The sequence below is a fragment of the Hydrogenophaga laconesensis genome, assembly GCF_031457235.1.
Taxonomy (GTDB): Bacteria; Pseudomonadota; Gammaproteobacteria; order Burkholderiales; family Burkholderiaceae_C; genus Hydrogenophaga; species Hydrogenophaga laconesensis.
Map to the genome: position 1 here is coordinate 166,648 of NZ_JAVDWE010000008.1, position 98,388 is coordinate 265,035.

Sequence of the window (98,388 nt, forward strand, 5' to 3'; positions counted from 1 at the left end):
TGCAGAGCGCCGCGATGGCGATCGTCAAGGCGAGCAGGGTGCGCATGCGAACGCTGTGGGCCGCCTCTGCCGCCGTGCCGTCACGAGGTGGCGGTGGCGCGCGAGGTGGGGAACAGGCGACGCATCAGGTCGGCGTTGCTTTCGTGGATGAGGTCCTTGTCCAGCGAATCGACGATGGCGCTGGACACTTCCTGGTGAAACTCTTCGCGCAGGTAGCCCAGCAGGCGAGGAGCGGCCACGATGTGGATCTCGTCGTAGCGCTTCTCGCGTCGAAGGTCGAGCAGGCGCTGGGCGATGCGCGCGGCGAATACGCGGGCATGCTGGTGGCGTTCCGAATCGCTCGCAGACACGGTGGCCTGGGGGTTGCCGTTGCCGCTGGCCCGACGTCCGTGCGGTCCGTTGCGCAGCTCGCGTTCGCGGGCGTGGGCATCGGGGTCGGTGAACTCTTCAACGGGTTTGAGTTCGCTGCCCTTGCGGGGTTTTTCCAGGATGCGGGCGATGGCCTCGTCGGCCACGAGAACCCAGGTGGTCTTCATGCGATGGCTCCTTTCAAAAGCCCATCCTGCCCCGGGGGGCGGGGCTGCGCTGTAGGACACGGCCGCATGCGCCCGCCGGTGCCCTGCTTGCCCTGAGCGGCTCCAGCCGACATACTGCACCGATCGCCTTTTCGTCCATCTTCTCAGGAGCACGCGCATGTCCCTCGACGAATACAACCACCACGCCCGACTGGGCCCGATGGCAGGGCCACCCACCAACGCGTCGCAGCTGGCTGGTCAGCAGGCATATGACAACGCGCATCGGCAGCTGCCACAGGGAGGCGTCTACTCAACGCCTTCGGGCCCGCCGGGCGAGATTCCGAAGTTCCTGCGCGAGGGTGCGCTGCGGCGCGGGCTGTGGACGATGGGAATCGCGACGGTGCTCTCCATCGTGTCCGGGCTGTTGCTGCGGCCAGGCACGAATCTGTCCGACGGCGTGATCGCGGTCACTGCCATTGCGTTCATCTTCGGCCTGTTCCTGACCCTCTGTGGCGTGATTTCGAAAATCGCAGGTCTGCGCAAGAAGCCCTCGATCACCCCCGCGAGCGAGGCCACGGCGGCCGCGGCCGAGCACGTCGACAAGCGTTGATTCCCGATCTGAAAGCGACCACCTGATGCGCCTTGTTGCTGCCCTTGTGTTGTTGTCTGCAGTTGCCGCCTCTGCCCAGGAAATCGGCTCAGTGGACACAGTTTTCAAGTTCTTCGGACCGGACCACAAGATCGTGGTGGAGGCTTATGACGATCCGGGCGTGAGCGGCGTCACCTGCTACATGTCGCGCGCGAAGACGGGTGGCATCAAGGGCGCGTTCGGTCTGGCGGAGGACAAGTCCGAAGCGTCCATCGCCTGCCGCCAGGTCGGGCCGATCTCGATCCCGAAGCCGATCCGGACGCAGGAAGAAATCTTCAGCGAGCGCACCAGCCTGATCTTCAAAAGGCTGCGCATCGTGCGGATGGTGGACCCCAAGCGGCACTCGCTGGTCTACCTCACCTACTCGGACCGTGTGATCGAGGGTTCGCCGCAGAACTCGGTGGCCGTGGTTCCGGTGGAGGCGGCTACGCCGATTCCGCTGCGTTGAACAGGCCGGCTGGAGGCCTCAGTCCGGCAGCGGGTGTGCTTCGATCCCCACCTGCAGGATGGCGGCGTATGGCCCGCGATAGGGCAGGCCGGTGATGACATCGATCTCCTCGGGTGCGCCGGCGCTCAGCTGCACGCGGTCGTACAGCCCATGGGGCGCAAAGGCGATGAGCAGCGCCCGGAAGTCGCTGCGGGCGCCCATGCGAATGATGCGGTAGAGCTCACCTTTGAGGTTGAGCACGGCGATGTCCTTGGGCGGATGCGGGTTGAGACTTTGCGGCCGCCGTTTCAGGAAGGCCACCAGCAGGTGGTCGAAGGGCAGCGGTTCGATATGGGGCATCTGTCGGGTTTCAATCATGTATCCAGGGGTTACGTGAAGGGAATGGCAGTTCCTCTACGTATGAAATCCGCATCTGGATGCACCTGCACCGTCTGGCTGTACCCTTGACCCCATGACATCCGATACCCAGGAACCCATTCAGGAAGCCCGCGTCTGGAGCGATGAGCACTGGACCGCCCGCGTCATCAAGAACGAGGACGACGACGGCTGGGCCGTGGCCATGTACCTCGACAACGGCGCGGAGCCCGCGCTCGTCGGCCCCTGGACCATGGGCCGCGACAAGAAGAACCCGAAGCCGCTGGACACCGCAGCGTTCCACACGCTGGTGAAGACCGCGAAAGAGGTCATCCGCCGCTCCGAACAGCAGCTGCATGCGCAGCTGAACAAGAGCGTTGCCGTCACGGTGGGTGGGCAGCGCATCCGCGTCGCGCTGGCCATCGTGCCGGACGAGGAGGGCGCGACCGCCACGCTGCGCGCGCTCGACGAGTTCGACGCGGAGATGGCCTGCGTGCCCGTGCGGCCAACTTTCAAATTGAACGTGGACAGCGCGCAGGCCTGGATCGCCAGCGGTTTCGAGAAGCCGTCCCGATGATCGATGGACTGGTCGCCGGGCGATTGATGGGCGAGGCCTCCCGGCGGGTGGACAAGGCGGGGCGCGGCTACATCGTGGCGCGCGTGCTGGCCCGCAACCGGGCCGACGAAGAGTTCATCGTCAACGTGATCGCCTTCGACGAGGCGGCCGGCCAGGCGCTGGTGGCGCTGCGCGACGGCGAGTCGCTCACGCTCTCGGGCGGGCTCACGCCCAAGGTGTGGACCGACAAGCAGGGCGTCGTGCGCGCCAGCCTGGACCTGGTGGCCACCCACGTGCTCACCGCGCACCAGGCCGGCGGCGCTTGACCCCGCGTTCGCCAAGGGCGTGAGCCTCTGCGAAAATCATGCCCCATGAACGCCACCAACACCACCGAACTCATGAACACCCTGGGCCAGCAGGCCCTGGTGGCCTCGCGCCTCATGGCCCGGGCCAGCGCGGCGGACAAGGGCCGCGCCCTGCGCGGCATGGCCCAGCTGCTGCGCGAGAGTGGCGAACCCCTGGCGGTGGAGAACGCGAAAGACCTGGAGCGTGCCCGTGCCAACGGCCTGGCCGAGCCCATGGTCGACCGCCTCAAGCTCACGCCCAAGGTGATCGAGACCTGCGCCCAAGGCTGCGAGCAGCTCGCGGCCATGCCGGACATCATCGGCGACATCACCGGCATGAAGCAGATGCCCAGCGGCATTCGCGTCGGCCAGATGCGCGTGCCCATCGGCGTGTTCGGCATGATCTACGAGAGCCGCCCGAACGTGACCATCGAGGCCGCATCGCTGGCCATCAAGAGCGGCAATGCCGCGATCCTGCGCGGCGGCTCGGAGGCCATCGACTCCAACCGCGCCCTGGCCGCGCTGGTGCAACGCGCCCTGCTCGACGCCGGTCTCCCTGCCGACGCGGTGCAGCTCGTGCCCACCACCGACCGCGCCGCCGTCGGCCAGCTCATCGCCATGCCGCAGTACGTGGACGTGATCATTCCGCGCGGCGGCAAGGGGCTGATCGAGCGCATCAGCGCCGAGGCCAAGGTACCGGTGATCAAGCACCTGGACGGCAACTGCCACACCTACGTGGACGACCCCTGCGACATCGCCCTGGCGGTGAAGGTGACGGACAACGCCAAGACCCAGAAATACAGCCCCTGCAACGCCACGGAAAGCCTGCTGGTGGCGCGCACCGTGGCCGCGGATTTCCTGCCGAAGATCGGCGCCATCTTCGCGGCCAAGGGCGTGGAAATGCGCGCGTGCGAAGGCAGTCGGGCCCTTCTCGCCGCCGTGCCGGGCGCGAACCTGAAGGCCGCGACCGAGGCCGACTGGTCCGAGGAATACCTGGCGCCCGTGATCAGCATCAAGCTCGTGGATGGCGTGGACGAGGCCATCGCCCACATCAACCGCTACAGCAGCCACCACACCGACGCCATCATCACCACGCACCATGTGCACGCCCAGCGCTTCCTGCGCGAAGTTGATTCGGCGAGTGTCATGGTGAATGCGAGCACCCGCTTCGCTGACGGTTTCGAGTACGGGCTGGGCGCGGAAATCGGCATTTCCACCGACAAGTTTCACGCTCGCGGCCCGGTGGGCGTGGAGGGCCTGACCTCGCTCAAGTACGTCGTGCTGGGTGAAGGCGAAGTGCGCGGCTGACGACCGCCGCCGGCAGGCAGGCGCTGCCAACCCAACGCAGGAGCCGAACCATGTGCCGGAACATCAAGACCCTGTTCAACTTCGAGCCCCCCGCCACGGAACTGGAAATCCGCGACGCCTCGCTGCAGTTCGTGCGCAAGCTCAGCGGGTTCAACGTGCCGTCGCAGGCCAACACCGAGGCCTTCGACCGGGCGGTGGAGCAGGTGGCCACCGCCGCGCGTGAACTGATGGCCTCGCTGCGCACCACCGCTGCGCCGCGCAACCGCGAGGTGGAGGCGGCCAAGGCGAAGGCGCGATCCCTGGCGCGGTTCGGGCCGGGCGAATGAGCCCGAGGTGCACCTCGCCGCCGCCCCATGCCCTTCACAGGGGCGGCTTGTCGGGCGCCGGTGGGGCCGGGCAGCACCTTGAAAACCTGTCAGGCGCCCCCATTACACTGGCTGCTTCCCAGCCGCCCATACCCCTCCCCCCCTCCCTATGGTCCCGCACCTCGTCACGGCCCTGACCGGCCCCATCAACGAACTCGAACAGCGCATCCTCGAATCCACGCCGGTGATCGAGCGCTGGTTCAGGCTGGAGTGGATGGAGCACACGCCGCCCTTCTACAGTTCGGTGGACGTGCGCAACGCCGGCTTCAAGCTGGCGCCGGTGGACACCAACTTGTACCCCGGCGGCTGGAACCACCTCACGCCTGAAATGCTGCCGCTGGCGGTGCAGGCCGCCATGGCCGCCATCGAGAAGATCTGCCCGGAGGCGAAGAACCTGCTGCTGGTGCCTGAGAGCACCACCGACACCTTCTACCTGAGCAACCTGGCACAGCTGCAGCGCATCTTCTACATGGCCGGGCTCAACGTGCGCCTGGGCTCGCTGTCGAACGACATCAAGTCGCCCAGGACCATCGAGCTGCCGGGCGGCGACAAGGTGACGCTGGAGCCGTTGCTGCGCAGCAAGCGCCGCCTGGGGCTGAAGAATTTCGACCCCTGCACCATCCTGCTCAACAACGACCTGAGCGCGGGCGTGCCCGGTATCCTGGAGGACCTGCACGAGCAGTACCTGCTGCCACCGCTGCACGGCGGCTGGGGCACGCGGCGCAAGAGCCACCACTTCAAGGCGTATGAGGAGGTGTCCAAGCGCTTCGGCAAGCTGCTGGGCATGGACCCCTGGCTCATCAATCCGATGTTCAGCCAGTGCGGTGAGGTGGACTTCAACGCCGATGAGGGACTGGAATGCCTGCGTTCCAGCACCGACGCGCTGCTGGGCAAGATCCGCCGCAAATACAAGGAATACGGCATCAACGAAAAGCCGTTCGTGGTGGTCAAGGCCGACAACGGCACGGGCGGCATGGGCATTCTCACCGTGCGCGACGCCAAGGACATCGACAACCTCTCGGCCAAGACCAAGGCGCGCATGGCCGTGGGCCAGGCCGGGCAGGAGGTGCACGAGGTCATCATCCAGGAAGGTGTGCTGACCAACGAGCGCATCAACAGCGCGGTGGCCGAGCCCGTGGTGTACATGATGGACCGCTACGTGGTGGGCGGCTTCTACCGCGTGCACGCCACGCGCGGCGTGGACGAGAACCTGAACGCACCTGGCTCGAGCTTCGTGCCGCTGGCCTTCGAGCAGAGCGCGCAGCTGCCGCAACCCGGCGTGAAACCCGGCGCCAGCGTGCCCAACCGGTTCTACATGTACGGCGTGATCGGCCGTCTGGCCATGCTCGCGGCCAGCTACGAACTGGAAGCCACCGACCCGGACGCCGAAGTCTACGAGTGAGTTGCTGCGGCGCAACATTTTTCGGCTGAGCCCGGTTTAGAGAACCGGGTCGGCAGACAAGCTCGGGGCGCTGGCGCAAAATCGCGTTCCCTCGACAACTGAACCCCGCGCCGAACAGGCCGGGGTTGTTTTGTGTCAGCTTCCAGATCGTCACTGGCTGCGCTCACCCTGGGCGCCATCGGCGTGGTGTACGGCGATATCGGCACGAGCGTGCTGTACGCCGTCAAGGAGATCTTCGGATCCGGCCACGTTCCTTTCACCCACGCGAACGTCTACGGCATCCTGTCCATCCTGTTCTGGACGTTGACTGTCATCGTCTCGCTCAAGTATGTCGTGCTGGTCCTGCGCGCGGACAACAACGGCGAGGGGGGGTTGATCGCGATGCTCGCGCTGGCGTCCACGGCGGTGAAAGACCGCCCGGCGCTGCGTCAGGCGCTGCTGGCGATCGGTATCTTCGGCACCGCGCTCTTCTATGGCGACGGCGTCATCACGCCGGCGATTTCCGTGCTCTCGGCGGTGGAGGGGCTGGAGGTGATCTCCCCCCACTTCAGGCACTACGTGGTGCCCATCACCCTGCTCGTGCTGTTCGTGCTGTTCGCGGTGCAGAAGCGTGGCACGGGCGGCATCGGCCGCTTCTTCGGGCCGATCACGCTCGCGTGGTTCCTCACCATCGCCGCGCTGGGCGTGTCGCAGATCGTGGGCCACCCGGAAATCCTGGGCGCGCTCAACCCGGTGCACGCGCTGCGCTTCATGTGGGCGCAGCCGGGCACCACCTTCATCATCCTGGGCGCGGTGGTGCTGTGCGTCACCGGTGCCGAGGCGCTCTATGCCGACCTGGGGCACTTCGGCAAGCGGCCGATCCGTCTGGCCTGGTTCTCGGTGGTCATGCCCTGCCTCACGCTGAACTACTTCGGCCAGGGCGCGCTGCTGCTGGAAGACCCGGCGGCCGTGAAGAACCCGTTCTTCAACATGGCGCCCGGGTGGCTGCTGCTGCCGCTGGTGGTGATGGCCACCATGGCCACGGTGATCGCCTCACAGGCGCTCATCACGGGGGCTTTTAGCGTCACCAAGCAGGCGATCCAGCTGGGCTACCTGCCGCGGCTCAAGATCCTGCACACCAGCGTCAAGCACACGGGACAGATCTACATGCCGTTCGTGAACTGGAGCCTGTTCGTCGCCATCCTGCTCGCGGTGGTGATGTTCAAGTCGTCGAGCAACCTCGCCGCCGCCTACGGCATCGCGGTCACGCTGGACATGCTGATCACCACGGTGCTCACCTTTTTCGTGGTGCGCTACAGCTGGAAGTACCCGCTGTGGGTGTGCGTGGCGGCCACCGGCTTCTTCTTCCTGGTCGACCTCGCCTTCTTCAGCTCCAACCTGCTCAAGCTCTTTGCCGGCGGCTGGTTCCCGTTGCTGATCGGCGGCGCGGTGTTCACGCTGATGATGACGTGGAAGCAGGGGCGAGCGCTGATGCACGAAAAGCAGCATGCCGAATCCATCGAGCTCAACAGCTTCCTCGACGCTCTGTTCATGGCACCTCCGGCACGCGTGGAGGGCACGGCGGTGTTCCTCACCGCCGACGCCGACACCGTGCCCAATGCCCTTCTGCACAACCTCAAGCACAACAAGGTGCTGCACGAGCAGAACCTGTTCGTGACGGTGCGCAGCCACGAGGTGCCGTGGATCGGTCTGGACAAGCGCCTGCAGATTGAACCCCTGGGGCACGACTGCTGGCAGGTGACCGTGAACTACGGCTTCAAGAACGACCTGGACCTGCCGGAGGCGTTGTCGGCCATGCGGGGGCGCGGCTGTGACCTCGGCCCGATGACCACCAGCTACTTCCTCTCGCGTGACGTGGTGGTGCCCACCATCGGCAGCGGCATGGCCCCCTGGCGCGAGAAGCTCTTCGCCCAGATGCACCACAACGCCAGTGCGGCGGCCGAGTTCCTCAACCTGCCCAGCAATGCGGTGATCGAGCTCGGCTCCAAGGTGGAGATCTAGGCCGGCGGCCGTAGGCGGCGCGGGGGGATTCTTCTTCCCGGCACAATCGCGCGATGTCTTTTTTCCGTGATGTGAACCTCTCGGCCGCCACGGCCGGTTTTGTGGCCGTGCTCGTGGGCTTCACCAGCTCGGTGGCCATTGTCTTCCAGGCCGCGCAGGCCTTTGGCGCCACACCGGCGCAGATCACCTCCTGGATGTGGGCGCTCGGCCTGGGCATGGGTCTGTGCTCGGCCGTTCCGTCGCTCGTGTTGCGACAGCCCGTCATGGTGGCGTGGAGCACGCCGGGTGCTGCCGTGCTGGCCACGGCCGGTCTGGCGGGGGGCTTCACCATGGCCGATGCGGTGGGCGCCTTTCTCATCAGCGCCGCGCTCATCGTGCTGGTGGGCGCCACGGGCTGGTTCGAGCGGGTGATGAACCGCATTCCCATGGCGATCGCATCCGCCTTGCTGGCCGGCGTGCTGGCGCGCTTCGGCCTGCAGGCCTTTGCCGCCGCGCAGACTGCGCTCCCTCTGGTGGTGCTGATGCTGCTGGCCTACCTGCTGGCGCGACGGCTGCTGCCGCGCTATGCGGTGCCGCTCACGCTCGCGGTGGCCGTCGTCTATGTGGTGGCGCGCGGCCAGTTCAACAGCGGGGCGGTCACGTTCGAACTTGCCATGCCGGTGTTCACCATGCCCGCCTTCAGCCTGGCCGCGTTCACCAGCCTGGCGTTGCCGCTGTTCGTGGTCACCATGGCTTCGCAGAACCTGCCCGGTGTGGCGGCGATCCGGGCGGCCGGCTACGGCATGCCGATCTCGAAGATCATCACCCTCACCGGTGCCGCCACGCTGGTGCTGGCGCCATTCGGTGCCTTCGCACTCAACCTCAGTGCCATCACCGCCGCCATCTGCATGGGCCCGGAAGCGCACGCCGAGCGCGACAAGCGCTACACCGCCGCTGTGGTGTGCGGTGCGCTCTATGTGCTCATCGGCCTGTTCGGTGCGGCCATCACGGGCCTGCTCATCGCCTTTCCGCGCGAGCTGGTCATGGCCATCGCCGGCATCGCGCTGCTGGGCAGCATCGGCGGTGGCCTGCACGCCGCGCTCAAGGACGACACCCACCGCGAGGCCGCGCTCATCACCTTCCTCGTCACGCTCAGCGGCGTGGTCATCGGCGGCATCGGCTCGGCCTTCTGGGGCGTGGTCGCCGGCGCGGTCGCGCTGCTTGTGCAACAGTACGGACTCTCTTCGAAAAAGCCCTGAACGAACCACGCCATGAAAATCCTCGTCGTCGCCGATCCGCTCGAAGCCTTCAAGATCACCAAGGACACCACCTTCGCGATGATGCGCGAGCTGCAGAAGCGCGGCCACGCGCTGGCCGCGTGCGAGCCCGAGCACCTTCAGTGGCAGAGTGGCCAGCCCGTCACCGCTCAGGTGCGGCACGTCGCGCTCACCGGCGACGCCGATGCCTGGTTCAAGGCCACCGGCGAAGGCCGCGAACCGCTGCACACCTTCGACGCCGTGCTCATGCGCAAGGACCCGCCCTTCGACAGCGAATTCTTCTACGCCACCCATCTGCTGGAACAGGCCGAGCGCGAAGGCGCGCGCGTGTTCAACAGCCCGCGCGCGCTGCGCGACCACCCGGAAAAGCTGGCGCTGATGGAGTTCGCCCGGTTCGCGCCACCCACGCTGGTCACGCGCCGGCCCGAGGCGATCCGCGCCTTCCATGCGGAACACAGGGACGTGATCCTCAAGCCGCTCGATGGCATGGGCGGCATGGGCATCTTCCGCGTCGGGGCCGACGGCATGAACCTCGGATCCATCATCGAGACGCTGAACCAGGGCGGCGCCACCAGCGTGATGGTGCAGCGCTACCTGCCCGAGATCGTGCAGGGCGACAAGCGCCTGCTGCTCATTGGCGGCAAGGTGGCGCCTTTTGTGCTGGCGCGCATTCCGCAGGGCAGCGAGGTGCGTGGCAATCTGGCCGCTGGCGGCAAGGGCGTGGCGCAGCCGCTGAGCGATGTGGACCGCCGGGTGGCCGAGGCCATCGCACCCACGCTGGCCGCGCGGGGCCTGCTGCTGGTGGGTCTGGACATGATCGGCGACAAGGTGACCGAGATCAACGTCACCAGCCCGACCTGCTTCCAGGAAATCCAGCAGCAGACCGGTTTCGACGTGCCCGCCATGTTCGTCGACGCGCTGGAGGCGGCGCTGGCGTGAGTGCCCCGGCCCAGCCCAACAACCCGCTGCATGGCCTCACGCTCGAGGCCATGCTCACCGCGCTGGTGAACCGCTACGGTTGGGATGGCCTGGGCGAGCGCATCCCGGTGCGCTGCTTCAACATCGATCCCAGCATCAGCTCCAGCCTGCGCTTCCTGCGCAAGACACCCTGGGCGCGCGAGAAGGTCGAGGGGCTCTACCTCTTCATGCTGCGGGAGGAGCGCCGCGCGGGCCGGGATTGATCACGTCGCGCGGTGCGCCGCGTCGAACGACTCCTGGTGAAGCCGTTCGGCGGGCCAACCCAGGCCCGCAGCGGTGGCGGCGCCGGCTTCCATGAACGCCGCCGGGCCGCACAGGTAGACGTGCGATAGCGCGGGCACCCGCGCAAGGATGCGCGAAAACGCCATGCGGCCCTGCGCGCCTGGCGCGCTGCACCAGTGGCTCACGTGGCGCGCATACGGCGCTTCGCGCACGTGCGCGAGAAAAGGCGCCTGTTCCGGCGATCGAAAACCGTGGTGCAACTCGAACGACGCGGCGGTGCGCCACAGGTGCGCGGCCATCGACAGCATCGGCGTGATGCCGATACCCCCGGCCAGCAGCACGTGGTGCAGCGCGCCACCGTGCAATGGAAAACTGTTGCGCGGCCGGCTCACGCGCAGCCGGTCGCCCACGCGCAGCGCGTGCATGGTGCGTGAGCCGCCCTGCCCCTGAGGTTCCAGGCGCACGCCCAGCAGGTAGTGGTCACGCGCATGCGGCGCGTTCGCCAGCGAGTACGCACGGACCGCTCCACCTGGAAACAGCACGTCGACGCACGCGCCCGCCTCGAACGTGGACAGAGGCTGGCCCTGCACGGAGGCCAGCTCCAGCGCCACGGTGTCGCCAGTCTCCATCCAGCGCCGGCGCACCTGCACATCGAGCCACACGGGGCTGTCCCAATCAGACATCGTTCTTCCGCCAGTAGATGCGGCAATGGGCGCAACCGCGTCCGCAGCAGTGAACGGCGGCGGAGGCCGGCACGCCGTTGATCAGCCTCACCGTGCCGTCACCGCCCGCAGTGGGTGGGGCGGTGGGCGTGGGTGGCGCCGGATGGCGCTGTGCGTTGCCCGCGTCCAGCTGCTGCCGCAGGGGTTCACCGCGCAGCACGGTGCGCACCGTGGCGTCGCGTTCGCCGGTCACCTTCAGTCCTGCGCACCGTCCCTGGGCCGAGCGGTCCGGGGTTGCGCGAGGTTGGCGGCCAGACGGTCCGCGCCGGACATGTCCACACCGATCTCGTTGAGCAGGTTGTCGATCAACGGTGCTTGTGCGCGGTAGCGCAGCGCCGAGTTGACGACCTGATCGCTCAGTGCACCACCGGCTTCCGCCCCTCCCGCTGCCGCCTGGCCACCGAGACCGTCAACGCTGAGAATCTTGATGCTCTCGATGTGCTCCAGGGGGCGCACCGACTCGCGCACGATGCCCTCCACCTTGTCCAGCAGCTTGTGCCGGAAGCCCGACACGCGCGCCTCGGGCGAGAGTACGTTGTGCGCCTCGTTCATCTGCCGCTGGGCATCGGCCTCCATGCTGGCGCGCACGCGGGCGGCTTCGACGCGGATGCGTTCGGCCTGTGCATCGGCTTCGGCCTGCATGCGCACCACCGTGCCCCGGCCCTCGGCCGCGTCCTTCTCGGCGTCCACCGCCAGCTTCAGGCGCAGCGCTTCTTTTTCTCCGGCCTGGGCGGCCGCGATCAGCTCGATGGCCTTGGCGCGCTCGGCAGCCTCGGTCTGGCGCGCCGTGGTCACGCGTTCCTCGGCCGCCACGGCCAGTGCCCGGGCTTCGTCGGCCGCCGCGTGCGCCTCGGACTGTGCTCGCGACTGCTCCGCCACGGCGATGGTGCGCTTCTGCTCGGCCAGGTCTGTGGCCATGCGCCGCTCGATCTCGGCCGCTTGCAGTGCCAGGTTCTTGTGAATGCGGTCTTGCTCCAGGGTGAGCTCGGATCGGATGCGCGCGGCTTCGATGGCCTGCCGGGCGGTGATCTGCACCTGCTCGGCCTCGCGTTCGTGCTCGGCGCGCTCGCGGTTCACCTCCGAACGCTGGCGCGCACGGGCCACCTCGACCTCGCGCTGCTGGGACAACCGCGCGTACTCGCTCTCGCGGTCGATCTCCAGCACCAGCTTCTCCGACTCGAGGTTCTTGTTGCGGATCGCGATCAGCGTGTTCTGCTCGACGTCGTTGCGCTCCTTCTTGCGCTGTTCTATCTGCTCGGTGAGCCGCGTCAGGCCTTCTGCATCGAAGGCGTTGCCGGGATTGAAGTAGGCGATGTCGGCCTGCTCCAGTTGCGTGAGCGAGATGGACTGCAGCTCCAGCCCGTTGGAAATCAGGTCCTGCGCCACCGACTCGCGGACCTGGCGTGCGTACGTGCCGCGCTTCTCGTGAAGGTCTTCCAGCGTGGTGTCGGCTGCGATGGTGCGCAGCGCATCGACGAACTTGCCTTCGATGAGTTCGCGCAGCTTCTCCGCTTCGAGCGTGCGGTAACCCAGCGTCTGCGCCGCGGCGGCCACCGCCACGGCGGAGGCCTGCACGCGCACGAGGAATTCTGCCGTCACGTCCACGCGCATGCGGTCGCGGGTGATGAGGGCCTGTTCCTGTCCGCGCCGCACTTCCAGCCGCAGGGTGTTCATGTTGACGGGCGTCACCTCGTGCACCATGGGCAGCACGAAGGCGCCGGCATCGAGCACCACTTTCTGGCCACCCAGGCCGGTGCGCACGAAGGCGCGGTCCTTGGAAGAGCGCACATAGAGCCGGCGCACGATCCACAGCAGGATCGCCACCACGATGACGAGCGCGATCAGGCCCAGCAGGAAAAAGCCGAATTGGGAGGTGTTCATGGTTGTGTCCTTCGCATGCGTTGAATGTCTGTGTCGTGCCGGGCGGCGGTGATGGCCTGCACCGCGCCCGCCACCAGGTGTTGGGCCATGCCGCCAGCGCCGTGCGGCGGCGCGCTCAGCACGGTGAGGTCGGCCGGGGTCTGTGGGAGCGGGCGATCGGTCACCAGGACGCGCGGCAGCTCGGTCGGCAGCGCCTGCGCCGTGGCCAGGCCACGGCTGGCGAGCGTGCCGTGCGCGATGACCAGCAGCGCCCCGATGTCGCCGCGCGATCGCAGGTAGGCGCGCAAGGCATCCTCCGGCTCGCGGGCGTAGCCCATGATCTCGGCGTGCCTCACCTGGGCCGTGCTCTGGGTGGTGTCGCCAATCTCCAATGTGACCACGCGCGAGCCGCTGCGCTCCAGCCCGCTCAGGGCTTCCGTCAGCAGGGGGTCGCCCGGCACGAAAGCACCCGCGAGATAGACCGCTGGTGCCTGCACCCTGGTGGGTGTGGCCACGCGAGCGGGTGCGGTGTCGGCATGGCCGAAAGAGCGCACCACGCGCAGCACCGGCACGCGGTGACGTGGTGGTGCGTGGTCCACGGCGGGGCCGTCGTTGTCGGGCGTGTCCGCCTCCTGGCTGGCACCCGCGCGCAGGCCGAGCATGCGTTGCTGCAAGGCCGGGTCCGCTGCGAGCTGGGCGGCGGGCAGTTCGTGGGCGATGCGGCCATTGACCATGATCGCCACGCGGTCCGCCACCTCCAGTGCCACACCCAGGTTCTGCTCGATCAGCAGAACCGACATGCTGCCGTCGTCGGCGAGCTGGCGCAGCAAGGTGGCCACCTGTTCCACGATCACCGGGGCCAGGCCTTCCGTGGGTTCGTCCATCACCAGCAGGCTGGGGTTGAACAGGAGGGCGCGGCCGATGGCCAGCATCTGCTGCTCACCGCCGGAGAGTTGCGCACCGCCATTGCCGCGCCGCTCGGCCAGGCGCGGGAAGGTCTGGTAGACCCGCTCCAGTGTCCACGCGCCCTGGCGCGCCGTGCCACTGGCCAGGCGCAGCGTCTCGTCCACCGTGAGCGAACGCCACACGCGCCGGCCCTGGGGCACGTAGCCGATGCCGGCGTGCGTGATCTGGTTTGCGGGCAGGCCCAGCACCTCCCGCCCATTGAAGCGCACCGAGCCGCGCGCCGGCACCATGCCGGTGATGGCTCGGCACAGCGTGGTCTTGCCCATGCCGTTGCGCCCCACCACCGCGAGCACGCCCTTGGGCAGGGCCAGCGACACCTGTTGCAGCACGTGTGCCTTGCCGAAGAACACGTCGAGGTTGTCGACGCGCAGGATCTCGTTGCCGTCAGTGGTGCGCATGGCGGCCCTCTCCCATGTAGATGGCGTGCACGTCGTCGTTGGCCTGGATCTCGTCGGGCGTGCCGTGCACCAGCACACGCCCGTTGTGCATCACCGTGACCTGTTCGGTCACGGTGAGGGCGATGTCCAGGTCGTGTTCGATGATCAGGAAGCCGATGTGGCGCGGCAACCCGCGCAGCAGCGCGACGAGCTCGCGGCGCTCGACCGGCGAGAGGCCGGCAGCCGGCTCGTCGAACAGGATCAGGCGCGGAGAGCCTGCCAGTGCCATCGCGATTTCGAGCTGCCGTTGCTGTCCATGTGACAGGTCGGCCACGAGCGTGTCGGCGATGGTGTCGAGCCGCCCCATGGACAGCAGCGTCTCGACCGCGTGCGGGGAGGGCCCGCCACGGGCGGCGCGCACCAGGCTCAACCGGCCGCCGGCCACGCCGCGCACGGCGAGGAACAGGTTGTCGCGCACGGAAAGCTGGCGGAACAGCAGCGAGGTCTGGTAGGTGCGGCGCAGGCCGCGCCGCACCCGCTCCTGCGGGGGCAGCGCGGTCACGTCCTCGCCGAACAGGACAACGCGGCCGGCCGTGGTCGGAAAGTCACCCGTGATCGCATTGAACAAGGTGGTCTTTCCGGCACCGTTGCTACCGAGCACGCCATAGCGCTGCCCCGCCGTCACGCAGAAGGAGACGTCGTCGATCGCGCGCAGCGAGCCGAAATGGCGGCTGACGCCGTGCAGCTCGAGTGCGTGGCCGGACAGAAAGCCGGGCGCGGGCGCTGGTGTGCTCACGGGGTCCATGGGTTTACTTGCACTCGGGGTTGGTGCGGCTGCCCAGACCCATCTTGTCGAACTCGGCCTGGCTCAGGCCGAGCGTCTGCGACACGTTGGGCACCACCCTCACCAGCTTGTTGTAGAGCGAACCGTCGGGCGCCTTGGCCACCTCGGTGAGGTAGTTGTTGGCGATGGCATTGCGGTTGCCGTCGAGTTTGATGTCGCCGGTGGGCGACTTCAGCGTCATGGTGGAGAGCGTCTTGCGCAGCGCCTCGTGATTGTTCGACAGGTCGCCCTTCACGGCATCCAGCGCGTCCAGCGCGGCCTTGGTGTTCACGTAGTAGCCCTGCGCGAACGACGAAGGCGTGGCGAAACCGTCCTTGAACGCGGCGCGGTAGTCGGCCACGAACTTCTTCCAGCTCTCGTCCGGTGCGGTGTCGGCGATCGGGCCGGCCGATGGCGTGCCCACCAGCGAGTCGCGTGCCTTGCCCTTGTAGCCCAGCACGGTCTGATCCACCGTGGTGGTGCCACCGATGAGCGGCTTGTTGCCACCAGTCTGCTCGTACTGCGTCAGGAAGTTCACCGCGTCGGCACCGCCAAGCGCCACGAAGATCGCGTCGATGTTGGTGGGCAGCTTGGCGATCACGGACGAATAGTCCTTCGTGCCCAGTGGCACCCACTGCTTGTCCAGCACCTTGCCGCCCGCCTTGCAGTACTCGACCATGAAGCCCTGCACCTGCGAGTAGGGGAAGGCGTAGTCCTCGGCCACGACGACGACCGACTTGTAGCCCTTGGCGAACGCGTGCGAACCCAGGCCGGCCATCCATTGCGCGCCGTCCATCGAGAAGCGGAAGAAGTTCGGTGCCTGGTTGCGCAGGGTCGTTTCCTGCGCGGCGGAGGTGCCGTTGACGAAGGTCACGCCGGGATGGTTCTTCGCATAGTCCTTCACGGCGATGCCCTCGGAGCCGGACAGCGGTCCGACCAGGATCTGCACCTTGTCCTGCTCGACCAGCTTGCGCGCGGCGCTCACGGCAGAGTCCGGCCGGCCGCTGGACGATCCCTTGACCAGTTCGATCTTCTTGCCGGCCACCATGTGGTTGCGTTCCTTGAGCGCGAGTTCGACGCCGCGCATGCCGTCCTGCCCCATCACGGTGAAGGCGCCTTCGAGCGTGGCGAGCGCGCCGATCTTGATGGTGTCCTGCGCTTGGGCCCCGCTGGCGAATGCGGTCAAGGCCGCCGCCATGGCGATGGGGGTGATGGTGGTGAGAGAGGTGAGGTTCATGATGTCTCCAGTGGTTGGTGGTTCAACGTGACGCGCCCGGACCCTGACCACGCTGCGCAACCGGGCGAAGGGCGTTGCGCAGGCGTTCCCATAGACCCAGCAGGCCGTCGGGCGAAAACAGGACGATCAGCAGGAACACCGCGCCGATGAGCAGGTTGAAGCGTTCGCGGTCGACGAAGTCGATCGCGAAGTTGCCCAGCAGCACGAACAGCGCGGCACCGATGTAGGGGCCGACGGGGTGGCGCATGCCACCGAGCACGGCGATCACCAGCACGTTGATGAGCGCGCCGGTGCTGATGCTGTCGGGCGAGACGCGCTGGTTGTAGTAGACGAACAGCACGCCACCGGCTCCCGCGATGAGGCCCGCGATGGCATGCGCCAGCAGCCGGTGGGCGGTGACGTTGAAGCCGAGCGACGCCATGCGGCGCGGGTTGTCGCGCACACCCTGCAGGCCCACGCCGAACGGCGAGCGAACGATGTAGATGACACCCAGCACCGCGAGCAGCGCCACCGCCAGGGCCAGGTGGTAGAACACGCGCGGCTGGCTGGCGTCCAGGCCGAGCACCATCGGCGGCGTCACCGTGGAGAAGCCCTGAAACCCGTTGAACAGCGCGTGGTTCTGCTGCGTGAGGTAGAAGAACGCCACGCCGATGGCCAGGCTGATCATGATCGTGCGGATGCCCTCGGTGCGGATCGACAGCGCACCGATCAGCAACGCCATGAGGGTGCTGGTCACCAGCGCCAGGGTGACCGTGAGCCACGGTGCCCAGCCCAGACTGATCTCCGTTACCGACGAACTGCCGACGATGGCCACGGTGTAAGCCGCGACCCCGGCCACCGTCATCTGCGACAGGCTGACCATGCCACCGTAGCCGGCGAGGAAGGTCAGCGACAGCGCGATGGTGCCGAGCACCAGCGTCTGTGCGCCGATCTGGAAGACGAAGAACGGCGTGGCCAGCCAGGGGTAGATCAGCAGCGCGGCCAGGCACAGCACGGCCTTGACCGCCCAGGCCTGCTGGCGTGATGTTTCCTTGGAGGACGATGGCAGGGCCAGGCGCTCGGCCGGGCTGCTCAGGCGGGGATCGCTCATCGCTGGCTCCCCACGATGCCCTCGGGCCGGAAGGCCAGGGCCAGCACCAACAGCGCGAAGGTGAACACCACGCCGTAGGTGGGTGCGTAGGCCAGTCCGAAGGTCTCCGCCAGACCGATCAGCAGGGCGCCGATGGCCGCGCCGTAGATGCTGCCGATGCCGCCGACGATCACCACCACCAGCGACGCCAGTAGGTAGCGCACGTCCTCTCCCGGCGAGATCGAGAGCACGGTGCCCCCGATCACGCCACCCAGGCCGGCCAGGCCGGCACCGATGGCGAAGGTGGCCGCGAACACCAGGTGCACGTTCACGCCGCTGGCCGACAGCATCTGCCGGTCGTCCACGCCAGCGCGGATCATGAGGCCCACGCGGGTGCGGTTGAGCAGCGCCCACAGCAGCAGGCCGATGCCCACGGCCGCCACCAGCACCAGCACGCGGAACGTCGGGTAAGCGCTGACGATGGGCATCGGCATGCGGCCGGTCATCCATTCCGGCGCATCGAACTGGTAGACATCGCCGCCCCAGAACCACAGCATGAGGTCGGCCAGCACGATCGACAGCCCGATGGACACGAGGGTCTGGCGCATGTCCTCGCCTTCCATGTGGCGGAACACCAGCAGCTGCATGGCCAGGCCGGTCAGCGCGGCGGCCAGCGTGCCGGCCAGCAGGGCCAGCAGCCACGAGCCCGAGGCCTGGCCGATGCTGTAGCCAACGTAGGCGCCGAGCAGGTAGAGCGAGCCATGCGCCAGGTTCACGATGCGCATCAGCCCGAACACCAGCGTGAAGCCGCTGGCGACCAGGAAGTAGAGCGCCGCGAGCGTGAGGCCGTTGAGCAGGGTGAGGGTGAACAGGCGCGCGTTGCTCGCCAGGCCTGCGGCGCAGGCCGCGAGCAGGAGCAGCCCGCAGGCGCTCCAGAGCACGCGCTGTGGTAGGCGACGGGTCATGGTGCCGTGCCTCTCAGCGGTTGCGCTGTCGCGGATCGCTGACCACGGGCGACTTGTGGAACTTGCCATCGATCATCACGGCCAGCAGGCGGTCCTGCTTCTGCAGCACGGTGATGTCGGTCAGCGGATCGCCGTCGACCAGCAGCAGGTCGGCCAGGAAGCCAGGGCGGATCTGGCCAAGTTCGTGGGGCCGCATCATCATGCGACCACCCTCGCGGGTGGCCGCGAGCAGCGTGTCCATGGTCGACATGCCGATGTACTTCACGAAGTACTCGAGGTCCATGGCATTCGTGCCGTGCGGCATCCAGGCAAAACCGTAGTCGCCGCCAGGCAGAATCTTCATGCCGCGCCGGTACATCTTCTTCAGCGTCTCGATCGCGGCCTCGAGCTCGCGCACGTAGCCCATCTGCTCGGCCACCTCGGTGGTGATGCCGTACTCGGCGGCGTTGTAGCTGGTACGGATCAGCCACGCGAGGCCGGGGGCGAAGAAATGCTTGTCCTGGTTGGCCTGCATCATGTCCAGGGCTTCCTCGTCAGCGAAGCTGCCGTGGTAGATCACTTCGATGCCGTGGCGCACGCACTGCTTGAGCGACTCGGCCGAGCGGGCGTGCGCGGCCACGCGCTTGCCCGCTCGCCTGGCTTCGCGCACGGCCATCGCGATCTCCTCATCAGAGAAAGGTGTGGCTTCCGCCGGAATGCCGGCGATGTACTCGCCCGACAGGTTGAGCTTGATCGAGTCCACGCCATGGCGCAGGAACTGGCGCACGCAGCGGCGCATTTCCTCCGGGCCGGAGACCACCGCGCCGAAGTTGAGCTCCTGGAACGGCAGGTGGGGTGGGGCTTCGTCGGCGAGGCCGCCCTGCACCGTGATCTCCTGCGAAGCCGCAAGGTACCGTGGACCGGGGAAGTGCCCGCTCTTGATGGCCTCCCTCACCACCACGTCCAGCCGGGGTTTGGCCGCAGCAGCCCCCACGCAGGAAGTCCATCCCATGTCCAGGTAGCGCTTGGCCAGGCGCACCGACCACAGGGTGTGTTCCTCGGGCGGCATCATGGCGATGGCCGCCAGGGTGGGCTGGTCGTTCCACGAGAAGTGTGTGTGCGCCTCGGTCATGCCGGGCATGAGGAAGGCGCCCGCGGCGTCGATGACCTGTTCGGCCGACGCGCCGGTGGCGCCGCTGCTGCCGCGCCGCACCTGCGAGATGCGGTTGCCTTCGATCAGCACCTCGCCGGTGAAGGGCTCGGCGCCGGTGGCGTCGAAGATGCGCGCGTTGGTGATGAGGATGTTGTTCATGCTTGTCTCCAGAAATCCGGTTCAGTGCCGGGCCAGAAAGCTGCCCAGCAACTGGGCGCATTCGGCGGGTCGCTCGAAGGTGGTCCAGTGGCCGCAGCGGTTGAGCACCTCCACCTGCGCATTGCGCAGCCGCGATGCCATCTCGCGCACGTTGCCGGGCGGGGCCACACCGTCCTCGTCGCCCGTGACGAGCAGCACCGGGGCCGTGATTTCTTCCAGGTTGGCCGACTGCGCGGCGGCCAGCGCGTCGCAGCTGCGGCTGTAGCCCATCGGGTCCTGCCGCATCACGCTTTCGCGCACCAGCGCCACCGCGGCGGGCTGTGTCTCGCGCGTCAGGCCCGAGGTGGCCGCATTGACGATGGCATCGGCGATGTCCTGCATGGCCACGCTGCCTTCGGCCGCCTTCGCGGCACGGGCGCGGATGTTGGGGCGTGCGGCCTCGGGTGGACAGGCGAGGGGGCCGAACAATGCCAGGCTGCGCACCATGTGCGGTCGCTGCGTGGCGAGGTGCTGGCACACGATGGTGCCCAGCGAATGCCCCACGAAGTGCGCGCTGCCGATGTCCAGCCGCTGGCACACCGACACCACGCTGTCCACGAAGCGCTGGATGCTCAGCGCGCCCGACACGCCACTGGAGCGCGCGCTTCCCGGCAGATCGATGCGGACCACGCGGTGGCCGTTCATGGCGCGCATCACCGGTGTCCAGTTGTTCGAGGAGCCGCCCAGGCCGTGAATACAGACGATCGGCGTGCCTTCGCCATCGATCTCCACAGCCAGACCGTCAAGGTACTGTGTGCTCATGCGGCGTCTCCGACGAAACGGTTCTCGATCGCGCCGATGCCATCGATCTCCACGCGCACGCGGTCGCCCTGGCGGAGGTAGGTCGGCGGTGTCATGCCCATGCCCACGCCGGCCGGCGTGCCGGTGGCGATGATGTCGCCCGGGTACAGGGTGATGCCGCGCGAACAGGTGGCGATCAGCGTCGGGATGTCGAAGATCAGGTCGGTGGTGAGACCGTCCTGGCGCAGTTCGTCGTTGACCCAGCAGCGCACACGCGTGCGTGTGCCGTCGAGCTCGTCGGCCGTCACCACCCAGGGCCCCATCGGGCAGAAGGTGTCGAACGACTTGCCCATGTCCCACTGCTGGTGGCGCATCTGCACATCGCGCGCCGTCACGTCGTTCACCACCGTGTAGCCGAACACGTGGTCCAGCGCCGCTGCCGGTGTGATGTTCTTGCCGCCCTTGCCGATCACCACCGCGAGCTCGGCCTCGTAGTCGATTTGCGACGAGACGCCGGCGGGGATCAGCACCTCGTCGTACGGACCGACCACGCACTCCGGCACCTTGGTGAAGACGATGGGCCAGCGGCTCGGATCGTTGTCGTTGTTCTTGAACACCGATCCGGAGAGTTCGGCGGCGTGCGCGCGGTAGTTGCGTCCCACGCACCACACGTTGCGGCGTGGCAGGGGCAGGGGCGCGTCCAGCTGCACGGCGTCGAGTGCCATGGCGGCACCGCTCGTTGCGGGCAGCGGATGGCCGGCGGCCAGCAGTTCGATGACCGACAGCACACCGCGCGACGTCTGCTGGGGCGACAGCGCGATGGGCGTGACCTGCTGGCGGTCGGTGTCCACCAGTCCGACATGGCGTTGGCCGTTGGCCAGATAAGTTGCGAGCTTCATGAAGCGTCCTCTGAGTTGTGTCCTTGCCTGTTGGCAGGGACGCACTGTAGGAACGCTGGCGCGATCGCGCTTATCGAAAAATCTGCCCGCGTATCGCAGAGCCTGGCTGCGAACTAGGGGGTTTCCCGAACCGGCTGCCGCGATGCATTGCAAAAAGGAGGCGCATGTCGATGATGGCGCCAGACGAGACAAACACAGAACCATGGAAGACGCGTACGCCATCCACGAGGGCGCTTTCGGGCGCGCCATCGTGCTTGAAACCCGGCAGAGCCTGGTCGCGCATTCGCACTCCGAATCCCAGCTGGCCTTGTGGCTCGGTGGCGCGCGAGCGGTCGCCCGTATCGGGTCGGAAGTGGTGGCCTACAGCGAGGACACGGCGCTCGGATCGAATGCCTTCGAGCTGCACGACATGAGCCTGCTCGACGACGGCCCCTGCGTGTTCCTGCTCTTCATGGTCTCCAGCGAATGGCTGGAAGAGCGGCGCAAGGCCACCGGCCGCCCGTTCATGTTTCTCTCGCCGCGCGTGTCGATCGATGCGAGCCTGCGCCAGGTTTGCTGGCGCCTGCTCGATCTCATCATCACCAAGTCGGGGCCGTCTCAGGCGGTGGACGACGAGGTCGAACGCCTGCTCACGGCCGCCGTGGGGGCATCCATGTCGTCGCCCGCCGTGCCCCGGCCGCGCGCGCTTGGCCCTGCGCTGGACCATCGGCTGCGCGCCGCGATCAAGTACATGCGGGAACACGTGTCCGAGAAAATCACGCTGGACGAGATCGCCGCGGGCGTGGGCCTTTCCCGCGCTCACTTCTTCACCTTGTTCCGAGACCAGCTCAACACCACGCCGCAGGTGTTCTGGAGCGCCGTGCGCGTGGAGGAAGCGATGCGGCGCATGGTGCAGGACGAGGTGCCCGTCACCTCGCTTGCGCTGGATCTCGGATTCTCCGCGCCGGGCAATTTTTCCCGCTTCTTCAAGGAGATCACGGGCGCGTCCCCCACGACGTTCCGGCGGGCTGCGCGCCTGCAGGCGCCCACCACGCTCACCGGGCAGTACCGCTGAGGTCGCGCCCGCCGCGTCAGCCCAGCGGGTACCGCGCGTTGGCCCTTTCCACAGAGGTGTTGGTGTAGAGCGCGCTCAGGTCGAGCCTGGCCGCGGCGAGCTTGTCGTCCACGCTGGCCAGGGCGCGGAAGGCCGTGTTCGCGCCTCTGGCGGGGAAGCTGCCGTCGGGCGAGAGGGAGCCCTTGGCCGCCATGAAGGCATCGATGTAGAGGGAGCGGTTGCCGAGCAGGTAGCTCTTGGGCACGGCCTTGATGATGTCGCCAGGGCCTGCTGCCTGGAGCCATCTGTTGGCACGCGCGATGCCGTTGGCCAGCGCCTGTGTCGTGTGGGGATACCCGTTGATGAAGGACTCGTGTGCGTACAGGCAGGCCGCTGGCATGGGGCCACCACACCGTTGTCCGCGCCCACGCCGGCGATGTGCACATCCAGCCCCTCTGCCTTGACATAGCCCAGTTCGTCGGCGATCGGCGCGATGGCAGCCCGGGACGCTGCCCCGCCCCACCCGGAACATCACGGCAGGGGCAGGCCGTCCACGAACACCTTGAGCTCGTCGGGCTCGAAGGCGGTCCACTGTTCGTTGCTGGTCAAAGGGGTGGTCACCACCACGGCGGCGCGATCGCCCGGGTGGTTGAGTTCGGCGAAGTTCACTGTCCAGTCCTGGTCCATCAGCGTGGCCTGGGCAAACGGGTGCTGGCGCACCAGCCAGTGCAGTTTGGTGCTGCAGTGTGCCCACAATGCCTCGCCATTGGAGAGCAGGAAGTTGAAGGTGCCGAAGCGCCTCACCTGCGGCACCAGTTCGCGCAGCGTGAGGGTGAGCTCGCGCACGTCGGGCAGGCCGGCGTGGGACTTGGCGAGTTCCTGCATCAGCCAGCAGAAGGCGCGCTCGCTGTCGGTGGTGCCCACCGGGCGGAAATGGCTGTGCAACGGGGGGGCGTAGTCTTTCAGGTCACCGTTGTGCGCGAAGACCCATTGCCGGCCCCAGAGCTCGCGCACGAAGGGGTGCGCGTTCTCCAGCGTGACCGCGCCCACCGTGGCCTTGCGCACGTGCGCGATGATGTTGCGGCTCTTGAGCGGGTACTGCTGCAGGAAGGCGGCCATCGGCGAGTCGGACGCGCTCTGGTGATCCACGAACAGCCGCAGGCCCTTGCCCTCGAAGAAGGCGATGCCCCAGCCGTCGGCGTGGTGGTCGGTCCTGCCGCCGCGCTGGCAGAAGCCGGTGAAGCTGAAGGCCGCATCGGTCGGCGTGGCGCAGTTGAGTCCGAGCAGTTGGCACATGGGGGTCTATTGTGAAGCGTGCGGCGTGGCCCCGGGTTTGAGCCTCAGCGCGGCGGTCAGTGCGAGTGCACAGATGGCGGCCAGCATGAGAAAGGTTTCCTCGAACGCCATGATGCGTTCGGCCGTGGCGGCACCGCCGGTGGTGATCTGCGCGCCATGCGCGGCCAGGCGCCATTCGAGCACGATGCCGCACAGGCTCACGCCCGCCGCACCGCCGAGCATGCGCAGGAAGTTGATCACGCTCGCGCCCTGCGCAATGTCGACGCTCTGCAACCCGCGCATGGCGCCGATGTTGAGCGACGGCAGGATGAAGCCGAGGCCGATGCGGCCGAGCACAGCCCACGCGACCAGCAGCGCGAAGATCTGCGTCGGCCGGCCGGGATCGAGCGTGACCATGAGCGCGAACGAGGCGCTCAGCAGCACCAGGCCGATGCTCACGAGCCGGTGCGTGGGTTGCCGGTCGGCCAGGCGGCCCACCATGGCGATGGTCACGGCCAGCACCAGACCGGCGGGCAGCAGGATGCTGCCGACGTAGGAGGCCGACAAGCCCAGGCCGCTCTGGATGTAGACCGGCAGCAGGTAGGTGGAGCCGAACAGGGCAATGCCGTAGATGAAGGCGACGATGCTGCCCATCGCGAAACGTCGGTCCTTGAACAGCGAGAGGTTCATGAGCGGATCCACGCCCTGGTCCGGCTGCTGCCGCCGGGCCCGCAGCGTGCGCCGCTGCAGTCCCACGAAGGCCACGAGTGCGCATGCCGCGCCGGCCAGGAGCGCGGCGGCCGTGGCGGCGGCGCCCCCGTGCAGTTCCACCAGGCCGTTGAGCAGGCACAGCGTGCCGACAGCGGCCAGCAGCAGGCCAAGCCAGTCCAGGCCCGAGCCCTGTGCATTGGCGGCCACGCCACCGGGCGAGGTTGTGGGCACGTAGCGGTGCGCCAGCCACAGCGAGGCGATGCAGAACGGCACCACCATGAAGAAGATCGAGCGCCAGCCAAAGGCATCGACCAGCAGCCCGCCGATGCTGGGGCCCAGCGCAGGCGCCAGCACCACGCCCATGCCGAAGATGCCGCTGGCGCGGCCTTGCTCGTGGGGCTGGAAGGCGCGCAGGATGATGATGGCCGGAATGGGTTGGACCACGCCTGCGGCCAGGCCTTCGGCCACGCGCGCCGCCAGCACGAGCGGGTAGTCGTTGGCGAAGCCGCCGGCCACGCCGCCCACCATCAGCAGCCACATGCAGCCGACGTAGGTGCGGCGGTAGCCGAAGCGCGAGAGCAGCCAGGGCGTGGTGAGCATGGAGACCGTCATGGCCGCCATGAAACCGGAGGTGACCCATTGCGCGCGCTCCTGGCCGAGCGTGAAGTGGTGGCTCATGTCGGGGATCGCCACGTTGATGACGGTCGACGACATGATGGCCGCCATCGTGCCCACCATCACCGACAGCAGCAGAAGCCATCGGTAACGCTCGCCGTGACGCGCGCGCAGCGCAGGCAGGGAGTGGTCACTGGACGGAGGGGTCATGGGTGCTGGGGCCGTGGTGGCGGTCTAGCTTAGCGCCTTTGCGTGTCGGTCCGAAGGCTGCAGGTGGAGGTGGGCACGGTGGGGGGTCGGGTATATTGCCCCAGGTCTGCCCTCTGCCTTTGTGGTTCCTTCCTCCATGCAACCTGTCCCGCACGCATCACTGATCATTCGCGGCGTGCTGCTGCTGATCGTGGCGGCCGGCGTCTACTTCTTCCGTGGCTTCCTGGTGCCGGTGCTGGCTGCGCTGATCATCGGCTTCGCCAGCTGGCCGCTGTACCGGCGCGGTGTGCAGGCCTGCCGGGGCAACACGATGCTCGCCGCCAGCCTGGCGTTGCTGATCGTCATCGGGGTGCTCGTGGTGCCACTCACCATGGCGCTGCATTACGCGCTCAAGGAAGCCGGTACGCTCGTGGCCTGGCTGCTGGAGGTCAATCGCAACGGCGCACCGCCGCCGCATTGGATCGAGGCACTGCCCTGGGTCGGCGAGACCCTCGCCGCCTACTGGCGCGAGCACCTGGGCGACCCACATGCGCTGGGCGACTGGGTCCAGATCCTCAGCGGCCAGCACATCGGCAACATCTACCGCATGGTGCTCAGCGCCACCGGCGACGTGGTGAACCTCGCGCTCACGCTGCTGTTCATGCTCATCACGCTGTTCTTCGTCTACAAGGACGGCGCGCGCATCGCCGACCAGCTCGACGCCATTGGCGAACGCATCCTGCCGCTGCAATGGCAACGCTTCTCCCGCGTGGTGCCGGCCACCGTCAGCGCCACGGTGACCGGCCTGGGCCTCATCGCCATCGGTGAAGGTGTGGTGCTGGGGCTGGCGTACTGGGTGGCCGGTGTGCCCTCGCCGGTGCTGCTGGGCGTGGTCACCGGTTTCATGGCGCTCATTCCCGGTGGCGCGCCGCTCTCGTTCACCCTGGTCTCGCTCTACCTGGTGGGTTCCGGTCAGCTGCTGGCCGGCGTGGGCCTGTTCGCCTGGGGCTCGATCGAGCTGTTCATCGTCGACAAGACGCTGCGTCCGCGCCTGGTGGGCGGCCCCGTGAAGCTGCCTTTCCTGCCCACCTTCTTCGGCCTCGTGGGCGGCGTGAAGACCATGGGCATCGTCGGCCTGTTTGTCGGACCGGTGTTGATGGCGTTGCTGGTGGCGATCTGGCGCGAATGGGTGCTGGGCATGACGCAGGCCCCCGTCCCGCCACTGGTGCTGCCACCGGATGCGGGGTCACCGCGAGATCCGCCCACCAGCCCCTGAGGCGGCCCGTGCCTGCGACGGGGCGGGTAAACCCGGGCGATCCGGGGTGGCCGCTGAAAGCGGCCTGAAAGCGCCTTCGTCCTACCATGGAGAGGGCCCACGGGTGTGGGCGTCCAGAACTGCGACGGTGCTCCATGCGAATCCTGCTTGCCGAAGATGAACCCGAACTGGCCACCTGGCTCGTCAAGGCCCTGGGGCAGAACGACTTCCAGGTGGACTGGGTCAACGACGGGCGCATGGTGCGTCGCAGCCTCAAGGCCACGCGTTACGACGCCCTCATCCTCGACCTCGGCCTGCCTTCCCTGGACGGGCACGATGTGCTGAGCGACCTGCGGGAGGCCGACCAGCGCCTGCCCGTTCTGATCCTGACCGCGCGCGACTCGTTGCGCGAGCGGGTGGATTGCCTTCATGCGGGCGCGGACGACTTTCTCGCCAAGCCATTCGACGTCGCCGAACTGGAAGCGCGCCTGACGGCGCTCATCCGGCGTGCCCGTGGCCAGGAGCACCCGCGTTTCGCGTGCGGCCCCCTGGGCTATGACAGCGCCACCAGGCAGTTCAAGGTCCATCACGAGCCGTTGGGCCTGACGCCGCGCGAGCACGCGGTGCTGCGCGCGCTCATCCAGCATCCGGGTGAACCGCTGTCCAAGCGCGAGTTGCTGGAACGGGTGTTCTCCGACGAACAGGACGTGCACCCCGAAGCCATCGAGGTGCTGATCCACCGCATCCGCAAGCGGCTGGAGAACACACCTGTGCGGGTGACGACGCTGCGTGGCCTGGGCTACCTGCTGGAACTCGCGCCATGAATCCGGCGAAGTGGCCGCTGGTGAGCATCCGCCGCCTGCTGCTGATCCTGCTGCTGCCCGGCATGCTCGTGGTGGGCGCGGCCGAGGTGTGGTTGTCCTGGCGCACGGTGAACGACGCGGCCGATGCCGCCTACGATCGCTCGCTGCTCGGCGCGGTCAAGTCGATCGACTCCAGCATCTCCACCGCCAGCGGCGGGCTCGGGGTGGAGCTGCCGTACCGCATGCTCGAGTTCTTCGAGCTCACCGCGCAAGGCCAGGTGTTCTACCGCGTGGCCACCGAAGACGGGCTGGTGGAGATCGGCAGCCCGGACCTGCCACCGCCGCCCTCGCCGCTGGAAACCGGCCGCCCCCAGTTCCATGAAGGCGAGTACTTCGGCCAGCCCGTGCGCGTGGGCAGCTACGCGCGCGAACTGAATGAACCGCTGGCGGGCAAGGCGAGGTCCCAGCGCATCGTGATCCAGGTGGCCGAAACGCTGGACGCGCGCAACGACTTCCGCCGCGGGCTGCTGCTTCGCACGCTGGCGCGCGATCTGCTGCTCATGCTGCTGGCCACGGGCCTGCTCATCCTGTCGATCACCTGGGCCATGCGTCCGCTCGTGCGGTTCCGCCAGGAGGTCGAGGGCCGCCCGCCCGAAGACCTGACACCGATGTCGCCCGATCGGGTGCCGGCCGAGGTGCTGCCGCTGGTGCACGCCATCAACCACCACATCGAACGCAACCGCGAACAGGGTGAGGCGCGGCGCCGCTTCGTGGATGACGCCTCCCATCAACTGCGAACACCGCTGGCCACCCTGGCCACCCAGGTGGCGTACGCGCAGCGCGAAAGCGATCCGCAAGGCCAGCGCGAGGTGCTGGCATCGATCCGCCTGCAGCTGGAGCAGACCATCCAGCAGACCAACCAGCTGCTGTCCATGGCGCGGGCCGACGGTGCGCCCCTGGTCTTCCAGTCGATGGACGTGGCGCGGCTGGCGGAGTCCGCCACGCGCCAGTGGTGGGCCAGCGCGCGCGAGCAGTCGGTCGACCTCGGCTTCGACGGGCCGGACCAGGCGATCCCGCTGCGCGGTGACCCCGACCTGATCGGCGAGGCGCTCTCGAACCTGCTGGTGAACGCGATCCGCCATGGTGGTGCCGGTTGCCGTGTGACCCTGTCCGTGCGCTCGATGCCGGCTTCGCCGGAAAAGCCGGCGCATGTCCGTTTGCGCGTGGTCGACGATGGCCCGGGCCTGCCGCCCGAAGACCTGGCCCGGGCCGGTGAACGTTTCTTCCGGGGGCAGGCTGCTTCGGTGCCCGGGTCGGGTCTGGGTCTGGCCTTCGTGCGCACCGTGGCGCATCGCCATGGCGGGCACATGGTGGTCTCGCACGGGCCAGGGGGGCGGGGCCTGCAGGTCGACGTGCACCTGCCCGCGTTGGGCGACCCCGCGTGATCCCGGGTTTACCCCGAGGTTTGCGCGCTGGCGCTGAAAGCGGCTTGAAAGTGCCGGCTTTCTACATTGGGCACCCGGCATCCCTGAATGCCGTTGTTGAACCCACCGTTCGAGGAGACACACCGTGAAGATGACCAGGCACCTGCTGATGACCGCCCTGTCGGTCTGCGCGATGGGCGCGTTCGCCAACCCGCTGGCCAAGACCGAGTGCATCGCACCGGCCAAGCCGGGGGGTGGTTTTGACCTGACCTGCAAGCTGGCCCAGAGCGCGCTGCAGGATGGCAAGGTGATCAGCGACCCGATGCGCGTCACCTACATGCCCGGTGGCATCGGCGCGGTGGCCTACAACACCATCGTGGCGCAGCGCCCCGACGCGGCCAGCACGATCGTGGCGTTCTCGGGGGGCTCGCTGCTGAACCTGGCGCAAGGCAAGTTCGGTCGTTACACCGAGAACGACGTTCGGTGGCTGGCCGCAGTGGGCACCGACTACGGCGCCGTCGTCGTGGCCGAGAGCTCACCCTTCAAGTCGCTCAAGGAAGTGATGGCTGCCATCAAGGCCGATCCCACCAAGGTCGTGCTCGGTGCCGGGGGCACAGTGGGCAGCCAGGACTGGATGAAGGCCGCACTCACCGCGCGCGCCGGCGGCGTCAATCCCAAGACCATGCGCTACGTGGCTTTCGAAGGAGGCGGTGAAGCGCTCACCGCCCTGCAGGGCGGCCACATTCATGTGTTCACCGGCGACGCGGCCGAATCGCTGCAGCAGCGCAAGGCCGGCGCCAAGATCCGCATCCTGGCGGTGATGCACGACAAGCGCCTGCCAGGCGACCTGGCCAGCGTGCCGACCGCCGCGGAAGAAGGCTTCCCGGTCGAGTGGCCCATCGTGCGTGGCTTCTATGTCGGCCCCAAGGTGAGCGATGCGGACTACAAGGTGTGGGCCGACGCGTTCGCGAAGGTGCTGGCCACCCCGGCCTATGACAAGCTGCGCGATGAACGCGGCCTCTTTCCCATGGCGCTCACCGGTGCACCGATCGATGCCTATGTGAAGAAGCAGGTGGAGGGCTACCGCAAGCTCGCCGAGGAATTCGGCCTCTCGACCAAACCGGCGAACTGACATGAGCGACCGGGTACTGGGCGCGGTCTGCGTCGGCGTGGCTGCGGCCATGGCATGGGCTTCGCAGGGTTATGAGGCCGCCTATTCCTACGAACCCCTGGGTCCCCGGGCGTTCCCGCTGCTGCTGGCGGTGGGCCTGGGCCTGAGCGGGCTCTGGCTGGTGCTGCGGCCGTCGATCGGTGTCGAGGCCTTCCGGGGCGTGCCGTGGAAAGCCACGGCACTCTGTGCGGGCGCGGTGCTGCTGTACGCGCTGCTGTTCCAGCTGCTCGGTTTCGCGCTCGCCACCACGCTCTTGGCCCTGCCCGTGGGCCTGGCCTTCGGCGGCAGCTGGAAGCAGTCGCTGGCCGGGGGGGCGGTGCTGGGCGTGGGCTTTCACTTCGTGTTCGACAGGCTGCTGGACGTGACCATGCCCACGGGCGTGCTGTCCTTTCTGCTGGGAGGTTATTGAAATGGACACCTTACGGCATCTGCTGGACGGCTTCGGCGTCGCTTTCAGCCCGGTCAACCTGCTCATCGCCGCGATCGGCTCCTTCATCGGCACCGTGGTCGGCCTGCTGCCGGGGCTCGGGCCCATCAATGGCGTGGCCATTCTCATGCCGCTGGCCTTCGCGATGAAGCTGCCGCCCGAAGCCTCGCTGATCCTGCTTGCGGCGGTCTACATCGGCTGCGAGTACGGGGGGCGCATCTCCTCCATCCTGCTCAATGTGCCAGGCGACGCCGGTGCGATCATGACCGCGCTGGACGGCTACCCGATGGCGCGCAAGGGCCTGGCGGGCGTCGCCCTGTCGATCTCCGCCTGGAGCTCCTTCGTCGGTTCGCTGGTGGCCACCCTGGGCATCGTGATGTTCGCGCCGCTGCTGGCCGGCTGGGCGCTGTCCTTCGGCCCGGCCGAGTACTTTGCACTCATGTGCTTTGCATTCGCCTGCATTGCGGGCCTGATGGGCGACGCGCCCGTGAAGGCCGGGGTGGCGGCGCTGATCGGCCTGGCCATGTCCAGCGTGGGGCTGGATTCCAACTCTGGCGTCTATCGCTTCACGGGCGGCGACGTGCACCTCTCGGACGGGATCCAGTTCGTGGTGGTCGTGATCGGCGTGTTCTCCATCAGCGAGATCCTCCTCATGCTGCAGGAGCACCACAGCAACGCCGGTCTGGTGACGCAGACCGGCCGCATGATGTTCAACCTGCGCGAGATGGCCCACACCTGGTGGAGCACGTTGCGCGCCAGCGTGGTGGGCTTTGCGGTGGGTGTGCTGCCCGGCGCCGGCGCCACTGTGGCGAGCGCCATGACCTATGCCATGGAGAAACGCCTGATCGACAAGGAAGGCACATTCGGCACCGGCGACATCCGCGGCGTGGCCGTGCCCGAGGCCGCGAACAACTCGGCCGCCACCGGCTCCTTCGTTCCCATGCTCACACTGGGTGTGCCGGGGTCGGGCACCACGGCGGTGATGATGGGCGCGCTCGCGCTCTACAACATCACGCCGGGACCCGCGCTGTTCAGCCAGCAGCCCGATCTGGTGTGGGGCCTGATCGCCTCGATGTTCCTGGCCAACATCATCCTGCTGGTGCTCAACATCCCCATGGTGGGCATCTTCACGAAGATCCTCAATGTGCCCAACTGGGTGCTGGTGCCAGGCATCCTCGCGGTCTCCAGTGTGGGTGTCTACGCGGTGCACGCGACCACCTTCGACCTGCTGCTGATGGCGGCGCTCGGCTTCGCGGCCTACCTGCTGCGCAAGCAGGGCGTGCCCATGGCGCCGCTGATTCTCGGCTTCGTGCTCGGCCCGCTGATGGAGCAGAACCTGCGCCGCGCGCTCTCGATCAGCAATGGAGACGTCCATATCCTGGTGGGCAGCCCGATCTCGATCGGCCTGTGGGCCACGGCCGCGCTCATGCTGGTGGTGCCGGTCGCGCTGCGGCTGAAGGCGGGCCGCGCCCGTGGGGTGGTGAGCCCGGCGCCTTGATCCAGGTGTCCAGAGCCGGGCCCTGGCGCTCAACCCGTTTCGCGGGCGGTGTGAAGGGCCTCGGCCACGCAGGCCGCGCAGATGCAGGCCTGGCCCCTCGCCTGCGCAGGAATGCGCTGGAACAGTTCGGGGCTGAAGGTCGCGTCCACGCACCAGCAGGGCGGTTGCTTCTCCCCGGTCTCGCGCTCGATCTCCATTGCGCAGCGGTTGTCGCCGCCGCACAGCGGACAGCAACCCGGGTCGGGCAAGGGAAGGTGCGGGGTGGCTGGCATTGGCGCAGTGTATGACGCCTCAGCGACAATCGCAGGGCCGCACGTCACTACCATGGGCCGCATGAACGCCACCATGCCATCCCCATCCGAAGGCCGCATCCTGAGCGAGGCGCAGGGCCCGGTGTTGCTGATCGGTATCGACCGTGCCGCCAAGCGCAATGGCTTCACGCCCGTCATGATGCAGGCGCTGGCCGAGGCCTACACGCGACTCGATGACGACCCGGCCCTGCGCGTGGGGGTGCTCCACGCGATCGGTGACCACTTCACCGCCGGGCTGGATCTGCCCAGCTTCGCTCCCTTGATGCAACGTGGGGAACGCCCCGTGGCCCAGGGGCTTGTCGATCCGCTGAACCTCGGGCGCCCCGGCTACCGCCGCCGCACCAAGCCGATGGTGGTGGCCGTGAAAGGCATCACCTACACGCTGGGCATCGAGCTCATGCTGGCCGCCGACATCGTGGTCGCGGCCGACGACTGCCGCTTCTCCCAGCTGGAGGTGCAGCGCGGCATCATGGCCACCGGTGGCGCCACGCTGCGCATGGCCGAGCGCGCAGGTCTGGGCAATGCGCTGCTGCATCTGCTGGCCGCCGATGTGTTCGACAGCGCCGAGGCGCTGCGGCTGCACTTCGTGCAGCGTGTGGTGCCGGCCGGCACCGAGCTCGACGAGGCCCTGCGCATCGCGCAGGCGATTGCGCAGCAGGCCCCACTGGCCGTGGTGGCCACGCGGCTCAATGCGCTGAAAGCGGTGGAGGAAGGGCCGATGGCAGCGGCCGATGAATTCGAGACGACCCAGCAACGACTGGCCCACAGCGACGACGCGCGCGAGGGCGTGCGCGCGTTCCTGGAAAAGCACGCCGCGCGGTTCAGCGGGCGCTGAGCGTCGCCCCCGCCAGCGCGGGGTCGCGCGGACGCCAGAGCCGGCCCAGCGGCTGCTCCACGGCGTGGTGGAACAGAGCGCCCGCCACGTTGCAGGCCAGCCACGCCAGCAGCACACCGCCGGTCTGCACACCCGCATCGGCACCGCCATAACGGGTGAACCAGGCGTTGACCACCAGTGCCACGGGGAAATTGAGCAGGAACACCGAGTACGAGATACGGCTGAGGTACGCCACGGCGCGGCTGCGCGGCCAGGTGAACATCCAGCCCTGCCGTTGCGCGCAGGCCAGCGCCACACACACGGTCAGGGCCAGCGCGATGCGCTCGCGGAAGTCGATCGTCAGGGCCGCAAGAGCCATGGCGACCAGCGCACCCAGCAGCCAGCGGCCATGGCGCCAGGCCGCGTCGTTCGATGTGGTCCACCAGGTGAGCGCACCCAGGCCATAGGCGCCGAAGAAGTACAACGCCCAGCTGTCCCAGTCGTCTTCGCGGTTGAAGTGGAACAGCGAGGCCGCCACCACGATCACCACCAGCGCCTGCGCCCAGGCCGTCGCCGTGTGCTGCCGGCGTGCCAGCCACAGCAGGGCGAGCAGGAGCGCGTAGAGCTGGAAGTCGATGGCGACATACCAGACACCGGCCGAGAGGGACTCCATGTCCAGCAGTGTGTGCAGCAGCAGTGCGTGCGAGATGAACTGCCACAGCCCGGGTGGTGCGGACAGGGAACTGTGCGTCATCCAGCGGCGCGCCAGCTCGGTGCACAGCACAGCCACCAGCAGCGAGGCGATGTAGGGCAGCGCGGTGCGCACATAACGCTGGCCGAGCTGGCCCAGGGGCGATGCCCCGCGCAGCAGTCCATCGGGCGCCAGGCTGCGCGCGGCGAGGAAACCCGCAACCACCAGGAACACCTGCACCGCCATGCGCGCGTCCTGGCTGAACCAGGCCACGAGATCGGGGGCGAGCCGGTGTGTCCAGTCCGACATCGGCCCGTAGAACGCGAGGTGGTGCAGCACGATCAGCTGCGAGCCGACGGCCTTGAGCAGGTCGATGAACATCAGGCGCCCATCCGCGCCCGGGGCCGCGAGCGCACTCACAGCGCGGCCACGCTGCCGTCGCTGCGCGGATCGGCCGCGCCCTCGATCACGCCGTCGGGGTGGCGCACGAGCGCGCCGGCGTGGCCCATGGTGTCGCTGAACGCTTCGGGCAAGGCCTCGATCACGTGGCCGGCTTCGCGCAGCGCGGTGACCAGGGCCGGGTCGAACCGGTTCTCCAGCTTGAGGGTGGTGCTGCTGTCGCCCCAGGTGCGACCGAGCAGCCAGCGCGGCGCGCTCACCGCCTGTTGCAGGGTCTGGCCGAAACGCGCGTAGCGGGTGAACACGGCGGCTTGCGTCTGTGGCTGCCCTTCGCCACCCATGGTGCCGAAGGGCATCACACGGCCATCGTCGAACACGGCGAGCGAGGGGTTGAGGGTGTGGAACGGCTTGCGGCCGGGTTCCAGGCTGTTGAGGGCGTTCGGGTCGAGCGAGAAGCTGGTGCCCCGGTTCTGCCAGCAGATGCCGGTGTCCTGCAGCACGGTGCCGGAGCCGAACTCCCAGTACACGCTCTGGATGAAGCTCACCGCGCGTCCCTGCGCGTCGATCGCACCCATCCAGATCGTGTCGCCTGGCGCGGCCGGGTCGGGCCAGGGCAGGGCGCGCTGCAGGTCGATCTGCGCGGCCAGCGCGTCCAGTGCGCCGGGCTCCAGCAGGCTCTGCGGGTCGACGGGCACGCGCCCCGGGTCGGTCACCACGCGTTCGCGCACGCGGAAGGCGCGCTTGGTGGCTTCCACCAGTCCGTGCAGGTGGGCAAAGCCCTCGCCCTCCTGCACGCCCAGACGGTCGAACAGGCCGATGATTATCAGCGCGGCCAGGCCTTGCGTGGGCGGCGGCAGGTTGTGGACCGCACAGTCTTTCAGGCGCACGGCGAGGGGCCGCACCACCCGGGCCGCATAGGCCGCGAGGTCGCTGGTGCGCACGGGACTGCCCAGGCGTTCCAGCTCGGCACCGATGCGCGCGGCCAGTTCGCCGCGGTAGAAGTCGTCCAGGCCGCGCTCGGCCAGGGTGGCCAGCGTCTGGCCCAGCGTGGGTTGCCGGAGCAGGTGGCCTGGCTCGGGGGGCTGGCCGTTGACAAGGAAGGTGGGGGCGAAGCCGGGCGCGTCCTTCAGGCCATCGAGCTTCTGCTTCGTCAGGGCGGACTGGCTGGTGGTCACCACCACGCCATCGCGCGCGTGGCGGATGCCGTCGGACAGCAGCCGCGAGAGCGGCAGCGCAGGGCCCCAGGGGGCCGCGGCCTCCAGCGCCTTCGCCCACCCGCCGATCGTGCCGGCCACGGTGAGTGCGGCGGTCGGGCCGCGCGAAGGGATCGCGCCCAGGCCGGCGTAGAAGTCGCGCGAGGCCAGCGCTGCGGCCGGGCCGCAGGCGTCGATGGCCACCACGGGTTGGCCTGGCTCGTGGATCAGCCAGAAACCGTCGCCACCGATGGCGTTCATGTGGGGGTAGACCACGGCAATGGCCGCTGCGGCCGCCACCATGGCTTCAACGGCGTTGCCGCCGTCGCGCAGCACGTCGCGGCCGGCCTGCGCGGCAAGGTGGTGCGGTGCGACCACCATGCCGCCGAGGGATTTGTGGGTGTGGATCATCGGGAACGCTTTCCTGCGCGGGGGATGTGAGGGGAGCAACTGCGTATTGTCGCGGTGCCGCGGAGGGCCTTGTGCAAGCAACTGGTGCGCCAGCGACACATGCGCATAGACTGGGTCCCATGAGTGCCCCTTCGTCCTGGCCCATCGTGCCCGCTCTCCTGGTTGCCCTGCTGGTGGCCGTGCTCGCCACCTCGGGCTGTGCGGCCTGGCGCATCGGCAAGGCCAGTGAGCTGGCCCAACGCAGCGAGCCGCTGCAGCAGGTGCCGGCCGATCCCGCCCTGCGCCTGCTGATCGTGGGCGACAGCACCGGGGTGGGCACGGGCGCGAGCGCACCGCAGGCCAGCCTGGCCGGCCAGCTGGCACAGGCCTACCCGCGCCTGCAGATCGACAACCGCGCCCGCGATGGCGCCACCTTTGCCGACGTCGTCGGCCAGCTCGACGCCGTGACCGCGCGCTACGACCTGGTGCTGGTGCAGGCGGGCGGCAACGACGTGATCCGCCTGCGCAGGCTGGAGGATGTGCGCGCCGACGTCGATCGCGTGGTGACGCTGGCCCGCGCACGGGGTGAGCGGGTGGTCGTGATGCCGGCGGGCAATGTGGGCAACGCGCCCTTCTTCTTTCCGCCGGTGTCCTGGCTGATGACGTCGCGGGCGCGATCGCTGCATGGTTTCGTGCGCGAAGCCGCCGCGCGACACCAGGCGGTGTACGTGAATCTGTTCAAGGACAAGGCGGACGATCCGTTCGCCCAGCGCCGGGAGCTGAACGCCGCCGATGGCCTGCACCCGAGCGACGCGGGTTACCGCGTGTGGTTCGACGAACTCCTGGCACAGGGCCGCCTCGCGCCTGTGCTGGCGCCCGCCAAGGCCCGCTGACAACACCGGCTCAATCCTCGGGAGCGAAGTGCGCCACGAGCGCCTCACCCCAGGCCCACGGCCCGGCGAGGGTGAGTGTCACCGTGGTCCATTCGCCGTCGGCCTGCACCTGTTCATCGGCGTCCCACGCGCCGCCGTCGTCGAGCGGGCCGCGCGGCCCCGGCGCATGGGCGTCGGCCCAGGCGAGCACCGCGCGCACTTCGGCCTGCACGGCCGGCCACTGCGTGGCGCGCACGCTGGCCATCGCGTCCCAGGTACCGGTACCGTCGCCGTTGTCGCTGGCGTCGAAAAGCAGGTACTGCAGCAGGATCAGCCCGCCTTCACCTTCAGGCGCCAGGCGTGCAGCAGCGGCTCGGTGTAGCCGCTGGGCTGTTCCTTGCCCTTGAACACCAGATCCAGTGCGGCCAGATAGGCCTTGCTGGTCTTGAAGTGGCCGGCCATGTTCTGGTACAGCTTGTCGCCCGCGTTCTGGCCATCGACCACGGCGGCCATGCGCTCGAAGGTCTTCGTCACCTGGGCCTCGGTCACGATGCCGTGGTGCAGCCAGTTGGCGATGTGCTGGCTGGAAATGCGCAGCGTGGCGCGGTCTTCCATCAGGCCCACGTTGTGGATGTCCGGCACCTTGGAGCAGCCCACGCCCTGGTCGACCCAGCGCACCACGTAGCCCAGGATGCCCTGCACGTTGTTGTCCAGCTCCTGCTGCTTCTCGGCCTCGCTCCAGTTCGGGTTGCTGCTCACGGGAATGGTCAGCAGGCCGGTGAGCAGGTTGTCGCGCTCGGCGTTGGCGTCGATCTTTTCGAGTTCCTTCTGCACGTCCGACACCAGCACCTGGTGGTAGTGCAGCGCGTGCAGCGTCGCGCCCGTGGGGCTGGGCACCCAGGCGGTGTTGGCGCCAGCCTTCGGGTGGCCGATTTTCTGACGCAGCATCTCGGCCATCAGGTCGGGCATGGCCCACATGCCCTTGCCGATCTGTGCCTTGCCGCGCAGGCCGCACGAGAGGCCCACGATCACGTTGTTCTTCTCATAGGCCTGGATCCAGGCGCTGGCTTTCATGTCGCCCTTGCGCACCATGGGGCCCGCGAGCATGGCGGTGTGCATCTCGTCGCCGGTGCGGTCCAGGAAGCCTGTGTTGATGAAGGCCACGCGGCTCGCGGCGGCGGCGATGCACGCCTTCAGGTTGACCGAGGTGCGGCGCTCCTCGTCCATGATGCCGAGCTTGACCGTGCTGTCCTTGAGGCCGAGCACCTGCTCCACGCGGCCGAACAGCTCGGCGGCGAACGCCACCTCACGCGGGCCGTGCATCTTGGGCTTGACGATGTAGACCGAGCCCTTGCGCGAGTTGCGGATCGCGTCCTTCTTCGAGCGCTTGAGGTCGTGCAGGGCGATAGTGGTCGTGACCATCGCATCCAGGATGCCTTCGGGGATCTCGCGATCATCGCCCCAGAGCACGGCCGGGTTGGTCATCAGGTGGCCCACGTTGCGCACGAACATGAGCGAACGGCCGTGCAGGCGCACCGCGTTTTTCTTGCCGCTGGGCGAGGTGTACTCGCGGTCGGCGTTGAGGCCGCGCGTGAAGGTCTTGCCGGCCTTGGTGACCGACTCCGTCAACGTGCCCTGCAGGATGCCCAGCCAGTTGCGGTACGCCAGCACCTTGTCCTGCGCGTCCACGGCGGCCACCGAGTCCTCCAGGTCGAGGATGGTCGAGAGCGCGGCTTCCACCACGAGATCGCTCACGCCAGCAGGGTCGGCCTTGCCGATGGGCGTGTTGCGGTCGATCTGGATCTCCAGGTGCAGGCCGTTGTGGGCCAGCAGCACGGCGCTGGGGGCCTTGGCCTCGCCCTGGTAACCGACGAACTGCGACTTGTCGGCCAGCTTGCTGGTGCCGCCATCGGCCAGCGTCACCACCAGTTCACCGTCCTTGTTGACGCGGTAGCCCATGGAGCCCACGTGCGAGCCCTTCTTCAGCGGCGCGGTGCGGTCGAGCACGTAGCGCGCATATTCGATGACCTTCGCACCGCGTTTGGGGTTGTAGCCACCCTTGGGGCCGACCTTGCCGCAGCCCTTGTCCTCGGCGATCACGTCCGTGCCGTACAGCGCGTCGTACAGCGATCCCCAGCGTGCGTTGGCCGCGTTGAGTGCATAGCGTGCATTCAGGATCGGCACCACCAGCTGCGGGCCCGCCTGCACGGCCAGTTCGTCGTCCACGTTCTTCGTCGTGGCCTTCACGCTCCTGGGTTGCGGCACCAGGTAGCCGATGGTCTCCAGGAACTTGCGGTAGCCCGCCATGTCGCGGATCGGGCCGGGGTTGGCCGCGTGCCAGGTGTCCAGTTCCGTCTGCAGCCGATCGCGCTCACTGAGCAGCGCGGCGTTCTTGGGTGCGAGGTCCGACACGATGGCGTCGAAGCCCTTCCAGAAATCCGCCTCGCTCACCCCGGTGCCGGGCAGCACCTGCTGGTTGATGAAGTCGAACAGTTCGGTGGCGACCTTGAGGCCGTGAATCTGGGTGCGTGCGGTCATGGGGGCTCCGTAAGTGCTGAAAGATTCGGCGCGCGTGCGCGGTGCAGGTTCGACTGTATTCCACACTCAGTTGCGCATTAAATCGATTTCTTGTCGTTTATCCATGACTTTCTTCGATGGAATCGATGGGTGGCACCTCTGTTTCTGTTGCAGGTCGACAACGCTTCATGGCCTGTGGACGAGAAAACGGAGGTTCGACGCGGTTTTCCGCAACGCCGTGACCTTGCCGGAGGCCATCGATCCGGCCGGCTGCAAGAGAAAGGGTGCTTTAGAGTGGTGCAATTACTGCGGCCAAGTTCTCCTATTTTTCATCAACTTGTAGCCATTTTTGCATTTCTTTTGAATTTTTTCTGCTTTTGCCAGGAATTCTCCAGGGCTGTGCGCGCGCATCGAAGTAGCGCTTTTGAATGAATGATTTGTCGCTTCGTTCCAGATCCTGAGCAATACGGCGCTCACTTTTGTCGTCTCGATCCTTGGTCCGAATGCGCTCGTACCAGGTCCTAGATTCGCCTCTTCGGGGTGCTTCGACGCGCAGAAAGGGTCTGTGTGGCGAGCGCGGCGAGGGAGAGGTCACTGAGGGCACGGGCGTGCCCTCAGTGGCTGTCCTCACTCTCAACTCACACTATGAAAGATCGACTCATGAAAAAGACCGTAGCCGCCTTGGCCGTGCTCAGCGCTGTCGCTGGTGCCGCCCATGCCCAATCCAGCGTCAATCTGTATGGCCTGGTGGATGTGTTCGTTGGCAAGAGCACCGTCAAGAACACGACGGGCGCCGTCGTCACCAACACCGATGCCGGCACCAGCCTGAGCAGCGGCGGTCTGAACGGCAGCCGCTGGGGGCTGCGTGGCTCCGAAGACCTGGGTGGCGGCCTGAAGGCCACTTTCCAGGTGGAGTCGGGTTTCAATGCCGACACCGGCACCAGCGCGGATGCCGGCCGCCTGTTCAACCGCACCAGCAAGGTGGGTCTGAGCGGTGGCTTCGGTTCGGTGGAATTCGGCCGCCAGTACACGCAGATCTTCCAGCTGATCGATGGCTTCGACGCACAGGGCACCTCGAAATTCTCCACCACGAATGCCATCGGCTCGCACTCGCTGGCGCACTCCGACCGCTGGGACAACTCGGTGGTCTACACCGCGCCTGGCATGGGTGGCTTCACCGCCGCCGCGCAGTACGCCTTCGGCGAGAACGCGACGGCGACCACCTCTGCCGGCCGCGCCTTCGGCCTGTCCGCTGGTTACGCCAACGGCCCGGTGGCCGTGAAAGCCGCCTACGAGAACGTGAAGGCCACCGGTCCGTCGGAAGCGGCCAAGACCGTCGGCCTGGCCGCCAGTTACGACTTCGGTGTGGTCAAGCTCCTGGCCCAACTCGTCAATCAGAAAGATGGTCTGGCCACGGGCGTCAAGGACCAGGGTGCTGTGCTTGGCTTGATGGTGCCGATGGGCGCCGCAGGCAACGTCAACGTCGCCTATGGCCGCGAGAAGGCCGAGTACGCCGCCACGGGCATGAACGCCAGCAAAGCCACGTCCTTCGGCGTCGAGTACCTGTACAGCCTGAGCAAGCGCACCACGGTGTACGCCGCCCTGAACAGCTACAAGTACACCGACCTGGACGCCCTGGTGGAAACCACCACGCGCAACCGCGTGTACGGTCTGGGCATCCGCCACAAGTTCTAAGAAAAAAACAAGCCGCCCGCCGCAAGACGGACGGCCTGAACTCCGGGCTGAAAGCCCACCGCGAACTGCGGTGGGCTTTTTTTCTGCTTGCTGTGGGGCGTCTGTGACTCAGCCTTCTGGCTGGTCCTTGGCGATCACCACCTGGACTGCCCGGGTGGCGTTGGCCAGATCATCGGGCAGGGCCTGGTCGGTCACCAATATGCGCACGTTGTCCCAAGGCAGGCTGGTGATCAGGCCGGGCGCCTCGAACTTGCTGGCGTCGGCCACCACGATCACGGTTTCCGCGTGCGGGCAGACCGCCTGCTTGAACTCGACCTCGAAGGGATCGAAGTCGAGGCACCCACCACGGGCGCTCAACGACGCCACGGAGACAATCAGGTAATCGGGGTGCAGCTGGGTGGCGAAACGCAAGGCGTTCGCGCCGGCCAGGGTCATGTCGCTGCTGCGAAGCGTGCCACCGGGCAGCATCACGGTGTGCCGGTCGCCGCTGTTGGCCAGTGCACGTGCCACCTCGAGTGAGGGCGTGGCCACCGTCAATCCGCGCCGCTCGGCCAGGGCTTCGGCGATGAAGCAGGCGGTGCTGCTGTTGTCGAGCACGAGGCTGGCGCCGTCCGGCAGCAAGGCCGAGACCTGCTGGGCCAGTCGGCGCTTGGCGGCGACGTTGCTGCGCATGCGCAGCAGAAAAGGCGATTCCTGCACGTCCCGGTGCAGGCTGACGCCACCGTGGAATTTCTGCACGATGCCGTCGTCGGCCATGGCCTGCAGGTCGCGCCGCACCGTTTCGCCCGACACGCCCAGGCGCTGGGCGAGTTCCACGGTGGTGATGGAGGGTGTGGCGCGCAGGATTTCGACGATGCGTTCCTGGCGCGCGCTCAGCACGGGCGTCATGTTCATGGGGTCATCCCTGTGCGGCCAGCAGCGCGCCGGACGGTCCGTCAAACACCCGCAAACGGGAGAGCGCGGGCGTGAGCACGATGGGCTGATGGATTTCCAGTGACGCGTCGGCCTCGGTGCGCACCAGCACATCGGCGTTGCCCACGCGGATCTGGGCATAGGCTTCGGCGCCCAGCCGCTCGACGCGCTGCACCACGCCGGACCAGCTCAGTGCGGACGCGCCGGCCATGCGGGACAAGGTCAGTTCTTCGGGGCGCAGGCCCAGCACGGTGTCGGGCTGCAGCGCGGCATTGCCATAGTGGTCGCTGAGCCAGGCCCTGCCGCTGGCCATGCTGTCGGGCACCGGCAGGAAGTTCATCTCGGGTGACCCGATGAACGAGGCGACAAACCGGTTGGCGGGATGCCGGTACACGTCCATCGGTGCGCCCACCTGCCGCAAATGCCCCTTGTCCATCACGGCGATGCGCGTGCCCAGGGTCATGGCTTCCACCTGGTCGTGCGTGACGTACACGATGGTGATGCCCAGTTCCGCGTGCAGGCGCTCGAGCTCGCCGCGCATGTGGGTGCGCAGCTTGGCGTCGAGGTTGGACAGCGGTTCGTCGAACAGGAACACCTTGGGCTTGCGCACGAGGGCGCGGCCGATGGCGACGCGCTGCCGCTGGCCGCCCGAGAGTTCGTTCGGCCGGCGCTGCAGCAGCTCCGTGATCTGCAGCCGGCGCGCGGCTTCCTGCACGCGCTGGTCGACTTCGTCGCGCGAAAGCTTGCTGGTGCGCAGCAGCCCGAATGCCATGTTCATGTAGACCGTCATGTGCGGGTACAGCGCGTAGGACTGGAAGACCATGGCGATGTCGCGCTCGTGGGGCTCGGCGTGCGTGACGTCGCGGCCCCCGATGAGCAGCCGGCCTTCGCTGATGTCTTCCAGCCCCGCGATCATGCGCAGGGTGGTGGACTTGCCACAGCCTGACGGGCCGACCAGCACCATGAACTCGCCCGCCTGCACGTCGAGGTCCAGCCGGTCCACGGCGACATGGTCGGGGTAGCGTTTGGTGATGCCTTGGAGAGAGATGGCAGACATGGGTGTGGATGGTAAGGGCGAGTGGAAGGGAATGATTTCAGGGGGTCACCGCGCCGAAGCGCGACCCGCAACGAGTGAAGCAACGCGATCCAGAGGCATCAAGGGTCCGGCTCCGCCGGCCCGAGATGCCGTCCCCCTCCAAGCGCCGAAGGCGCGCAAGAGAGGGGGGAAGCTGCAAAGCGGCGCAGGGGGGTGTCTCACTTCAACCCCGCGTGCATGAAGCTGTCGACGAAGCGGCGCTGGAAGATCAGGAACAGCAGCATCAGCGGGGCGATCACTACCATCGTGGCGGCCATGAGCCGTGGCCAGTCGGCACCGCTGTCCGCCTTGGCCAGCAGGCCGAGGCCGATGGGCAGGGTGCGCACGCCTTCGCTGTTGGTCACAAGCAGCGGCCACATGTAGTCGTTCCAGTGTGTGACGACGGAGATCATCCCGAAGGCCACGAGGGTGGGTTTCACCAGCGGCAGGTAGACGTGCCACAGCGTGGCCCAGTGGCCGCAGCCGTCCAGGCGCGCTGCGTCGGCCAGGTCGTTGGGCACCTGGCGGAACGACTGGCGCAGCATGAAGGTGCCATAGCCGCTGGCGATGAACGGCACCATCAGCGCCCAAAGGCTGTTGAGCAGGCCGAGTTCGCGCACGGTGATGAAGTTGGTCAGGAAGGTGGCGTAGATCGGGAACATCACCTGCAGCAGGAACAGCCCGAACAGCAGGTCGCGCCCCGGGAAGCGCAGCCGCGCGAATGCATAGGCCGCCAGCGTGATGGTGGTGAGTTGCGCCAGCAGGATGCCGCCGGTGACGAGCAGCGAATTGAGCAGGTAGATGCCGAAAGGCGCGACCGAGAGCGCCGCAGGGTAGTTGCCCCATTGCAGCACCTGCGGCAGCACACCTGCCGCAGGATCGAAGATCTCGGCGCGTGTCTTGAACGAGGTGATGGCCATCCAGGCCAGCGGGCTGAGCCATAACAGCATGGCGGGCACCAGCAGCCAGTGCATCCAGCGCGAACGGGCGAACAAGGATCGGGTCAGCATGTCATCGCCCCATGTAGTGAACGCGGCGGCCGAGGGTGAGCGCCACGATGCCGATCAGGCCCATGACGACCAGCAGCAGGATGTTGGCGATGGCCGAGGCGGTGCCGATGTCCTGGAACTGGAAGGCGTTCTGGTAGATGTAGAAGGTGAGCACGTTGGTCGCGTCGGCCGGGCCGCCCTGCGTCATCACGAACACGTAGTCGAAGATCTGGTACGAGTGCAGCACACCGATGATCACCACGAAGTAGAGCGTGGGGGATATCAGCGGCACGGTGATGTGCACCAGCTGCCGGAAGCCGGACACGCCGTCCAGCCGCGCGGCCTCGTACAGATCGCGCGGCACCAGCTGCAGGGCCGCGAGCAGGATCAGCATGAAGTACCCGGCGTACTTCCAGATGCTCATGAAGATGATGGCCGGCAGTGCCCATTGCCGGTCGTACAGCCACTCCAGCTTGGGCAGCCCCAGCATCTCCATCAGGCCGTTGATGGGGCCGTAGCCCGGAGCGTAGAGAAACACCCACACCATTCCGGCCGCCACCGAAGGCACCATCACCGGATAGAAGAAGATGGAGCGGTAGAGCGCGGTGCCGCGCAGCTTGCGGTCCAGCGCCACCGCCAGCAGCAGCGCCAGGCCGATCGAGGTCGGCACCGTGACCACCATATAGACCACGGTGTTGCGCAGCGACTGCCAGAACAGCGCGTCGTGCCACAGCCGCTGATAGTTCTCCCAGCCGACAAAGAAGATCTCGGCCGAGCCGAGCTGCACGTCGAAGAAGCCGTACATCAGCGACCGGATGATCGGCCAGTAAGTGAAGGCAGCAAGGAACAGCAGCGACGGCGCGAGCATCACCACCGCGGTGATGAGCTCGCGACGCCGCGCGCGGTTCCTGGCGACGGGCACGTCGGTCACGGGGTCGTCCAGTGTCAGCGTGGTCATGGCGTCGTCGGTCCTCAGCTGCGGCGGCGGGCCAGGCGCTGGATCTCGAGGTTGGACTTGGCGGTGGCTTCGCGCAGCGCCGCGTCGGGCTTCACCTCGCCAGCCAGCGTGCGGTCGATCGCGCTCTGCAGGTGCGCGCGCACCTTGTGGTAGCCCGGCACCTGCAGGAAGGCACCGGCCACCTCGGCGGTCACGAAGGCCGAGCGCGACTCCGGCACCTTGGCCACATGGGCCTTGAGGATCGGCGTCTCCCACGACGACTTGCGCGCCGCGAGGTAGCCGGTGTCGATGCACCACTGGGCCTGGTTGGCGGTGTTGGTCATCCAGCGCGCGAACGTCCACGCGGCCTTCTTGTGGGCATCGGGCTGCTTCTTCGCGATCAGGATGGGGCCGCCACCCATGGTGGAGCCGATCTGCTTGCCCTTGGGCATCGGCGCCACGCCGACCGGGAACGACGAGGACTTGAGGATGTTGGTCATCGAACCGGTGGAGTGGTAGAGCATGGCGGTGCGGCCGGCCATGAAGTCGTTGGCCGAGCTTTCCCAGGTGGAGGCCGCAGGCATCAGCTTGGCCTGGGCCATGCGCAGCCAGAACTCCATGGCGTTCACGCTTTCGGGGGCGTCGAAGGCGACCTTGTCCTTGGTCCAGAACACCAGGCCGTTCTGGCGCACGAAGCTCTCGAAGATCCAGTCGTGCCAGCCACCACCGATGGTCAGGCCCCATTGCGAGACCGTGTCGCCCTGGCGGATCGACAAGGCCTTGGCGGCCGCCTCCAGCTCGGTCCAGTTGGTCGGCGCGGCCTTGAGGCCGGCTTTCTCGAAAGCATTCTTGTTGTAGTACAGCACCGGCGTGCTGCACTGGAAGGGCAGGCCGTAGAGCTTGTTGTCGGACATGCAGGTGCCGAGAAAGCCCGGCAGGAAGTCCTGGAACACGTCATCCGCCTTGGCCAGCGCGGTCACGTCTTCCAGCGCGTCCATGTCGAGGAAGGTGCGCAGCATCGAGTTGATGGGCAACCAGCTGGCGGGCGGATCGCCCACACCCAGCGCGGTCATCACTTTCTGTTCGGTGTTGTCGTAGCTGCCGGCGTAGATGGCCTCGACCTGGATGTGGCTGTGCGCGGCATTGAAGCCGCTGATCATGTTGGAGACCAGGCGGTTGATGTCGCCGGACACGCCGACGGGGTACATGAAGGCCAGCTTGACCTGCTGCTGGCCGCTGGCAAACAGCGGCATGCCGCCGAACATGGCGGCAGCCGACACGCTGGCACCGGTCTTGAGAAACTGGCGGCGCGGGGATGAAACGGACGGGGAGGGACGGGAATCGAAACGGGACATGACACGGCTCCTTCAAGGCAAAGGTGAGAAGACACAACGAGGAAAGCAGGTCGTATGGTGTTGTTGAATCGTGACAACCATATGAAATCCACACAAGCAAGAACAGTTCCACATCAATTTATGGATTTGTGTTGAAAATAGCCATAGACTTCATCACATGAGCTCCAGCCTGCTGATCGCCCAGCTGTCCGACCCCCACATCGGCACCGGGCCGGGCTTTCTCGGTGGCCGGATGGACACCGAGAAAGCCCTGCACCGGGCCGTGGCCCATGTGGCATCGCTGCAACCCCGTCCCGATCTGGTTCTGCTCACGGGTGACCTCACCGAGCGCGGCCGTGCCGCCGAGTACGCCACGGTGGCAGCGGCGCTGGCGCCGCTGCCCATGCCCGTCTACGCCGTGCCGGGCAACCACGATGACCCCAAAGTGGCGCGCGATGCCCTGCGCCGGTGCATGCCGGTGGCCGACGATGCACCGGGTGGTGCCTGTTGCTACCACGTGCGCCAGGGGGGGCTGCACCTGATCGCGCTCGACACGGTGGTGCCCCGACAACCGCACGGGGCGCTCGGCGCTGCCCAGCTGGGCTGGCTGGCGCACACGCTGGAAGCGTGCCGGGGCGAGCCCGTCCTCATCTTCATGCACCACCCGCCCTTGCCGACCGGCATCGAAGCCATGGACGCCTGCAGCCTGATGGCCGGGGGCGACGAACTCGCCGCGCTGGTGCGCGGCCATGGCCAGGTGCAGGGCTTGCTGTGTGGCCACCTGCACCGGCCGGTGCAGATGCAGTTCGGCGGTGCGCCGCTGCACGTAGCGCCTTCGGTGGCGCACCAGATCGCGCTCGACCTGCGCCCCGGCGCAGCGCTGCACGCGCAGCTCGAACCGCCCAAGATCTCGCTGCACCGCTGGACGCCCGTGCACGGTCTGTGCACCCATCTGAGTTACGTCGAGGCCTTCGGCCCGGCGCTGCCGCTGTGATGCAGGCGCAGGTCGGCTTCGAGCGGCACCACTTTGCCGACCTGCGCAGCCTGCTGGCCTGCGCCTCGCCGCCGCGCTCGGGCGACGAACTGGCGGGACTGGCCGCGCACAGCGCGCAGCAGCGCGTTGCCGCGCGCGAGGTGCTGGCCGCATTGCCGCTCAGGCATTTCCTGCAGGAGGCGGTGGTGCCCTATGAAGAAGATGAGATCACCCGGCTCATCCTGGACAGCCACAATGGCGCCGCGTTCGCACCCGTGGCCCACCTCACCGTGGGCGGGTTCCGTGACTGGCTGCTCTCTGACGCGGCGGACACCGCCACGCTGCAGGGGCTCGCGGCCGGGCTGATGCCCGAGATGGTGGCCGCAGTGAGCAAGCTCATGCGCAACCAGGACCTGATCCTGGTGGCCAGCCGCTGCCAGGTCGTCACCCGGTTTCGCAACACGCTCGGGCTGCCAGGCCACCTCGCGGTGCGCCTGCAGCCCAACCATCCGTCCGACAGCGCCGCTGGCATCCTGGCCAGCGTGCTCGACGGCCTGATGTACGGCGCGGGCGATGCCTGCATCGGCGTGAACCCGGTGAGCGACAGCGTGCCCGAACTGGTGCGCCTGTTGCACATCTTCGACGAGCTGGTGCAGCGCCATGGTGTGCCCACGCAGTCCTGCGTGCTTACCCACGTGACCAACACGTTGCAGGCCATCGAAGTGGGTGCGCCGGTGGACCTCGTGTTCCAGAGCATCGGCGGCACCGAAGGCACCAACCGCAGCTTCGGCATCCATCTGGGCCTGCTCGACGAAGCCCATGCGGCCGCCCAGTCCCTGCGGCGCGGCACCGTGGGCCAGAACCTCATGTACTTCGAGACGGGGCAGGGCAGCGCCCTGTCGGCCGGCGCGCACCACGGGGTCGACCAGCAGACGCTCGAGGCGCGTGCCTACGCCGTGGCCCGGCGCTACCAACCCCTGCTCGTCAACACGGTGGTGGGCTTCATCGGTCCGGAGTACCTCTACGACGGCAAGCAGATCGTGCGCGCCGGCCTGGAAGATCATTTCTGCGGCAAGCTGCTCGGTCTGCCCATGGGCTGCGACATCTGCTACACCAACCACGCCGAGGCCGACCAGGACGACATGGACAACCTCCTCGTGCTGCTGGCCAGCGCGGGCCTGAACTTCATGATGGGCGTGCCGGGGGCCGACGACGTGATGCTCAATTACCAGAGCACGTCGTTCCACGACGCGCTGTTCGTGCGCCAGCTGCTCGGCAAGCGGCGCGCACCGGAGTTCGAGGCCTGGCTTCAGGCGCAGGGCATCACCGATATGCAAGGTCGCCTGCGCCCGGCCCAGGGTGTGCCGGCACTCGCGCAGGGGTTCAGCCCGCTGCTGGGGGCGCCATGAGCGCACGTGGCCTGCCGGTTGATGGGCCTCCCGTGAACGGGCCGATGGTTCCTGTCGATCCCTGGGTCGATCTGCGTCGCCACACACCTGCGCGCATCGCGCTCGGCCGCGCGGGCAACAGCCTGCCCACGGACGAGCTGTTGCGCTTCTCGGCCGCCCATGCGCGCGCGCGCGACGCCGTCCATGTGGCGCTCGACACGGGATCGCTGGCTGCCGCGTTGACCGACGTGGGTTGGCCTCCGGTCCTGGTCGCCAGCCAGGCGCCTTCGCGGCAGGCCTACCTGCGCCGCCCCGACCAGGGCCGCCGCCTGCGCGACGAAGACCTGCAGCGCCTGCGCGACATGGCCACCAGCCCGGTCGATCTGGTGGTGGTCATCGGCGACGGCCTCTCAGCGCTGGCGGTGCAGTCGCACGCGCTGGAGGTGCTCACCTCCCTGCACAAGGCGCTGGCCGCGTCCATCGATGACGCCGGCCCGCTGGATTGCGCGCCGCTGGTCGTGGCCACGCAGGCGCGCGTGGCGCTGGCCGATGACGTGGGTGCCGCACTGCAGGCCCGGCTTGCGCTGATCCTGGTGGGCGAGCGTCCCGGCTTGAGCGCGGCCGACAGCCTGGGCGCCTACCTCACCCTGGATCCCCGCGTCGGTCGCACCGATGCCGAGCGCAACTGCGTCAGCAACATCCGCCCCGAAGGCCTGGTGCCGCAAGCCGCCGGGCAACGCCTGGCCTGGCTCGTGCGCGAGGCACTGCGCCGCGGCCTCACCGGTGTGGGTCTGAAAGACAACAGCGCGGTTGCGCAGATCCCGCCATGACCTCCTCTTGCCACCCATGACCACACTGGCTTTGTTTGACCTGGACCACACCCTGCTCGACGGCGACGGCGACGACCTGTGGTGCCGATTCCTGCTGAGGCACGGCCTCGTTGGCGCAGACCTGCAGGCCCGCAACGAGCAGATGGGTGCGGACTACCGCGCCGGCCGCGTCAGCGTCGAGGCCTTCAGCGACTTCTACGCCGGCCTGCTCGCAGGTCGCACGCCCGTGTTCTGGTCGCCCTGGCAAGATCGCTTTCTGGTGGAAGAGATCCGCCACCGCCTGCCCGATGCGGCCAGGGCGCTGGTGGCCTCGCACCGCGAGGCGGGACACCGGCTGGTGCTCACCACCGCGAGCAACAGCGTCATTGCCGCACGCACCGCAGCCGATCTGGGCTTCAACTGCTGGCTCGCCACCGAACTCGCCATGGTCGACGGCGTCTACACGGGGCGGGTGAAGGGCGTGCCCAACATGCGCGAAGGCAAGCTGCGGCGCCTGCGGGTGTGGATGGCCGAACAGGGGTTGCCGGCCGATGCGCTGGAGCGCGCCTGGTTCTACAGCGACTCGATCAACGACCTGCCCCTGCTCGGTAGCGTGGGCAACCCCGTGGCCGTGAACCCGGACGCCCAATTGCACGCGCACGCCACTGCGCACGACTGGCGCGTCATCGACGTGCTCGGCAAGGCCATGCTCTGACGCGCGCGCACCACGGGTGCGCTCATCCCACCCGCCCGCTCAGCCGCCGCGCGGCGCCCAGCACTTTGGCCACATGCCGTTCATCGAACCGGTGTGCCGGCATCGTGAGCGTGAGCGCTGCGGCAATGGTCCCATCGGCATGGAACACCGGCGCCGAGACACCCGCCACTTCCGCGAGGCGGTCACCGAGGGCGGTCATGAAGCCATCGGCGCGGATGCGTGCAAGCACGCGCTTGTCGGCCGCCGTGGGTGTGCGGCTGTCGTCTCCCGCCCCGAATGCCGTGAGCACGCGACCGCCCGTCCCCCGGTGCAGCGGCAGCACTTCGCCGGCGCGGATGTGGTCGCGCACCGGATGGGGCGAGTCCACGCGGTAAAGGCACAGGCGCGTCTGGTTCGGCGCCTGGCCCTGGCGCACGTGGTACGCCGCGCTCTCACCGGTGTCGGCCACCAGCTGGCGCAGCACCGGCATGACCACGCGGTCCAGCGAGAACGAGGCGGTGTAGAGGCCGTGCAGCCGCTCCACCTCACCCCCGAGCGCGTAGCGCCCGTCGTCCAGGCGCTGCAGCAGGTGTGCGTGTTCGAGCGACGCGATGAGGCGCAGCGCGGTGCTTTTGTGCAACTGTGTGCGGTCGGCCAGCTCGGCCAGCGACAGGGCGGCGTCGCCCGCGCGGAACGCGGCCAGCAGCGAGAGAGCGCGGTCCACCGCCGCCGTGCCGCCGCTGGCGGCATTGCTGTCTGCGACGGAAGGGGTCTGTGCTTTGCGGGGCATGGCGTGGGCTCGGGTTGACAGCGCTCGGGGCTTCTGCGATTCTTTCAATAGAAAGAATATCGTTTCAATAGATAGAACGCAAGAAGATCTCCTCGACATGTCGAAAACCCCGGAAGTCCTCATCAGCGAAGTCGGTCCGCGCGACGGCCTTCAGTCGGTCAAGGCGACCATGCCGACGGCCGACAAGCTGCGCTGGATCGACGCGCTGGTGGCCGCCGGTCTGCGCGAGATCGAGGTCGGCTCTTTCGTGCCCGCCAAGCTCCTGCCGCAGATGGCCGACGTGGTGGATGTGGTGTGCCATGCCTTGCGGCACGATGGCCTCACCGTGATGGCCCTCGTGCCCAACCGGCGCGGTGCCGAGGCCGCGCTGGCCGCCGGCGTGCACAAGATCACCCTGCCGGTCTCGGCCAGCGAAGCGCATTCGCTGGCCAACGTGCGCAGGACGCGCGAGCAGATGGTGGACGAGCTGCGCGAGGTGAACGCCCTGCGCCGCGACACCGCGCCCGGCGTGGCGATGGAGGTGGGTCTGTCCACCGCCTTTGGCTGCACGTTGCAGGGCACCGTGGACGAGGACGACGTGATCCGCCTGGCTGTGGCCTGTGTGGAGGCCGGTGTGGACGAGGTGGGCCTGTCCGACACCACCGGCATGGCCAACCCCGCACAGGTTCGCCGCCTGTTCCGGCGGCTGCGCGCCGAGATCGGCGAGCGCGCGGGTGCGGCCCACATGCACAACACGCGCGGCCTCGGCCTGGCCAACTGCCTGGCCGCGTTCGACGCCGATGTGCGCACCTTCGACGCCTCGCTCGGCGGTCTCGGCGGCTGCCCCTACGCGCCGGGCGCCTCGGGCAATGTCGTCACCGAAGACCTGGTCTTCATGTTCGAGGCCATGGGCGTGCCCACCGGGATCGACCTCTCGCAACTCATCGCGGCGCGCCAGCCGCTCCAGGCCGGCCTGCCCGGCGAGCCGGTCTATGGCATGACGCCCGAAGCCGGTCTGCCCAAAGGCTGGAACCCCGCCTGATCCGCCATCCGACCCCATGCAAGACTCCAAGAAAGACACCCCCCGCCCCCTGCCCTTCGAGGGCCTGCGCGTCGTCGAATTCACCCACATGGTGATGGGGCCCACCTGCGGCATGGTGCTGGCCGACCTCGGCGCCGAAGTCATCAAGGTGGAGCCACCGGCCGGTGACAACACGCGCCGCCTGCTCGGTTCGGGCGCCGGCTTCTACCCGCTGTTCAACCGCAACAAGAAGAGCCTGGTGCTGGACTTGCAGTCGCCTGAGGGCCGTGAGGCCGTGCTGCGTCTCATCGCCACGGCCGATGTGGTGAGCGAGAACTTCAAGCCCGGCACCATGAAGAAGCTCGGGCTCGATCACGCGAGCCTGAAGACCCTCAACCCGCGTCTCGTCTACGTGAGCCACAAGGGCTTCCTGCCCGGCCCGTACGACCACCGCACCGCGCTCGATGAGGTGGTGCAGATGATGGGGGGCCTGGCCTACATGACCGGGCGGCCCGGCGATCCCCTGCGCGCCGGCTCGTCGGTGAACGACATTATGGGCGGCCTCTTCGGCGCCATCGGCGTGATGGCCGCGCTCAGCGCGCGCGAGAAGACCGGCGAAGGCTGCGAGGTGCAGAGCGCGCTGTTCGAGAACAACGTGTTCCTCGTCGCCCAGCACATGATGCAGTTCGCCGTCACCGGAAAACCCGCCGCGCCCATGCCCGACCGCATTTCGTCCTGGGGCATCTACGACGTGTTTCGCGTGAAGGATGGCGAGCAGATCTTCCTGGCCGTGGTGAGCGACACGCAGTGGGCCATCTTCTGCAACGCGTTCGGCTACGACGACCTGCAGGCCGATACGCGGCTGCAAGGCAACAACAACCGTGTGCGCAACCGCGACTGGCTCATACCCCTGCTGCGCGAACGACTGGCGGTGCAGTCGGCGGCCGACCTCGCGGCGCTGTTCGAACGCCACGGCCTGCCCTTCGCACCCATCACCCGGCCGCACGAACTGCTGCAGGACCCTCACCTGCTCGCCACCGGTGGCCTGGCGCCCATCACCCTGCCGGATGGCGCCAGCGCGGGCCAGACCGCGCCCACCGTGCTGCTGCCGTTCACGCTGGACGGCGACCGGCCGGGCGTGCGCCGCAGCCCACCCCGGTTGGGCGAGCACAGCGCCGAGCTGCTGGCCGAACTGGGCTACGCCCCTGAAGACGCGGAGCGGCTGAGTCGTGTGATCGAAAAGATTGCTTGAAAGTCATCAATCCAGGCAAAACCTTCATTGATCATTCACATTGGGTGAGGTAATCTGCCTCTCCGTGGACAAGCTCAAGCAACTCGAAACCTTCGTGGCCGTGGCCACCCGTGGCAGCCTCACTGCCGCCGCCAAAGCCGAGGGCGTGGCCCCGGCCATCATCGGACGCCGGCTCGACGCCCTCGAGGCGCGGCTGGGTGTGAAGCTCATGGTGCGCACCACGCGGCGCATCACGCTCACGCACGAAGGCAGCGCTTTTCTCGAAGACTGCCAGCGCCTGCTGGTCGACATGGCGAATGCCGAGGCCAGCGTGAGTGCCGGCGGCGTGAAAGCCAGCGGGCACCTTCGCATCACCGCGCCGGCTGGTTTTGGCCGCCGCCATGTGGCGCCGCTGGTGCCGCGCTTCCGCGAACTGCACCCCGAGGTCACCATTTCGCTCAACCTGAGCGACCGCGTGGTCGACGTGGCCGGCGAGGCCTACGACTGCGCAGTGCGCGTGGGCGACCTGCCCGACTCGTCCCTGGTGAGCGTGCGCCTGGCGGACAACCGCCGCATGTGCGTGGCCACCCCGCGCTACCTGCAGCAGCATGGCCGCCCGCAGGTGCCGGCCGACCTGGTGCGTTTCGATTGCCTCACCCTCTCCAGCGACGCGTCGCAGACGCGGGGCTGGGCCTTCACCGTGCCGGCCGCCGGAGGTCTGGGTGAAGTGGAAATCGTGCACCTGCGGCCCAATGGCCCGCTGGACTGCACCGATGGCCAGGTGCTGCGCGAGTGGTGCCTGGCCGGCTATGGCATCGCCTGGCGAAGCACCTGGGAGGTGGAGGCCGACATCGCCGCGGGCCGGCTGGAGAGCGTGCTCGACGACTTCGCCGCACCGCCCAACGGCATCTTCGCGCTGTTCCCGCAGCGCAAGCACCTTGCGCTGCGCGTGCGCCTGTGGATCGACTTCCTCAAGCACGAGTACGCTCGACCCGACTTCTGGAAAATCTGAACCCTTCTCAAGCCCAACCACCATGACCACCCAGCTCCTTGGCCTCTCTGGCAGCCTGCGCGCGCAATCCTTCAACACCTCCCTGCTGCGTGCCGCCCAGCCCCTGGCCGGCGATGCGACGCAGCTCGACGCCGCCACGTTGCACGGCATTCCGCTCTACGACGGCGACCTGGAACAGGCAGAAGGCACGCCCGCGGCCGTGCGCGCGCTGAAGGAACGCATCCTCGCCAGCGACGGCCTGCTGCTTGTCACGCCCGAATACAACAACGGCATTCCCGGCGTGTTCAAGAACGCGATCGACTGGCTCTCGCGGCCCACGCCCGGCATGCCCGACGTGTTCCGTGATAGGCCGGTCGCCGTCATCGGCGCTTCGCCTGGCGGCTTCGGCACCATCCTGTCGCAGGCCCACTGGCTGCCGGTGCTGCGCACCCTGGGCACGCACACCTGGCAGGGCGGGCGCCTGATGGTGTCGCGTGCATCGTCCGTGTTCGGCCCCGACGGCAGCCTGCTTGACGACAAGGTGCGCCAGCAACTCGCCGAATTCCTCCAAGGCTTCGCGGCCTTCGTGGCGGAAGCGAACACCCCCCTGCGCCGCTGACGCGGCTTCCCCCCTCCGTAGCGCGCCTTCGGCGCTTCGAGGGGGAACGGCATCTTGGGCCGGCAAAGCCGGACCCTCGGTGCCTCTGGTGGGTGTGGCGCTCTCGCAGCGGGCGCACGCCTGTCAATCCGGGATGTCGGGCTCAACGAGCAAGGCCAACTGAGCCAGCGACTCCTGCCAGCCCAGGTAGCACATCTCCAGCGGAATCACATCCGGAATGCCCTCCTGCACCACGTTGAGTTCGGTTCCGCAGGACACGGCCTTGAGCTGCACGTCCACCGACATCGTGCCAGGCAGGTTCGGGTCATCGAACTTGTCGGTGTAGCGGATGCGTTCGTTCGGCACGAGCTCCACGTACTCGCCGCCGAACGAATGGGCGTTGCCAGAGGTGAAGTTGCGGAACGACATGCGGAACGTGCCGCCCACCTTGGCCTCCAGGTGATCCACCTTGCAGAGAAAGCCGTAGGGCGGCAGCCAGCGGGCGAGGGCGTCGGCGTCGAGGAAGGCGCGGTACAGCTTCTCGGGCGGCGCCTTGAAGACGCGGTGGAGGCGAACGGCGCGGGAAGGGGCGGTGCTCATGGCGGTGTCCTTTCATGTTGAATGGCATGCGGCGGTGATCCGGGGCAGCGGGCCGGAAAAAGCCCGCCGCTGCATGCACGACGAAGCAGGTTACGCGGTTTCGACATGAAAGCGCAGGTCGCACTTTTCACCCGGTCACGTGTTCCTGGGGCGCCGCACCGCGCGCACCTTGCCGCTGGCGCCACCGCCGCAGTAGAAAAGATCGGCCCCATCGGCTTCGAGGCCACTCACACCGATGCCGGCCGGCATGTCGAGCCGCTCAAGCACCGCGCCGCTGTGCGCGTCGATGCGGCGGATGTCGCTCGCCTCGCCTTCCCAGGTGCCGTGCCACAACTCGCCATCGACCCAGGTGACGCCGGTGACAAACCGGTCGGACTCGATGGTGCGGCGGATGGCACCCGTGGCCGGGTCGATCTGGTGGATCTTGCGGTCGCGGTACTGGCCCACCCACAGGCTGCCTTCGGCCCAGGTGAGGCCGGAGTCGGCACCGGCGCCGGGCGCGGGAATGGAGGCCAGCACCTGGCCGGTGGCGGGGTCGATCTTGTCGATGCGCGCTTCGGCGATCTGGTAGAGGTGCCTGCCGTCGAACGCGGTGCCCGCGTCGCCCGTGCGTTCGAGCGTGCGGGTGATCTCGCCACTGGCTGGATCGAAGGCAACGATGCCTTCGTCGGTGGCGGCCCAGACGTTCTGGCCGTCGTGCGTGACGCCGTGCACGCGCTCGGACCCGCGGAAGGGGCCGTACTCGCGCACGATCTCGGCGGGGCGTGTGGGGGTGGTGGGTTGTTTCATCGGGTGCTCCTGTGAATGGCGCCGGACATCGGCGGGTGCAGGTCACTTTATTGAATGGGCAGCGAAGCAGGGAGTAACAAGATCGTCGTGAATCCGGCGATCGGGTGGGCGAGCCAGCGCATCGCACGCCCTTGCCCGACGGCGCGCACGCGGCCCTGTTCCTGAAGTTCGGCCAGCGCGCGCTGTACCGTGCGCTGGCTCGCATCCAGCGCCAGTGCCAGTGCCGAGGTGGACCAGGCCGCACCGTCCGAGAGCAGCGCCACCAGCGAGGCCTGCTCCCCGTCAATGGGCGGCGCCAGCAGCACGACCTCGCGTTCATCGAGGGGTTTCAATGCGAAGCCGCGCGGGGTCGCCTCGATGCGGGCCATGGGCCTGACGAGCGCGCGCAGGCGCCCGATTTCCACGCGCAGGCGCGCACGGTGTGTTTCATCGGGGTGGCGGGTGCGGAACGTGTCGGCGATCAGCGCGTCGCGGTCGGCATCGCCCGGCCAGGCCTGGGCCAGCGCGCGCGCCAGGCCGAACAGCACCGGACGGCGTGTGAGGTTCTGCCAGTGGGGGCCGCTGCCCAGCCCTCGCCGGCATCCATCCACCACCAGGGCAGGGCGCGCTCCGAGTTCTGCCACTTCGTCGAGCCGCAGCAGGCTTTCGCCATCGGCGTTCAACCGGCGCGCGGCCGGGCGCTCCAGCAAGGCCAGCGCCTGTGTCACCTCGGCCTGCAACGCGGGCACGCGCGCATGGCTGGCGGCTGCGTGGGCGTAGGCCAGGGCGGCGCGCGCATCCTCGATGCGCAGCGAACGCAGCGCGAGCTCGGCGCCGACCAGTCCGGCCACCGCCGCCAGCGAGGGAGACAGCGACCCGGTGTCCAGCCGGGCCAGGGTCTGTGCGGCTTCGTGCAACCGGCCGAGCAGCAGCAGCCGGCGGGCCGAGATGAGCAGTGCCTGCCGCGCGTTGGCGTGGTCGGCATGCACCAGGAGGGTGGTTGCGGCCGTGGCCAATGGGCGCGTTGATCCCTTCAGATCGCGCATCGCGAGGGCCACCTCGGCTTCGGCCACGACGCAGCGGGCCCGTGCCACGGCTTCGTGGGCGCCGAAACCGCGCGCAGCTCGGCGCAGCAGCTCGCGGGCACGCGCGTGCTCGCCGAGCTGGGCCATGGCGATGCCGCGCAGCGCCAGCGCCGGCGGGTCATCTCGCAGCGCCACGCGCTTGAGTGCGCCAAGCGCGTCGCCCGAGGCCAGGGCGCGGGCCGCAGCGGTGATGAGCGAATCCATGCCGCGAGGCTACACCGCGATGACGACAGTTATGTCACCGGCGTCGGAGGCTATCGGGACAGAATCCCGTACAGGCCCGCCTGCCGGTCTGCCAGCTGCGAGGTGGCGCGCGCGCTGTCCAGCGCAGGGCGCGACAAGGTGGCGAAGAGCAGAGCCTCGCCCCGTTCGGCCTGACCCAGGAACTCGCCCCTCGGGCCGCACACCGTGCTCAGACCGCCGTAGGTGGTGGCACCTTCCCGCCCGCAGGCGTTGGCGTAGGCCAGGCAGATGCGGTTCTCCAGTGCGCGCGCCGGCAGCAGCACACGCTGCACCTCGTCGAACTGCACCATGTTGGCCGTGGGCACCAGGATGGCGTCGGCCCCCTGCAAGGCAAGGCCGCGCGCGGGTTCGGGGAATTCGATGTCGTAGCAGATCAGCAGGCCGAGCCGCCAGCCGCTCCACTCGAACACCGCCGGCGCTTGTGGACCAGGGCTGAACTGCGACCGGTCGATGTCGCCGAACAGGTGCGTCTTGCGGTAGTTGGCAATGCGCTCGCCGTTGGCGGCGATGCACTGTGCGGCGTTGTAGGGCTGGCCACCCGGCCGATGTTCGGGGTAGCCGTAGACGATGGCGATGCCGTGCCGATGCGCGATCGCGGCGACGGCCTGGGCCATGGGGCCATCGGCCGGCTCGGCGAGCGCGGCCACACCCGCTGCGCCGATCTGGTAGCCGGTGAGCGACATCTCGGGACACACCAGCAGAGCCGCTCCCTGCGCGCGGGCCTGTGCCGCGGTGGCGTCAAGGAGCACCAGGGCTTCGGCGGCGCGCTCGGCATAAGGGCACTGCCAGAGCGCGAGGTCCAGGGTGTCGTGTGGGGCACTCACGGGGCTTCCTTCAGGCGACCAGGCTTGCGGCGAGCCGGGCCACACCGGCCAGGGTGGCGTCCCTGGTGGTGCTGTCGGCGCTGCTGTCGGCGAGGTAGGCCGTGATGATGAGGGGCGCGCGGCCGTTGGCGGGCCAGGCGATGCCGATGTCGTTGGCGTCAGTCCGGTTGGTGCCGGTCTTGTCGCCCACCCGCCAGCTGGCGGGCAGGCCCGCGCGCAGCCGTTTGTCACCCGTGGTGTTGCCCACCAGCCATTGCTGCAGCCGCTGCCGCGAGACCGGCGAGAGCGCATCGCCAAGCAGCAGTTTCTGCAGGGTGAGGGCCATGGCGCGTGGTGTGGTGGTGTCAAGCAGCGCGGCCGCCGTGCCGGTGTTCAGGCCGGGCTCGTTGCGGTCCAGCCGCGTGCTGTCGTCGCCCAGTTCGCGCGCGAAGCGCGTGAGCGCCTCGGGACCGCCGTAGCTCGCGAGGATGAGGTTGGCGGCGGTGTTGTCGCTGGTGGTGATGGTGGCCTCGCACAGGCCAGCCAGGCTCATGCCGTCGGGCGTGCCGGCGTGTTTCTCGGTCACCGGCGAATAGGTGACGAGATCGTGTTTCGAATAGGTGATGCGGCGCTCGATCGATTCCTGGCCCCGGTCGGCGCGGGCCAGCACGAGGGCGCTGGCCAGCAGCTTGAAGGAACTGAGCATCATGAAGCGCTCGTCGGCGCGGTGGCCATGCATCTGCCCGGTGGCGGTGTCGAGAATGCAGGCGCCGAGCCGGCCTTGCGCTGCGGTTTCGAGCTGCTGCCATTGCGCCGGCTGCGGAACGGCGGCGAGGCCGCGAACAGGGGAGAGGGCCACGGCCATCGTGGCGGCAAGGGTGAGGTGGCGTCGCTGGATCATGGGTTCTTCCGGGGGAGACGCACACTGTAGCGGCGCTCAGTCGGGCAACGCCATCGGCCCCAGTTCGGCGAACACGTCGCCGGGGCCCGGGTTGGCTGCATGCGTGCGGCCGCCCAGGTGCTTCACGATGCCCCACACCGCGTTGAGCGAGGTCTGCACCGCGCCTTCCACCCATGCCGGGGTGAAGGACACGTCGTCGCCGGCGATGAAGATGCCCCGCTCCGCAGGCGCGAAGCCTTCCTGCATGAAGTGGCTGTACATGCGGTGGTTGTAGCGGTAGTGGCCGGGCAGCGCGCCCTTGAACGCGCCGAGGAAGTGCGGGTCGGCTTCCCACGACACGCTGATGGGGTCGCCAATGATGTGGCTGGCGATGTCCACGTCGGGGTAGATCTTGCGCAGTGCCTGCAACGCGAGCTGCACGCGCTTCTCGGTGTTGTGGGGCAGCATCTTGAGTGCATCGCCCATCCAGGCGTAGCTCAGGCAGATCACGCCGGGTTGCTCGGGCCCGTTGTCGAACAGGTAGGTGCCGCGTGTGAGCCGGTCGGTGAGCGTCATGCCCATCTGCGGCCAGCCGTTGTCCCGAAGGTCGTTCCAGAACGGGCGGTCCACCATCACGAAGGTCTTGGACGACTGCATGTAGCGCGTGCGGTCGAGTGCCATCCAGTGCTTGTGCGAGAACAGCGATTCCTCCACCGCGATCTGCGTGGTCAGCAGCCAGCTCTGACAGGTGGTGAGCACGGCCGGGTAGGTGCGCACGTTGCCCCAGGTGTCGGTGACGGCGAGTTCGTTGCTGGCCGCGCGCGCAATGGCGGTGACGCCAGGGCGCGGCGCGCCGTGGTGCAGGCTGGCCAGCGTGGTGCCCGCTGGCCAGTGGCGCATGTCGCCAGCGGGGGGTGCGTGGTGCCACAGGCCCAGCGGCACCTGCTGCACGCCGCCCACGATGAGGTGCTGATTCTCGTCGCAGCCGGTGAGCACCACGCGCAGGATCTCGAGCATGGAATTGGGAAAGTCCGAGTCCCAGCCGCCGGTGCCGAAGCCGACCTGGCCGAACACCTCGCGGTGCTGGAACGGCAGGCGCGAGAAGGCCTGCGATGTGGCGACGAAGTCGTAGAAGGTGCGGTCGTCCCACAGCGGCACGAGCTGGTTCCACAGCGCCTTGAGCTTCGCCGCGTCGCGCTCGCGCAGCGCCTGCTGCAGGCCGGCAAAGCCCGCGCCTTCTTCCAGGGCCTCGGCCCAGGCGCTGGCCACTTCCGCGAACAGCGGCGGCAGATCGGCCAGCGTGCGGCCCCAGTGTGTGTGGCCTTCGAGGTCGATCACGGTGCAGCCGGCGGCGGGCGTGAGCGGGTTGGGGAAGGGCTGGCGTTCCAGCCCCAGGCGGTTGACGTAGTGGAAGAACGCGGTGCTCGACGCCGGAAAGCGCATGCCACCGAGCTCGGCGACCACACCGTGCCCGCCTTCGAAGGCCCGTGACCGCAAGCGGCCGCCCATCTGCGAGGCTTCGTACAGCACGGGTTTGAGACCGAGCTTCATCAGTTCGTAGGCGGCCACCATGCCCGCCATGCCCGCGCCGACGATGGCCACCTCCTGCCCCAGGCGCTCGGCTGGCAACTCACCCAGGCCGGCGGGGTGGGCAACCCAGTCGTCGAAGGCAAAGGGAAAGTCGGGCCCGAAAAGGGTCACCGGCGCGTCGGCGCCGCGCAGTGCGGTGGACATGGAAGCACCTCCGGGGTCAGAACAGGCTGGCGAGGAGCCAGGCGGCCGTGCCCCACATCATGAGCGCAACCAGCCCATCCAGCGCGCGCCAGACGTGCAGCGAATTGAGCCGCCGGCCCAGCCAGAAGGCGCCGCCGCCCAGTGCCACGAACCACACCAGCGAGCCCGTGGCCGCACCCAGGCCGAACACGGTGCTGCCTTGGCCGTACGCCAGAGAAGCGGTGCCGATGAGCACGGCAGTGTCAATCCACGCATGAGGGTTGAGGAATGAGAAGGCCAGTGCGGCCAGCACGGCGTGCCGGCGCGACACCGGGTTGGCGGGAGCACCACCGGCCTGCGTGTCGATTGCAAGTGCCGTGGGCCGGAGGAAGCGCTGAAATGCCTTCCAGCCGTACACCGCGAGGAACAGCGCTCCCGCGCCCACCATGGCGCCGAGCAGTTTGTCGGGCAGCCCGCCCAGCCGTGCCAGGCCCAGCACGCCCGCTCCGATGAGCACCATGTCGGCCAGGGCACAGGTCAGCACGGTGAGCCACAGGTGCTGGCGCTGAAGGCCCACGCGCAGCACATGGGCGTTCTGGGGGCCGATGGCCATGATCAGCGACATGCTCAGCACCATGCCGGCGGTGAAGGTGGGGAAGGTGAGGGTCATGAGAACTCCGGAGAACCGAATGCAGAAACGGCCGCGAGTGTGCGCCCGGAATGGGTTATGTTAAACAGAGTTAACTTAAACTCGAATTGGTTAAATAAATATTGATAAGAGCATGCTGGACGTTCGACAACTGGAAGCGCTGGCCGCCGTGGTGGAACACGGCGGGTTCGGACCGGCCGCGCAGGCCCTGTCGATCACGCTGGCCGCGGTGTCGCTGCGCATCAAATCGCTGGAAGAGACGCTGGGCCAGCGCCTGCTCGTGCGGGGCAAGCAGGTGCGGGCCACGCCGGCCGGGCAGGCGCTGCTGGCGCACGTGAAGCAGGTGCGGCTGATGGAGGCCGACCTGCTCGATGGCCTTCAGGGTGGTGCGCCTGGCCAGGGCAAGGTGCGCTGGCAGAGCCTGGCGGTGGCCATCAACGCCGATTCGGTGGCCGGCTGGTTCCTCCCGGGTGTGGCCGCGCTGCTGCAGCGCCACCATCTGCTGCTGGACATCATGATCGACGACCAGGACCACACGCATGCGGCGCTCAGGAGCGGCGACGTGCTGGGTTGTGTCACCACGCTGTCCACCGCCATGCGCGGTTGCGTGGCCGAGACGCTGGGCGTGATGCGTTACCACTGCATGGCCGCACCGGCGGTGGTGCAGCGCTGCCGCACGCCGCGTGGCGCCGTCTCGCTGCACCGGCTGCTGGCGCAGCCGGCCATCATCTTCAACCGCAAGGACGCCTTGCAGGACGCGTTTCTCGAACAGCACTTCGGCCTGCGGCAGCCGCGTTACCCCCGGCACTTCGCGCCGGCGGTGGAGGCGTTCGAGACCGCGGTCGAGCTGGGGCTGGGCTGGGGCATGATGCCCGAGCAACACCTGCCCAAGCGCCCGCAGCTGCAGGAAATCCTGCCCGGCGCCACGGTGGATGTGGCGCTCTACTGGCAGCACTGGGCGCACGAATCGCCCTCGGCCCAGCGGCTCACGGCGGCGGTGAAAGCGGCGGCCCGCGAGCGGTTGCGGCCTGTGCACCCCCCCGCCGCCTAAAATCTCCCCCCTATGCTCAAGATCAAACAGGAACTGCTGGCCGGCCTGGCCAGCTCGCTCGACAGCCTTTCTCCCGGCGCCGGCGCCAAGGCGGCGTTCGAATCGCCCAAGGTGGCGGCCCATGGCGATTTCGCCAGTACAGCGGCCATGCAGCTGGCCAAACCCCTCAAGCTCAATCCGCGCCAGCTGGGCGAGAACCTGCGCACGCTGTTGCTGGCGCAGCCGGTGTACCAGCAATGGGTGTCCGATATCGATCTGGCCGGCCCCGGTTTCCTGAACATCCGCCTCAAGCCCGAAGCCAAGCAGCAGATCGTGCGCGAGGTGCTCGGAGCGGGTGACGCGTTCGGAACGCAGCCGTCCAACGGCCAGCGCCTGATGGTGGAGTTCGTTTCGGCCAACCCCACCGGGCCCCTGCACGTGGGCCACGGCCGCCAGGCTGCGCTGGGCGACGCCATCTGCAACCTGTACGCCACACAGGGCTGGAACGTGCACCGCGAGTTCTATTACAACGACGCGGGCGTGCAGATTGGTACCCTGGCCACGTCCACGCAGTTGCGCGCCAAGGGCGTGAAACCGGGGGACGCCGGCTGGCCCGAGGCGGCGTACAACGGCGACTACATCCAGGACATCGCCAACGACTTTCTGGCGAAACAGACCGTGAAGGCCGATGACCGCGAGTTCACGGCCAGTGGCGACGTGAACGACCTGGACGGCATCCGCCAGTTCGCCGTCGCCTACCTGCGCCATGAGCAGGATCTGGACCTGCAGGCCTTCGCGGTGAAATTCGATCACTACTACCTGGAGTCCAGCCTTTACACCAGTGGCCGCGTCGCGGCGGCGGTGCAGAAGCTGGTGGACGCGGGCAAGACCTACGAGCAGGACGGCGCGCTCTGGCTGCGTTCGACCGACTACGGCGACGACAAGGACCGCGTCATGCGCAAGTCCGACGGTTCGTTCACCTACTTCGTGCCCGACGTGGCCTATCACATCGCCAAGTGGGAGCGTGGCTTCACCAAGGTCATCAACATCCAGGGCACCGACCACCACGGCACCATCGCCCGTGTGCGCGCAGGCTTGCAGGCTGCGGGAGTGGGCATTCCGGCCGGGTATCCCGACTACGTGCTGCATACCATGGTGCGCGTCGTGAGGGGCGGCGAAGAGGTCAAGATCAGCAAGCGCGCCGGCAGCTACGTGACACTGCGCGACCTGATCGAATGGACCAGCAAGGACGCGGTGCGCTTCTTCCTGCTCAGCCGCAAGCCCGACACGGAATACACCTTCGACGTCGATCTGGCGGTGCAGAAGAACAACGACAACCCGGTGTACTACGTGCAGTACGCCCACGCGCGCATCTGCTCGGTGCTGGCCTCCTGGGGGGGCGACGCGGCCGCGCTGGCCGATGCCGACCTCTCCGCACTGGATAGCGCGCCTGCTCAGGCTCTCATGTTGCTGCTGGCGAAGTACCCGACCATGCTGGCCGATGCCGCGCGCGACTTCGCGCCGCACGATGTCACCTTCTACCTGCGCGAACTTGCCGCCAGTTACCACAGTTACTACGACGCCGAGCGCATCCTGGTCGATGATGAGGCGGTAAAAAGGGCGCGCCTGGCGCTGGTCAAGGCCACCGCACAGGTATTGCACAATGGCCTGGCGGTGCTGGGCGTCAGCGCCCCCGAGAAGATGTGATGGTGAACAAGCGATGAAAAAGAAGCCCTCTGCGACCCGAAGCTCCTTCGGCGGCACCCTCATGGGTTTCGTGATCGGCCTGCTCGTGGGCCTGGGCGCCGCGCTGGCGGTGGCTGTGTATGTCACGCGCGTGCCGATCCCGTTCGTGGACCGCAACGTCTCCCGCAACCCCGACCAGGACGCGCTTGAAGCCGAGCGCAACAAGGGCTGGAACCCCAACCGGGGTCTCGGCGGCGCCGCCACGCCGGCCGTGACCGCCCCGCCGCCCGCCGCTCCGGCCGCCCAGACGCCCGGTGCCATCGTGGTGCCCCCGGCCGATGGTCAGGCGCTCCCCGCCCCGGCCACCCGCCCTGCCGGCGATCCCCTGGGCGACCTGATGCAGTCACGCGGCGGCCAGCCTGCTGCCGCACCGACAGCGGCCACGCCGCCCACCGCGGCCGCCGCACCCGGTGCCGATCCGTTCACCTATTTCGTGCAGGCGGGTGCCTTCCGCACGCCGGAAGACGCCGAAGCCCAGCGCGCCAAGCTGGCCATGCTGGGCGTCGACGCTGCGGTCAGCGAACGCGAGCAGAACGGCCGCACGGTGTTCCGTGTGCGCGTCGGGCCGTTCAACCAGAAGGCGCTCGCCGACCTGACGCTGGAGCAGCTCCAGGTCAACAACATCGAAGCGGCCCTCGTGCGCGTCCAGCGCTGAAGCTTTGCCCCGGGGGGAACTTTTGCCCGCCGGGGTCGCCCCAAACAGGCTTGTTCCCCTGGAGTCTGATTCCATGCAACGTCGCGATTTTTCCCGCTCCCTGGTCGCCGCTGGCACCACGGCCCTGGCCACCGCCGGGGGCTTCACCCTGACGCCTGCGCTGGCGCAGCGCATCGGCCCGAAGGAGGGCACGGACTACATCCGGCTGCCCCAGCCCGTGCCGGTCGACAGCCCGGCGGGCCAGGTCGAGGTGCTGGAGTTCTTTGCCTACAGCTGCATCCACTGCTTCAACTTCGAGCCGGTGTTCGAGGAGTGGATCCAGAAGAAGCCGGCCCACGTGACGGTCAAGCGGATGCCGGTGGGGTTCAGCCCCCAGTTCGCCCCGATGCAGCGCCTGTATTTCTCGCTGGAGGCCATGAACCTTGTTGGCAAGCTGCACGCCAAGGTGTTCGATGCCATCCATGTGGAGCGCCAGCCGCTGACCACGCCGCCCGCGATCATCGACTGGGTGGCCAAACAGGGTGTCGACCGTGCGAAGTTCACCGAAGTGTTCAACAGCGATGCCACGGGCAAGAAGCTGGAGCGCGCGGTGAAGCTGCAGGACGCCTATTCCGTGGAGGGCACGCCCTCCCTCGGCATCGCGGGTCGCTACTACCTGCCCGGTCAGGGCCCGCGCACCCTGGCCGTGGCCAATGCGCTGATCGCCGACCTGCGCAAGGCCTGACGCGCCTGCCGCTGATCCCCTGCTCAAGGCCCGCCCTGTGCGGGCCTTCTGATTGGTGGGGTTTGACCGTGCAATGTGCTACGGCAAAACGCAGTTCCTCGCAGGGAAGCGGTGGGTGGCCGCTACAATGAATGCAAGTTTCGTGCCCTTGAGTACCATGCCCTTCCATCCCAACCTCCGACGTGCTGTTCCCCGGGCCGCCTTTCTCGTTGCCGCGCTGTGGTGCGCTGGCGCTGCCCAGGCCGAAAAAGCCGACCGCAACCAGCCGCTGAACGCCGAGGCCGATGCCCTGCGCCATGACGATGCCCGGCAGACGAGCGTGTTCACGGGCAACGTGGTCATCACCAAGGGCACCATCCTGATCCGGGGCAACCAGGTCGAAGTGCGCCAGGATGCGCAGGGCAACCAGTTTGGTGTGGTGCATGGCACGCCGGGTTTCTTCCGGCAGAAGCGCGACAACGTGGAGGAATTCATCGAAGGCACCGGCACGCGCATCGACTACGACAGCAAGGCCGACACCGTGAAATTCACGGGCAACGCCGTGCTCAAGCGCTTCAAGGGCACCCAGCTCAACGACGAGACCACCGGCAACGTCATCGTCTACAACAACACCACCGATGTGTTCACGGTGGACGGCGGCGTCGCCAACCGCACGCCCTCCAACCCCACCGGCCGCGTGCGCGCCATGCTCACGCCCGTGCCCAAGGACGGTGCGCCACCCCCCTTGCCGTCGGCGCCGCCGGCCACGCTCAAGCCCAGTCCGCAAATCGAAGAGGGCCGCCAGTGACGGCTCCCGCTTCCAGTCCGGCGGCGCCCGTCAGGGCCCGCCCCGCACCGGTGGTGAGCCGGCTCGAAGCACGTGGCCTGCAGAAGGCCTACGGCAGTCGCAAGGTGGTGAAGGACGTTTCGCTCGCTGTCTTCAAGGGTGAGGTGGTCGGCCTGCTGGGCCCCAACGGTGCTGGCAAGACCACCTCGTTCTACATGCTGGTGGGCCTGCTGCGCTCCGACGCGGGGCAGATCATGCTCGATGGCCAGTCCATCGAAAGCCTGCCGATCCATCGCCGCGCGCGCCTGGGTCTGGGCTATTTGCCCCAGGAAGCATCGATCTTCCGCAAGCTCAGTGTGGCCGAGAACGTGCGTGCCGTGCTGGAGCTGCAGGTGGATGAAAAGGGCCGGTCGCTGGATGCGGCCACCATCGAGAGCCGCCTCGACGCGTTGCTGCAGGATCTTCATGTGGACCACCTGCGCGATTCGCCGGCGCCCGCGCTCTCGGGTGGCGAACGCCGCCGCGTCGAGATCGCGCGCGCCCTGGCCACCGACCCGCGCTTCATCCTGCTCGACGAGCCCTTCGCGGGGATCGACCCGATCGCGGTGATCGAGATCCAGCGCATCATCGGCTTTCTCAAGTCGCGCGGCATCGGTGTGCTGATCACCGACCACAACGTGCGCGAAACACTGGGCATCTGCGACCGCGCCTACATCATCAACGACGGCCACGTGCTCACCAGCGGCACCCCGGCCGAGATCGTGGAAAACGCCGACGTCCGCCGCGTGTACCTCGGCGAACACTTCAGGATGTGAGGCCGTGAAGCAAGGCCTTTCCCTCCGCGTCTCACAGCATCTGGCGCTGACGCCCCAACTGCAGCAGTCGATCCGGCTGCTGCAACTGTCCACGCTGGAGATGGCGCAGGAAGTCGAGCAGATGCTCGACGAGAACCCGTTTCTTGAACGCTCCGAAGACATCGCCGAGCGGGAAACCTTCGGCCTGGAGCAGACCGATGTGCCGGTGAGCGCGGGCGAGCAGATTGCCGAGGCCTCGCTGCCGGAAGCACCTGGCTCGCTGCTGGCGCCATCCACCGACTCCGGCAGCGCCGCCTCCGACGGTGCGGCCGAGGGGGACGCCCTGGAAAGCAAGCTCGACGGTGCCACCCCCGTGGAAGAAAGCTGGGAAGGCGACGGCACCGTGGAAATGGCGCCCGACGACAGCGAGTGGGGCGGCGAGGCGCCCGCACGCAACAGCGGTTCGGGCGACGGCGAGGAAACCGCCAGCGCGGCCGACCTGGCGCGTTCGCCCGTCAGCCTGCAGGACCACCTGCACGAGCAGGCGCGCTGCCTGCGCCTGTCGGACGAAGACCGCGCTGCGCTGTACTTCCTCATCGAGTCGCTCAACGACGACGGCTACCTCGAAGAAGGTCTCACCGAACTGGCCGAGGCCTGGCTGAATCTCTCCGGCACGCCGACCCTGGTGGGTGTACCGGATGACGCGCTGGAACAGCGCGAGATGCTGGAGCAGCGCCTGTCCGTGGCCCTGCAATTGCTGCAGCACATGGAGCCGTCGGGCGTGGGCGCGCGCGACCTGGGTGAATGCCTGCGCCTGCAGATCCTGGAGCTGCGCAACACCGCCGAGGCGCGTGCCGCGCTCGCCATCTGCAGCCAGCCGCTGGAGCTCATGGCCAAGCGCGACGTGAAGCGCCTGTGCAACCTCTGTGGCATCGACGACGAGACCGCGCGCGCCGCGCTCAGCCTCATTGCACGCCTGGAGCCCAAGCCAGGCCGCCGCTTCATCGACGTCGAGCGCAACGTGGTGGTGCCGGACGTCATCGTCACCCGCGCTGGTCGTGGCTTCAAGGTCATCCTCAACCCCGATGTGATGCCCCGGCTGCGTGTGCATGACGTGTATGCGAATGCCATGCGCCAGAACCGGGGCGGACGCGATGCCGCGGGCGAGGCCGGCCACGCGGCGATGCAACAGCGCCTGCAGGAGGCGCGCTGGTTCATCAAGAACATCCAGCAGCGCTTTGACACCATCCTGCGCGTCTCCAGTGCCATCGTCGAACGCCAGCGCAACTTCTTCATGCATGGCGAACTCGCCATGCGGCCGCTGGTGCTGCGCGAGATCGCGGACGAACTCGGTCTGCACGAGTCCACCATCAGCCGTGTGACCACCGCCAAATACATGGCCACGCCTTTCGGCACCTACGAACTCAAGTACTTCTTTGGCTCCTCGCTCGGCACCGAAACCGGTGGCAACGCGTCCAGCACCGCGGTGCGCGCGCTGCTCAAACAGTTCATCGCTTCAGAAGAACCGGCCAAGCCGCTGTCGGACAACCAGCTTTCCGACCTGCTGCGCGAACAGGGCATCGAGTGCGCCCGCCGCACCGTGGCCAAGTACCGTGAGGCGCTGCGCATCGCGCCCGCGAACCTGCGCAAAGCGCTATGACCCCCACGCCCCACCGCTGCGCGGGTCGCTGCCTCCCAGGGGGTGCGTCTCGCCCAGGGGCTGTCCGGCGGCGAAACTCCACATGAATCAACTCCAAGTCTTTCTCCCCTGCGCCGCCGGCGTGGAGGACTTTCTCGCCGCCGAGGTGCAGCGCATCACCGGCGAGGCTTCGCCCTACAAGGCGCGCGGAGGCGTGGCACTGAATGCCTCCTGGCGCGACGCCATGCGCCTGAACCTGCACAGCCGACTGGCGCAGCGCGTGCTGGTGCAACTCTGGCACGGTGGCTATCGGAATGAGCAGGACCTGTACAACGCGGCTTCCGAAGTCGCCTGGGAGATCTGGTTCACGCCCGCCGAGACCATCAAGGTCGAGATCACCGCGCAGCACAGCCCGCTGAATTCGCTGAACTTCGCGGCGCTCAAAGTGAAGGACGCGATCTGCGACCGCTTCCGCGCCAAACGCGGCGAACGGCCCAGCGTGAACACCACCTGGCCCGATGTGCGCATCTACGTGCACCTCACCACAGAGACGGTCAGCCTGTACATCGACACCTCGGGCGAGCCCCTGTTCAAGCGCGGCTGGCGCGAGGACAAGGGCGATGCGCCGCTGAAGGAGACCCTGGCCGCGGCGATGATCGCCGCCACCGGCTGGAACGCCGACGCCGCCACGCCGCTGCAGGAGATCGCGCCGCTGTATGACCCCTGCTGCGGCAGCGGCACGGTGGTGATCGAGGCGGCGCAGATCGCACTCAACATCGCGCCGGGCCAGTCGCGCCGCTTCGCGTTCGAGAAGTTGCTCCCCTTCCAGCCGCACGTGTGGCAGGCGATCAAGGCCGATGCGCTGAAGCAGCAGCGCGAATGGCCACAGGGCCACGCCCCCATCGTGTTTGGCAGTGATGTGTCCTTCCGCATGGTCGACTTCGCGCAGCGCAATGCCGAGCGTGCGGGCGTGTCCCACGCGGTGGAGTTGCGCGGTGGCGATGCTCTGCAGCGCACCCCGCCCACGCAACGGCCTGGTGTGCTGCTGCTCAACCCGCCCTACGGTGAGCGCATCGCCGCCGCCGGTGTGGCCGGGCAGAACTCGGAGGACCGCGCCAGCGCCCGTGCGCAGCGCATGGCACCGCGTGCACCGCGCACCTTCACAGTGGGCGCCCCGCCGCCGCCCGCCGCAGGCCAGGGCCGTGAGAGCGCACAAATGGCGGACGGAGGCGATGGCAGCGACTTCTTCAACCAGCTCGCCGCGCACTGGAAGACGCACTACGCTGGCTGGAGCGCCTGGCTGCTCACGCCCGATCTCAAGCTGCCCGGCAAGATGCGCTTCAAGGAGTCGCGCCGGGTGCCGATGTGGAACGGACCGATCGAATGTCGCCTGTTCCGTTTCGACCTGACCCCACGCAGGCCCCGCACCCCCGAGGCGTGAGCGTGTCCACCGAGCCGATGACCACCGATGTCCTGGTGCTCGACACCAACATCGCGCTCGACCTCTTCGTCTTCCAGGATCCGGCCACCGCGCCGTTGCGCGCCGCGCTCGATCGCAAGGCCGGCGCCTGGCTGGCGACCGCCGCCATGCGCGAAGAGTTGGCGCGCGTGCTGGCGTACCCGCAGATCGCGCGCCGCCTGGCCACGCAGGCACGCCCCGCGCAGGACGTGCTCGACGCCTTCGACCGCCACACGCAATGCGTGCCTGATGCACCGAAGGCGGCCTACACCTGCAAGGACGCCGACGACCAGAAGTTCATCGATCTCGCCGCGGCGCACCATGCCACGCTGGTCAGCAAGGACGATGCTGTCCTCTGCATGGCCAAACGCCTGGCGCGCGTCGGCGTTCACGTCTGCCGCGAATGGAAGGAGCCCGCCCATGCCGTCTGAACGCCACCGCCGGTTGTTGCTGGCCCTTGTGCTGATGGTGTGCGCGCCGGCATGGGCCGTGCAGCGCTGCGAGCTCAACGGCGAGAGCGTGAACCCGAACAACGGCCACACCACCGCCGGCAAGAGTGGCGTGATGCGCTGCACCGACGACAGTGGTTCGGTGCGCCTGCGCGAACAGACTTTGCGCGACGGCCGCTTCGTCGGCCCGGTGGTGATGGTGCTGTCCGATGGCGAACGCCGTGAGTACACCGTCAACGAACGAGGCAACCGCCACGGCGTGGCGCGCACTTTCGATGGCAAAGGCACGCTGCGGCGCGAAGAAAACCTGGAGGATGGCAGCAACGTGGGCCTGCAGAAGGTTTTCGCGGAGGCGGGTCATTTGCAGGAGCTGCATTTCTCCGACGAGCGCCGCACGGTGCTCACCATCGGCTACCACGCCGACGGTTCGCTCAAGGAGCTGCGTTGCGCCCCGGCCAGCGTGGTACCACAGGACCGCGAGGTGTGCGGCCACGCGGGCCGCGCGAGCGACGTCACGCTGTATCGTGAGCCCGGCAAGCCCTCGGGCGCAGTGAGCTACCTCAAGGGGCAGATGCAGCGGCTGAGCGTGCTGGACCGCGAAGGCCGCCTGGTGCGCAGCGAAGAGCTCAAGGACGGCCGGCGCATCAAGCGCGTGTTCTACACCTCCGGCAAACAGCGTTCGGAAACCGACTTCATCGACCGCGACCCCAACAGTGGTGGTGGCCGCGAGGGCGTGGCGCGCGAATGGGCCGAAAGCGGCCAGATGACCCAGGAGACCCAATGGGCCGAGGGCTACGAGCAGCGCATCCAGCAGTGGTACCTGAACGGCCAGCAGAAGATGCGCCAGCAGATCCGCCGTGAAGGCCGCGAGCTGCAGCGCACCACCGAGAGTTTCTGGGACAACGGCAAGCTGGCGGCGGTCAACGTCGAGCGCAATGGGCGGTTGTCGGGCTGGCAGAAGTACTTCAGCGAGGACGGTGTGCTGATGCGCGAGGACGAACACGGCGAGCGCGGCCTGCTGCAGCGGCGCAAGCGTTATAACGACCAAGGCGTGCTCGAGCGCGAGGAGCGTTTTCTGGAAGACGGCTCGCGCATCTGATCGCATGTGATCTGCGACAGTCGGGGCTTCGATGACACGAGGAGGCGGCGATGGGCATTCGGGTGGTGCGGTTGGGCAGTGAACGGGCGAGGGGCGAGGGCACGCGCATCGGCACGGTACGAAGGCCGCCGCGCGGTGTGCCGAAAAGCGAATTCGCGTCAGGCAACTGGTACGACGTGTGGTACCCCAACCTCGCGCCCAGCGTGGAGACGATGACGCTCGGCCAGTCGGCCGGAACGCCCGCGCAGTGGAACGCGTTCACCCGCCGCTACCGCGCCGAGATGGCCACGCCCGACAACGCGCGCAGCCTCGAGTTGCTGGCCACGCTGTCGCACCAGTCGGACTTTTCGGTCGGGTGCTATTGCGAGCACGAAGCGCATTGCCACCGTTCGGTCCTGCGTGAGCTGCTGATCGAAAAGGGCGCGAGGGTCGAACCATGAGCGCGGCGGACCTGCTCGTCCTGGCCAGCAGCATCGGCTCCGCCACCGTCGGTGGCGTTTTCTTCGCCTTTTCCAGTTTCGTCATGAAAGCCCTGGCGCAACTGCCGCCCGCGCAGGGCGTGGCAGCCATGCAGCGCATCAACGTGGTGGTGATCAACCCCTGGTTCCTTGGCGTGTTCGTGGGCACGCTGCTCTTGTCGATCGCCTGTGTGGTGATGTCGTTGATGGCTTGGCAGCCGATGTTGCTTGCGGCCGGCCTCTTGTATGCCGTGGGCACCTTCGCCGTCACGGGCGCCTTGAACGTGCCGCGCAACGAGCGGCTGGCGCGCATCGACGCTGCATCGCCCGAGGCTGCGGCCTATTGGCCCGTCTACGTGCGGGAGTGGACCTTCTGGAACCATGTGCGCACCGTGGCGGCGCTGGCTTCGGCCGTGTGCGCGGTGCTGGTCTGGTACAAGTGACGTCCGTTCATCCATTGCGAGGTTTCCCCATGGCCAACACCCGCTACACAGGCAGTTGTCACTGCGGCAAGGTGGCGTTCGAGGTCGAAGGCACCATTGACAGCGCCCTGTCCTGCAACTGCTCCATCTGTTCGCGCAAGGGTTCGCTGCTCTGGTTCGTGCCGCGCGCGCAGTTCACACTGAAGACGCCCGATGAGGCGGCCGGCACCTACCTGTTCAACAAGCACGTGATCCAGCACCGCTTCTGCCTCACCTGCGGCATCCATCCCTACGCCGAGGGCGTCGACCCCAAGGGCAACGCCATGGCCGCGGTGAACCTGCGCTGTGTCGAGGGTCTGGACCTGTCTACCGTCCCGCTGCACGAATTCAACGGCCGGGATATGTGACGGCCGTCAGGCCAGCCCGAACCGCTCCGCGCTGGCGCGTTCCCAGTAGGTGGTGAACACGGCGTGCTGCGCGGCCAGATCGGTCAGCAGCGCGCCGGGCGGTGTGGATGGCAGCAGGTTGGCGAGCAGGCGCACCTCATTCTCGTTCACGCGCCGCACCAGGTGGTGCGAGGTGATCTGGCGCGGGTGCTGCAGGCCGGCGGCCTGCACGAGTTCCTGCAGTGCCATCAGTGTGTTCTGGTGGAAGCGGAGCACGCGCTCGGTCTTGTCGGGCACCACCAGCGCCTGCTGCCGCACGGGATCCTGCGTGGTCACGCCGGTGGGACAGTGGCCGGTGTGGCAGCTCTGCGCCTGAATGCAGCCCAGCGCGAACATGAAGCCGCGCGCGCTGTTGCACCAGTCCGCGCCGATGGCCATGGCGCGCACGATGTCGAAGGCGCTCACGATCTTGCCGGCGCAACCGATCTTGATGTGCTCGCGCAGGTTCACGCCGACCAGCGTGTTGTGGACGAGGCGCAGTCCCTCCTGCAGCGGTGCGCCCACGTTGTCGGTGAATTCCAGTGGCGCCGCACCGGTGCCGCCCTCGGCGCCATCGACCACGATGAAGTCGGGTCGGATGCCGGTCTGCAGCATGGCCTTGACGATGGCGAACCATTCCCAGGGATGGCCGATGCACAGCTTGAAGCCCACCGGTTTGCCACCGGAGAGTTCGCGCAGCCGGGCGATGAAATGCATCATCTCGACCGGCGTGGAGAAGGCGCTGTGCGAGGCCGGCGACACACAGTCCACGCCCACCGGAACACCACGCGCCGCGGCGATCTCGGGCGTGACCTTCGGGCCGGGCAGCACGCCGCCGTGTCCGGGTTTGGCGCCCTGGCTCAGCTTGATCTCGATCATCTTGACCTGCGGGTCGGTGGCGTTGGCCTGGAACCGCTCCGCGCTGAATTGGCCGGTCTCGTCACGGCAACCGAAATAGCCCGAACCGATTTCCCAGATCAGGTCGCCGCCGTGCCGGCGGTGCCATTCCGAGATCGAGCCTTCGCCCGTGTCGTGCGCGAAACGACCGCGCTTCGCGCCGGCGTTGAGCGCCTGGATTGCGTTGGCCGAGAGTGCACCGAAACTCATGGCCGAAATGTTGAACACACTCGCGTCGTACGGATGCGTGCAGGCGTCGCCGCCGATCAGCACGCGGAAGTCGTGTGTGTCCAGTGTGCTGGGCTGCAGCGAATGGTTGAGCCATTCGTGGCCCTCGGCATTCATGTCCACCTGCGAACCGAACGGGCGCTTGTCGGTCTCGCCCTTGGCACGTGCGTAGGCCAGGCTGCGCTGGCTGCGCGAGAACGGCGTGGCTTCGGTGTCGCTTTCCAGAAAGTACTGGCGGATCTCGGGCCGGATCTTCTCCAGCATGAAGCGCAGGTGGCCGATGACCGGATAGTTGCGCAGCACCGAACTGCGGGTCTGGCGGAGATCCCACGCGCCCAGGGCCGAGAGCGCCCCGAACACGAGAAACACGAAACCACCTTCCCCGAAGGCCACCAGTGCGAACAGGCTCAACAGGGCGATCAGCACACACAGTGCAAAAACCGTGTAGCGCACGGGGTAGAGGGCGTTGAGGCGGTCGAGCATGCGGGCTTTCGTGGGTGTACCGGGGAATACACTGCGGGGCATCATAAAACTCCCGCTGACCCGCGCCATGACAACGACCACCCCCTCCGCCTCGCCCGACGAGGCCCTGGACCACGAAGACTACGATGCGCTCGACGCCATCCTGGACGACCTGCGCACGCGTGGCGACGAGGTGCCGCAATGGGAATTCTGCGAAGGCGCCATGGCCGCGCTGCTGTGCACGCGCCGCCCGATCGAGCCCGCCGAATGGCTGCCCGTGCTGCTGGGCACAGGGCCGTTGCCCACCGCCCCGCAGGATGAGGGCACGCACTTCAGCAACACCGCGCAGTACGAGCGCTTCATGGCGCTGTGGTCGCGCCGTCAGGCCGAAGTGGCGGCCTCGCTGGCTGCCGATGTGGACACGCTCGAAGACGAGCGCAGCTACCACCCCGAACTGATGGACGTGCGCGGTGCCGTGGCCGTGCTGCCCGAGGCCGAGCAGGCCGGCTTCAAGGACCAGGAACTCCCGGCCTACGCGCAGGTCTGGGCGCTGGGTTTCATGTTCGTCGTGGAAAACTGGGGTGACGACTGGGCTCCGCCGCGCGACAAGGAAACCGCCGGCTGGATCGACGAATCGCTCGACACCATCGTGACCCTGACCGAGGACGACAACGACCCGCCCACCGTGAACATGCACGCCGAGGAGGGCCCGCCCAGTGTGAGCGATGAGCGCCTCAACGCCATGGGCGCGGCCATCTGGGCAGTTTATGACCTGCACCGCATCGGCAAGAGCCTCGGCCCACGCGTCGAGCCCATCCGCAAGGACGCCACCCCGGGCCGCAACGATCCTTGCCCTTGCGGCAGCGGCAAGAAGTACAAGAAGTGCCACGGGGCTTGATGGGTCGGAATCGGCAATTGACGACTGAATATTCATTCGCTTAAGATCGCGGCCTCATGAAACCCAAGGACGACGACAAGCAGCAGGCCATCGCCAGCGCCACCCTGGCGCTGGTGGAGCGCGTCGGCCTGAGCGGACTGACCATGGCTGGCATCGCGCGCGAGGCGGGCATTGCCACCGGCACGCTGTACGTCTACCACCGCTCCAAGGAAGAGCTGCTCAACGCGCTGTACGAGCAGGTCAAGGGGGCGCTGGCCGCCCTGATCGACACCGCGAGCGACGCGTCCGTGCCGTTCCGCAGCCGCTTCCAGCAGAACTGGAACCGGTTGCTGCGCCACCGCCTGGCGCACTATCCCGAAGCGGTTTTCATGGACCAGTACTACAACTCGCCCTGGTTCAGCGAGGCCTCTCGCCAGTTCTCGGCACGGTTCGCCAGCGGATGCCTGCGCTTCTTTGATGACGCGAGGGCGCAGCAGATCGTCAAGGACGTGCCCACGCTGATGCTGGCTTCCAGTTTCTTCGGCTCTGTGCGCGACACCGCCAACCTGCTGCGCAGCGGCGACCTGCCCGACACCGAGGCCTCGCTGGCACAGGCCTTCGGCATGTGCTGGGACGGCATCAAGGCCTAGACATGAAGAACATCCCCGCGTCGCTTCGCGCCACCCCCTCCAGGGGGCAACACCTGCGGCCCGGCAAAGCCGGTTCCGCGGTGTTCCTGGACTAGACACGCCTCTGATTCAGCAGTAAAAAAACGCCCTGATAACGAATGAACATTCATTCATTGATGTACCGCCACTTCAACCCACGACAGGAGAACCCACGCATGGCCACCACGCTCAACATCAACGGCAAGGACGTCCGCGTCGACGCCGACGAATCCACGCCCATCCTCTGGGCCCTGCGCGACACGCTGGGCATGACGGGCACCAAGTTCGGCTGCGGCGCGGCGCTGTGCGGCGCCTGCACCGTGCACCTGAACGGCGCGGCCATCCGCTCGTGCGTCACGCCGATTGCTTCGGCCGTGGGCCAGAAGATCACCACCATCGAGGCGCTGGAAACCGATCGTGTGGGCAAGGCCGTGCACCAGGCCTGGGTGAAAGCCGACGTGGCGCAATGCGGGTACTGCCAGAGCGGCCAGATCATGAGCGCCACCGCGCTGCTCAAGGCCAACCCGAAACCCAGCGATGCCGAGATCGACGGCGCCATGGCCGGCAATATCTGCCGCTGTGGCACCTATGCGCGCGTGCGCATCGCCATCAAGGACGCGGCCCGTTCGCTGGCCTGAAGGAGAGCACCATGCACTTCGAGAACCACACCGCCGAACAGATCCGCGCCCACCTGCCGCCCGCACTGGCCCACCGTCTGCAAGACGTCGAACCCGCCGAAGGCATCGCGCGCCGAAGCTTCATGAAGATGGCCGCCGTGTCGGGCTTCGCGCTCGGCGCGTACCCACTCGTGGCCGGTGCGCAGCAAGGCGCGGCACCCGCCGCCGCCGGCCTCAAGCCCGACCAGCAGCCTGCAGCGTTCGTGAAGATCGCGCGCGATGACACCGTCACCGTCACCGTCAACCGCCTTGAATTCGGGCAGGGCACGCACACGGGCCTGGCCATGGTGCTCGCCGAAGAGCTCGACGCCGACTGGAGCAAGGTGAAGGCCGTGCACGGCAACGCCGACCCCGCCTACAACGACCCGGCCTTCGGCATGCAGATCACCGGCGGGTCCACCGCCGTGAAACACTCGTACACGCAATACCGCGAACTGGGCGCGCGCACCCGTGCCATGCTGCTGGCCGCAGCGGCGAAGCAGTGGAACGTACCGGTGGCCTCGCTCGCCACCGAACGCGGCGTGGTGATCGGCCCCGGCGGAAAGAAGCTGACCTACGGCGCGCTGGCCGACGCCGCCATGCTGCAGCCCGTGCCGACCGCCGTCACGCTGAAGGACCCGTCGCGCTTCAAGCTGATCGGCCAGCCCACCACACGGCTGGACGCGAAACTGAAATCCAGCGGCAAGCAGACCTTCGGCATCGACGTGCGCCTGCCGGGCATGCTCACCGCCGTGGTGGTGCATCCGCCGGTGTTCGGCAGCAAGGTGGCATCGCTGGACGATGCCGCCGCGCGCGCCGTGAAAGGCGTGAAGGCGGTGCTGCGCATGCCGCTGCACGATGGGGGCGAGGGCGTGGCCGTGATCGGCGAGGGCTACTGGGCCGTGAAGCAGGGCCGCGAAGCCCTCAAGGTGGAATGGAACGACGCCGGCCGCGAGAAGGTGGACAGTGCGAAACAGCTCGCGAGTTACCGCGAGCTGGCCGCGAAACCGGGTCGCATCAAGCACGACGCCGACATGGCACCCCTGGCGGGCGCGCCGCAGAGGATCAGCGCCGAGTTCGTGTTTCCGTACCTCGCGCACGCGCCCATGGAGCCGCTGAACTGCACGGTGCAGATCGAGGGCACGGGTGCGAACGCGAAGGCAAGTGTCTGGACGGGCACCCAGATGCCGGGGCTGGACACCGCCGCTGCCGCGCGCACGCTGGGCATCAAGCCCGAGCAGGTGGCCATGCACGTGCAGATGGCCGGTGGCGGCTTCGGGCGCCGGGGTCTGCTCACCAGCGACTTCGTGGTCGAGGCCTGCACCGTGGCGAAGATCGCGCAGGCGGCGGGCATCAGCGCGCCGGTGCGCACGCTGTGGAGCCGTGAGGACGACGTGCGCGGCGGCTACTACCGCCCGATGCACGTGCACCGCGCCGAGATCGGCTTCGACGCGCAGGGCAAGGTGCTCGCGTGGGACCACGTCATCGTGGGCCAGTCCATCATGGCCGGCACCTTCTTCGAGCCGATGATGTTGAAGAACGGCGTGGACGAGACCATGGTCGAAGGCATGGGCAAGCCTTACGACGTGCCGATGCGGCTCTCGGCGCATCACCCGAAGCTCAATGTGCCAGTGTTGTGGTGGCGCAGCGTCGGCTCCACCCACACCGGTTACGTGATGGAAACGCTGATCGACGAGATCGCACGCGCCACCAACCAGGACCCGGTGGCCTACCGCATGAAGCTGATGGACGCCAAGGCCACGCGGCACCGCGCCGCGCTGCAGCTCGCCGTGGACAAGAGCGGCTATGGCAAGAAGACGCTGCCGGCCGGTCGTGCCTGGGGCGTGGCCGTGCACGAGTCGTTCGACTCGGTGGTGGCCTACGTCGTCGAGGCCTCAGTGGTGGACGGTTCGCCCAAGCTGCACCAGGTCACGGCCGGCGTGCACTGCAACCTGGCGGTGAACCCGAAGAGCGTCGAAGCGCAGATCCAGGGCGGTGCGCTGATGGGTCTGTCGATGTGCGTGCCCGGTGCAGCGATCACGCTCAAGGATGGCGTGGTCGAGCAGAGCAACTTCGGCGACTTCGCCGTGCCGCGCATCACCGACATGCCTGAGATCGCGGTGCACATCGTGCCCAGCGCCGACGCCCCCACGGGTGTGGGCGAGCCCGGTCTTCCGCCGCTGGCGCCCGCATTCGCGAACGCCATCGCCCGTCTGACCGGCAAGCCGCTGCGCGAGCTGCCGTTCAAGCTGGGGTGAGGGAGGCGCCCCCCCTGCGCCGCTGTGCGGCTTCCCCCCTCTGTGGCGCGCCTCCGGCGCTTCGAGGGGGGACGGCACCTGGGGCCGGCGGAGCCGGACCCTTGGTGCCTCTGGCTGGCGTTGCCTCTCTCGTTGCGCGCTGTGCTTCGGCGACTTGAACGCCGTATGAGGCTAGAACGTTGACAGATCGAACGGTCCGCCCTGCGCCAGCGCACGCTGGTAGGCGGGCCGTTCGTGGATGCGGCGAAGCCAGTCGGCCAGCTTGGGCCGGTTCTTGAGCAGGCCGCGCGCATCGGCGGCTTCGATGCCGAAGCTCATCTGCACGTCCGCCGCGCTGAAGGAGCGGCCCGCAAACCAGGGGCCGTGTTCCGTCAACTCCGCTTCGAGGTAGTCGAAGTGGCGCTTCAGGTTGGGCGTGACGAGCAGGCTCTTGATCTTGGCCGAGATGCCCTTGGCCACAGGACGCACGATCAGCGGGCTCTTGCGCTCGATCTGGTCGAACACCAGTTGCAGCAGGAGCGGCGTGGCCAGCGAGCCTTCTGCGTAGTGCATCCAGTAGCGGTAGCGCAGGAAGGAGGGCGTACCGTGCTCGGGCGCGAACTTGCCTTCGCCGTAGGTTTCCACCAGGTACTCAAGGATCGCGCCCGACTCGGCCAGCGTGGCCTTGCCGTCCGTGACCACCGGCGACTTGCCCAGCGGGTGCACCTTGATCAAGGACGCCGGGGCCAGCATGGTCTCGGGGTTGCGTTCGTAGCGTTCGATCTGATACGGCACGCCGATCTCTTCGAGCAGCCAGAGCACGCGCTGTGAGCGCGAGTTGTTGAGGTGGTGCACGGTCAGCATCGGCGCGTTCCTTTCGTGAACAGGGTCAGGCTTTCAGATCGAAGGCGGCCTCGGCCACCACCACACCATTGACGCGCAGGTCGATGAGGTGCGTGCCGGGATAGAGCGTGCGTGTGGTCACAGGCTTGAGGCTGTGGCGCTTGTCCAGCGTGCGGGCCTCGCCGGGCGCCAGTGTGAGTTTCCAGCCTTTGAACACCTTGGGTGAGGTGCTGCCGTTGGCGCGCACATGGTGGACCGCGTAGTCCACCACCAGCAATTGCGGCACACGCGAGCGTGAGCGCAGCACGGCCTGCAAACCGACCTCGCCGCCCACGCTGGCGCGCTTCGCCGAGAGCGCCAGCGTGGCATCGCCCTTCAGGCCGCTGGCCAGGCCCCAGGCCGCGAGCGTGGGTGCGTGGCCGGCCTTGATGAGGCTGCGGCTGGCGTGGCGCAGCAGTGCGCTGCGCTCGTCGGGCGCGTCGATGAGGTGATCGCGCACCCAGCCGGCCACCAGGTCGGGGTGGTCCTTGGCGATGTCGTTCAGGTGGTTGGCCACGCTGCGGCGCACGTAGCTGCTGGGGTCGTCCTGCAGTGCAAGCAGCAGCGGCAGCGTGGGCGCGGGATCGGCCACCAGCGACTGCAGGCGCAGGCCCCAGGGCAGGCGCGGACGGCTGCCCTCGCTCACCAGGCGCCGCACGTGCGCGCTCGGGTCGTTCACCCAATGGCCCAGGGTGTCGAACGCGAGCGCGGGGTGGCGCTGGATGAGAGGGCGGATGGCGAATTCGGCCGTGAAACGTTGCGTGACCGCGTGCAGGCAGGCCAGGCCTCGTTGCGCGGCCGCTTCGCTCGCCACGCCCCGGCGCGCCACGAACTCGCCCACCGCCCACAGGGCCCAGCCACCGATGCCGTGCGCGTCGCGCGCCTCGCCGAGCTTGAGCGGCTCGCCCTGTGCGTCCATCGCCACGGGCGGGGCCAGGCTCGCCTCCAGCACATCGCAGGCGCTCGCGAAATCGTCGGGCAGTGTGGCCTCCAGTGCATCGGCCAGCTGCATGGCGCGTGCCTTGAACTCGAGCCGGTCCAGGCCGGTGGCGGCCTGCGTCTCGAAGCGGGCCCGGTCGAAGCGCGGCCAGGCCTTGCGCAGGTGAAGGCCCGTGTTGGCCACGGTGGTCGGGTTGATGAGGTTCTTGAACGGTTCCATGGCGTCAGGCGCGGGGCATGCGTTGAAGAAGGCCGGCCAGCGCATGCCGCACGGTGGCTTGGCGGACCGCGGCACGGTCGCCGTCGAAGCGCTGGCGCTCGGTAGACACGCCCTCGGGGGTGGCCCAGCCGAACCAGACCGTGCCCACGGGCTTCTCGGGGCTGCCGCCCGTGGGGCCGGCCACGCCGGTGACGGCCACGGCGAGCTGCGCGGGCGAATGCGCGAGCGCGCCAGCGGCCATGGCGCGCGCCACAGGCTCGCTCACGGCACCGTGCTGTTCGATCAGCAGCGCCGGCACGCCCAGCTGCGCGTGCTTGGCCGCGTTGGAGTAGGTGACGAAGCCGCGCTCGAACCAGTCGCTGGAGCCCGGGAGTTCGGTGCAGGCGCCCGCGATCAGGCCGCCGGTGCAGCTCTCGGCCGTGGCCAGCATCAGGCCGCGCGCCCGCAGTTCGCTGGCCAGCTGCTCCACCAGATGGGCGATGTCGTTGTGGGGCATGGGGTTCAAGAGGCTCTCCAGAGCGCGATGACGATCAGGGTGCAGAACGCGGCCGCGAAATCGTCCAGCAGGATGCCGAAGCCGCCGCGGGGGCCGAAGCCCTTGAAGGTCTTGTCGGCCCAGGCCATGGGGCCGATCTTGACCATGTCGAACAGGCGAAAGATCAGGAACGCGACCAGCTGACCCCAGAAGCCCGAGGGCGAGATCAGCCACAGCACCAGCCAGAACGCGACCACCTCGTCCCACACGATGTGGCCCGAATCGGCGATGCGCATGTGCCGTGCGGTGACGGTACAGGCCCACCAGCCCGCCAGCGTGGCGGCCAGAATCACCACGCCCCAGGTGAGGGGCGACAGCACACGGTCCAGCAGCAGGAAGGCGACCCAGGCCCACAGTGTGCCCGCGGTGCCCGGCGCGAGGCGGCTGAGGCCCGTCCCGGCGCCGAGGGCGAGGAAGTGGGCCGGGTGCGAAAACAGGAAGCGCCAGGTTGGGCGGAGCAGGGGCGCGTCGTTGGCGGTGTCGGGCATGCGCGGATTATCGGGCGGGCCGCGCTTGCGGGCCGGTGCGCGCGGCGCGATACTGCGCCGTCGCCCGATTTCGATCTGGAGCTCGACCCCGATGGTCGCTACTGCGTAACGAGTGCTATTGCTTCGACAGCACATGGCAGGCCGCCCTGGCTGCGCAGGCTGACCTGGTGCTGCTGGGTCAGGGCGGTTGAGCCAGGCTTGGCTCAAGCCGGCGCCGTTGCCGCCCACGACTTGCGGTCGCGGCGAAAGCCGCTGGCCACGAACTCGCCCGCCACGACGGGTTCGAAGTTCACGGCGCCGTCGTGGGCCAGGTGGGCGGGGTCGACCACCGCGTGGAAATTCGGGTGGTGGAACTGCGGGATCGAGAAGCGCTGCCGGCCCGTGGTGTTGATGACGCGGTGCAGTGCCGAGCGGAAGCGGCCGTTGGTCCAGCGCGTCATCAGGTCACCAACGTTGACGATGATGGCGTCGGCGCGCGGGGGCGCGTCGATCCAGCGCTCCTCATCGGCCATCACCTGCAAGCCACCGTTGTCGTCGTTCAGCAGCAGGGTGATCAGGCCCTTGTCGGTGTGCGGCCGCGCGCCGATGCCTTCTTCGGGGCTGATGCACTGCGGCGGGTAGTGCACCAGGCGCATGTTGGTGGTGGGCTTCACACAATGGCCCACGAAGAAGTTCGGGTCGGCGCCGAGCGCCAGCGCCATGGCGCGCAGCACTTGGTGCCCGCAGGCCAGCATCGCGAAATACAGCGCTTCCACCTGGGGACGGAAGCCGATCATGCCGGCGTCGGGCCAGGTGTTGAGCGAGTGGAAAGGCATGCCGGCCAGCAGGTCCGCGTCATCTGGCTGCAGCGGGTAGCCCATGTCGAACGACTCCTTCACATCGGCCTTGCCACCGGCCAGCGCGGTGTCGAACATCGGCTGGTAGCCGCGGTTCTGGCGCGGTTGCGTGGAGCGGCAGGCCAGACGCTGTTCCAGCGGCAGGTCGAAGAAGCGCTGCGCGGCGTCGAAGCCCGCCGCGATCACTTCGGAAGCCATGCCGTGGTGGACCAGATAGAAGAAGCCATAGGTCTCGCAGGCTTCAGCCATGGCGCGGGCCACGCGCTGCCGGGCGGCGGCGTCACCGAACAGGAAGGGGTGCAGGTCCACCTCGGGCAGGCGGCCCGAGGACATGGGAATGGACGCGGGATGCGTCTCGGTCGTGGTGGAGGCGGTGTTCATGCCGGGAACACCATGCGTTGCGCCTGGGGTGGCAGGAACCGGGTGTCGACCAGGCTCTTCGCGTCGGGCGTGGACTTGAAGGCCAGAAACTTCGCGAGCGAGTCGATGCCCTTCTGGAACTGCGGGATGTCGATGTCGCCCACGCCGTCGCGGCGCACCGCGGGCGTGCCGATCTCCTGGTCCAGGATCAGGTCCAGCCGCAGGGCCTCGATGCGCGTGTCGATCAGGGGCTCGTGGCTCTTGAGCACGGCCACCGCCGCGGCGCGATCGGCCACCGATTCCTTGAGCGCCCGGGTGAGGGCGCGCAGAAAGCCGGCCACTGCTTGCGGGTTCTCGTTCAGGAAGTTCTGGGAGGCGATGACGGCGTTGCCGGGCAGCGCCACGCCGTACTCGGCGTACTTCATCACGTGGACGTCCGATGCCGCCACGCCCAGACGCTGCAGCGACAACATGCCCGATGCGAGGTAGCCGGTGATCACCTCGACCTGACCGCGCGACAGGATGGTTTCGCGCATTGCTGGGTCCACGGCGGTCCAGTTGACGTCGGTCACCGGGTTCAGGCCGTTGGCGGCCGCGAAGAGCGGGAATATGCGGCGCGCACCGTCGCCAGCGGGCGCGGCCAGCGTGCGGCCGCGCAGATCGGCGGGCTTGGCGATGCCGGTTTTCTTGAGCGAGAACACGGCCGCGGGCGTGTTCTGGTACATCAGCATCACCGCCTTGGCCGGTACCACGCCATTGTTGCCCGCGAACTCGGCGAGCGAGTTCAGGTCGCCGGTGCCCATGTCGAAGTTGCCCGAGGCCATGCGTGTCACCGTGGCCGAGGCGCCCGCGCCCACGTTGAGCGTGACGTCCAGACCCTCTTCGGCGAAGTAGCCTTTTTTCAAGGCCACCACATACGGCGTGGTGCCGGCCTCGAAACGCCAATCGCACTGGAAGCGGACCTTGACCGGTGCCCTGGTCTGTGCCCAGATAGGGGCGCCGATGACGGCGGCCAGGCCGCCCAGCGCCATCGTGCGGCGGCGCAAGGAAAAGTGAGAGGAAGTGCCCATGTCGTGGTCCATTGTTTGCCGCAGGAAAGCACCTGCACTGGGGGCAAATCTAGGCCGTCTTTCGTTGAGCCACAAGAACCGATTTTCGAGGCCTGTGTTGCTTATTTGGCAACGAAGAGGTCTGCTCAGAACTGGCCGGCGTAGCTGTTGAAGCGGAGTTCCAGCAGGTCCAGCACCAGCGCGGGCATGGCCTGCAGCGTGCGGTCGGCGTGCACCAGCAGCTCGAGCTTCAGGCCCTGTGCGCCACGGTCCGACAGAGGGATGTGCGCCAGCGTGCCGGCGCGGATCTCGTCGGCCACGGTCACGCGCGTCATCACCGCCACACCAGCGCCGGACAGCACGAGGCGCGTCATCGTGGCCATGGAATTGGTCTCGGCCAGCAGGTGCAACGACTCGGGGTTGCCGCGCAGCATGCGGTTGACCATGCGGCGCGGCTCGGTGTCGGGCGTGGGCAGGATCAGCGGCTGGTCCAGGCATTCCGACAGGGGAATGCTCTTGCGCCGCGCCCACTCGTGGCGGGTGGGCACCACCAGCCCGAGTGACACCGGGAACGACTGCACGCGGCGCACCGGCGCTGCCGTGGGCGCGGCCCAGCACATGCCGATGTCGAGTTCGCCGGTGGCGACCTTGTCCACGATCTCGGGCGTGTTGGCCGAGATGACGGAGAAGAACACACCGGGGTAGTCGCGGTTCACGTCGGCGATGAGGTCCGGAATGAGCTGCGCGCCCATGTATTGCAGGATGCCCACCTGCACCTTGCCGCGCCGCATGCCTTTGAGTGCGTCGACTTGCGCGAGCGCGCCGCCGAAATCACGGCGCATTCGCCGCACGTTGGCCAGCATGATCTCGCCCGCCGAGGTGAGCCGCACGCCGCGCGGCAGGCGCTCGAACAGCGGCATGCCCAGCATGTCCTCGAACTTGGCGATCTGGCGCGTGACGGCGCTGGGCGCGATGTGCAGCCGCTCGGCCGCACGGCGGATCGATTTCTGCTCGGCCACCTCCTCGAAGTAGCGCACGAGGGGCGAGAAGGCGCTCATGTTGCGAAGTGGTCGAAACTGCGCAGGCTCAGCGCCAGGGGCAAGCCGTTCGCGTCGAGCAGGCGCAGCCGGCCGGGCTCGGCCGTGATGCGGCCGATGCGAGTGACCGGTGTGCGGCTCGACGTGGCCGCGGTGGCGATCGCTTCGCGCGCGGCGGGTGGCGCGGTGAACAGCAGCTCGTAGTCGTCGCCACCGGCCAGCAGGCATTCCCACCGCTGGGCGACGGGCAGGGCTTGCAGCGCAGGCGCCACGGGCAGCGCGAACAGGTCGATTTCGGCACCGACGCCACTGGCGGAGAGAATGTGGCCGAGGTCGCCGGCCAGGCCATCGCTGAGGTCGATGGCGGCGTGTGCGCCTGCGCTGGCCAGCAAAATGCCCAGTGCGTTGCGCGGCGTGGGGCGTTCGAGCCTGGCGCGCGTTTCGTCGCTCAGTGGGGCCATGGCCCAGTCGGTGCCGCGCAGATGTTCGAGCGTGAGCCGGGCTTCGCCGGTGCGGCCACTGATGTAGAGGTCGTCGCCTGCACGCGCGGCATCGCGGCGCAAGGCTTGGCCCGGTTTCACCTCACCGAAGACCGTGATGCAAAGGTTGAGCGGGCCTCGCGTGGTGTCGCCGCCCACGAGGGGACAGGCATGTGCATCGGCCAGCCCGAACAGGCCGCGCGCGAACGCGGCGAGCCAGTCGATGTCCGCGCGTGGCAAGGCCAGCGCCAGCGTGAAGCCGAGCGGCCGTGCGCCCATGGCGGCGAGGTCGCTCAGGTTCACCGCCAGGGCCTTGTGGCCCAGCGCTTCGGGGTCGACGTCGGGGAAGAAGTGACGGCCCTCGACCAGCATGTCGCTGGAGACGGCGAGCTGGTGACCCGGGCTGGGCTGCAGCAGCGCGCAGTCGTCGCCGATGCCCAGCACCACCGCATTGCCCGGGTCCGTCGCGTGCTGGAAATGGCGACGGATCAGTTCGAACTCACCCATTGGCGGGAGGCGCTTCGGGGGCGGGCGTGGGCGGCTCGTCGTCCTGCTCGCCCCGCGCGTTGCGGGGAGGGACCAGGAAGCTCATGGGCGCGGCGCGGATGCGGCGCTTGATCGCGGCGCGGATAAGCTGCCGATTGACCTCGCTGATGTTCTGCGCCTGCAGCGCGAGCCGAAACGCGAGGTAGAAGCTCACGCCCAGGTTGAGTGGGCCGATGAGCAGCACACCCACCATGGCCCACCAGAAGTCGGATTCGGTGAACACATCCCAGCCGATGGCCATGGCCGCAGCGGTCACTTGCCCGGCCGACAGGGTGACGTGGCGAACGTCCAGGGGCAGGCTGAAGAAGGCGGCGAAGGCGGGCACGAGGCCGAGCATGAAGCCCAGGGAGATGTTGGCCGCGAGCCCTGAGATGTTGCGGCGCATGAAGTCCGCCCAGCGCGCGGCGCGCTCGCGACCGAGCACCGCGGTGAAGCGGGGGTTGTGCTTCATGGCCGAGTCCAGGTTGTGGAACACGTACCAGTTCTCCACCCAGCCCGCGATGATGCTGGAGGCGAACAGCAGCACGCCGGTGAAGGCCGCGAAGTACAGCGTGGGGCCGATCAGGTGGATGTCCTGCAGCACTTTGTGGGCCTTGCTCACATCCGTCATCGCGTTGCCGGTCAGCAATTGCAGGCCCAGGCTGATGAGGACCACCACCGGAATGACCATGCCGACGTTGCCCACGATCGCCGCGATCTGTGAGCGAAAGAGGTTGGCCACCTCGTCGACGAAGCGCCGCACCGAGCCCGGTTGCTTGATGTCGCGCAGCTTGGCCACCATGGCCGGTGCCGTGACGGCGGGTTGCTTGGTGGCCAGCGTGAGGTGCAGCAGCATGATCACGACGAAAGACGTCGCGTAGTTCACGCCCGCGGCGAATCCGCCCCAGAAGGCCGTGAGGCCCAGGCTGAGCAGCAGGTACTTGACCCAGGTGGTCAGACCGACGATGGCGCCGCCACCGGCGGCCTTGCGCAGCATCTCACGGTACTCGGCCGCATTGCGGGTGATGTAGTGCTCGCCGCTTTCGGCGTTGCGCTCGGCCACCTTGGCGGCGGTGAGGTGCGAGCTGGCGGCGATGAGCGAGCGCACGCTGCGGTGTTCCAGACCCACCTGCGCGAGATCGGCCATCAGCGCGGCGGTGGCGCGTTCGGGCTGCTCGGACTGCAGGCAGTCCAGCAGTTCTTTCACGCGCACGATGCGCTCGCGCAGTTGCCGGAGCCGGAACACGATGCCGACCGACACACCGTGTTCCTCCAGGTGCGAGTAGACCGTGTAGGCGGCGTGGCGGCAGGCGTCCAGGCGCTGGCGCAGGCCTTCGGCCGACGCCAGCGCCTGGGGGCTGCGGGCACCGTGGGCTTCCACGGCCTGCCGCAGCCGCTCGAAATCGGCTGGCAGCTGGTGGAAGGGCCGCTGTGCCTGCGCCTCGGCCGACATGCGGATGCGGATCTCGGAAGCGAAGCCGGTGGCGCTGATCTGGCTGACGCAGAAGATCAGCGCGTCCATCAGCTCGATCTGCCAGAAGCTGGTGGCTGTGGCGCCGGGGACATCGGCCAGCATGCCGCGCAGGCGCCGCAAGGTGTCGCTGTCGATCGCCTTGAGCCAGCGCACGTCGAAGCGCGATGAGAGCAGGAGGTCGAACAACTCGGCCATGTCGCCGGTCTCGGGTGTGCCGGGCAGGATCTTCTTGCGCATCCGGTTGCCGAACTCGCTGAGGAAGGCGGTGCGTGGCGCGAAGCCGTGGTCGGCCAGCAGGGGCGTGAGGTCCACCGTGCGGATGAAGCGGCCCCACCAGCGGCGCCAGCGCGTCATGGCGGCGGGGTCGGCCTCGGCTGCGTCGATGAAGGCGCGCACGCGGCCCACGCTGGCCTGCACGTCGCTCTCGTCGCCGCGCACCCAGCGCAGGGCGTCGATCAGCCAGAGGTGGCGCAATGCCAGCGGGGCATCCGGGTCGAGGGTGTCGAGCGGGGTGGAGGTGCGCATGCGGTCGTGGGTGTGGGGCCGCGTGTCGGGGGCGGCGGGTGTCAGTGCAGCACCCGGGCCGGCGTGTCGCCCGATCCCGGGGCGTGCAGCGCGAATTCGGCCACTTCGGCTTCGAAGCGCTCGCCGTCTTCCGCCACGCAGAAGAAGCTGCCGCGCATGGTGCCCGTGGGCGTTGCCAGGCGCGTGCCGCTGGTGTACTGGAAGGATTCTCCGGGCCGCAACAGGGGCTGGTGCCCGACGACGCCCAGGCCCTTGACCTGTTCGGTGTGGCCGTTCGCGTCGTCGATGATCCAGTGGCGTGAAATCAGCTGTGCCGTCACCTCGCCCGCGTTGGTGATGGTGATCGTGTACGCGAACGCGTGCAGATCCTCCTCGGGCGAGGACTGTTCGCTCAGGTACTGAGGCTCGACCTCACAGGTGAACAGGTATTTCGGCATGGACGGCATGTTACCGTGCCCCCGCATCTCCACCACGGCCCTGCGAGAATGCGGGTCTTCGCTCCCCCACGCTTCCCACACAGGCCGCTTCATGTCCCAAGCCCAGTACCGCATCGCCCCATCCATCCTGTCCGCCGACTTTGCCCGCCTGGGCGATGAGGTGAAAAACGTCATCGCCGCGGGCGCCGACTGGATCCACTTCGACGTGATGGACAACCACTATGTGCCGAACCTGACCTTCGGCCCGATGATCTGCCAGGCCCTCAAGCCGCACGCGAAGAAGCCCGACGGCACGCCGGTGCCCATCGACGTGCACCTGATGATCCAGCCGGTGGACGCGCTGGCCGGCGCCTTCGTGGACGCTGGTGCCGATCTGGTGAGCTTCCACCCCGATGCGAGCGCCCACGTGCACCGCAGCGTGCAGGCCATCAAGGCCAAGGGCGCCAAGGCCGGCCTGACTTTCAACCCCGGCGCACCGCTGGACGTGCTGGACTGGCTGATCGACGATATCGACCTGATCCTGATCATGAGCGTGAACCCCGGCTTCGGTGGCCAGAGCTTCATCGACTCCGCACTGCGCAAGATCGAGGATGCGCGCAAACGCATCGAGGCCTGTGGCAAGGACATCCGCCTGGAAGTGGACGGCGGCATCAAGACCGACAACATCCGCCGCGTGGCCGACGCCGGCGCCGACACCTTCGTGGCGGGCAGCGCGATCTTCGGCAAACCCGACTACAAGGCCGTGATCGACCAGATGCGGACGGCCCTCCAATGATGGGCGACCTGCACGCCGCCATCGTCGACCTGGATGGCACGATGGTCGATACGCTGGGCGATTTCGACGCCGCGCTGAATGCCACGCTGAAAGACCTGGGCCGCCCGGCCGTCGCCCGTGCCGACATCGAGCACATGATCGGCAAGGGCTCGGCGCACCTGATCCGCTCGGCCTTGCTGCATGGCGGGCTGGACGTGCAGGCGGCGGAGCGCGTGCAGCCCGAAGCGTGGGAGCGTTACCAGTCGCACTACCTCACGTTCAACGGCCAGCACAGCGAGGTGTACCCCGGCGTGATCGAAGGCCTCACGGCGCTGCGCGCCCGTGGACTGACCCTGGCCTGCCTGACCAACAAACCCCGGGACTTCGCACGCACCTTGCTGCAGGCCAAGGGGCTCGCGGGCTTCTTCACGCACGTGTTCGGAGGGGACAGCTTCGAACGCACCAAGCCCGACCCGCTGCCGCTGCTCAAGACCTGTGAGGCGCTGGGCACCTTGCCCGCGCGGACGCTGATGGTGGGCGATTCGCAGAACGATGGCATGGCCGCGCGCGCGGCCGGTTGCCCGGTGGTGCTGGTGACGTACGGCTACAACCACGGCGACCCGATCGCGCAGGCACCGCATGACCGCCTGATCGGTTCGCTGGCGGAACTCGCGTGAAGGGCCGGGCTACGGCTTCGACTTGCCGAGCAGCGCGTCCTTGAGCAGGCTGTCGGCTGGTTTCGGCCCCAGCCAGATGCGGACGAGGGCATCGAAGAATTCGGGCTCCTTGAAGGGTTCGCCCTCGACCTTGCCCTTGATGGTGAGCACCGTGCCGGTGCCAGGCACCCAGTCCACCAGAAAGTTGTCGCCCGCCTGAAGCTTCTTGTGGTCGCTGAACACCTGGCTCATGCGCAGCACACCGGGAATGAGCCTGGAGAAGGCGCTGCGGTCCATGTTGTCTTCCATACCACGCGAGAACAGCTTGCCCAGTTCGGCCGAGTCGATGTCACGCAACATCGTGATGCTGATGCGCTTGGCGCCCTTCGTGGCCAGCACGGCTTCGGGGGTGTCGGCCTTCTCGCCGAGGTACAGGCCGGCGGCATAGACCTTGAAGACCGCCTTGTAGCGGATGCCCGCGCCGTTGAGCACCAGCGGGCTGCCGGCCACGGTGGCGCGGTCTTCGAGCTTCACACCCGCCAGGTCGACGGTGGCGGCCTGCGCCGTGCCGGTGGCCAGCAGGGCGATGGAGAGTGTGATGGCGGGCAGCAACGGCGTTTTCATGGGCGGCATCCGGTTCGGCAGTCGGGGGGCGTAAAAAAACGAACAGCCGTTCGTTTCGCCGGCATTGTGCTTTCAAGCATGCCTCAACACATCAGGGTTTGGCAGTAGAGCCCGGAGGGGTGGCCGTGACGTGGGACACGGTCATGGGGCTTTGTTACACTGCGCCTTCCATGTTCAACCCACGCACATCCTTTTCAGGTGGTCTGCCGAGCCGCAATGGCCGGGGAGCCTGGCCCTGGCGCAAGCCAGCGTAAACGTGCACCTTCCCCCCGGGGTTTGCACAGTCCGCGCGCGTTCCGCCGCCACTGTCACCCCACCCTCGAACCCGGCACTTTCAACGCCGGAGGCCTGGACCCCCGCCCCGCCCACAGCGTCGATGACACCGGGCGAGGCCGATGGAAAGAACGAACATGATCACGGAACTCGAATTCAAGAGCCTGGCCCAACAGGGCTACAACCGCATCCCGCTGATGGCCGAGGCCTTTGCAGACCTCGAAACGCCGCTGTCGCTCTATCTCAAGCTGGCCCACGGGCGAGGTGATGGCAAGAACAGCTTCCTGCTCGAATCGGTGGTGGGCGGCGAGCGCTTCGGGCGCTACAGCTTCATCGGCCTGCCCGCGCGCACCTTCTTGCGCGCCACCGGTTTCGGTGCCGAGGCGAAGACCGAGGTGGTGCGCGATGGCGCGGTGGTGGAGACCGCACAGGGCAATCCACTGGATTTCATTGCGGCTTACCAGAAGCGGTTCAAGGTGGCACTGCGGCCCGGACTGCCCCGCTTCTGCGGTGGCCTGGCCGGTTACTTCGGTTACGACGCCGTTCGCCACATCGAGAAAAAGCTGGAGCACAGCTGCCCGCCAGACACGCTGGGTTGCCCCGATATCCTGCTGCTCCAATGCGAGGAACTGGCGGTCATCGACAACCTCTCGGGCAAGCTGTACCTGATCGTCTATGCCGACCCCGCCCAGCCCGAAGCGTACGCCAGCGCCAAGAAGCGCCTGCGCGAATTGCGCGAGGCCTTGAAGTATTCGGTGAGCGCGCCGCAGGTCAAGCCCAGCCAGAGTTACCCGGCCGAGCGCGATTTCGCCAAGGCCGACTACCTGGCGGCGGTCGAGCGCGCCAAGGAGCTGATCGCCGCCGGTGATTTCATGCAGGTGCAGGTGGGCCAGCGCATCAAGAAGCGCTACACCGAGTCGCCGCTGAGCCTGTACCGTGCACTGCGTTCCCTGAATCCCTCGCCCTACATGTACTACTACCACTTCGGGGACTTCCATGTGGTGGGTGCCTCGCCCGAAATTCTGGTGAGGCAGGAGCACACGCCCGAAGGTCAGAAAATCACCATCCGCCCGCTCGCCGGCACGCGCCCGCGAGGCGCCACGCCCGAGCAGGACAAGGCGACAGAGCTCGAGCTGGTGAACGACCCCAAGGAGCGCGCCGAGCACGTCATGCTGATCGATCTCGCGCGCAACGACATCGGCCGCATCGCGAAGACCGGCTCCGTGAAGGTGACCGAGGCTTTCGCGGTGGAGCGCTACAGCCACGTGATGCACATCGTGAGCAACGTCGAGGGCATCCTGGTGGACGGCCCCGACGGGCAGCCGGTGGGCAGCATGGATGTGTTGCGGGCGACCTTCCCGGCCGGCACGCTCACGGGCGCGCCCAAGGTGCATGCCATGGAGCTGATCGACCAGCTGGAGCCGACCAAACGCGGCATCTACGGTGGTGCCTGCGGCTACCTGAGCTACGCCGGCGACATGGACGTGGCGATCGCCATCCGCACCGGCATCATCAAGGACCAGACGCTCTACGTCCAGGCCGCTGCAGGCGTGGTGGCCGACTCGGTGCCCGAGATGGAGTGGAGGGAAACCGAACACAAGGCGAGGGCGCTGCTGCGCGCGGCGGAGCTGGTCGAGGAGGGACTGGAATGAGCAAGGCACTTCAAGTCCTGATGGTGGACAACTACGATTCGTTCACCTTCAACATCGTGCAGTACCTCGGTGAACTCGGTGCCGAGGTGACGGTGGTGCGGAACGATGAGATCAGCGTCGACGAGCTCGACCAGCGCCTGGCCGCTGGAAAAATCGACCGGCTCGTGATCTCGCCGGGCCCGTGCTCGCCGGCCGAGGCGGGCATCTCGGTCGCGGCGATCCAGCACTTCGCGGGCAAGCTGCCGATTCTCGGTGTGTGCCTCGGGCACCAGAGCATCGGCGCGGCATTCGGCGGCACCATCGTGCGGGCGCAGGAGCTGATGCACGGCAAAACCAGTGTCATCACCACCACGCGCGCCGGCGTGTTTGCCGACCTGCCGGAGCAGTTCACCGTGAATCGCTACCACTCGCTCGCCATCGAGCGCGCGAGCTGCCCGGATTGCCTGGAGGTCACGGCCTGGACGCCCGATGGCGAGATCATGGGTGTGAAGCACAGGACGCTGGCCATCCAGGGTGTGCAGTTCCACCCGGAGAGCATCCTCACCGAACACGGCCATGCGATGCTGAAGAACTTCCTGGAGCAGGCATGAACACCGTCGACTTGCGCAGCGACACCGTCACGCAGCCCACCCCGGCGATGCGCGAGGCCATGATGGCAGCGCCCCTGGGCGATGATGTGTTCGGCGACGATCCGTCCGTCCAGGCGCTGCAGGAACGTGTGGCCGCCATCACGGGCAAGGAAGCGGCGCTGTTCATGCCCAGTGGCACGCAGAGCAACCTGTGCGCCATGTTGTCTCACTGCGAACGAGGGGATGAATACCTCGTGGGCCAGAACGCCCACACGTACCGGTACGAGGGCGGCGGTGCGGCGGTGCTGGGCAGTATCCAGCCGCAGCCGTTGGCTCAGAGCGCCAGCGGGCAGATGTCCCTGGCCGACATCGCCGCCGCGATCAAACCCGACGATCCGCACTTTGCACGCACACGCCTGCTGTGCCTGGAAAACACCTGGAACGGCTACCCGATGCCCGCCGACTACCTGGACCACGCCACGGCGCTGGCGCGCGAGCACGGCCTCGCGGTGCACCTCGACGGTGCGCGCGTGTTCAACGCCGCCGTGGCCGCCGGTGGCGATCCCTATGTGGCGGTGCGAGGTATCGTGGACCGTTTCGACAGCGTCTCGGTCTGCTTCAGCAAAGGCCTGGGCGCTCCGGTGGGTTCGGCGTTGTGTGGTTCGCGAGACCTGATCCGCCGTGCGCTGCGCTGGCGCAAGATGCTCGGCGGCGGCCTTCGCCAGTCGGGTCTGCTGGCCGCGGCGGCACACCACGCGCTCGACCACCATGTGAACCGCCTGGCCGACGACCACGCTCTCGCGCAGCGGCTGGCGCAGGGGCTGGGCGGCATCGACGGACTGACCGTGCGCTCGGCGCAGACCAATATCGTCTTCGTCGACGTGGCCCAGGGGCGGGGTCCGGACTTGCTCGCCCACCTGGCGAACGATGGCGTGCTGGCCACAGGGCTGATCGGCCTGCGCTTCGTGACCCACCTTGGCGTGGATGCTGCGGGCATCGACCGTGCCATCGCCAGCACGCGGCGTTTCTTCGAGCAAGGCGGCGCCACGCCAGCCACGCGCGCGGCGGGCACTGCGGTCTACTGAACCGGAGCCTCCATGCCTGACCTGCCACAACTGCTTCTGTTCATCGCTGCCGGCTGGCTGCTCAACCTCACGCCTGGACCGGACGTGCTCTACATCGTCACCAACACGCTGCGCAGCGGCGTTCGCGCAGGCATCGTTGCCGCTCTGGGCATCGTCAACGGCTGCTTCGTGCACGTGTTTGCGGCCGCCATCGGGGTGAGTGCCCTGCTGGCGACCTCTGCCATGGCGTTCACGGTGCTCAAGTGGGTCGGTGCCGCCTATCTGCTGTGGATGGGGGTGCGCCTGCTGTTCTCGAAGGCCTCGCCGCTGGACCTTCACGCGGGGCCGGCCGAGCCCGACTTGTGGCGCGTGTACTACCGGGGGTTTCTCACCAACGTGCTCAATCCCAAGGTTGCGCTGTTCTTTCTGGCTTTCGTGCCGCAGTTCATCGCGCCCGACGCCTCGAACAAAGCCCTGGCCTTCCTCTGGCTGGGCCTGATCTTCAACATCAATTCGCTGCCGATCAATTTTGGCTACGCGTGGCTGGCCGCCTGGGCTGCGCGCCGGGTGCATGCCGTGCAGCGCGCCATGCACTGGATGGATCGCGCCGCCGGCCTGCTGTTCGTGGGCTTCGGCCTCAAGCTGGCCATGACCGACAATCCCGCCCCATAAGAGATGCACACCGGAGACCCCATGTCGCCCACCACCGCACACAAGATCACCCCGCAGGAAGCCCTGCAGCGAACCATCGAGCACCGCGAAATCTTCCACGACGAGATGCTGCATCTCATGCGGCTGATCATGAGCGGCGAGATGTCGCCGGTCATGATGGCGGCCCTCATCACCGGTCTGCGCGTGAAAAAGGAAACCATCGGCGAGATCACCGCCGCCGCGCAGGTGATGCGCGAGTTCTCCACCAAGGTGCACGTCGCCGACAAGGCGCATCTGGTCGACATCGTGGGCACGGGTGGTGATGGCTCGCACACCTTCAACATCTCCACCTGCTCCATGTTCGTGGCCGCTGCCGCTGGTGCGCGCGTGAGCAAGCATGGTGGGCGCAGCGTCTCGAGCAAGAGTGGCAGCGCCGATGTGCTGGAAAGCCTGGGCGTGAACATCAACCTGCCACCCGAGGCCATCGCGCGCTGCATCGAACAGGTGGGCGTGGGCTTCATGTTCGCTCCCAACCACCACCCGGCCATGAAGAACGTCGCTCCTGTGCGGCGAGAACTCGGCATCAAGACCATCTTCAACATCCTGGGGCCGCTGACCAACCCCGCGTCCTCGCCCAACATCCTGATGGGCGTGTTCCATCCCGACCTGGTGGGCATCCAGGTGCGCGCGCTTCAGCGCCTGGGCGCGGAGCATGCCGTGGTGGTGTATGGGCGTGATGGCATGGATGAAGTCTCGCTCGGTGCCGCCACGCTGGTGGGGGAACTCAAGAACGGTGAGATCACCGAGTACGAGATCCATCCCGAAGATTTCGGTATGACCATGGCCAGCAGCCGGGCCCTGCGCGTGGAAACGCCCGAGGCATCGCGCCAGATGCTCATGGGCGTCCTCGAAGGCCGCGACGATCCGGCCTTCAAGGCGGCGAGCGAGATCGTGTCGCTCAATGCGGGGGTGGCCTTGTACGCGGCCAACGTGGTGGCCGGGATGGGCGAAGGCATCGCGCTGGCGCGGCGCACGCTGGCGTCCGGCGCTGCGCTGGCCAAGCTCGAACAACTCAAGGCCTTCGCGGCCTGACCCGGAGAGCATCGCCATGAGCGACATCCTGCAAAAGATCGTTGACGTCAAGCACGAGGAGATTGCTGCGGCGCAGCGCAAGAAGCCGTTGGAAGCGGTGCGGTTCGATGCGGAAAGCCGCGTGCTCACGCGTGACTTCGAGGGCGCATTGCGCACGAAGATCGCCGCCGGTCGGGCGGCCGTGATCGCGGAGGTGAAGAAGGCGAGCCCGAGCAAGGGCGTGCTGCGGCAGGACTTCATTCCCGCCGACATCGCGCAAAGCTACGCCGAGGGCGACGGGTCCATCAGCGCAGCCTGCTTGTCGGTGCTGACCGATCGCCAGTTTTTCCAGGGCAGTCCCGACTTTCTCAAGCAGGCCCGTGCCAGCTGTGACCTGCCGGTGCTGCGCAAGGACTTCATGGTGGACCCATACCAGGTCTACGAAGCCCGCGCCATGGGCGCCGACGCCATCCTGCTCATTGCCGCCTGCCTGGACGACGCCCGCATGGCCGAGCTCGAAGCCGTGGCCCAGGGTCTCAACATGGCGGTGCTGGTGGAGGTCCATGACCGCGCCGAACTGGACCGCGCGCTCAAGCTCAAGACACGCCTCGTCGGTATCAACAACCGCAACCTGCGCACCTTCGAGGTCACCCTGCAGACCACGCTGGGCATGCTGTCCGACGTCCCCCCCGACCGGCTGCTGATCACCGAATCGGGCATTCTGGGCCGTTCCGACGTGCAGACCATGCGTGCGGCGGGCGTGCACGCTTTCCTGGTGGGTGAAGCCTTCATGCGCGCGCCCGAACCGGGCCTTGCATTGGCGGAGCTGTTTGCCTGACATGGAGCAGCAAACCGGTTTCGCCTGGGCGGAGACCGGGCTTCCCGCCCGGCTGGGCTCTGCCAATCCCGCCGACTGGCCAGTCCAGCCCGGGTGGGCTTCCTTGGTGGGTGAGTTCTGGGCTTCTGCGGATGGTCAGCGCCTGCAACGCTTTCTGGCGCAGCGACTGGCCGACGGCGCGGTGGTCTATCCATCTCGACCTCTGCGCGCGCTCGAACTGACCTCGCCTGAGGCGGTTCGTGTGGTCGTCCTGGGGCAGGATCCGTACCATGGCCCGGGGCAGGCGGAAGGACTGGCCTTTTCGGTCGCGCCGGGCGTCAAGGTCCCGCCGAGTCTGCGCAACATGTTTCAGGAGTTGCAACGCGATCTGGGGGTACAGCCTCCGCTGAGTGGCTCCCTGGTGCGGTGGGCGGAGCAGGGCGTGCTGCTGCTCAACACCAGCCTGACCGTGGAAGACGGTGCGGCCGCCAGCCATGCCGGTCGGGGGTGGGAAATCCTGACGGATGCCGTGATCCGTCAATGCGGCGGCCCGGCGGGCGAGCCCACGGTTTTCCTGCTGTGGGGGGCCCATGCCCAGAAAAAAGCGTTTCTGATCGACGCCGGACGACACCTGGTGCTTTGCGCCAACCATCCCTCCCCCCTGTCGGCGCGCCGTGGACCCGTGCCTTTCATGGGTTGCGGGCACTTTGGCCTGGCCAACGCCTGGCTGGCCGAACGGGGGCAGCCACCGGTGAATTGGTAAGCCGTTGCAAGACGGATCGCGAAGTGCCACAAATCCGTGGCATAATCGTCGGCTGCGCTATGGAGGGGTGCCCGAGTGGCTAAAGGGGGCAGACTGTAAATCTGTTGGCTTACGCCTACGCTGGTTCGAATCCAGCCTCCTCCACCAGCGATCGATGTGACAAGTGAATGGGAAGTGCGCCATGTGGCGCCGGCCGTGTGATGCCGGTTTGTCCTGGCGGGAGTAGTTCAATGGTAGAACCCCAGCCTTCCAAGCTGATGACGCGGGTTCGATTCCCGTCTCCCGCTCCATGTCCCATTGTCGGCTGGATCTGTTTTTGATGGCGTTTTGAGTTTCGGGGTGGCTGGCTTGCCGGCTGTCTTGGCCCATGTGGCTCAGTGGTAGAGCACTCCCTTGGTAAGGGAGAGGTCGCGGGTCCGATTCCCGCCATGGGCACCAGTGATTCCTGAATTGTTCTGGTGTTTCGGCAATTTTGATTTGGAGCTGAAAAATGGCAAAAGAGAAATTTGAGCGGACCAAGCCGCACGTGAACGTGGGCACGATTGGTCACGTGGACCATGGCAAGACGACGCTGACGGCGGCGATCACGACGGTGCTGGCGGCCAAGTTCGGCGGCGCGGCCAAGGCCTACGACCAGATCGACGCGGCTCCGGAAGAGAAGGCGCGCGGCATCACCATCAACACCGCGCACGTGGAATACGAAACGGCCAACCGCCACTACGCCCACGTGGACTGCCCCGGCCACGCCGACTACGTCAAGAACATGATCACCGGTGCTGCCCAGATGGATGGCGCCATTCTGGTGTGCTCGGCCGCTGACGGCCCGATGCCCCAGACCCGCGAGCACATCCTGCTGGCGCGTCAGGTGGGCGTGCCCTACATCAT

Annotated in this window: 103 protein-coding genes and 3 tRNA genes (1 of these 106 only partly in view); 59 read left to right on the forward strand and 47 right to left on the reverse strand. The window is 67.7% G+C overall.

What is annotated here, in order from left to right:
- Window positions 1-46: the beginning of an extensin-like domain-containing protein gene (locus J2X09_RS15330; protein WP_204734259.1), read on the reverse strand. The gene continues 653 nt to the left of window position 1, outside the view; the window shows 46 of its 699 coding nt (coding positions 1-46); it begins with the start codon at window positions 44-46; its stop codon lies off the left edge, out of view.
- A 34-nt stretch (window positions 47-80) separates the two neighbouring features.
- Entirely contained in the window at window positions 81-536 is a 456-nt protein-coding gene (locus J2X09_RS15335) for a host attachment protein (RefSeq protein WP_204734260.1), read from the reverse strand.
- A gap of 157 nt (window positions 537-693) precedes the next feature.
- Between J2X09_RS15335 and J2X09_RS15340 the strand changes: the two genes are divergently transcribed.
- Complete coding sequence (locus tag J2X09_RS15340) at window positions 694-1,125, forward strand: hypothetical protein (protein WP_204734261.1); 432 nt, start codon at window positions 694-696, stop codon at window positions 1,123-1,125.
- A 25-nt stretch (window positions 1,126-1,150) separates the two neighbouring features.
- Window positions 1,151-1,612 carry a CreA family protein gene (locus tag J2X09_RS15345; protein WP_204734262.1) on the forward strand — a complete coding sequence of 154 codons (462 nt, stop codon included), beginning with the start codon at window positions 1,151-1,153 and terminating at the stop codon, window positions 1,610-1,612.
- 18 nt (window positions 1,613-1,630) lie between these two features.
- Here J2X09_RS15345 and J2X09_RS15350 read toward each other — a convergent pair whose 3' ends face one another.
- Complete coding sequence (locus tag J2X09_RS15350) at window positions 1,631-1,969, reverse strand: hypothetical protein (protein ID WP_204734263.1); 339 nt, start codon at window positions 1,967-1,969, stop codon at window positions 1,631-1,633.
- 94 nt (window positions 1,970-2,063) lie between these two features.
- On the opposite strand from J2X09_RS15350, the gene J2X09_RS15355 reads away from it, so the two are divergent.
- The 9 genes from J2X09_RS15355 to J2X09_RS15395 all read left to right on the forward strand — a co-directional run bounded on the left by J2X09_RS15355 (window position 2,064) and on the right by J2X09_RS15395 (window position 10,379).
- Window positions 2,064-2,543, forward strand: a complete 480-nt coding sequence (locus J2X09_RS15355; RefSeq protein ID WP_204734264.1) for a hypothetical protein — start codon at window positions 2,064-2,066, stop codon at window positions 2,541-2,543.
- Window positions 2,540-2,848: a single stranded DNA-binding domain-containing protein gene (locus tag J2X09_RS15360; RefSeq protein WP_204734265.1), complete on the forward strand. Its 309-nt coding sequence runs from the start codon at window positions 2,540-2,542 to the stop codon at window positions 2,846-2,848. Before J2X09_RS15355 ends, J2X09_RS15360 begins: the two co-directional genes overlap by 4 nt.
- A gap of 45 nt (window positions 2,849-2,893) precedes the next feature.
- A complete protein-coding gene (locus J2X09_RS15365; RefSeq protein WP_204734266.1) occupies window positions 2,894-4,174 on the forward strand; it encodes a glutamate-5-semialdehyde dehydrogenase in 1,281 nt (426 codons plus the stop codon).
- Window positions 4,175-4,224: 50 nt separating this feature from the next.
- The gene (locus tag J2X09_RS15370; RefSeq protein ID WP_204734267.1) at window positions 4,225-4,500 is read left to right on the forward strand and encodes a DUF2277 domain-containing protein; all 276 of its coding nucleotides are present in this window, start codon (window positions 4,225-4,227) and stop codon (window positions 4,498-4,500) included.
- Window positions 4,501-4,648: 148 nt separating this feature from the next.
- Window positions 4,649-5,941, forward strand: a complete 1,293-nt coding sequence (gshA, locus tag J2X09_RS15375; RefSeq protein ID WP_204734268.1) for a glutamate--cysteine ligase — start codon at window positions 4,649-4,651, stop codon at window positions 5,939-5,941.
- Between the two features lie 132 nt (window positions 5,942-6,073).
- Window positions 6,074-7,942 carry a potassium transporter Kup gene (locus J2X09_RS15380; protein ID WP_204734269.1) on the forward strand — a complete coding sequence of 623 codons (1,869 nt, stop codon included), beginning with the start codon at window positions 6,074-6,076 and terminating at the stop codon, window positions 7,940-7,942.
- Between the two features lie 53 nt (window positions 7,943-7,995).
- Complete coding sequence (locus J2X09_RS15385; protein ID WP_204734270.1) at window positions 7,996-9,180, forward strand: benzoate/H(+) symporter BenE family transporter; 1,185 nt, start codon at window positions 7,996-7,998, stop codon at window positions 9,178-9,180.
- A gap of 12 nt (window positions 9,181-9,192) precedes the next feature.
- Window positions 9,193-10,137 (forward strand): glutathione synthase, encoded by a 945-nt coding sequence (gshB, locus tag J2X09_RS15390; RefSeq protein WP_204734271.1) that lies wholly within the window; start codon window positions 9,193-9,195, stop codon window positions 10,135-10,137.
- Entirely contained in the window at window positions 10,134-10,379 is a 246-nt protein-coding gene (locus tag J2X09_RS15395) for a VF530 family protein (RefSeq protein WP_310308701.1), read from the forward strand. The genes gshB and J2X09_RS15395 overlap by 4 nt, the downstream gene beginning before the upstream one ends.
- On the opposite strand, the gene J2X09_RS15400 is transcribed toward J2X09_RS15395, so the two are convergent.
- The 11 genes from J2X09_RS15400 to J2X09_RS15450 are packed head-to-tail and all read right to left on the reverse strand — an operon-like array spanning window position 10,380 to window position 21,387.
- Window positions 10,380-11,081: a ferredoxin reductase gene (locus J2X09_RS15400; protein WP_204734272.1), complete on the reverse strand. Its 702-nt coding sequence runs from the start codon at window positions 11,079-11,081 to the stop codon at window positions 10,380-10,382.
- Window positions 11,074-11,313, reverse strand: a complete 240-nt coding sequence (locus J2X09_RS15405) for a hypothetical protein (RefSeq protein WP_204734273.1) — start codon at window positions 11,311-11,313, stop codon at window positions 11,074-11,076. Before J2X09_RS15405 ends, J2X09_RS15400 begins: the two co-directional genes overlap by 8 nt.
- 2 nt (window positions 11,314-11,315) lie before the next feature.
- Window positions 11,316-13,001 (reverse strand): flotillin family protein, encoded by a 1,686-nt coding sequence (locus J2X09_RS15410; RefSeq protein WP_204734274.1) that lies wholly within the window; start codon window positions 12,999-13,001, stop codon window positions 11,316-11,318.
- Window positions 12,998-14,344 (reverse strand): ABC transporter ATP-binding protein, encoded by a 1,347-nt coding sequence (locus tag J2X09_RS15415; protein WP_204734275.1) that lies wholly within the window; start codon window positions 14,342-14,344, stop codon window positions 12,998-13,000. The genes J2X09_RS15410 and J2X09_RS15415 overlap by 4 nt, the downstream gene beginning before the upstream one ends.
- Window positions 14,331-15,128 (reverse strand): ABC transporter ATP-binding protein, encoded by a 798-nt coding sequence (locus J2X09_RS15420; RefSeq protein ID WP_204734276.1) that lies wholly within the window; start codon window positions 15,126-15,128, stop codon window positions 14,331-14,333. Before J2X09_RS15420 ends, J2X09_RS15415 begins: the two co-directional genes overlap by 14 nt.
- Window positions 15,129-15,132: 4 nt before the next feature.
- Window positions 15,133-16,383, reverse strand: coding sequence for an ABC transporter substrate-binding protein (locus J2X09_RS15425; RefSeq protein WP_204734277.1), 1,251 nt, complete (start codon window positions 16,381-16,383; stop codon window positions 15,133-15,135).
- A gap of 22 nt (window positions 16,384-16,405) precedes the next feature.
- On the reverse strand, window positions 16,406-17,473 hold the full coding sequence (locus tag J2X09_RS15430) for a branched-chain amino acid ABC transporter permease (protein WP_204734278.1): 1,068 nt from the start codon (window positions 17,471-17,473) through the stop codon (window positions 16,406-16,408).
- Window positions 17,470-18,417 (reverse strand): branched-chain amino acid ABC transporter permease, encoded by a 948-nt coding sequence (locus J2X09_RS15435; protein WP_204734279.1) that lies wholly within the window; start codon window positions 18,415-18,417, stop codon window positions 17,470-17,472. Before J2X09_RS15435 ends, J2X09_RS15430 begins: the two co-directional genes overlap by 4 nt.
- 13 nt (window positions 18,418-18,430) lie before the next feature.
- Entirely contained in the window at window positions 18,431-19,708 is a 1,278-nt protein-coding gene (locus J2X09_RS15440) for a metal-dependent hydrolase family protein (protein ID WP_204734280.1), read from the reverse strand.
- Between the two features lie 21 nt (window positions 19,709-19,729).
- On the reverse strand, window positions 19,730-20,509 hold the full coding sequence (locus J2X09_RS15445; protein ID WP_204734281.1) for an alpha/beta fold hydrolase: 780 nt from the start codon (window positions 20,507-20,509) through the stop codon (window positions 19,730-19,732).
- Window positions 20,506-21,387, reverse strand: coding sequence for a fumarylacetoacetate hydrolase family protein (locus tag J2X09_RS15450; RefSeq protein ID WP_204734282.1), 882 nt, complete (start codon window positions 21,385-21,387; stop codon window positions 20,506-20,508). The genes J2X09_RS15445 and J2X09_RS15450 overlap by 4 nt, the downstream gene beginning before the upstream one ends.
- A 202-nt stretch (window positions 21,388-21,589) precedes the next feature.
- Here J2X09_RS15450 and J2X09_RS15455 point away from each other — a divergent pair, with 202 nt between their 5' ends.
- A complete protein-coding gene (locus J2X09_RS15455) occupies window positions 21,590-22,441 on the forward strand; it encodes a helix-turn-helix domain-containing protein (protein ID WP_204734283.1) in 852 nt (283 codons plus the stop codon).
- 16 nt (window positions 22,442-22,457) lie between these two features.
- Here J2X09_RS15455 and J2X09_RS15460 read toward each other — a convergent pair whose 3' ends face one another.
- From J2X09_RS15460 to J2X09_RS15470, 3 genes are all read right to left on the reverse strand, one after another.
- A complete protein-coding gene (locus tag J2X09_RS15460) occupies window positions 22,458-22,820 on the reverse strand; it encodes a hypothetical protein (protein ID WP_204734284.1) in 363 nt (120 codons plus the stop codon).
- 131 nt (window positions 22,821-22,951) lie between these two features.
- The gene (locus J2X09_RS15465) at window positions 22,952-23,716 is read right to left on the reverse strand and encodes a class II glutamine amidotransferase (protein ID WP_204734285.1); all 765 of its coding nucleotides are present in this window, start codon (window positions 23,714-23,716) and stop codon (window positions 22,952-22,954) included.
- A gap of 6 nt (window positions 23,717-23,722) precedes the next feature.
- The gene (locus J2X09_RS15470) at window positions 23,723-25,231 is read right to left on the reverse strand and encodes a DHA2 family efflux MFS transporter permease subunit (RefSeq protein ID WP_204734286.1); all 1,509 of its coding nucleotides are present in this window, start codon (window positions 25,229-25,231) and stop codon (window positions 23,723-23,725) included.
- A gap of 136 nt (window positions 25,232-25,367) precedes the next feature.
- On the opposite strand from J2X09_RS15470, the gene J2X09_RS15475 reads away from it, so the two are divergent.
- The 6 genes from J2X09_RS15475 to J2X09_RS15500 all read left to right on the forward strand — a co-directional run bounded on the left by J2X09_RS15475 (window position 25,368) and on the right by J2X09_RS15500 (window position 31,788).
- On the forward strand, window positions 25,368-26,486 hold the full coding sequence (locus J2X09_RS15475) for an AI-2E family transporter (RefSeq protein ID WP_204734287.1): 1,119 nt from the start codon (window positions 25,368-25,370) through the stop codon (window positions 26,484-26,486).
- Window positions 26,487-26,620: 134 nt separating this feature from the next.
- Window positions 26,621-27,289: a response regulator gene (locus tag J2X09_RS15480; RefSeq protein WP_204734288.1), complete on the forward strand. Its 669-nt coding sequence runs from the start codon at window positions 26,621-26,623 to the stop codon at window positions 27,287-27,289.
- Entirely contained in the window at window positions 27,286-28,713 is a 1,428-nt protein-coding gene (locus tag J2X09_RS15485) for a sensor histidine kinase (RefSeq protein WP_204734289.1), read from the forward strand. The genes J2X09_RS15480 and J2X09_RS15485 overlap by 4 nt, the downstream gene beginning before the upstream one ends.
- A 130-nt stretch (window positions 28,714-28,843) precedes the next feature.
- Window positions 28,844-29,824 carry a Bug family tripartite tricarboxylate transporter substrate binding protein gene (locus J2X09_RS15490; protein ID WP_204734364.1) on the forward strand — a complete coding sequence of 327 codons (981 nt, stop codon included), beginning with the start codon at window positions 28,844-28,846 and terminating at the stop codon, window positions 29,822-29,824.
- A gap of 1 nt (window position 29,825) precedes the next feature.
- Window positions 29,826-30,272, forward strand: coding sequence for a tripartite tricarboxylate transporter TctB family protein (locus tag J2X09_RS15495; protein WP_204734290.1), 447 nt, complete (start codon window positions 29,826-29,828; stop codon window positions 30,270-30,272).
- Window position 30,273: 1 nt separating this feature from the next.
- Window positions 30,274-31,788 carry a tripartite tricarboxylate transporter permease gene (locus tag J2X09_RS15500; RefSeq protein ID WP_204734291.1) on the forward strand — a complete coding sequence of 505 codons (1,515 nt, stop codon included), beginning with the start codon at window positions 30,274-30,276 and terminating at the stop codon, window positions 31,786-31,788.
- A gap of 29 nt (window positions 31,789-31,817) precedes the next feature.
- On the opposite strand, the gene J2X09_RS15505 is transcribed toward J2X09_RS15500, so the two are convergent.
- Window positions 31,818-32,060 carry a cysteine-rich CWC family protein gene (locus J2X09_RS15505; RefSeq protein WP_204734292.1) on the reverse strand — a complete coding sequence of 81 codons (243 nt, stop codon included), beginning with the start codon at window positions 32,058-32,060 and terminating at the stop codon, window positions 31,818-31,820.
- A gap of 61 nt (window positions 32,061-32,121) precedes the next feature.
- On the opposite strand from J2X09_RS15505, the gene J2X09_RS15510 reads away from it, so the two are divergent.
- Window positions 32,122-32,934, forward strand: a complete 813-nt coding sequence (locus J2X09_RS15510) for a crotonase/enoyl-CoA hydratase family protein (protein WP_204734293.1) — start codon at window positions 32,122-32,124, stop codon at window positions 32,932-32,934.
- On the opposite strand, the gene J2X09_RS15515 is transcribed toward J2X09_RS15510, so the two are convergent.
- Window positions 32,921-33,985 (reverse strand): acyltransferase family protein, encoded by a 1,065-nt coding sequence (locus J2X09_RS15515; RefSeq protein ID WP_204734294.1) that lies wholly within the window; start codon window positions 33,983-33,985, stop codon window positions 32,921-32,923. The two genes, J2X09_RS15510 and J2X09_RS15515, sit on opposite strands and share 14 nt — an antisense overlap.
- Before the next feature lie 35 nt (window positions 33,986-34,020).
- Window positions 34,021-35,607 carry a gamma-glutamyltransferase family protein gene (locus J2X09_RS15520; protein ID WP_204734295.1) on the reverse strand — a complete coding sequence of 529 codons (1,587 nt, stop codon included), beginning with the start codon at window positions 35,605-35,607 and terminating at the stop codon, window positions 34,021-34,023.
- A 119-nt stretch (window positions 35,608-35,726) separates the two neighbouring features.
- Here J2X09_RS15520 and J2X09_RS15525 point away from each other — a divergent pair, with 119 nt between their 5' ends.
- Window positions 35,727-36,479, forward strand: a complete 753-nt coding sequence (locus J2X09_RS15525; protein WP_204734296.1) for an SGNH/GDSL hydrolase family protein — start codon at window positions 35,727-35,729, stop codon at window positions 36,477-36,479.
- A gap of 10 nt (window positions 36,480-36,489) precedes the next feature.
- Here J2X09_RS15525 and J2X09_RS15530 read toward each other — a convergent pair whose 3' ends face one another.
- Together J2X09_RS15530 and J2X09_RS15535 are read right to left on the reverse strand one after the other, a co-directional pair.
- Entirely contained in the window at window positions 36,490-36,723 is a 234-nt protein-coding gene (locus tag J2X09_RS15530) for a hypothetical protein (RefSeq protein ID WP_310308709.1), read from the reverse strand.
- Between the two features lie 65 nt (window positions 36,724-36,788).
- Complete coding sequence (locus J2X09_RS15535) at window positions 36,789-38,996, reverse strand: malate synthase G (RefSeq protein WP_204734297.1); 2,208 nt, start codon at window positions 38,994-38,996, stop codon at window positions 36,789-36,791.
- A gap of 639 nt (window positions 38,997-39,635) precedes the next feature.
- On the opposite strand from J2X09_RS15535, the gene J2X09_RS15540 reads away from it, so the two are divergent.
- Window positions 39,636-40,670, forward strand: coding sequence for a porin (locus J2X09_RS15540; RefSeq protein WP_204734298.1), 1,035 nt, complete (start codon window positions 39,636-39,638; stop codon window positions 40,668-40,670).
- Window positions 40,671-40,778: 108 nt separating this feature from the next.
- Here J2X09_RS15540 and J2X09_RS15545 read toward each other — a convergent pair whose 3' ends face one another.
- From J2X09_RS15545 to J2X09_RS15565, 5 genes are all read right to left on the reverse strand, one after another.
- Window positions 40,779-41,564, reverse strand: coding sequence for a DeoR/GlpR family DNA-binding transcription regulator (locus J2X09_RS15545; RefSeq protein ID WP_204734299.1), 786 nt, complete (start codon window positions 41,562-41,564; stop codon window positions 40,779-40,781).
- Between the two features lie 4 nt (window positions 41,565-41,568).
- A complete protein-coding gene (locus tag J2X09_RS15550; RefSeq protein ID WP_204734300.1) occupies window positions 41,569-42,639 on the reverse strand; it encodes an ABC transporter ATP-binding protein in 1,071 nt (356 codons plus the stop codon).
- Window positions 42,640-42,836: 197 nt separating this feature from the next.
- The gene (locus J2X09_RS15555; protein WP_204734301.1) at window positions 42,837-43,667 is read right to left on the reverse strand and encodes a carbohydrate ABC transporter permease; all 831 of its coding nucleotides are present in this window, start codon (window positions 43,665-43,667) and stop codon (window positions 42,837-42,839) included.
- 1 nt (window position 43,668) lies between these two features.
- Window positions 43,669-44,604, reverse strand: coding sequence for a carbohydrate ABC transporter permease (locus J2X09_RS15560; protein ID WP_204734302.1), 936 nt, complete (start codon window positions 44,602-44,604; stop codon window positions 43,669-43,671).
- 14 nt (window positions 44,605-44,618) lie between these two features.
- Window positions 44,619-45,938 carry an ABC transporter substrate-binding protein gene (locus J2X09_RS15565; RefSeq protein ID WP_204734366.1) on the reverse strand — a complete coding sequence of 440 codons (1,320 nt, stop codon included), beginning with the start codon at window positions 45,936-45,938 and terminating at the stop codon, window positions 44,619-44,621.
- Window positions 45,939-46,095: 157 nt separating this feature from the next.
- Between J2X09_RS15565 and J2X09_RS15570 the strand changes: the two genes are divergently transcribed.
- From J2X09_RS15570 to J2X09_RS15585, 4 genes are read left to right on the forward strand one after another with little or no spacing between them, the layout of a single operon-like run.
- On the forward strand, window positions 46,096-46,911 hold the full coding sequence (locus J2X09_RS15570) for a phosphodiesterase (protein WP_204734303.1): 816 nt from the start codon (window positions 46,096-46,098) through the stop codon (window positions 46,909-46,911).
- Window positions 46,911-48,299 (forward strand): ethanolamine ammonia-lyase subunit EutB, encoded by a 1,389-nt coding sequence (locus J2X09_RS15575; protein WP_204734304.1) that lies wholly within the window; start codon window positions 46,911-46,913, stop codon window positions 48,297-48,299. The genes J2X09_RS15570 and J2X09_RS15575 overlap by 1 nt, the downstream gene beginning before the upstream one ends.
- On the forward strand, window positions 48,296-49,108 hold the full coding sequence (gene eutC, locus J2X09_RS15580; RefSeq protein ID WP_204734305.1) for an ethanolamine ammonia-lyase subunit EutC: 813 nt from the start codon (window positions 48,296-48,298) through the stop codon (window positions 49,106-49,108). Before J2X09_RS15575 ends, eutC begins: the two co-directional genes overlap by 4 nt.
- 16 nt (window positions 49,109-49,124) lie before the next feature.
- Entirely contained in the window at window positions 49,125-49,802 is a 678-nt protein-coding gene (locus J2X09_RS15585) for an HAD family hydrolase (protein ID WP_204734306.1), read from the forward strand.
- A gap of 22 nt (window positions 49,803-49,824) precedes the next feature.
- Here J2X09_RS15585 and J2X09_RS15590 read toward each other — a convergent pair whose 3' ends face one another.
- A complete protein-coding gene (locus J2X09_RS15590; RefSeq protein WP_204734307.1) occupies window positions 49,825-50,571 on the reverse strand; it encodes an IclR family transcriptional regulator in 747 nt (248 codons plus the stop codon).
- Window positions 50,572-50,668: 97 nt separating this feature from the next.
- Here J2X09_RS15590 and J2X09_RS15595 point away from each other — a divergent pair, with 97 nt between their 5' ends.
- The 4 genes from J2X09_RS15595 to J2X09_RS15610 all read left to right on the forward strand — a co-directional run bounded on the left by J2X09_RS15595 (window position 50,669) and on the right by J2X09_RS15610 (window position 54,412).
- Window positions 50,669-51,592, forward strand: a complete 924-nt coding sequence (locus J2X09_RS15595; RefSeq protein WP_204734308.1) for a hydroxymethylglutaryl-CoA lyase — start codon at window positions 50,669-50,671, stop codon at window positions 51,590-51,592.
- Between the two features lie 16 nt (window positions 51,593-51,608).
- Window positions 51,609-52,823 carry a CaiB/BaiF CoA transferase family protein gene (locus tag J2X09_RS15600; RefSeq protein WP_204734309.1) on the forward strand — a complete coding sequence of 405 codons (1,215 nt, stop codon included), beginning with the start codon at window positions 51,609-51,611 and terminating at the stop codon, window positions 52,821-52,823.
- 64 nt (window positions 52,824-52,887) lie between these two features.
- Complete coding sequence (locus J2X09_RS15605) at window positions 52,888-53,814, forward strand: LysR family transcriptional regulator (protein ID WP_204734310.1); 927 nt, start codon at window positions 52,888-52,890, stop codon at window positions 53,812-53,814.
- A 22-nt stretch (window positions 53,815-53,836) separates the two neighbouring features.
- The gene (locus J2X09_RS15610) at window positions 53,837-54,412 is read left to right on the forward strand and encodes an NADPH-dependent FMN reductase (RefSeq protein ID WP_204734311.1); all 576 of its coding nucleotides are present in this window, start codon (window positions 53,837-53,839) and stop codon (window positions 54,410-54,412) included.
- 123 nt (window positions 54,413-54,535) lie between these two features.
- On the opposite strand, the gene J2X09_RS15615 is transcribed toward J2X09_RS15610, so the two are convergent.
- From J2X09_RS15615 to J2X09_RS15645, 7 genes are all read right to left on the reverse strand, one after another.
- Window positions 54,536-54,991 (reverse strand): SRPBCC family protein, encoded by a 456-nt coding sequence (locus tag J2X09_RS15615; protein ID WP_204734312.1) that lies wholly within the window; start codon window positions 54,989-54,991, stop codon window positions 54,536-54,538.
- A 135-nt stretch (window positions 54,992-55,126) separates the two neighbouring features.
- Complete coding sequence (locus J2X09_RS15620; protein ID WP_204734313.1) at window positions 55,127-55,780, reverse strand: Vgb family protein; 654 nt, start codon at window positions 55,778-55,780, stop codon at window positions 55,127-55,129.
- Between the two features lie 47 nt (window positions 55,781-55,827).
- A complete protein-coding gene (locus J2X09_RS15625; protein WP_204734314.1) occupies window positions 55,828-57,048 on the reverse strand; it encodes a helix-turn-helix domain-containing protein in 1,221 nt (406 codons plus the stop codon).
- A 50-nt stretch (window positions 57,049-57,098) separates the two neighbouring features.
- The gene (locus tag J2X09_RS15630; RefSeq protein WP_310308716.1) at window positions 57,099-57,911 is read right to left on the reverse strand and encodes a carbon-nitrogen hydrolase family protein; all 813 of its coding nucleotides are present in this window, start codon (window positions 57,909-57,911) and stop codon (window positions 57,099-57,101) included.
- 10 nt (window positions 57,912-57,921) lie between these two features.
- Window positions 57,922-58,791, reverse strand: coding sequence for a class A beta-lactamase (bla, locus tag J2X09_RS15635; RefSeq protein WP_204734315.1), 870 nt, complete (start codon window positions 58,789-58,791; stop codon window positions 57,922-57,924).
- 36 nt (window positions 58,792-58,827) lie between these two features.
- The gene (locus J2X09_RS15640) at window positions 58,828-60,504 is read right to left on the reverse strand and encodes a flavin monoamine oxidase family protein (RefSeq protein ID WP_204734316.1); all 1,677 of its coding nucleotides are present in this window, start codon (window positions 60,502-60,504) and stop codon (window positions 58,828-58,830) included.
- A 16-nt stretch (window positions 60,505-60,520) separates the two neighbouring features.
- On the reverse strand, window positions 60,521-61,153 hold the full coding sequence (locus J2X09_RS15645) for a LysE/ArgO family amino acid transporter (protein ID WP_204734317.1): 633 nt from the start codon (window positions 61,151-61,153) through the stop codon (window positions 60,521-60,523).
- Window positions 61,154-61,265: 112 nt separating this feature from the next.
- Between J2X09_RS15645 and J2X09_RS15650 the strand changes: the two genes are divergently transcribed.
- The 13 genes from J2X09_RS15650 (at window position 61,266) to J2X09_RS15710 (ending at window position 72,780) form a co-directional block, all read left to right on the forward strand.
- On the forward strand, window positions 61,266-62,183 hold the full coding sequence (locus tag J2X09_RS15650) for an HTH-type transcriptional regulator ArgP (RefSeq protein ID WP_204734318.1): 918 nt from the start codon (window positions 61,266-61,268) through the stop codon (window positions 62,181-62,183).
- Window positions 62,184-62,195: 12 nt separating this feature from the next.
- Window positions 62,196-63,869: an arginine--tRNA ligase gene (gene argS / locus J2X09_RS15655; protein ID WP_204734319.1), complete on the forward strand. Its 1,674-nt coding sequence runs from the start codon at window positions 62,196-62,198 to the stop codon at window positions 63,867-63,869.
- A 13-nt stretch (window positions 63,870-63,882) separates the two neighbouring features.
- Window positions 63,883-64,563, forward strand: coding sequence for an SPOR domain-containing protein (locus J2X09_RS15660; RefSeq protein ID WP_204734320.1), 681 nt, complete (start codon window positions 63,883-63,885; stop codon window positions 64,561-64,563).
- Between the two features lie 73 nt (window positions 64,564-64,636).
- Window positions 64,637-65,287 (forward strand): thiol:disulfide interchange protein DsbA/DsbL, encoded by a 651-nt coding sequence (locus tag J2X09_RS15665; protein WP_204734321.1) that lies wholly within the window; start codon window positions 64,637-64,639, stop codon window positions 65,285-65,287.
- A 127-nt stretch (window positions 65,288-65,414) separates the two neighbouring features.
- Window positions 65,415-66,074: a lipopolysaccharide transport periplasmic protein LptA gene (gene lptA / locus J2X09_RS15670; protein WP_204734322.1), complete on the forward strand. Its 660-nt coding sequence runs from the start codon at window positions 65,415-65,417 to the stop codon at window positions 66,072-66,074.
- Window positions 66,071-66,868 carry an LPS export ABC transporter ATP-binding protein gene (gene lptB, locus J2X09_RS15675; protein ID WP_204734323.1) on the forward strand — a complete coding sequence of 266 codons (798 nt, stop codon included), beginning with the start codon at window positions 66,071-66,073 and terminating at the stop codon, window positions 66,866-66,868. The genes lptA and lptB overlap by 4 nt, the downstream gene beginning before the upstream one ends.
- Before the next feature lie 4 nt (window positions 66,869-66,872).
- Complete coding sequence (gene rpoN / locus J2X09_RS15680; RefSeq protein ID WP_204734324.1) at window positions 66,873-68,507, forward strand: RNA polymerase factor sigma-54; 1,635 nt, start codon at window positions 66,873-66,875, stop codon at window positions 68,505-68,507.
- A gap of 82 nt (window positions 68,508-68,589) precedes the next feature.
- Window positions 68,590-69,927, forward strand: a complete 1,338-nt coding sequence (locus J2X09_RS15685) for a THUMP domain-containing class I SAM-dependent RNA methyltransferase (protein ID WP_204734325.1) — start codon at window positions 68,590-68,592, stop codon at window positions 69,925-69,927.
- A gap of 17 nt (window positions 69,928-69,944) precedes the next feature.
- Window positions 69,945-70,376, forward strand: coding sequence for a putative toxin-antitoxin system toxin component, PIN family (locus J2X09_RS15690; RefSeq protein ID WP_204734368.1), 432 nt, complete (start codon window positions 69,945-69,947; stop codon window positions 70,374-70,376).
- Window positions 70,366-71,493, forward strand: a complete 1,128-nt coding sequence (locus tag J2X09_RS15695) for a toxin-antitoxin system YwqK family antitoxin (RefSeq protein ID WP_204734326.1) — start codon at window positions 70,366-70,368, stop codon at window positions 71,491-71,493. Before J2X09_RS15690 ends, J2X09_RS15695 begins: the two co-directional genes overlap by 11 nt.
- Window positions 71,494-71,543: 50 nt before the next feature.
- Window positions 71,544-71,933, forward strand: coding sequence for a DUF488 domain-containing protein (locus tag J2X09_RS15700; protein WP_204734327.1), 390 nt, complete (start codon window positions 71,544-71,546; stop codon window positions 71,931-71,933).
- Complete coding sequence (locus tag J2X09_RS15705) at window positions 71,930-72,394, forward strand: anthrone oxygenase family protein (protein ID WP_204734328.1); 465 nt, start codon at window positions 71,930-71,932, stop codon at window positions 72,392-72,394. Before J2X09_RS15700 ends, J2X09_RS15705 begins: the two co-directional genes overlap by 4 nt.
- A gap of 29 nt (window positions 72,395-72,423) precedes the next feature.
- Window positions 72,424-72,780 carry a GFA family protein gene (locus J2X09_RS15710; protein ID WP_204734329.1) on the forward strand — a complete coding sequence of 119 codons (357 nt, stop codon included), beginning with the start codon at window positions 72,424-72,426 and terminating at the stop codon, window positions 72,778-72,780.
- Between the two features lie 6 nt (window positions 72,781-72,786).
- Here J2X09_RS15710 and J2X09_RS15715 read toward each other — a convergent pair whose 3' ends face one another.
- A complete protein-coding gene (locus J2X09_RS15715; protein WP_204734330.1) occupies window positions 72,787-74,406 on the reverse strand; it encodes an FMN-binding glutamate synthase family protein in 1,620 nt (539 codons plus the stop codon).
- Between the two features lie 67 nt (window positions 74,407-74,473).
- Between J2X09_RS15715 and J2X09_RS15720 the strand changes: the two genes are divergently transcribed.
- From J2X09_RS15720 to J2X09_RS15735, 4 genes are all read left to right on the forward strand, one after another.
- Window positions 74,474-75,283, forward strand: coding sequence for a YecA/YgfB family protein (locus J2X09_RS15720; RefSeq protein ID WP_204734331.1), 810 nt, complete (start codon window positions 74,474-74,476; stop codon window positions 75,281-75,283).
- A 56-nt stretch (window positions 75,284-75,339) separates the two neighbouring features.
- Window positions 75,340-75,912, forward strand: coding sequence for a TetR/AcrR family transcriptional regulator (locus J2X09_RS15725; protein ID WP_204734332.1), 573 nt, complete (start codon window positions 75,340-75,342; stop codon window positions 75,910-75,912).
- A 194-nt stretch (window positions 75,913-76,106) separates the two neighbouring features.
- A complete protein-coding gene (locus J2X09_RS15730) occupies window positions 76,107-76,568 on the forward strand; it encodes a (2Fe-2S)-binding protein (RefSeq protein ID WP_204734333.1) in 462 nt (153 codons plus the stop codon).
- Between the two features lie 11 nt (window positions 76,569-76,579).
- Complete coding sequence (locus tag J2X09_RS15735) at window positions 76,580-78,844, forward strand: xanthine dehydrogenase family protein molybdopterin-binding subunit (RefSeq protein WP_204734334.1); 2,265 nt, start codon at window positions 76,580-76,582, stop codon at window positions 78,842-78,844.
- Window positions 78,845-79,015: 171 nt separating this feature from the next.
- Here the strand turns inward: J2X09_RS15735 and J2X09_RS15740 are convergent, their stop codons facing one another.
- The 10 genes from J2X09_RS15740 to apaG form a co-directional block, all read right to left on the reverse strand.
- Complete coding sequence (locus J2X09_RS15740) at window positions 79,016-79,687, reverse strand: glutathione S-transferase family protein (RefSeq protein WP_204734335.1); 672 nt, start codon at window positions 79,685-79,687, stop codon at window positions 79,016-79,018.
- A gap of 25 nt (window positions 79,688-79,712) precedes the next feature.
- A complete protein-coding gene (locus J2X09_RS15745) occupies window positions 79,713-80,864 on the reverse strand; it encodes a DNA alkylation repair protein (protein WP_204734336.1) in 1,152 nt (383 codons plus the stop codon).
- 4 nt (window positions 80,865-80,868) lie between these two features.
- Window positions 80,869-81,360: a CinA family protein gene (locus J2X09_RS15750; RefSeq protein ID WP_204734337.1), complete on the reverse strand. Its 492-nt coding sequence runs from the start codon at window positions 81,358-81,360 to the stop codon at window positions 80,869-80,871.
- 5 nt (window positions 81,361-81,365) lie between these two features.
- Window positions 81,366-81,887 (reverse strand): phosphatidylglycerophosphatase A family protein, encoded by a 522-nt coding sequence (locus tag J2X09_RS15755; protein WP_204734338.1) that lies wholly within the window; start codon window positions 81,885-81,887, stop codon window positions 81,366-81,368.
- A 203-nt stretch (window positions 81,888-82,090) separates the two neighbouring features.
- On the reverse strand, window positions 82,091-83,104 hold the full coding sequence (locus J2X09_RS15760; RefSeq protein ID WP_204734339.1) for an isopenicillin N synthase family dioxygenase: 1,014 nt from the start codon (window positions 83,102-83,104) through the stop codon (window positions 82,091-82,093).
- A complete protein-coding gene (locus J2X09_RS15765) occupies window positions 83,101-84,153 on the reverse strand; it encodes an ABC transporter substrate-binding protein (protein WP_204734340.1) in 1,053 nt (350 codons plus the stop codon). The genes J2X09_RS15760 and J2X09_RS15765 overlap by 4 nt, the downstream gene beginning before the upstream one ends.
- Before the next feature lie 125 nt (window positions 84,154-84,278).
- A complete protein-coding gene (locus tag J2X09_RS15770) occupies window positions 84,279-85,190 on the reverse strand; it encodes a LysR family transcriptional regulator (RefSeq protein WP_204734341.1) in 912 nt (303 codons plus the stop codon).
- Window positions 85,187-86,155 carry a thiamine-phosphate kinase gene (gene thiL / locus J2X09_RS15775; protein ID WP_204734342.1) on the reverse strand — a complete coding sequence of 323 codons (969 nt, stop codon included), beginning with the start codon at window positions 86,153-86,155 and terminating at the stop codon, window positions 85,187-85,189. The genes J2X09_RS15770 and thiL overlap by 4 nt, the downstream gene beginning before the upstream one ends.
- The gene (gene tlpB, locus J2X09_RS15780; protein WP_204734343.1) at window positions 86,148-88,172 is read right to left on the reverse strand and encodes a transporter-like protein TlpB; all 2,025 of its coding nucleotides are present in this window, start codon (window positions 88,170-88,172) and stop codon (window positions 86,148-86,150) included. Before tlpB ends, thiL begins: the two co-directional genes overlap by 8 nt.
- Before the next feature lie 41 nt (window positions 88,173-88,213).
- Window positions 88,214-88,609: a Co2+/Mg2+ efflux facilitator ApaG/CorD gene (apaG, locus tag J2X09_RS15785; protein WP_204734344.1), complete on the reverse strand. Its 396-nt coding sequence runs from the start codon at window positions 88,607-88,609 to the stop codon at window positions 88,214-88,216.
- Between the two features lie 91 nt (window positions 88,610-88,700).
- Here apaG and rpe point away from each other — a divergent pair, with 91 nt between their 5' ends.
- Together rpe and gph are read left to right on the forward strand one after the other, a co-directional pair.
- Window positions 88,701-89,384, forward strand: coding sequence for a ribulose-phosphate 3-epimerase (gene rpe / locus J2X09_RS15790; protein WP_204734345.1), 684 nt, complete (start codon window positions 88,701-88,703; stop codon window positions 89,382-89,384).
- Entirely contained in the window at window positions 89,381-90,040 is a 660-nt protein-coding gene (gene gph / locus J2X09_RS15795) for a phosphoglycolate phosphatase (protein ID WP_204734346.1), read from the forward strand. Before rpe ends, gph begins: the two co-directional genes overlap by 4 nt.
- Before the next feature lie 9 nt (window positions 90,041-90,049).
- Here the strand turns inward: gph and J2X09_RS15800 are convergent, their stop codons facing one another.
- Window positions 90,050-90,643 carry a chalcone isomerase family protein gene (locus J2X09_RS15800; protein WP_310308728.1) on the reverse strand — a complete coding sequence of 198 codons (594 nt, stop codon included), beginning with the start codon at window positions 90,641-90,643 and terminating at the stop codon, window positions 90,050-90,052.
- A gap of 410 nt (window positions 90,644-91,053) precedes the next feature.
- Between J2X09_RS15800 and trpE the strand changes: the two genes are divergently transcribed.
- The 11 genes from trpE to J2X09_RS15855 form a co-directional block, all read left to right on the forward strand.
- The gene (gene trpE, locus J2X09_RS15805) at window positions 91,054-92,568 is read left to right on the forward strand and encodes an anthranilate synthase component I (RefSeq protein WP_204734348.1); all 1,515 of its coding nucleotides are present in this window, start codon (window positions 91,054-91,056) and stop codon (window positions 92,566-92,568) included.
- Window positions 92,565-93,158 (forward strand): anthranilate synthase component II, encoded by a 594-nt coding sequence (locus J2X09_RS15810; protein ID WP_310308729.1) that lies wholly within the window; start codon window positions 92,565-92,567, stop codon window positions 93,156-93,158. The genes trpE and J2X09_RS15810 overlap by 4 nt, the downstream gene beginning before the upstream one ends.
- Entirely contained in the window at window positions 93,155-94,222 is a 1,068-nt protein-coding gene (ltaE, locus tag J2X09_RS15815) for a low-specificity L-threonine aldolase (RefSeq protein ID WP_204734349.1), read from the forward strand. The genes J2X09_RS15810 and ltaE overlap by 4 nt, the downstream gene beginning before the upstream one ends.
- Before the next feature lie 12 nt (window positions 94,223-94,234).
- Window positions 94,235-94,873 carry a LysE family translocator gene (locus J2X09_RS15820; protein ID WP_204734350.1) on the forward strand — a complete coding sequence of 213 codons (639 nt, stop codon included), beginning with the start codon at window positions 94,235-94,237 and terminating at the stop codon, window positions 94,871-94,873.
- Between the two features lie 21 nt (window positions 94,874-94,894).
- Window positions 94,895-95,944: an anthranilate phosphoribosyltransferase gene (gene trpD, locus J2X09_RS15825; protein WP_204734351.1), complete on the forward strand. Its 1,050-nt coding sequence runs from the start codon at window positions 94,895-94,897 to the stop codon at window positions 95,942-95,944.
- A gap of 16 nt (window positions 95,945-95,960) precedes the next feature.
- Window positions 95,961-96,761 carry an indole-3-glycerol phosphate synthase TrpC gene (trpC, locus tag J2X09_RS15830; RefSeq protein WP_204734352.1) on the forward strand — a complete coding sequence of 267 codons (801 nt, stop codon included), beginning with the start codon at window positions 95,961-95,963 and terminating at the stop codon, window positions 96,759-96,761.
- A gap of 1 nt (window position 96,762) precedes the next feature.
- Window positions 96,763-97,503 carry a uracil-DNA glycosylase gene (locus J2X09_RS15835; protein ID WP_204734353.1) on the forward strand — a complete coding sequence of 247 codons (741 nt, stop codon included), beginning with the start codon at window positions 96,763-96,765 and terminating at the stop codon, window positions 97,501-97,503.
- 61 nt (window positions 97,504-97,564) lie between these two features.
- A tRNA-Tyr gene (locus J2X09_RS15840) sits at window positions 97,565-97,650 on the forward strand.
- 69 nt (window positions 97,651-97,719) lie between these two features.
- Window positions 97,720-97,793: transfer RNA gene (locus J2X09_RS15845), tRNA-Gly, on the forward strand.
- 73 nt (window positions 97,794-97,866) lie between these two features.
- Window positions 97,867-97,941: transfer RNA gene (locus tag J2X09_RS15850), tRNA-Thr, on the forward strand.
- A 52-nt stretch (window positions 97,942-97,993) separates the two neighbouring features.
- Window positions 97,994-98,388: GTP-binding protein (locus tag J2X09_RS15855; protein ID WP_204734354.1), on the forward strand; the 395-nt coding region annotated here is incomplete at its 3' end.

Excerpts from the sequence above, each read along its gene's own strand:
- J2X09_RS15335 (WP_204734260.1), bottom strand. The coding sequence starts at position 536 with ATGAAGACCACCTGGGTTCTCGTGGCCGACGAGGCCATCGCCCGCATC.
- J2X09_RS15340 (WP_204734261.1), top strand. The coding sequence starts at position 694 with ATGTCCCTCGACGAATACAACCACCACGCCCGACTGGGCCCGATGGCA.
- J2X09_RS15345 (WP_204734262.1), top strand. The coding sequence starts at position 1,151 with ATGCGCCTTGTTGCTGCCCTTGTGTTGTTGTCTGCAGTTGCCGCCTCT.
- J2X09_RS15350 (WP_204734263.1), bottom strand. The coding sequence starts at position 1,969 with ATGATTGAAACCCGACAGATGCCCCATATCGAACCGCTGCCCTTCGAC.
- J2X09_RS15355 (WP_204734264.1), top strand. The coding sequence starts at position 2,064 with ATGACATCCGATACCCAGGAACCCATTCAGGAAGCCCGCGTCTGGAGC.
- J2X09_RS15360 (WP_204734265.1), top strand. The coding sequence starts at position 2,540 with ATGATCGATGGACTGGTCGCCGGGCGATTGATGGGCGAGGCCTCCCGG.
- J2X09_RS15365 (WP_204734266.1), top strand. The coding sequence starts at position 2,894 with ATGAACGCCACCAACACCACCGAACTCATGAACACCCTGGGCCAGCAG.
- J2X09_RS15370 (WP_204734267.1), top strand. The coding sequence starts at position 4,225 with ATGTGCCGGAACATCAAGACCCTGTTCAACTTCGAGCCCCCCGCCACG.
- gshA (WP_204734268.1), top strand. The coding sequence starts at position 4,649 with ATGGTCCCGCACCTCGTCACGGCCCTGACCGGCCCCATCAACGAACTC.
- J2X09_RS15385 (WP_204734270.1), top strand. The coding sequence starts at position 7,996 with ATGTCTTTTTTCCGTGATGTGAACCTCTCGGCCGCCACGGCCGGTTTT.
- gshB (WP_204734271.1), top strand. The coding sequence starts at position 9,193 with ATGAAAATCCTCGTCGTCGCCGATCCGCTCGAAGCCTTCAAGATCACC.
- J2X09_RS15400 (WP_204734272.1), bottom strand. The coding sequence starts at position 11,081 with ATGTCTGATTGGGACAGCCCCGTGTGGCTCGATGTGCAGGTGCGCCGG.
- J2X09_RS15410 (WP_204734274.1), bottom strand. The coding sequence starts at position 13,001 with ATGAACACCTCCCAATTCGGCTTTTTCCTGCTGGGCCTGATCGCGCTC.
- J2X09_RS15415 (WP_204734275.1), bottom strand. The coding sequence starts at position 14,344 with ATGCGCACCACTGACGGCAACGAGATCCTGCGCGTCGACAACCTCGAC.
- J2X09_RS15420 (WP_204734276.1), bottom strand. The coding sequence starts at position 15,128 with ATGGACCCCGTGAGCACACCAGCGCCCGCGCCCGGCTTTCTGTCCGGC.
- J2X09_RS15425 (WP_204734277.1), bottom strand. The coding sequence starts at position 16,383 with ATGAACCTCACCTCTCTCACCACCATCACCCCCATCGCCATGGCGGCG.
- J2X09_RS15430 (WP_204734278.1), bottom strand. The coding sequence starts at position 17,473 with ATGAGCGATCCCCGCCTGAGCAGCCCGGCCGAGCGCCTGGCCCTGCCA.
- J2X09_RS15435 (WP_204734279.1), bottom strand. The coding sequence starts at position 18,417 with ATGACCCGTCGCCTACCACAGCGCGTGCTCTGGAGCGCCTGCGGGCTG.
- J2X09_RS15440 (WP_204734280.1), bottom strand. The coding sequence starts at position 19,708 with ATGAACAACATCCTCATCACCAACGCGCGCATCTTCGACGCCACCGGC.
- J2X09_RS15445 (WP_204734281.1), bottom strand. The coding sequence starts at position 20,509 with ATGAGCACACAGTACCTTGACGGTCTGGCTGTGGAGATCGATGGCGAA.
- J2X09_RS15450 (WP_204734282.1), bottom strand. The coding sequence starts at position 21,387 with ATGAAGCTCGCAACTTATCTGGCCAACGGCCAACGCCATGTCGGACTG.
- J2X09_RS15455 (WP_204734283.1), top strand. The coding sequence starts at position 21,590 with ATGGAAGACGCGTACGCCATCCACGAGGGCGCTTTCGGGCGCGCCATC.
- J2X09_RS15460 (WP_204734284.1), bottom strand. The coding sequence starts at position 22,820 with ATGCCAGCGGCCTGCCTGTACGCACACGAGTCCTTCATCAACGGGTAT.
- J2X09_RS15465 (WP_204734285.1), bottom strand. The coding sequence starts at position 23,716 with ATGTGCCAACTGCTCGGACTCAACTGCGCCACGCCGACCGATGCGGCC.
- J2X09_RS15470 (WP_204734286.1), bottom strand. The coding sequence starts at position 25,231 with ATGACCCCTCCGTCCAGTGACCACTCCCTGCCTGCGCTGCGCGCGCGT.
- J2X09_RS15475 (WP_204734287.1), top strand. The coding sequence starts at position 25,368 with ATGCAACCTGTCCCGCACGCATCACTGATCATTCGCGGCGTGCTGCTG.
- J2X09_RS15480 (WP_204734288.1), top strand. The coding sequence starts at position 26,621 with ATGCGAATCCTGCTTGCCGAAGATGAACCCGAACTGGCCACCTGGCTC.
- J2X09_RS15485 (WP_204734289.1), top strand. The coding sequence starts at position 27,286 with ATGAATCCGGCGAAGTGGCCGCTGGTGAGCATCCGCCGCCTGCTGCTG.
- J2X09_RS15490 (WP_204734364.1), top strand. The coding sequence starts at position 28,844 with ATGACCAGGCACCTGCTGATGACCGCCCTGTCGGTCTGCGCGATGGGC.
- J2X09_RS15495 (WP_204734290.1), top strand. The coding sequence starts at position 29,826 with ATGAGCGACCGGGTACTGGGCGCGGTCTGCGTCGGCGTGGCTGCGGCC.
- J2X09_RS15500 (WP_204734291.1), top strand. The coding sequence starts at position 30,274 with ATGGACACCTTACGGCATCTGCTGGACGGCTTCGGCGTCGCTTTCAGC.
- J2X09_RS15505 (WP_204734292.1), bottom strand. The coding sequence starts at position 32,060 with ATGCCAGCCACCCCGCACCTTCCCTTGCCCGACCCGGGTTGCTGTCCG.
- J2X09_RS15510 (WP_204734293.1), top strand. The coding sequence starts at position 32,122 with ATGAACGCCACCATGCCATCCCCATCCGAAGGCCGCATCCTGAGCGAG.
- J2X09_RS15515 (WP_204734294.1), bottom strand. The coding sequence starts at position 33,985 with ATGTTCATCGACCTGCTCAAGGCCGTCGGCTCGCAGCTGATCGTGCTG.
- J2X09_RS15520 (WP_204734295.1), bottom strand. The coding sequence starts at position 35,607 with ATGATCCACACCCACAAATCCCTCGGCGGCATGGTGGTCGCACCGCAC.
- J2X09_RS15525 (WP_204734296.1), top strand. The coding sequence starts at position 35,727 with ATGAGTGCCCCTTCGTCCTGGCCCATCGTGCCCGCTCTCCTGGTTGCC.
- J2X09_RS15530 (WP_310308709.1), bottom strand. The coding sequence starts at position 36,723 with ATGGCCAGCGTGCGCGCCACGCAGTGGCCGGCCGTGCAGGCCGAAGTG.
- J2X09_RS15535 (WP_204734297.1), bottom strand. The coding sequence starts at position 38,996 with ATGACCGCACGCACCCAGATTCACGGCCTCAAGGTCGCCACCGAACTG.
- J2X09_RS15540 (WP_204734298.1), top strand. The coding sequence starts at position 39,636 with ATGAAAAAGACCGTAGCCGCCTTGGCCGTGCTCAGCGCTGTCGCTGGT.
- J2X09_RS15545 (WP_204734299.1), bottom strand. The coding sequence starts at position 41,564 with ATGAACATGACGCCCGTGCTGAGCGCGCGCCAGGAACGCATCGTCGAA.
- J2X09_RS15550 (WP_204734300.1), bottom strand. The coding sequence starts at position 42,639 with ATGTCTGCCATCTCTCTCCAAGGCATCACCAAACGCTACCCCGACCAT.
- J2X09_RS15555 (WP_204734301.1), bottom strand. The coding sequence starts at position 43,667 with ATGCTGACCCGATCCTTGTTCGCCCGTTCGCGCTGGATGCACTGGCTG.
- J2X09_RS15560 (WP_204734302.1), bottom strand. The coding sequence starts at position 44,604 with ATGACCACGCTGACACTGGACGACCCCGTGACCGACGTGCCCGTCGCC.
- J2X09_RS15565 (WP_204734366.1), bottom strand. The coding sequence starts at position 45,938 with ATGTCCCGTTTCGATTCCCGTCCCTCCCCGTCCGTTTCATCCCCGCGC.
- J2X09_RS15570 (WP_204734303.1), top strand. The coding sequence starts at position 46,096 with ATGAGCTCCAGCCTGCTGATCGCCCAGCTGTCCGACCCCCACATCGGC.
- J2X09_RS15575 (WP_204734304.1), top strand. The coding sequence starts at position 46,911 with ATGCAGGCGCAGGTCGGCTTCGAGCGGCACCACTTTGCCGACCTGCGC.
- eutC (WP_204734305.1), top strand. The coding sequence starts at position 48,296 with ATGAGCGCACGTGGCCTGCCGGTTGATGGGCCTCCCGTGAACGGGCCG.
- J2X09_RS15585 (WP_204734306.1), top strand. The coding sequence starts at position 49,125 with ATGACCACACTGGCTTTGTTTGACCTGGACCACACCCTGCTCGACGGC.
- J2X09_RS15590 (WP_204734307.1), bottom strand. The coding sequence starts at position 50,571 with ATGCCCCGCAAAGCACAGACCCCTTCCGTCGCAGACAGCAATGCCGCC.
- J2X09_RS15595 (WP_204734308.1), top strand. The coding sequence starts at position 50,669 with ATGTCGAAAACCCCGGAAGTCCTCATCAGCGAAGTCGGTCCGCGCGAC.
- J2X09_RS15600 (WP_204734309.1), top strand. The coding sequence starts at position 51,609 with ATGCAAGACTCCAAGAAAGACACCCCCCGCCCCCTGCCCTTCGAGGGC.
- J2X09_RS15610 (WP_204734311.1), top strand. The coding sequence starts at position 53,837 with ATGACCACCCAGCTCCTTGGCCTCTCTGGCAGCCTGCGCGCGCAATCC.
- J2X09_RS15615 (WP_204734312.1), bottom strand. The coding sequence starts at position 54,991 with ATGAGCACCGCCCCTTCCCGCGCCGTTCGCCTCCACCGCGTCTTCAAG.
- J2X09_RS15620 (WP_204734313.1), bottom strand. The coding sequence starts at position 55,780 with ATGAAACAACCCACCACCCCCACACGCCCCGCCGAGATCGTGCGCGAG.
- J2X09_RS15625 (WP_204734314.1), bottom strand. The coding sequence starts at position 57,048 with ATGGATTCGCTCATCACCGCTGCGGCCCGCGCCCTGGCCTCGGGCGAC.
- bla (WP_204734315.1), bottom strand. The coding sequence starts at position 58,791 with ATGATCCAGCGACGCCACCTCACCCTTGCCGCCACGATGGCCGTGGCC.
- J2X09_RS15640 (WP_204734316.1), bottom strand. The coding sequence starts at position 60,504 with ATGTCCACCGCACTGCGCGGCGCCGACGCGCCGGTGACCCTTTTCGGG.
- J2X09_RS15645 (WP_204734317.1), bottom strand. The coding sequence starts at position 61,153 with ATGACCCTCACCTTCCCCACCTTCACCGCCGGCATGGTGCTGAGCATG.
- J2X09_RS15650 (WP_204734318.1), top strand. The coding sequence starts at position 61,266 with ATGCTGGACGTTCGACAACTGGAAGCGCTGGCCGCCGTGGTGGAACAC.
- argS (WP_204734319.1), top strand. The coding sequence starts at position 62,196 with ATGCTCAAGATCAAACAGGAACTGCTGGCCGGCCTGGCCAGCTCGCTC.
- J2X09_RS15660 (WP_204734320.1), top strand. The coding sequence starts at position 63,883 with ATGAAAAAGAAGCCCTCTGCGACCCGAAGCTCCTTCGGCGGCACCCTC.
- J2X09_RS15665 (WP_204734321.1), top strand. The coding sequence starts at position 64,637 with ATGCAACGTCGCGATTTTTCCCGCTCCCTGGTCGCCGCTGGCACCACG.
- lptA (WP_204734322.1), top strand. The coding sequence starts at position 65,415 with ATGAATGCAAGTTTCGTGCCCTTGAGTACCATGCCCTTCCATCCCAAC.
- J2X09_RS15685 (WP_204734325.1), top strand. The coding sequence starts at position 68,590 with ATGAATCAACTCCAAGTCTTTCTCCCCTGCGCCGCCGGCGTGGAGGAC.
- J2X09_RS15690 (WP_204734368.1), top strand. The coding sequence starts at position 69,945 with ATGACCACCGATGTCCTGGTGCTCGACACCAACATCGCGCTCGACCTC.
- J2X09_RS15695 (WP_204734326.1), top strand. The coding sequence starts at position 70,366 with ATGCCGTCTGAACGCCACCGCCGGTTGTTGCTGGCCCTTGTGCTGATG.
- J2X09_RS15700 (WP_204734327.1), top strand. The coding sequence starts at position 71,544 with ATGGGCATTCGGGTGGTGCGGTTGGGCAGTGAACGGGCGAGGGGCGAG.
- J2X09_RS15705 (WP_204734328.1), top strand. The coding sequence starts at position 71,930 with ATGAGCGCGGCGGACCTGCTCGTCCTGGCCAGCAGCATCGGCTCCGCC.
- J2X09_RS15710 (WP_204734329.1), top strand. The coding sequence starts at position 72,424 with ATGGCCAACACCCGCTACACAGGCAGTTGTCACTGCGGCAAGGTGGCG.
- J2X09_RS15715 (WP_204734330.1), bottom strand. The coding sequence starts at position 74,406 with ATGCTCGACCGCCTCAACGCCCTCTACCCCGTGCGCTACACGGTTTTT.
- J2X09_RS15720 (WP_204734331.1), top strand. The coding sequence starts at position 74,474 with ATGACAACGACCACCCCCTCCGCCTCGCCCGACGAGGCCCTGGACCAC.
- J2X09_RS15725 (WP_204734332.1), top strand. The coding sequence starts at position 75,340 with ATGAAACCCAAGGACGACGACAAGCAGCAGGCCATCGCCAGCGCCACC.
- J2X09_RS15730 (WP_204734333.1), top strand. The coding sequence starts at position 76,107 with ATGGCCACCACGCTCAACATCAACGGCAAGGACGTCCGCGTCGACGCC.
- J2X09_RS15735 (WP_204734334.1), top strand. The coding sequence starts at position 76,580 with ATGCACTTCGAGAACCACACCGCCGAACAGATCCGCGCCCACCTGCCG.
- J2X09_RS15740 (WP_204734335.1), bottom strand. The coding sequence starts at position 79,687 with ATGCTGACCGTGCACCACCTCAACAACTCGCGCTCACAGCGCGTGCTC.
- J2X09_RS15745 (WP_204734336.1), bottom strand. The coding sequence starts at position 80,864 with ATGGAACCGTTCAAGAACCTCATCAACCCGACCACCGTGGCCAACACG.
- J2X09_RS15750 (WP_204734337.1), bottom strand. The coding sequence starts at position 81,360 with ATGCCCCACAACGACATCGCCCATCTGGTGGAGCAGCTGGCCAGCGAA.
- J2X09_RS15755 (WP_204734338.1), bottom strand. The coding sequence starts at position 81,887 with ATGCCCGACACCGCCAACGACGCGCCCCTGCTCCGCCCAACCTGGCGC.
- J2X09_RS15760 (WP_204734339.1), bottom strand. The coding sequence starts at position 83,104 with ATGAACACCGCCTCCACCACGACCGAGACGCATCCCGCGTCCATTCCC.
- J2X09_RS15765 (WP_204734340.1), bottom strand. The coding sequence starts at position 84,153 with ATGGGCACTTCCTCTCACTTTTCCTTGCGCCGCCGCACGATGGCGCTG.
- J2X09_RS15770 (WP_204734341.1), bottom strand. The coding sequence starts at position 85,190 with ATGAGCGCCTTCTCGCCCCTCGTGCGCTACTTCGAGGAGGTGGCCGAG.
- thiL (WP_204734342.1), bottom strand. The coding sequence starts at position 86,155 with ATGGGTGAGTTCGAACTGATCCGTCGCCATTTCCAGCACGCGACGGAC.
- tlpB (WP_204734343.1), bottom strand. The coding sequence starts at position 88,172 with ATGCGCACCTCCACCCCGCTCGACACCCTCGACCCGGATGCCCCGCTG.
- apaG (WP_204734344.1), bottom strand. The coding sequence starts at position 88,609 with ATGCCGAAATACCTGTTCACCTGTGAGGTCGAGCCTCAGTACCTGAGC.
- rpe (WP_204734345.1), top strand. The coding sequence starts at position 88,701 with ATGTCCCAAGCCCAGTACCGCATCGCCCCATCCATCCTGTCCGCCGAC.
- gph (WP_204734346.1), top strand. The coding sequence starts at position 89,381 with ATGATGGGCGACCTGCACGCCGCCATCGTCGACCTGGATGGCACGATG.
- J2X09_RS15800 (WP_310308728.1), bottom strand. The coding sequence starts at position 90,643 with ATGAAAACGCCGTTGCTGCCCGCCATCACACTCTCCATCGCCCTGCTG.
- trpE (WP_204734348.1), top strand. The coding sequence starts at position 91,054 with ATGATCACGGAACTCGAATTCAAGAGCCTGGCCCAACAGGGCTACAAC.
- J2X09_RS15810 (WP_310308729.1), top strand. The coding sequence starts at position 92,565 with ATGAGCAAGGCACTTCAAGTCCTGATGGTGGACAACTACGATTCGTTC.
- ltaE (WP_204734349.1), top strand. The coding sequence starts at position 93,155 with ATGAACACCGTCGACTTGCGCAGCGACACCGTCACGCAGCCCACCCCG.
- J2X09_RS15820 (WP_204734350.1), top strand. The coding sequence starts at position 94,235 with ATGCCTGACCTGCCACAACTGCTTCTGTTCATCGCTGCCGGCTGGCTG.
- trpD (WP_204734351.1), top strand. The coding sequence starts at position 94,895 with ATGTCGCCCACCACCGCACACAAGATCACCCCGCAGGAAGCCCTGCAG.
- trpC (WP_204734352.1), top strand. The coding sequence starts at position 95,961 with ATGAGCGACATCCTGCAAAAGATCGTTGACGTCAAGCACGAGGAGATT.
- J2X09_RS15835 (WP_204734353.1), top strand. The coding sequence starts at position 96,763 with ATGGAGCAGCAAACCGGTTTCGCCTGGGCGGAGACCGGGCTTCCCGCC.